The 111731-nt window shown below is 43.6% G+C and carries 112 protein-coding genes, 3 pseudogenes and 1 riboswitch; of the genes and pseudogenes, 28 read left to right on the top strand and 87 right to left on the bottom strand.

Annotated features, from left to right (window positions below):
* Nucleotides 1-245 precede the first annotated feature (245 nt).
* The 3 genes from AALA56_RS00700 to AALA56_RS00710 are packed head-to-tail and all read left to right on the top strand — an operon-like array spanning nt 246 to nt 2307.
* Nucleotides 246-389: a hypothetical protein gene (locus tag AALA56_RS00700; protein WP_369908302.1), complete on the top strand. Its 144-nt coding sequence runs from the start codon at nt 246-248 to the stop codon at nt 387-389.
* Between the two features lie 22 nt (nt 390-411).
* A complete protein-coding gene (locus AALA56_RS00705; RefSeq protein ID WP_369908303.1) occupies nt 412-1758 on the top strand; it encodes an Nramp family divalent metal transporter in 1347 nt (448 codons plus the stop codon).
* An 18-nt stretch (nt 1759-1776) separates the two neighbouring features.
* Nucleotides 1777-2307, top strand: a complete 531-nt coding sequence (locus AALA56_RS00710) for a biotin transporter BioY (RefSeq protein ID WP_369908304.1) — start codon at nt 1777-1779, stop codon at nt 2305-2307.
* A 35-nt stretch (nt 2308-2342) separates the two neighbouring features.
* On the opposite strand, the gene AALA56_RS00715 is transcribed toward AALA56_RS00710, so the two are convergent.
* Nucleotides 2343-3575, bottom strand: coding sequence for an aminoacyltransferase (locus tag AALA56_RS00715; protein WP_369908305.1), 1233 nt, complete (start codon nt 3573-3575; stop codon nt 2343-2345).
* Between the two features lie 135 nt (nt 3576-3710).
* Nucleotides 3711-5708 carry a methionine--tRNA ligase gene (metG, locus tag AALA56_RS00720; protein ID WP_369908306.1) on the bottom strand — a complete coding sequence of 666 codons (1998 nt, stop codon included), beginning with the start codon at nt 5706-5708 and terminating at the stop codon, nt 3711-3713.
* Between metG and AALA56_RS00725 the strand changes: the two genes are divergently transcribed.
* From AALA56_RS00725 to tehB, 3 genes and pseudogenes are all read left to right on the top strand, one after another.
* Nucleotides 5707-5856 (top strand): hypothetical protein, encoded by a 150-nt coding sequence (locus AALA56_RS00725; protein ID WP_369908307.1) that lies wholly within the window; start codon nt 5707-5709, stop codon nt 5854-5856. The two genes, metG and AALA56_RS00725, sit on opposite strands and share 2 nt — an antisense overlap.
* Nucleotides 5857-5893: 37 nt before the next feature.
* Nucleotides 5894-6604, top strand: a complete 711-nt coding sequence (locus AALA56_RS00730; RefSeq protein WP_369908308.1) for a B3/B4 domain-containing protein — start codon at nt 5894-5896, stop codon at nt 6602-6604.
* A 110-nt stretch (nt 6605-6714) separates the two neighbouring features.
* Nucleotides 6715-7587: pseudogene (gene tehB / locus AALA56_RS00735) on the top strand (SAM-dependent methyltransferase TehB).
* A gap of 50 nt (nt 7588-7637) precedes the next feature.
* Here the strand turns inward: tehB and AALA56_RS00740 are convergent.
* Entirely contained in the window at nt 7638-9869 is a 2232-nt protein-coding gene (locus AALA56_RS00740; protein WP_369908309.1) for a carbohydrate-binding domain-containing protein, read from the bottom strand.
* Nucleotides 9870-9899: 30 nt separating this feature from the next.
* Nucleotides 9900-9962, bottom strand: coding sequence for a YSIRK-type signal peptide-containing protein (locus tag AALA56_RS00745; protein WP_369908397.1), 63 nt, complete (start codon nt 9960-9962; stop codon nt 9900-9902).
* A 330-nt stretch (nt 9963-10292) separates the two neighbouring features.
* On the opposite strand from AALA56_RS00745, the gene AALA56_RS00750 reads away from it, so the two are divergent.
* The 4 genes from AALA56_RS00750 to AALA56_RS00765 all read left to right on the top strand — a co-directional run bounded on the left by AALA56_RS00750 (nt 10293) and on the right by AALA56_RS00765 (nt 13605).
* Nucleotides 10293-10931: a deoxynucleoside kinase gene (locus AALA56_RS00750; RefSeq protein WP_369908310.1), complete on the top strand. Its 639-nt coding sequence runs from the start codon at nt 10293-10295 to the stop codon at nt 10929-10931.
* Nucleotide 10932: 1 nt separating this feature from the next.
* A complete protein-coding gene (locus AALA56_RS00755; RefSeq protein ID WP_369908311.1) occupies nt 10933-11706 on the top strand; it encodes a nicotinamide mononucleotide transporter family protein in 774 nt (257 codons plus the stop codon).
* A gap of 135 nt (nt 11707-11841) precedes the next feature.
* Complete coding sequence (locus tag AALA56_RS00760; RefSeq protein ID WP_369908312.1) at nt 11842-12705, top strand: arginase family protein; 864 nt, start codon at nt 11842-11844, stop codon at nt 12703-12705.
* A gap of 72 nt (nt 12706-12777) precedes the next feature.
* Entirely contained in the window at nt 12778-13605 is an 828-nt protein-coding gene (locus AALA56_RS00765; RefSeq protein ID WP_369908313.1) for an exodeoxyribonuclease III, read from the top strand.
* 28 nt (nt 13606-13633) lie between these two features.
* Here AALA56_RS00765 and AALA56_RS00770 read toward each other — a convergent pair whose 3' ends face one another.
* The 26 genes and pseudogenes from AALA56_RS00770 to AALA56_RS00895 all read right to left on the bottom strand — a co-directional run bounded on the left by AALA56_RS00770 (nt 13634) and on the right by AALA56_RS00895 (nt 36577).
* Nucleotides 13634-13990: an arsenate reductase family protein gene (locus AALA56_RS00770; RefSeq protein WP_369908314.1), complete on the bottom strand. Its 357-nt coding sequence runs from the start codon at nt 13988-13990 to the stop codon at nt 13634-13636.
* Between the two features lie 29 nt (nt 13991-14019).
* A complete protein-coding gene (locus AALA56_RS00775; RefSeq protein ID WP_369908315.1) occupies nt 14020-14517 on the bottom strand; it encodes a methylated-DNA--[protein]-cysteine S-methyltransferase in 498 nt (165 codons plus the stop codon).
* Nucleotides 14518-14549: 32 nt separating this feature from the next.
* The gene (locus tag AALA56_RS00780; protein WP_369908316.1) at nt 14550-15725 is read right to left on the bottom strand and encodes a phosphoglycerate dehydrogenase; all 1176 of its coding nucleotides are present in this window, start codon (nt 15723-15725) and stop codon (nt 14550-14552) included.
* A gap of 51 nt (nt 15726-15776) precedes the next feature.
* Nucleotides 15777-16868, bottom strand: coding sequence for a 3-phosphoserine/phosphohydroxythreonine transaminase (gene serC, locus AALA56_RS00785; RefSeq protein ID WP_369908317.1), 1092 nt, complete (start codon nt 16866-16868; stop codon nt 15777-15779).
* A gap of 129 nt (nt 16869-16997) precedes the next feature.
* Nucleotides 16998-17339 (bottom strand): P-II family nitrogen regulator, encoded by a 342-nt coding sequence (locus AALA56_RS00790; RefSeq protein WP_369908318.1) that lies wholly within the window; start codon nt 17337-17339, stop codon nt 16998-17000.
* An 18-nt stretch (nt 17340-17357) separates the two neighbouring features.
* Nucleotides 17358-18593 (bottom strand): ammonium transporter, encoded by a 1236-nt coding sequence (locus tag AALA56_RS00795; RefSeq protein ID WP_369908319.1) that lies wholly within the window; start codon nt 18591-18593, stop codon nt 17358-17360.
* Nucleotides 18594-18738: 145 nt separating this feature from the next.
* Nucleotides 18739-19611, bottom strand: a complete 873-nt coding sequence (gene rsmI, locus AALA56_RS00800) for a 16S rRNA (cytidine(1402)-2'-O)-methyltransferase (protein ID WP_369908320.1) — start codon at nt 19609-19611, stop codon at nt 18739-18741.
* A gap of 2 nt (nt 19612-19613) precedes the next feature.
* Nucleotides 19614-19934 (bottom strand): DNA replication initiation control protein YabA, encoded by a 321-nt coding sequence (gene yabA, locus AALA56_RS00805; RefSeq protein ID WP_115268564.1) that lies wholly within the window; start codon nt 19932-19934, stop codon nt 19614-19616.
* The gene (locus AALA56_RS00810) at nt 19927-20727 is read right to left on the bottom strand and encodes a PSP1 domain-containing protein (RefSeq protein WP_369908321.1); all 801 of its coding nucleotides are present in this window, start codon (nt 20725-20727) and stop codon (nt 19927-19929) included. The genes yabA and AALA56_RS00810 overlap by 8 nt, the downstream gene beginning before the upstream one ends.
* Nucleotides 20724-21605 carry a DNA polymerase III subunit delta' gene (locus AALA56_RS00815; RefSeq protein WP_369908322.1) on the bottom strand — a complete coding sequence of 294 codons (882 nt, stop codon included), beginning with the start codon at nt 21603-21605 and terminating at the stop codon, nt 20724-20726. Before AALA56_RS00815 ends, AALA56_RS00810 begins: the two co-directional genes overlap by 4 nt.
* Nucleotides 21602-22246, bottom strand: coding sequence for a dTMP kinase (gene tmk / locus AALA56_RS00820; RefSeq protein ID WP_369908323.1), 645 nt, complete (start codon nt 22244-22246; stop codon nt 21602-21604). Before tmk ends, AALA56_RS00815 begins: the two co-directional genes overlap by 4 nt.
* An 85-nt stretch (nt 22247-22331) precedes the next feature.
* Nucleotides 22332-22988 (bottom strand): CBS domain-containing protein, encoded by a 657-nt coding sequence (locus tag AALA56_RS00825; RefSeq protein WP_369908324.1) that lies wholly within the window; start codon nt 22986-22988, stop codon nt 22332-22334.
* A gap of 244 nt (nt 22989-23232) precedes the next feature.
* Nucleotides 23233-23937, bottom strand: a complete 705-nt coding sequence (locus AALA56_RS00830) for an ABC transporter ATP-binding protein (protein ID WP_369908325.1) — start codon at nt 23935-23937, stop codon at nt 23233-23235.
* 8 nt (nt 23938-23945) lie between these two features.
* A complete protein-coding gene (locus AALA56_RS00835; RefSeq protein WP_115268553.1) occupies nt 23946-24710 on the bottom strand; it encodes an ABC transporter ATP-binding protein in 765 nt (254 codons plus the stop codon).
* The gene (locus AALA56_RS00840) at nt 24710-25663 is read right to left on the bottom strand and encodes a branched-chain amino acid ABC transporter permease (protein WP_369908326.1); all 954 of its coding nucleotides are present in this window, start codon (nt 25661-25663) and stop codon (nt 24710-24712) included. The genes AALA56_RS00835 and AALA56_RS00840 overlap by 1 nt, the downstream gene beginning before the upstream one ends.
* 3 nt (nt 25664-25666) lie before the next feature.
* A complete protein-coding gene (locus AALA56_RS00845) occupies nt 25667-26536 on the bottom strand; it encodes a branched-chain amino acid ABC transporter permease (protein ID WP_164683618.1) in 870 nt (289 codons plus the stop codon).
* Nucleotides 26537-26639: 103 nt separating this feature from the next.
* Complete coding sequence (locus AALA56_RS00850; protein WP_276762625.1) at nt 26640-27812, bottom strand: ABC transporter substrate-binding protein; 1173 nt, start codon at nt 27810-27812, stop codon at nt 26640-26642.
* 136 nt (nt 27813-27948) lie between these two features.
* On the bottom strand, nt 27949-28254 hold the full coding sequence (locus AALA56_RS00855; RefSeq protein ID WP_369908327.1) for a DUF2129 domain-containing protein: 306 nt from the start codon (nt 28252-28254) through the stop codon (nt 27949-27951).
* On the bottom strand, nt 28244-28696 hold the full coding sequence (locus tag AALA56_RS00860) for a YlbF family regulator (protein WP_369908328.1): 453 nt from the start codon (nt 28694-28696) through the stop codon (nt 28244-28246). The genes AALA56_RS00855 and AALA56_RS00860 overlap by 11 nt, the downstream gene beginning before the upstream one ends.
* Before the next feature lie 69 nt (nt 28697-28765).
* Nucleotides 28766-29362: pseudogene (locus tag AALA56_RS00865) on the bottom strand (ATP-dependent Clp protease proteolytic subunit); the annotation flags it as partial.
* Between the two features lie 116 nt (nt 29363-29478).
* The gene (gene upp, locus AALA56_RS00870) at nt 29479-30108 is read right to left on the bottom strand and encodes a uracil phosphoribosyltransferase (protein WP_164684263.1); all 630 of its coding nucleotides are present in this window, start codon (nt 30106-30108) and stop codon (nt 29479-29481) included.
* Nucleotides 30109-30233: 125 nt separating this feature from the next.
* Nucleotides 30234-32210: pseudogene (locus AALA56_RS00875) on the bottom strand (glycoside hydrolase family 68 protein); the annotation flags it as partial.
* Nucleotides 32195-32422 carry a YSIRK-type signal peptide-containing protein gene (locus tag AALA56_RS00880; protein ID WP_369908329.1) on the bottom strand — a complete coding sequence of 76 codons (228 nt, stop codon included), beginning with the start codon at nt 32420-32422 and terminating at the stop codon, nt 32195-32197. The pseudogene AALA56_RS00875 and the gene AALA56_RS00880, both read right to left, overlap by 16 nt.
* Before the next feature lie 121 nt (nt 32423-32543).
* The gene (locus tag AALA56_RS00885; RefSeq protein ID WP_369908330.1) at nt 32544-33704 is read right to left on the bottom strand and encodes a MalY/PatB family protein; all 1161 of its coding nucleotides are present in this window, start codon (nt 33702-33704) and stop codon (nt 32544-32546) included.
* Between the two features lie 10 nt (nt 33705-33714).
* Nucleotides 33715-34809, bottom strand: a complete 1095-nt coding sequence (locus tag AALA56_RS00890; RefSeq protein ID WP_369908331.1) for a cystathionine gamma-synthase — start codon at nt 34807-34809, stop codon at nt 33715-33717.
* Nucleotides 34810-34942: 133 nt separating this feature from the next.
* Nucleotides 34943-36577, bottom strand: coding sequence for a putative polysaccharide biosynthesis protein (locus AALA56_RS00895; protein ID WP_369908332.1), 1635 nt, complete (start codon nt 36575-36577; stop codon nt 34943-34945).
* 95 nt (nt 36578-36672) lie between these two features.
* Between AALA56_RS00895 and AALA56_RS00900 the strand changes: the two genes are divergently transcribed.
* From AALA56_RS00900 to AALA56_RS00920, 5 genes are all read left to right on the top strand, one after another.
* Nucleotides 36673-38121, top strand: a complete 1449-nt coding sequence (locus AALA56_RS00900; protein ID WP_369908333.1) for a UDP-N-acetylmuramoyl-L-alanyl-D-glutamate--L-lysine ligase — start codon at nt 36673-36675, stop codon at nt 38119-38121.
* Between the two features lie 129 nt (nt 38122-38250).
* Nucleotides 38251-39033 (top strand): ABC transporter ATP-binding protein, encoded by a 783-nt coding sequence (locus AALA56_RS00905; protein ID WP_369908334.1) that lies wholly within the window; start codon nt 38251-38253, stop codon nt 39031-39033.
* Between the two features lie 18 nt (nt 39034-39051).
* The gene (locus AALA56_RS00910) at nt 39052-39993 is read left to right on the top strand and encodes an ABC transporter substrate-binding protein (RefSeq protein ID WP_369908335.1); all 942 of its coding nucleotides are present in this window, start codon (nt 39052-39054) and stop codon (nt 39991-39993) included.
* A 10-nt stretch (nt 39994-40003) separates the two neighbouring features.
* Nucleotides 40004-41023, top strand: a complete 1020-nt coding sequence (locus AALA56_RS00915; RefSeq protein WP_369908336.1) for a FecCD family ABC transporter permease — start codon at nt 40004-40006, stop codon at nt 41021-41023.
* On the top strand, nt 41020-42030 hold the full coding sequence (locus tag AALA56_RS00920; protein ID WP_369908337.1) for a FecCD family ABC transporter permease: 1011 nt from the start codon (nt 41020-41022) through the stop codon (nt 42028-42030). Before AALA56_RS00915 ends, AALA56_RS00920 begins: the two co-directional genes overlap by 4 nt.
* 20 nt (nt 42031-42050) lie before the next feature.
* On the opposite strand, the gene AALA56_RS00925 is transcribed toward AALA56_RS00920, so the two are convergent.
* The 5 genes from AALA56_RS00925 to AALA56_RS00945 all read right to left on the bottom strand — a co-directional run bounded on the left by AALA56_RS00925 (nt 42051) and on the right by AALA56_RS00945 (nt 46865).
* The gene (locus AALA56_RS00925; RefSeq protein WP_369908338.1) at nt 42051-42707 is read right to left on the bottom strand and encodes a DUF1803 domain-containing protein; all 657 of its coding nucleotides are present in this window, start codon (nt 42705-42707) and stop codon (nt 42051-42053) included.
* Nucleotides 42708-42792: 85 nt separating this feature from the next.
* Nucleotides 42793-43728 carry a manganese-dependent inorganic pyrophosphatase gene (locus AALA56_RS00930; protein WP_115270689.1) on the bottom strand — a complete coding sequence of 312 codons (936 nt, stop codon included), beginning with the start codon at nt 43726-43728 and terminating at the stop codon, nt 42793-42795.
* A gap of 76 nt (nt 43729-43804) precedes the next feature.
* Entirely contained in the window at nt 43805-44551 is a 747-nt protein-coding gene (locus AALA56_RS00935; RefSeq protein ID WP_369908339.1) for a DUF975 family protein, read from the bottom strand.
* 111 nt (nt 44552-44662) lie between these two features.
* Entirely contained in the window at nt 44663-45451 is a 789-nt protein-coding gene (gene pflA, locus AALA56_RS00940; protein ID WP_369908340.1) for a pyruvate formate-lyase-activating protein, read from the bottom strand.
* A 79-nt stretch (nt 45452-45530) separates the two neighbouring features.
* The gene (locus tag AALA56_RS00945; RefSeq protein WP_369908341.1) at nt 45531-46865 is read right to left on the bottom strand and encodes a hemolysin family protein; all 1335 of its coding nucleotides are present in this window, start codon (nt 46863-46865) and stop codon (nt 45531-45533) included.
* A 121-nt stretch (nt 46866-46986) separates the two neighbouring features.
* Between AALA56_RS00945 and AALA56_RS00950 the strand changes: the two genes are divergently transcribed.
* A complete protein-coding gene (locus tag AALA56_RS00950; RefSeq protein WP_369908342.1) occupies nt 46987-47769 on the top strand; it encodes an ABC transporter ATP-binding protein in 783 nt (260 codons plus the stop codon).
* Nucleotides 47770-47798: 29 nt separating this feature from the next.
* Here the strand turns inward: AALA56_RS00950 and AALA56_RS00955 are convergent, their stop codons facing one another.
* The 11 genes from AALA56_RS00955 to AALA56_RS01005 all read right to left on the bottom strand — a co-directional run bounded on the left by AALA56_RS00955 (nt 47799) and on the right by AALA56_RS01005 (nt 58899).
* Nucleotides 47799-49871 carry a cation:proton antiporter gene (locus AALA56_RS00955; RefSeq protein ID WP_369908343.1) on the bottom strand — a complete coding sequence of 691 codons (2073 nt, stop codon included), beginning with the start codon at nt 49869-49871 and terminating at the stop codon, nt 47799-47801.
* Nucleotides 49872-49895: 24 nt separating this feature from the next.
* Entirely contained in the window at nt 49896-50099 is a 204-nt protein-coding gene (locus AALA56_RS00960) for a hypothetical protein (protein ID WP_241154526.1), read from the bottom strand.
* A gap of 2 nt (nt 50100-50101) precedes the next feature.
* Entirely contained in the window at nt 50102-50650 is a 549-nt protein-coding gene (locus AALA56_RS00965) for a tRNA (mnm(5)s(2)U34)-methyltransferase (RefSeq protein ID WP_369908344.1), read from the bottom strand.
* A gap of 20 nt (nt 50651-50670) precedes the next feature.
* On the bottom strand, nt 50671-51594 hold the full coding sequence (locus AALA56_RS00970) for a TIGR01212 family radical SAM protein (protein WP_369908345.1): 924 nt from the start codon (nt 51592-51594) through the stop codon (nt 50671-50673).
* An 89-nt stretch (nt 51595-51683) separates the two neighbouring features.
* A complete protein-coding gene (locus tag AALA56_RS00975; RefSeq protein WP_369908346.1) occupies nt 51684-52334 on the bottom strand; it encodes a phosphatase PAP2 family protein in 651 nt (216 codons plus the stop codon).
* Nucleotides 52331-52897, bottom strand: coding sequence for an ECF transporter S component (locus tag AALA56_RS00980; RefSeq protein WP_369908398.1), 567 nt, complete (start codon nt 52895-52897; stop codon nt 52331-52333). Before AALA56_RS00980 ends, AALA56_RS00975 begins: the two co-directional genes overlap by 4 nt.
* A gap of 70 nt (nt 52898-52967) precedes the next feature.
* Nucleotides 52968-53097, bottom strand: a riboswitch (FMN riboswitch).
* 42 nt (nt 53098-53139) lie between these two features.
* The gene (locus AALA56_RS00985; protein ID WP_369908347.1) at nt 53140-56664 is read right to left on the bottom strand and encodes a GBS Bsp-like repeat-containing protein; all 3525 of its coding nucleotides are present in this window, start codon (nt 56662-56664) and stop codon (nt 53140-53142) included.
* 125 nt (nt 56665-56789) lie between these two features.
* Nucleotides 56790-57338, bottom strand: coding sequence for a tRNA (cytidine(34)-2'-O)-methyltransferase (locus AALA56_RS00990; protein WP_369908348.1), 549 nt, complete (start codon nt 57336-57338; stop codon nt 56790-56792).
* A gap of 192 nt (nt 57339-57530) precedes the next feature.
* On the bottom strand, nt 57531-57680 hold the full coding sequence (locus tag AALA56_RS00995; protein ID WP_369908349.1) for a hypothetical protein: 150 nt from the start codon (nt 57678-57680) through the stop codon (nt 57531-57533).
* A gap of 204 nt (nt 57681-57884) precedes the next feature.
* Nucleotides 57885-58547: a type 1 glutamine amidotransferase domain-containing protein gene (locus AALA56_RS01000; RefSeq protein WP_369908399.1), complete on the bottom strand. Its 663-nt coding sequence runs from the start codon at nt 58545-58547 to the stop codon at nt 57885-57887.
* 16 nt (nt 58548-58563) lie between these two features.
* A complete protein-coding gene (locus AALA56_RS01005; protein ID WP_369908350.1) occupies nt 58564-58899 on the bottom strand; it encodes an ArsR/SmtB family transcription factor in 336 nt (111 codons plus the stop codon).
* Nucleotides 58900-59130: 231 nt separating this feature from the next.
* Between AALA56_RS01005 and trkA the strand changes: the two genes are divergently transcribed.
* Together trkA and AALA56_RS01015 are read left to right on the top strand one after the other, a co-directional pair.
* Nucleotides 59131-60480, top strand: coding sequence for a Trk system potassium transporter TrkA (trkA, locus tag AALA56_RS01010; RefSeq protein ID WP_369908351.1), 1350 nt, complete (start codon nt 59131-59133; stop codon nt 60478-60480).
* A 3-nt stretch (nt 60481-60483) separates the two neighbouring features.
* Entirely contained in the window at nt 60484-61923 is a 1440-nt protein-coding gene (locus AALA56_RS01015) for a TrkH family potassium uptake protein (protein ID WP_369908352.1), read from the top strand.
* Nucleotides 61924-61949: 26 nt separating this feature from the next.
* Here AALA56_RS01015 and yidD read toward each other — a convergent pair whose 3' ends face one another.
* The 14 genes from yidD to AALA56_RS01085 form a co-directional block, all read right to left on the bottom strand.
* Entirely contained in the window at nt 61950-62189 is a 240-nt protein-coding gene (gene yidD / locus AALA56_RS01020) for a membrane protein insertion efficiency factor YidD (RefSeq protein WP_369908353.1), read from the bottom strand.
* Nucleotides 62186-62908, bottom strand: coding sequence for a pseudouridine synthase (locus tag AALA56_RS01025; RefSeq protein WP_369908354.1), 723 nt, complete (start codon nt 62906-62908; stop codon nt 62186-62188). The genes yidD and AALA56_RS01025 overlap by 4 nt, the downstream gene beginning before the upstream one ends.
* Entirely contained in the window at nt 62905-63477 is a 573-nt protein-coding gene (scpB, locus tag AALA56_RS01030; RefSeq protein WP_369908355.1) for an SMC-Scp complex subunit ScpB, read from the bottom strand. The genes AALA56_RS01025 and scpB overlap by 4 nt, the downstream gene beginning before the upstream one ends.
* 7 nt (nt 63478-63484) lie before the next feature.
* The gene (locus AALA56_RS01035) at nt 63485-64210 is read right to left on the bottom strand and encodes a segregation/condensation protein A (RefSeq protein WP_369908356.1); all 726 of its coding nucleotides are present in this window, start codon (nt 64208-64210) and stop codon (nt 63485-63487) included.
* A complete protein-coding gene (xerD, locus tag AALA56_RS01040; RefSeq protein WP_369908357.1) occupies nt 64210-64989 on the bottom strand; it encodes a site-specific tyrosine recombinase XerD in 780 nt (259 codons plus the stop codon). The genes AALA56_RS01035 and xerD overlap by 1 nt, the downstream gene beginning before the upstream one ends.
* A complete protein-coding gene (gene cbpB / locus AALA56_RS01045; protein WP_369908358.1) occupies nt 64943-65413 on the bottom strand; it encodes a cyclic-di-AMP-binding protein CbpB in 471 nt (156 codons plus the stop codon). The genes xerD and cbpB overlap by 47 nt, the downstream gene beginning before the upstream one ends.
* Nucleotides 65410-65928: a metallophosphoesterase gene (locus AALA56_RS01050; RefSeq protein WP_369908359.1), complete on the bottom strand. Its 519-nt coding sequence runs from the start codon at nt 65926-65928 to the stop codon at nt 65410-65412. Before AALA56_RS01050 ends, cbpB begins: the two co-directional genes overlap by 4 nt.
* The gene (locus AALA56_RS01055; protein ID WP_369908360.1) at nt 65910-66878 is read right to left on the bottom strand and encodes a nucleoside-triphosphate diphosphatase; all 969 of its coding nucleotides are present in this window, start codon (nt 66876-66878) and stop codon (nt 65910-65912) included. Before AALA56_RS01055 ends, AALA56_RS01050 begins: the two co-directional genes overlap by 19 nt.
* Nucleotides 66875-67669: a glutamate racemase gene (gene racE, locus AALA56_RS01060; protein WP_369908361.1), complete on the bottom strand. Its 795-nt coding sequence runs from the start codon at nt 67667-67669 to the stop codon at nt 66875-66877. The genes AALA56_RS01055 and racE overlap by 4 nt, the downstream gene beginning before the upstream one ends.
* Nucleotides 67670-67809: 140 nt before the next feature.
* Nucleotides 67810-68052 carry a YneF family protein gene (locus AALA56_RS01065; protein WP_369908362.1) on the bottom strand — a complete coding sequence of 81 codons (243 nt, stop codon included), beginning with the start codon at nt 68050-68052 and terminating at the stop codon, nt 67810-67812.
* Nucleotides 68053-68137: 85 nt separating this feature from the next.
* A complete protein-coding gene (locus AALA56_RS01070; RefSeq protein ID WP_369908363.1) occupies nt 68138-69388 on the bottom strand; it encodes a diaminopimelate decarboxylase in 1251 nt (416 codons plus the stop codon).
* Between the two features lie 111 nt (nt 69389-69499).
* Nucleotides 69500-70186: a Bax inhibitor-1/YccA family protein gene (locus AALA56_RS01075; protein ID WP_115270746.1), complete on the bottom strand. Its 687-nt coding sequence runs from the start codon at nt 70184-70186 to the stop codon at nt 69500-69502.
* A 118-nt stretch (nt 70187-70304) separates the two neighbouring features.
* Nucleotides 70305-70808 carry an HD domain-containing protein gene (locus AALA56_RS01080; protein WP_369908364.1) on the bottom strand — a complete coding sequence of 168 codons (504 nt, stop codon included), beginning with the start codon at nt 70806-70808 and terminating at the stop codon, nt 70305-70307.
* Nucleotides 70809-70844: 36 nt separating this feature from the next.
* Nucleotides 70845-71582 carry a TrmH family RNA methyltransferase gene (locus tag AALA56_RS01085; RefSeq protein WP_369908365.1) on the bottom strand — a complete coding sequence of 246 codons (738 nt, stop codon included), beginning with the start codon at nt 71580-71582 and terminating at the stop codon, nt 70845-70847.
* A 52-nt stretch (nt 71583-71634) separates the two neighbouring features.
* On the opposite strand from AALA56_RS01085, the gene AALA56_RS01090 reads away from it, so the two are divergent.
* On the top strand, nt 71635-71913 hold the full coding sequence (locus AALA56_RS01090) for an acylphosphatase (protein ID WP_369908366.1): 279 nt from the start codon (nt 71635-71637) through the stop codon (nt 71911-71913).
* An 86-nt stretch (nt 71914-71999) separates the two neighbouring features.
* Complete coding sequence (gene yidC / locus AALA56_RS01095; RefSeq protein WP_369908367.1) at nt 72000-72923, top strand: membrane protein insertase YidC; 924 nt, start codon at nt 72000-72002, stop codon at nt 72921-72923.
* A 73-nt stretch (nt 72924-72996) separates the two neighbouring features.
* Here yidC and greA read toward each other — a convergent pair whose 3' ends face one another.
* The 16 genes from greA to AALA56_RS01175 all read right to left on the bottom strand — a co-directional run bounded on the left by greA (nt 72997) and on the right by AALA56_RS01175 (nt 89308).
* Nucleotides 72997-73479: a transcription elongation factor GreA gene (gene greA, locus AALA56_RS01100; protein WP_115270756.1), complete on the bottom strand. Its 483-nt coding sequence runs from the start codon at nt 73477-73479 to the stop codon at nt 72997-72999.
* Between the two features lie 18 nt (nt 73480-73497).
* On the bottom strand, nt 73498-75033 hold the full coding sequence (gene mltG / locus AALA56_RS01105) for an endolytic transglycosylase MltG (RefSeq protein WP_440210892.1): 1536 nt from the start codon (nt 75031-75033) through the stop codon (nt 73498-73500).
* A gap of 870 nt (nt 75034-75903) precedes the next feature.
* A complete protein-coding gene (locus tag AALA56_RS01110; RefSeq protein ID WP_369908368.1) occupies nt 75904-76386 on the bottom strand; it encodes a GNAT family N-acetyltransferase in 483 nt (160 codons plus the stop codon).
* Nucleotides 76387-76456: 70 nt separating this feature from the next.
* The gene (gene murC / locus AALA56_RS01115; RefSeq protein WP_369908369.1) at nt 76457-77788 is read right to left on the bottom strand and encodes a UDP-N-acetylmuramate--L-alanine ligase; all 1332 of its coding nucleotides are present in this window, start codon (nt 77786-77788) and stop codon (nt 76457-76459) included.
* A 29-nt stretch (nt 77789-77817) separates the two neighbouring features.
* Nucleotides 77818-78396 (bottom strand): hypothetical protein, encoded by a 579-nt coding sequence (locus tag AALA56_RS01120; protein ID WP_369908370.1) that lies wholly within the window; start codon nt 78394-78396, stop codon nt 77818-77820.
* Nucleotides 78397-78538: 142 nt separating this feature from the next.
* The gene (locus tag AALA56_RS01125; RefSeq protein WP_369908371.1) at nt 78539-81649 is read right to left on the bottom strand and encodes an SNF2-related protein; all 3111 of its coding nucleotides are present in this window, start codon (nt 81647-81649) and stop codon (nt 78539-78541) included.
* Between the two features lie 182 nt (nt 81650-81831).
* Nucleotides 81832-82131 (bottom strand): GNAT family N-acetyltransferase, encoded by a 300-nt coding sequence (locus tag AALA56_RS01130; protein WP_369908372.1) that lies wholly within the window; start codon nt 82129-82131, stop codon nt 81832-81834.
* 15 nt (nt 82132-82146) lie between these two features.
* The gene (locus AALA56_RS01135; protein WP_369908373.1) at nt 82147-82278 is read right to left on the bottom strand and encodes a hypothetical protein; all 132 of its coding nucleotides are present in this window, start codon (nt 82276-82278) and stop codon (nt 82147-82149) included.
* A gap of 2 nt (nt 82279-82280) precedes the next feature.
* Nucleotides 82281-83591, bottom strand: coding sequence for a ribosome biogenesis GTPase Der (der, locus tag AALA56_RS01140; RefSeq protein WP_369908374.1), 1311 nt, complete (start codon nt 83589-83591; stop codon nt 82281-82283).
* Between the two features lie 28 nt (nt 83592-83619).
* Nucleotides 83620-84525, bottom strand: a complete 906-nt coding sequence (gene dnaI / locus AALA56_RS01145; protein WP_369908375.1) for a primosomal protein DnaI — start codon at nt 84523-84525, stop codon at nt 83620-83622.
* On the bottom strand, nt 84526-85701 hold the full coding sequence (locus AALA56_RS01150) for a DnaD domain protein (RefSeq protein ID WP_369908376.1): 1176 nt from the start codon (nt 85699-85701) through the stop codon (nt 84526-84528).
* Nucleotides 85688-86185 carry a transcriptional regulator NrdR gene (gene nrdR / locus AALA56_RS01155; protein WP_115270770.1) on the bottom strand — a complete coding sequence of 166 codons (498 nt, stop codon included), beginning with the start codon at nt 86183-86185 and terminating at the stop codon, nt 85688-85690. The genes AALA56_RS01150 and nrdR overlap by 14 nt, the downstream gene beginning before the upstream one ends.
* Before the next feature lie 136 nt (nt 86186-86321).
* Nucleotides 86322-87011: a response regulator transcription factor gene (locus tag AALA56_RS01160; RefSeq protein WP_369908377.1), complete on the bottom strand. Its 690-nt coding sequence runs from the start codon at nt 87009-87011 to the stop codon at nt 86322-86324.
* 80 nt (nt 87012-87091) lie between these two features.
* Nucleotides 87092-87625 carry a YceD family protein gene (locus AALA56_RS01165; protein ID WP_369908378.1) on the bottom strand — a complete coding sequence of 178 codons (534 nt, stop codon included), beginning with the start codon at nt 87623-87625 and terminating at the stop codon, nt 87092-87094.
* A 206-nt stretch (nt 87626-87831) separates the two neighbouring features.
* On the bottom strand, nt 87832-88725 hold the full coding sequence (gene htpX / locus AALA56_RS01170) for a zinc metalloprotease HtpX (RefSeq protein ID WP_369908379.1): 894 nt from the start codon (nt 88723-88725) through the stop codon (nt 87832-87834).
* Nucleotides 88726-88756: 31 nt separating this feature from the next.
* On the bottom strand, nt 88757-89308 hold the full coding sequence (locus AALA56_RS01175; RefSeq protein ID WP_115270780.1) for a LemA family protein: 552 nt from the start codon (nt 89306-89308) through the stop codon (nt 88757-88759).
* A gap of 135 nt (nt 89309-89443) precedes the next feature.
* Here AALA56_RS01175 and rsmG point away from each other — a divergent pair, with 135 nt between their 5' ends.
* The 5 genes from rsmG (at nt 89444) to AALA56_RS01200 (ending at nt 95151) form a co-directional block, all read left to right on the top strand.
* Nucleotides 89444-90157 carry a 16S rRNA (guanine(527)-N(7))-methyltransferase RsmG gene (rsmG, locus tag AALA56_RS01180; protein ID WP_369908380.1) on the top strand — a complete coding sequence of 238 codons (714 nt, stop codon included), beginning with the start codon at nt 89444-89446 and terminating at the stop codon, nt 90155-90157.
* 10 nt (nt 90158-90167) lie between these two features.
* On the top strand, nt 90168-91547 hold the full coding sequence (locus AALA56_RS01185; protein WP_369908381.1) for a TrkH family potassium uptake protein: 1380 nt from the start codon (nt 90168-90170) through the stop codon (nt 91545-91547).
* A 16-nt stretch (nt 91548-91563) separates the two neighbouring features.
* Nucleotides 91564-92235 carry an NAD-binding protein gene (locus AALA56_RS01190; protein WP_369908382.1) on the top strand — a complete coding sequence of 224 codons (672 nt, stop codon included), beginning with the start codon at nt 91564-91566 and terminating at the stop codon, nt 92233-92235.
* A 229-nt stretch (nt 92236-92464) separates the two neighbouring features.
* Entirely contained in the window at nt 92465-94231 is a 1767-nt protein-coding gene (locus AALA56_RS01195) for an accessory Sec-dependent serine-rich glycoprotein adhesin (protein WP_369908383.1), read from the top strand.
* Between the two features lie 194 nt (nt 94232-94425).
* On the top strand, nt 94426-95151 hold the full coding sequence (locus tag AALA56_RS01200) for an LPXTG cell wall anchor domain-containing protein (RefSeq protein ID WP_369908384.1): 726 nt from the start codon (nt 94426-94428) through the stop codon (nt 95149-95151).
* A 158-nt stretch (nt 95152-95309) separates the two neighbouring features.
* On the opposite strand, the gene sstT is transcribed toward AALA56_RS01200, so the two are convergent.
* The 6 genes from sstT to AALA56_RS01230 all read right to left on the bottom strand — a co-directional run bounded on the left by sstT (nt 95310) and on the right by AALA56_RS01230 (nt 101742).
* On the bottom strand, nt 95310-96557 hold the full coding sequence (gene sstT / locus AALA56_RS01205) for a serine/threonine transporter SstT (RefSeq protein ID WP_369908385.1): 1248 nt from the start codon (nt 96555-96557) through the stop codon (nt 95310-95312).
* 132 nt (nt 96558-96689) lie between these two features.
* Nucleotides 96690-97382: a methionine ABC transporter permease gene (locus AALA56_RS01210; RefSeq protein ID WP_369908386.1), complete on the bottom strand. Its 693-nt coding sequence runs from the start codon at nt 97380-97382 to the stop codon at nt 96690-96692.
* Complete coding sequence (locus AALA56_RS01215; protein ID WP_115270810.1) at nt 97379-98449, bottom strand: methionine ABC transporter ATP-binding protein; 1071 nt, start codon at nt 98447-98449, stop codon at nt 97379-97381. The genes AALA56_RS01210 and AALA56_RS01215 overlap by 4 nt, the downstream gene beginning before the upstream one ends.
* The gene (locus AALA56_RS01220) at nt 98442-99818 is read right to left on the bottom strand and encodes a M20/M25/M40 family metallo-hydrolase (protein ID WP_369908387.1); all 1377 of its coding nucleotides are present in this window, start codon (nt 99816-99818) and stop codon (nt 98442-98444) included. The genes AALA56_RS01215 and AALA56_RS01220 overlap by 8 nt, the downstream gene beginning before the upstream one ends.
* A 79-nt stretch (nt 99819-99897) precedes the next feature.
* Nucleotides 99898-100734 (bottom strand): MetQ/NlpA family ABC transporter substrate-binding protein, encoded by an 837-nt coding sequence (locus AALA56_RS01225; RefSeq protein ID WP_369908388.1) that lies wholly within the window; start codon nt 100732-100734, stop codon nt 99898-99900.
* Between the two features lie 162 nt (nt 100735-100896).
* Nucleotides 100897-101742: an amino acid ABC transporter substrate-binding protein gene (locus AALA56_RS01230; protein WP_369908389.1), complete on the bottom strand. Its 846-nt coding sequence runs from the start codon at nt 101740-101742 to the stop codon at nt 100897-100899.
* Between the two features lie 202 nt (nt 101743-101944).
* Here AALA56_RS01230 and AALA56_RS01235 point away from each other — a divergent pair, with 202 nt between their 5' ends.
* The 3 genes from AALA56_RS01235 (at nt 101945) to brnQ (ending at nt 105761) form a co-directional block, all read left to right on the top strand.
* Nucleotides 101945-103504, top strand: coding sequence for an ABC transporter substrate-binding protein/permease (locus tag AALA56_RS01235; RefSeq protein ID WP_369908390.1), 1560 nt, complete (start codon nt 101945-101947; stop codon nt 103502-103504).
* Entirely contained in the window at nt 103504-104244 is a 741-nt protein-coding gene (locus tag AALA56_RS01240) for an amino acid ABC transporter ATP-binding protein (RefSeq protein WP_369908391.1), read from the top strand. The genes AALA56_RS01235 and AALA56_RS01240 overlap by 1 nt, the downstream gene beginning before the upstream one ends.
* A gap of 134 nt (nt 104245-104378) precedes the next feature.
* Entirely contained in the window at nt 104379-105761 is a 1383-nt protein-coding gene (brnQ, locus tag AALA56_RS01245) for a branched-chain amino acid transport system II carrier protein (protein WP_369908392.1), read from the top strand.
* A 47-nt stretch (nt 105762-105808) separates the two neighbouring features.
* Here brnQ and AALA56_RS01250 read toward each other — a convergent pair whose 3' ends face one another.
* From AALA56_RS01250 to AALA56_RS01270, 5 genes are all read right to left on the bottom strand, one after another.
* Nucleotides 105809-106705 (bottom strand): SPFH domain-containing protein, encoded by an 897-nt coding sequence (locus tag AALA56_RS01250; RefSeq protein WP_369908393.1) that lies wholly within the window; start codon nt 106703-106705, stop codon nt 105809-105811.
* Between the two features lie 85 nt (nt 106706-106790).
* Nucleotides 106791-108041, bottom strand: a complete 1251-nt coding sequence (ilvA, locus tag AALA56_RS01255; RefSeq protein WP_369908394.1) for a threonine ammonia-lyase IlvA — start codon at nt 108039-108041, stop codon at nt 106791-106793.
* An 86-nt stretch (nt 108042-108127) separates the two neighbouring features.
* Nucleotides 108128-109150 (bottom strand): ketol-acid reductoisomerase, encoded by a 1023-nt coding sequence (ilvC, locus tag AALA56_RS01260; protein WP_369908395.1) that lies wholly within the window; start codon nt 109148-109150, stop codon nt 108128-108130.
* 55 nt (nt 109151-109205) lie between these two features.
* Nucleotides 109206-109688 (bottom strand): acetolactate synthase small subunit, encoded by a 483-nt coding sequence (gene ilvN, locus AALA56_RS01265; RefSeq protein WP_115270830.1) that lies wholly within the window; start codon nt 109686-109688, stop codon nt 109206-109208.
* Nucleotides 109681-111384 (bottom strand): acetolactate synthase large subunit, encoded by a 1704-nt coding sequence (locus AALA56_RS01270; RefSeq protein ID WP_369908396.1) that lies wholly within the window; start codon nt 111382-111384, stop codon nt 109681-109683. Before AALA56_RS01270 ends, ilvN begins: the two co-directional genes overlap by 8 nt.
* Between the last annotated feature and the right edge of the window lie 347 nt (nt 111385-111731).

A 111731-nucleotide genomic window follows, 5' to 3' on the forward strand; every position in this document is an offset into this window, starting at 1 on the left:
TCATGATAAAGAACCAGATATTCCCATTCAAACCTTATGTCAGCTCTTAAAGGTGTCACGCTCAGGTTATTACAAATAAATTATTTTATACTCATCATCAGTTTTGTTCTTTCCTCCTTCCCCCTAAACTCTTCCATTTTTAAGCACGGTTAATTTTTTTAAAAAGCAAGCATGCTTAACTTTTAATCTGTGCTTTTTTAGGTTATAATAGGGATATTAAGTATTAGGAGTGAAAAGAACTGCGTATGTTGTCACGATATTGGGTTACTTTTTTATCAGCTGCTATCTTTATGGGCTATGGTCTCTTAGCTGGAAAGGTTGTCTTTCTTATCTTGGGGCTTGTTTTTGCTATTATAGGGATTGCTGACTATGTGACATCTAAAAAGTAGTCTTTTCTTAGAAAGAAGTTTTATGAAATCTTATCACACGGCGTCAAAAATTTCTCTTAGTGAGGTCAATCAGAGTATTGATGTCCCTAAAAATGCCTCTTTTTGGCGGACTTTGCGTGCCTTTTTAGGACCTGGGGCGCTGGTTGCTGTTGGCTACATGGATCCAGGTAACTGGATTACCAGTGTCGTGGGAGGCGCTAGCTACAAGTATCTCCTGCTCTCTGTGGTGCTTTTGTCATCACTAATGGCAATGCAACTGCAGCAAATGGCTGGAAAGCTAGGTATCGTCACTCGCCAAGATCTAGCACAAGCCACTGCCAACCACCTGCCACGAGGCATTCGCTATATTCTCTTTGTCATCTTGGAGTTGGCACTTATGGCGACTGACCTTGCCGAGGTTATCGGCTCAGGGATAGCCCTGCACCTGCTCTTTGGCTGGCCCTTGCTCTTTTCTATTTTCATCACAATTTTAGATGTCTTTTTGTTACTGTCTATCATGAAAATGGGCTTTCGCAAGATTGAAGCGATTGTCTCGACATTGATTATAACCATTTTAGTGATTTTCATCTATCTGACCGTCCTCTCAAAGCCTAGCATTTCTGGAATTTTGATGGGTTATCTCCCAAGCTTGTCGGTCTTTGATAGTAGCCAAGTTGTCGCTGGCAATACCAAGCTGACACTAGCTCTAGGGATTATCGGTGCGACTGTTATGCCGCACAATCTCTACCTGCACTCTTCTATCTCGCAGACCCGCAAGGTCGACTATGATAAGCCTGAGTCCATCCGCAAAGCGGTGAAATTTATGACTTGGGACTCAGACCTCCAGCTGTCTATGGCTTTCATCGTTAATTCGCTCTTACTCATTTTAGGGGCTTCGCTCTTTTATGGGCATGCTAGTCAGATTAGCGCTTTTGCGCAGATGTACAATGCCCTCTCAGACAGCACTATCGCTGGAAGCGTGGCAAGCAGCCTGCTCTCTACACTTTTTGCCATTGCCCTACTTGCTAGTGGTCAAAACTCGACCATCACAGGGACATTGACGGGACAGATCGTCATGGAAGGCTTCTTACATCTCAAGATGCCTCAATGGCTCATCCGCTTGACAACACGCTTGCTTGCGCTACTGCCTGTCATCATCGCAGCGATCCTCTTTGGAGACAAGGAAACAGTGCTTGACCAGCTCATTGTCTACTCCCAAGTGTTCCTATCGGTGGCTCTGCCATTCTCCATTTTCCCATTGATTTACTTCACATCTAATAAAAAACTCATGGGAGAATTTACCAATGCCAAGTGGAACACCGTCATTGCCTATGCGGTAGCGACCGTTCTGACCTTTTTAAACATCAAACTGATTTTTGATTTATTCTAATATATAAAGGAGATTTACATGCCTGCTATTTACCGACTACTGATGATTAGTGTCTCAACAGCTATTTTAGCTGTTCTCTCACAGCTGACCATTCCTATCGGAACAACGCCGATTACCTTGCAGACATTTGCCGTTGGGTTGGTCGCTAGTCTCTTGAAGTGGCGTGAAGCCCTGCTTGCGGTCGCTCTTTACATTCTGCTTGGTGCTATCGGACTGCCTGTGTTTGCAGGCGGCGGGTCTGGGATTGCCACTCTAGCTAGTCCCAGCTCTGGTTTTATCTGGGGATTTATCCTCTATGCCTTAGTGACTAGTCTCCTCCCTAAGACAAACATCGTCACGCTCTTTGGTGCCAATGTCCTTGGCGATTTGTGCCTCTTTGTCTGCGGTATCATGTCCCTACACTTCCTTGGGCACTTAACTTGGACAGCAAGTATCCTAGCAAGCTTTGTGCCCTTTATCCCTGTTGAGCTAGTGAAAATCCTTCTCATCAGCCTCATTATCCCAAAACTGCGCCAAAGTCTGAAAAACATGACTTATTTCCAAGCATAAGAAAAATCCCAGTTGAAACTGGGATTTTTTGGTGTCTAATAACGTCTGAGCAGTTTTTTGAGACCTTTAATCATCTTGTATTTCATTGGTTTTGGATAATAGCGGAAAGTCCCCATTTTGCGCACGATATAGCCGTTGAAATTTTGCTTAAAGCGAAGAACCCCGTCACTCCCATCAAAGATACCTTGAATACCTAGGAAAGTATAAAAAGGAATGCCTTTTTCGATGGCTTTTGTCATGACATGCTCTTGCAAGACCACAGGAGCGTAAAATTTATTGAACTCCGTGTAAGATCCGCTAAAGAGATAGACGACTTCCTGCGGTGTGTAGATAAAGAGACTGCCTGCTAGCACCACATCTTCCTCACCGTACTTGTCAATAAAAGCTTTTGCCTCCTCCACTCGTGTCTCAAAAGTGGCTAACTGCTTTTCCAGCTGAGTTTTGACCTTCTTTTGCTTGGCTGAGTTGGGATTTTCTGCTAGCTTTTCATTGACCTCATTCAGCTCTTTTTGGTGAGTTGCCATGTCTTTTTGGAGATGGGCGAGATAGTCTTTGAAGTTGAGCGTTGCCACCACAAACTCCGCCTTATCGCCAAAGCTATCGTAAAAATCTTGGTAGTAGTCTAACGATTTGTCCTTGTATTCACGGCGCTCTGAGGTCGATGAGGTAATTTCCTTAAAGATAGACAACTCGTCACGCGTAAGAGTCCTCACTTTGATACCAAAAGAGCTGGTTTTATTTGCCAATGGACGCCCTTTTTTGCTGTAGGACTTGCGCAATGTCTCCTTTGTCAAGCCAGTTAAGTCCTTGACATAGTGCCAGTCTGGCTCACCACCTGGATAGCCCGTCTGCAAACCATCAAACGCATAACCTAGGTCCGTCAGATCAGCAATCAACTCTTTTCTCTCCTCGCTGGTCGCTTCCCCATTGCTATCAAAGGTCTGATAAGTGTCGTAGGGCTTGATGATGAGTTCCAGCGCTCCATTCGCCTTAGCATAATCACGCAGAGCACTGTAAAAAGGCTTTAAATCCTCTGGGTTCGAGGAGGCTGGACCCGAGTTGACCTCCATACGAAGACCACCTGTCTCAGGCATGCTGTAGAGGATAGCTGAGACGCTCACCTCACCGTCACGCACCCAACCAAGATAAGTGACCTTAAAACCACGGCGCTCAAGCAGCTCTGCCATTTCCACCGTCTGCATAAAAGAGCGCTCTGTGTAGTTCTTGCTAGCTTCTTGATAGGCTTCTTTGGATAAAATTTTTAACACTTTCTTCTCCTTATTGCATTTTTAAAAACTCATTAACTTATAGATTAGCACCATCATCTTAAATGAAAGTAAATATTGTCTTATTTTCCTATTATTTTTTAACGAAAAAAGCTTGAGATAATATCAAGCTTTTACTTAACCAATGATACTGCCGTTTGGCACAGACTTGTCCACAGTGAGCAAGGTCAGTTTGCCCTCATGCTCAGCAGAGAGAATCATGCCTTGGCTGATGTATTTTTTCATCATTTTGCGTGGTTTGAGGTTGGCAACGATTTGCACTTTAAGCCCAATCAACTCTTCTGGATTTGGATAGAAGTTTGCGATACCAGAGAGGATTTGGCGGTGTTCACTGTCTCCTGCGTCCAAGCGGAACTGGAGGAGCTTGTCAGAACCTTCGACTTTTTGGCAGTCGATGACCTCTGCCACACGGATTTCTGCCTTGTCAAAGTCCTCAAACTTGATTTGTGCTTTGTTTTCGAGGAGCTTGACGTCTTCAGGCACCCATTCTTTTTCTTGAGCGAGTTTGCCAGCGTCCATTTGCTCTTTGATGTAGCTGATTTCCTCGTCCATGTCAAGACGTGGGAAGATTGGTGTTCCTTTGGCAACGACAATAAGACCTTCTGGTAGGTCGCTAAGCGCCAAGTTTTCAAGGCTAGTTACTTCTGGTAAACCGAGCTGGGTCATGATGGCGTTTGAGGTTGTCATCATAAATGGCTGAATGAGGTACGCTACCACACGCAGACTTGCCACTAAGTGGCTCATAACCGCAGCCAGCTCGTCACGTTTGTCCTCGTCCTTTGCCAAGACCCAAGGTGCTGTCTCGTCGATGTATTTGTTGGTACGAGAGATGATTGCCCAGATAGCTTCGAGCGCACGTGGGTAGTCTACGGCTTCCATTTCCTTGTGGTAAGTGGCTAATTGACTAGCGATTTCTGCCTCAAGGCTGTTGTCAAAAGCTGTCACACCAGACGCAAAAGCAGGCACCTTGCCGTCAAAGTATTTATTGACCATAGCCACCGTACGGTTGAGGAGGTTACCGAGGTCATTTGCCAGCTCATAGTTGATACGACCGACATAGTCCTCTGGTGTGAAGGTACCGTCAGAGCCGACAGGCAGACTTCTCATGAGATAATAGCGAAGCGGATCAAGTCCATAGCGCTCTACCAGCATTTCAGGATAGACCACGTTTCCTTTAGACTTGGACATCTTGCCGTCTTGCATGACGTACCAGCCGTGTGCTACCAAGCGTTTTGGAATAGGTTGTCCTAGAGCGTGGAGGAAGATTGGCCAGTAAATCGAGTGGAAACGCAGGATGTCCTTTCCGACCATGTGAATGTCTGCTGGCCAGAACTTGTCCACACGGTTTTCAAGGTCATTTTCAAAACCAAGCGCTGTGTAGTAGTTAAAGAGGGCGTCCATCCAAACGTACATGATGTGCTTAGGGTTGCTTGGCACAGGTACACCCCAAGTAAAGCTGGTACGAGAAACCGCCAAGTCCTCAAGACCCGGCTCGATGAAGTTTTTAATCATCTCATTCATACGACTGTTTGGCTTGATGAAGTCTGGGTGTTCCTTGTAAAAGTCCAAGAGCCAGTCGGCATACTTGCCCATGCGGAAAAAATAAGACTCTTCACTCACCCACTCTACCTCGTGACCGCTCGGAGCAATCCCGCCAGTCACCTTGCCATTTTCATCACGGAAAACCTCAGCCAGCTGGCTTTCAGTGAAGAACTCCTCATCTGAGACAGAGTACCAGCCAGCGTACTCACCGAGGTAGATGTCATCCTGCGCTAGCAATTTCTCAAAAATGCGCTGAACAGCCTTTTCGTGCTCAGGATTGGTCGTGCGGTAAAAGACATCGTAGGAAATGTCTAGCAATTTCCAGAGCTCTTTGACGCTCTCAGCCATGCCATCCACATAAGTCTGCGGGTCAATGCCTACTTCCTTAGCTTTTTGCTCAATCTTTTGCCCATGCTCATCAAGCCCAGTTAGATAATAAACATCGTAGCCCAAAAGACGTTTGTAGCGAGCCTGCACATCGCAGGCAATGGTCGTGTAGGCAGAGCCGATGTGGAGCTTACCAGATGGGTAATAAATCGGAGTCGTAATGTAAAATGATTTCTTTTCAGTCATGATAAATCCTTTCCAAGCAAATGAGCTTGTTTTGTTGGCTGACTACAAAAGTCAGCTAACTGCTATAGCACTTTATTATACCATAGAAATGGGGATTTTGCGAGATGGAAAAAGCCAAGCCTTGCATTTTGCGACTGGTGTGCTATAATAAAATTGATTTATAATTATAAAAGAGAGGTAAATATATGCAAGTCGAAATCGATAGCACTTTTTGGGAACTCTTTCCAGAAGCACAGATTAGTATCCTTGTGGTTAAGGGGCTAGACAATCACATTGACGAGTCAAAAGACCCGCATTTTCAGGAACTTCTAGATGAGGCGAGCAAGAAAGCAGAGAGTTTCATCACCGAAGAGCCCTTCACAGCAAACACAGTCATCCAAGAATGGCGTGCCGCTTTTACCAAATTCAAAACCAAAAAAGGAGCACGATCATCTATTGAAGCGCTGCTCAAAAGAGTTAGCCAAGGCAAACGCTTTAGCCCAATCAATCCGCTCGTTGACCTCTACAACAGCATCTCGCTAAGCTATGGTTTACCTTGCGGTGGTGAGGACTTGGACAAGATTCAAGGTGATTTGCACCTTGGAAAAGCCAAAGGTGGCGAGCCTTTCTTCCCACTGGGCGCAGAAAAAGACGCCCCTGCTCTTCCTGAGGAGCTCATCTACTACGATGAAGACGGCGCTATCTGCCGTTGCCTCAATTGGCGAGAAGCCAAGCGCACCATGCTGACTGAGGAAACCAAAGACGCTATCCTCGTTATCGAAGCTATTAACCCAGAGCAAGCAGAGCGTGCTAGAGCTGCTATGGAAGCACTCAAGCAACTGCTAAGTGACGAAATGGATGTCACAGGCGACATTCACCACCTAACCACAGACGCACCAAACTACACTATTGACTAAAAGAGTGTCCCTCAGCCAAAGGCTGAGGGGCTTTTGCTAATTGCAATCAAGCGTCTTGACTGTAAATTTGGTATAATGGCAGTAGTTTATTAGTAAGAGAGGACTAGACTATGATAGATACAAAAGATTTGATTGCCTACAAGCAGCTGCCTGTTTGGGGAGCGGACGATATTCCTGAGCTTTTCCTAGATATGCACAACACCAAGGTCGGCACTTGGGGAAAACTCACGATTTTAGAGGGGATGTTGGATTATTTTGAGTTGGATGAAGAGGGTGAGGTTGTGTCTGAGGCTCGCTTTGATAGTGACTCTGCCATTCCTTTTGTGGAACCACAGGTCTGACACCGTATCAAGCCAGCCTCCAGCAACCTGCGCTTTTATCTAACTTTTTATTGCCAAAAAGAGGATTATTTCGCTAAAAAATACCACCTCACCAAGACTCACTCTGAGGTCATCTTTATCGCTCCTTATCTAAAGGCAAACAGTCGTGCGCTAGATTTGGGCTGTGGACAAGGGCGCAATGCACTTTACCTGACTTTACTTGGACACGATGTCACTGCTGTGGATAAAAATACCGAAAGCCTTGCCTTTCTAGAAAATCTTGCCAGTCGTGAAGGCTTGTCCCTCACGACAAAAGCATACGATATCGCCACCGCTGACATCAGTGGGACTTACGACTTCATCATCTCCACAGTTGTGCTGATGTTTCTTGAGGCAAGCCGTATTCCTGACATTATCCACAATATACAGGAACACACTGCAGTTGGTGGCTACAATCTCATCGTCTGCGCTATGGATACTAAAGATTATCCCTGCCCTATTCCCTTTCCTTTTACTTTTAAAGAGGGCGAGCTCAAAGACTACTACAAAGACTGGGAGTTGCTCAAGCACAATGAAAATGTCGGTGAGCTCCACCGCCTAGATGAAAACGGCAATCGTATCCAACTGCGCTTTGCCACTATGCTGGCACGCAAAATCAACTAGCACTTTTTCAAACACAAAACACCGCTAGAGTTCTAGCGGTGTTTTTATGATTAAGCGTCTTCTTTTTTCTTTTTAAGTCCTGCTAATCCAAGAGCTGAAGCTAAGCCGATAAGACCTACGCCAGCATACTCAAAGTGGGATTGACTTTCTCCTGTCTCTGGGAGACTTGTCGTTGTAGCTGTTTGTGAGTTTGTCTGACTAGCTAACGTAAGTCCTCCTTCACCAGATTGGGTAGGCGCTTGCATTGCTGGTGCTTGATTGGTTGGAGCTGGCTTACCATCTACTGGTGGCATTTGGCTCGGGGCAAAGCCTCCAGCTACTCCATTTCCAGTCGGTGCTCCAAAGTCCTCAGAAGGTTTGCCCTGTGTGCTTGTAGGCATCATATCGGCAGGAAGCATTTGTGAAGCCGTGTTTCTCGATGGTGTTTCCTCGCCTGTTTGGTCTACTGTGGTTGCGTCAGATGGTGCCTGTGGCTGAGTAGTAGTTGCTTGGTTGCTATTATCACCAGTTGGGCGTTCTGGTGGGGTTGCACCGTTCGTTTCGTTTGGCGGAGTCGGTACATCGCTTGGAGCTGTGCCATCAAATGCTCCACTGCCATTTGGTGGGGTTGGCATATCACTTGGTACTATACCGTCTGGCAGATCTGGTGGCGTTGTGCCATCACCTGGCATTTGCCCATTCATCGGACCACCTTGACCGCCTGGGGCATAAGTATTGGTGTACTCTGTAGTGGCTGTCGTTGTGGTCGTATTGCTACCCGCACTGATCGTATAGTCACTACCGTCTGTCAAGCTAGCGCTTGAGTAAACCAAGTGCGCTAGCTTAATCGGTGTGGTAAAGCTTGTAACGGTATTTCCAGCGCTATCTGTAATGGTCACTGTTTCCCCTGCGCTTGCTGTGAGATTTGTCGCTAGGAAATCTTGGCTAGAGCTGCTGTCAAAGGCTTCTTCCATAACAGCATTTGCCGAACCAGCAATCAACGTACCGCCTGTGATGATACCCTCACCATCATAGTCAAGCGCTGTGTCGGTACCGTCCTGACCAGAACCACCGTAGACCACAATGGTACCACCTGTAATGGTGAGATTTCCATTAGAGTCAAAGCCGTCACCGCCAGCATTGACATAAACTGTACCGCCATTGATGTTAAGTTCAATCTGGTCTGTCGCTAGCATGCCAGCATTTTCATTTGGCGTAGCGTTGAGTCCGTCATCTGCAGCGTCCACATAAAGCGTACCGCCATTGATGGTCAAGTACCAAGCCTCAATACCTTCGTCGTCCGTCTTGATAGAGACATTTCCAGAGTTAAGCGTGAAATTATGCCCAGCATGGATACCACGGTCGGTTGAAGTGATGGTCAGATTTGCCCCATCAATGGTAATGTCACCATTGGTCAAGTCCTCTGTATCAATAGTTGCCATCCCTTGCCCACCAGCAATGATAGTAATGTCACCTCCGAGCAAGTTAATAGCCGTCGTCGCTTCAATCCCATCACTGCCAGACGAGATGACATAAGTCCCTGACTCGATAGTCACAGTGTCGCCATAGATACCGTTGCTACCAGAACCAGAAGCGATTGCAGTGTAGCCGTCACCTGCGAAATTGAGGTCACCACTAACGTTAATACCAACAGATGAGGTGGAGGTGATGTTGTTGGTGCCAGATGTCACGAGAAGTACAGTCGCTAAGCCCTGTGAGGAGATAGCTGGAGCACTGTTTGTGATATTGACATTGTCAAGGTTGACCGTCACCTGAGCTGAGACGTCCTCAGAAACAGTGATAGAGCTGTTTTCTGCCGTACCTGTAAAGGTGTAAGTCCCAGCACTTGTGATGACATAACTGGTATTGTCAACGATGGTTGTCGTGCTGTCTGCGCTTACTGTGATACTCTGAGTGTCTGTTGTGCTGTCTGACCTTGAGCTGGTGCTTGTCTCACTAGTGGCATTATCTGTATCCTCTGTGCTGGCACTTGTATCTGTGGTGTTCTCTGTTGTAGTTGACTCTTGACTGGTGTTTACTTTGTTTTCTGCACCTACATCTGTGCTTGCCTCTGTAGTAGTTTCTACTGAATCTGCACTTGCTTTTTCACTGCTATTTGAAGCTGTACTGCTAGACTCGGTAGAAGCTACTGTGTCTGTGCTCGCTGTTGTATCTGTGCTAGTAGTATCTGTAGTATCCGTAGAAGCTTCGGTATCTGTCGTCGTTGAATCGCTTGTTTGGGTGACAAGAGCTGAGCTAGGCTCGCTATTACTTGCTTCATCTGCGCTTGCACTTCCTGCCATAATCCCAAAGGTTGTCAGACCTATCAGCGCCTAGGCTAAGCCAAATTTAAACTTACGAAAAGAAAAGGTTTGTTTGGTATGTTTTGATGTCATAATGAACTCCTTATTTTTTAACAATTAGTTGTTTGCTAGTATAGAGAGCCCAACTTAAACATTTCCGAAAAATAGCTTAAGTTTTGCTTATACCTGTCACAATTGTCGATAAAATAGACATATCTGTCACACCTTTTTTTGACTAAAGGCTATCAGTATATCACAAAATAAAAAAATATCAAGGCTTGCAATACACAATATATAGTGCTAAAATTTTATTTGTAACACAATATGTTGTTGCAAAGAGATAAAAAAACACATCAATATGATGATAGATTGGTGTTAGGAGATGCATATTCTAGCACGATTAACTGGAGGTGTATCACAATCGTGATTATATTAGCAGGGATGATTGGCGTTGGTAAGACTACTTACACCGCCCAATTAGCCAAAGAACTGGGAACTGAAGCTTTTTTTGAGCCTGTCGAGGACAATCCTATTTTGGATAAATACTATGAAAATCCTGAAAAATACGGCTTTGCTTTGCAGATTTACTTTCTCAACAAACGTTTTAAAGCTATCAAAAAAGCTTACCATAGAGATGACAATGTGCTTGACCGCTCCATCTACGAGGATGCGCTCTTTACCTTTATCAACACGCTACAAGGCAGCATCTCAACGCAGGAATACGGTATCTACCTTGAGCTGTTGGACAATATGATGGAAGAGCTTGACGGCATGCCTAAAAAAGCGCCAGACCTTCTCATCTACCTTGACGCTAGCTTTGAGCATATTATGAGTAATATCAAAAAACGTGGGCGCAGCTATGAGCAACCAACTGAAACAAATGGTCTTGAGGACTACTATCGTCTGCTTCACAACCATTATCACGAATGGTATGACAAGTACGACTATAGCCCAAAAATGCTCATCAAGACAGACGATATTGACATTACCTGCGACGACGATTGGCAACAAGTCTTTGGGCAAATCAAAGACAAAATGCAAGAGCTAGGAATAGGAGACTAAGGTGGACACAGAAACAACAAACACAGCACTAGACGTAACAGAAACAGTAGAAACAATAGAAACAGACAACAATCTCAACAACTTATCCCTCAAAAAAGCCTTTGACATCGCTTGGTCACGCTTTAACCGCACGGAAAAAGTCTTTGCGCTTATCGCCTTTTGTGTCTCACTTGGCTTTACCAGCTATGGGATATTACCGACTATCTTGAGAGGGGATTTTACACTGCTTAACACCCTCTCTATTATTATGTCCATTTTTGGCTTTATCGGGACATGGACGCTGGCTCTGCAGTGGCAACACACCTTTAAAGCCAATGGTATCCAAAATATCGCTAGCATATCAGTAGCTGGTATCCAGCATGTCTACGGGCACATGTTTACCAGTGTCTACTATTTGATTACAGAGTTTGTCGGACACTACAGCTGGCAAAAAAGACGTAACGAAGCGGGTGAGTTGGTCGTTGATAAGCGCTTTGGAGTGCGAGATGTGTTAATCGCCATTTTCTTTTGGACTATTGGACTTGGTGTGGTGTCTTACCTCATGGGTGGGACACGTATCATCCTAGACGCTATCACAAACGGACTGTCCTTCACCGCACAGCAACGCCAAGTCAAAGGGCACATTGACGGCTTTTATATCTGGCTTTTGGTGGATTTGCTCAGTTTCTTTCTCTTTTTATCTGTTGGCAATCCCATCGCAGCTTTTGGCTACCTTGGCATGATGGCGCAAGGCTGCGTGGCCATTATGATTTGGAAAAAAGGCAAAGGAAATTAAAGCTTTGAGGGTTGACACTTGTCTTTCTTTCTGTTAAGATAGGTAACCGTGGACGTTTTGATGTATATGCAACGTTATTAAAGCATGTGCTTTAGAGTGCTTTTCCACACAAAAACTTCAATAAGGAGGTCTTTTATGACGACACTACGTTTACTCCTTCCACAATGGCAAGGAGGCATGAATCCCAACTATGTTCTTGGTGCGGAGCTCTTGAGCGTTATTGCGCCACCTTCATCAAAGGATGAAATGATTAAAATTGACGTGCCGACAAACTTTGATGCTCCACTGGCAACTAAGAATGGGATTGACCGCTATGATGAGCTAGCAGACCAAACGCAGACTGTTTTGGACGTTCTAGCCCAAAAAGCTCCTGAAAAGGTGATTACCTTTGGAGGCGACTGCTCTATCTCACAAGCACCGTTTGCTTATCTCTCTGAAAAATACGGCGACAAGCTCGGTGTTCTCTGGTTGGACGCCCACCCAGACATTGCCACACCTGACTTTTCAAGCCACCTCCATGAAATGGTTCTTGCTAACCTCATGGGACAAGGCGCTAAAAGCTTTGATGACAAGGTCAAACGCCCTATTGATAGCCAAAAAGTCATGTATGCTGGACTGATTGACAAAGACCTCCGCAAGGAAGAACGCCCTCTCGTTTTAGATAAAATCGCTTACGCTACACCTAGCGATCTCAAAAAGAATAACCAAGTTATCCTTGACTGGATAAAAGAAAATAATATTGAGGTGCTTGCTGTCCATCTCGACTTGGACGTGCTCTCGCCTTATAACTTTAGGTCTGTCTATCCAGCAGATCCAAAGAGCACTGTTGAGGCTTTCCCAGCAGCTGTTGGTGAATTGACGCTTGACCAAGTCGTTGGTATCTTCAAGGACATGAGCACCCAAGCTGAGCTTGTAGGCTTGTCTATTGCAGAGCATTTGCCTTGGGACACTATTTACCTACGCAAAGCCTTTGAGAAGATTGACATTTTCAACTCTTAAAAACCAAGCACAGACACGGCAAAGTCTGTGCTTTTTTGCTATAATAAAGCTAAAAAAGACTAAAGGATGCTTATGAAACTCATTTCTTGGAATATTGATTCACTCAATGCTGCGCTGACTAGCGACTCTGCTCGTGCACTGCTATCTCGTGAGGTGCTTGATACCTTGGTTAAGGAAAATGCAGACATCATCGCCATTCAAGAGACCAAACTCTCTAGCAAAGGCCCAACCAAAAAACACTTGACTATCTTAGAGGACTATTTCCCAGACTATGCTGTTACTTGGCGCTCATCTGTCGAGCCTGCAAGAAAAGGATACGCTGGCACCATGTTTCTCTACCGCAAAACGCTTAGTCCCATCATCACCTATCCAGAAATCGACGCACCGTCAACCATGGACAGTGAGGGGCGCATTATCACCCTTGAGTTTGAGGACTTTTTTGTCACACAAGTCTATACGCCAAACGCTGGTGACGGTCTCAAACGTCTGGCTGAACGCCAAATTTGGGATGAGAAATACGCTGACTACCTAGAGAAGCTTGATAGCCAAAAGCCAGTCCTTGCTACTGGTGACTACAACGTTGCCCACAAGGAAATTGACCTTGCTCATCCAAGTGCCAACCGCAGATCACCTGGCTTTACCGATGAAGAGCGTCAGGGCTTTACACAACTGCTTGGTAAGGGCTTCACTGATACTTTCCGCTACATGCACGGCGATGTGCCAAATGTCTATAGCTGGTGGGCGCAACGCAGCAAGACCAGTAAAATCAACAACTCCGGCTGGAGAATTGACTACTGGCTAGCTAGCAATCGTATCGCAGACAAAATCACAAAATCTGATATGATTGACTCTGGTAGCCGCCAAGACCACACCCCTATTGTACTTGAGATTGACATCTAAAAAGACTGGTCACTTGACCAGTCTTTTCTTATTGCTTCCATAAATCTTGATAGCTCGTGCGGTGCCCAATCTGAAACAGTTCGCCGTCTTTGACCAGCAAAGGACGCTTAATGAGCATGCCGTTACTTGCTAGTAAAGCGAGTGCCTCTTTTTCGTCCATGGTAGCGAGCTTGTCCTTTAGTCCGAGGTCACGATAGACCTGACCGCTGGTGTTAAAAAACTGTTTGAGCTGAAAGCGACCTTGAGCAAGCCAGGCTTCAAACTGATCTACTTGCGGAGGATTTTCCTTGATATTGATACTATCAAAGTCAAGTCCTAACTCTTCTAACTCTTTTTTGGCTCGCTTACAAGTCGTGCAAGGCGGGTATTGGTAAAATTGTAACATGTGTTCTCCTTTTTGGTTAAGAAAGGCTGTTATTTCAGATGGACACCCTCATGCTCTAAGAGCCATATCTTTTTATCCAAGCCACCAGCATAGCCCGTCAGCTCTCCAGTGCTGCTTAACACCCTATGGCAGGGAATGAAAATAGACAAGGGATTGCGACCGACAGCACCGCCAACAGCCTGAGCAGACTGACATCCTAGACAATCTGCAATCTCACCGTAGGTCATGACAGAACCTTGTGGAATGGTGGCTAGCACCTGCCAAACCTTTTGCTGGAAAGGTGTCCCGATAGGCGATAACGCTGGCTTACTAGGCAGACTACTTCCTGCAAAGTAAGCGTCCAGCCAAGACACAGCCTCAGCTAAGATTGGGTTTGTGCTCTTCTGGACATCAGCGTCCTCTAGTTTTGCTTCATAGTATTTTTGCCCTAAAAACCAAGCGCCTGTCAGTGCCTTATCTGTCGCAACCAGAGACAATTGTCCTATCGGTGAGGTGTAGATGGTTTTATAAACCTTGATAGATGTCATATGAAATAGCCCTTCCCAAATAAAGTCCTGCTTTATTTTTCAATCAAGCGTACACGTACAATATTATCACTTGCTTCAAATTTTGCAACTAATTGGTCAATCTTAGCACGATCATCCTCATCAAGGTCTAAAAGGGTATAAGCGTAATCGCCTTTAGAGCGGTTGATGATATTGTCAATGTTAATGCCAAGGTCTGATACGGCAGTTGAGATACGAGCGACAATATTTGGGACATTTTTGTTAATCAAGGTAATGCGGTAAGGTGCTACCAAGGCTTGCTCAACACGTGGGAAATTGACAGAGTTGATGATTTCACCTGTCTCCATAAAGCGACGAATGGTTTTCCCTGCCATGATGGCACAGTTAAGCTCAGCCTCTGCTGTTGAGCCACCTACGTGAGGAAAGACCGTGATATGCTCTTTACCAAGCAAGTCCTTATCCCCAAAGTCTGTCACATAGTGCTTGACAACACCTGTTTCAATGGCGTCAAAGAGAGCCTTGTTGTCCACCAACTCAGCACGTGCAAAGTTGATAATCGTCGTGCCCTTTGCCATGCTAGCAAAAGCGTCCTTATCAAAAGTATGACGAGTGTCATCCGTCAAAGGCACATGCACCGTAATGTAATCACAGTTAGCAAAGATTTCTTTCAAATCATTGACACGCTTAACGTGGCTTGAGATGTTCCACGCCGCTTCAATGGAGACATAAGGGTCGTAGCCAAGGACGTTCATACCAAGACGTCTGGCGTCATTGGCAATGCGTGCTCCAATCGCCCCTAGACCAATGACACCAAGTGTTTTACCTGCAATTTCACTACCAGCAAACTGCTTTTTCCCTGCTTCGACTTGCTTTGGAATGTCGTCACCCGTTAGCTGATTGACCCAAGTATTGGCTGCGATGTAATCACGAGCTGATAAGAGCAAGGACGCAATCACGGCTTCTTTTACCGCATTGGCATTGGCTCCTGGGGTGTTAAAGACGACAATCCCTTGCTCTGTGGCTTGGTCGATTGGGATGTTGTTGGTCCCTGCTCCTGCTCTTGCGATTGCTTTTAAGTTCTCTGGGAAAGTCTCACCATGAAGATTTTGGCTGCGAATGATAAAAGCGTCTGGATTGTCCGCCTTATCACCATCCACTTGAAATTGATTGCCCAGCTCTTTGAGACCGATTTGATTGATATTGTTATAGGTTCTGACACTAAAAACCATACGCACCACACTCGTTATTGCTAACGCCTTTCTTTTTTCTCTTGACAGCTTTTAGCTGTTTTCTTTTTCAAATTTTTCCATAAATGCAATCAAGTCCACAACCCCTTGACGTGGGAAGGCATTGTAGAGACTAGCTCGCATACCACCGACTGAACGGTGTCCTTTGATGTTTTTAAAACCAAGCGGAGTCGCTTCAGCCACAAACTTGCTGTCTAACTCCTTACTTGGGGTCACAAAAGGAATGTTAGCAACAGAGCGCTCTTCCTTATGAATGACAGGGCTTGTGTAAAAGTCTGATTGCTCAATGAAGTCGTAGAGGAGTTGAGACTTCTCACGGTTGATTGCTTCCATCTTGTCCACACCACCCATTTCCTTGACCCAGTCAAAAACGAGTTTTGAGATATAAATGCTGTAAGCTGGTGGGGTATTGTAAAGTGAGCCAGCATCCGCTTGAATGCGGTAATCAAGCATGCTTGATAGGGCTGGTGTGTCGTTTAGGAAATCCTCACGCACAATGACCACTGTTACCCCAGCAGGTCCGATATTCTTTTGCGCACCCGCATAAATCATGGCAAAATCCTCAACATTATAGCGCACTGCTAAGATATTAGACGACATATCAGCGATAATGGGCACACCATTGGTATCTGGCAAGTCGTAAATAGCTGTGCCTTCGATGGTGTTGTTGGTTGTGATATGGACATAAGACGCTTCCGGATCAATCGCTGACGCATCAAAAGTCGTAATGTGATTATAATTGTCTTTTTCAGATGAAGCTAGTAAAATCGGCTCAAAAGGAATGGTCTCAGAGAGCTTAACAGCCTCAGTGTAAGCCTTTTTCCCCCAAGAACCACCGACAAGATAATAAGCCTTGCCACCTTTTGCAAAGTTGAGCGGAATCATCGAAAACTGAGTGGAGGCACCCCCTTGTAGAAAAATGACTTTATAATTGTCTGGAATTGCCATCAACTCACGCAAAGTCGACTCAGCGTCCTTGATAATAGCATCAAACTCGCTGGAGCGGTGAGACATCTCCAAAACACTCATACCACTGCCTTGATAATCAAGAAACTCACGCTGTGCCTTCTCTAGCACTGGTTTTGGTAAAACTGCAGGACCTGCAGAAAAATTATAAATTGTCATAAGAATACCTCCGTTATATTTTACGATTATAACACAATTTTCTGAATTTTGTAAAGATTCCAGCGATTTTTTGTGATATTTTTCTCAAAAACAAAAGGATAGCATCGCTATCCTTTTTATCTTACTCTTCTACAAAGCATCTGCGCCGTGTTCTCCGGTTCTAATGCGAATCACATCGTCAATTGGGATGATGAAGATTTTGCCGTCACCGACTTCCCCAGTTTGGACGGCTTCTCGCACCAGTGCAACCAATGTGTCAACCTCATCGTCTTTGGTGACGACTTCTACTTTGACCTTGGCAAGAAGTGCTGGGATGACCTTTTGACCACGGACATACTCCGCAAAACCTTTTTGATTCCCATAACCTAGGACTTGTGAGACGGTCATTCCTCTAGCAAGCCCTTGCTTTGTCATGGCGTCTTTTAAATCTTCTAACTTATCCGAACGGATAATCGCTTCTACTTTTTTCATTGACAACTCCTCTCTAAATTACGAATCTAATCCCATAAAGGTTGGGTAGGCAGTCTCACCATGCTCGCTATCATCAAGACCAATCGCCTCTGCACGCTCTGTGACACGTATAGGCATAAAGATTTGAATACCCTTGACGATAACAAAAGTAGCAATCGCAGACCAAAGCACCGTCACAAGAATAGCAATAATCGTAATCCATAAAAGATGACCATTACCATAAATAATCCCAACATTTTCTTTATCTAGCGCCAGACTAGGTAGGGTGAAGATACCTGTCACTAAACCTCCAAAAATCCCGCCAACACCGTGACAACCAAAGGCATCGAGAGCATCATCATAGCCCAAGCGATGTTTCAAAACAGAGATGGCTGCATAGCAGATAGGACTGACCGCAAGACCGATAAGAATAGAACTCCATGTGGATACAAAACCAGCAGCAGGTGTTATAGCAACGAGTCCTGCGATTAACCCCGTCGAAGCACCGACAAGAGAGACCTTTTTAGTGAGGAAAGCCTCAATCACTATCCAAGAAAACATGGCTGCAGACGCTGATAAATGCGTGGTTAGTAAAGCATGAACGGCTTGGCTATTTGCAGAAAGAGCAGAGCCTGCGTTAAAACCAAACCAACCTAACCAGAGAATCCCCGCTCCAAGCAACACAAAGGGAACATTGTGCGGACGGTATTCTAAGCGCTGATAGTTGCGTCTTTTTCCTAACATAAGGGCTAACACCAAGCCAGAGACACCAGATGTGATGTGCACCACATCACCCTCTGCAAAGTCGATGGTTCCTAGCTGTGCGAGAAAGCCTTCGTCCCAAACCATGTGTGCAAATGGATAGTAGACCAACAGCAGCCAGAAAACCATGAAAATCACCATCGGCAAAAAGCGCATACGACCAGCAACAGCCCCTGTTAGAATGGCTACTGCTATGATGGAAAACATCATCTGAAACATGGCAAACAAGGCATCTGGAATGCCTAATCCTCTACTGCTCGTCGTCTCACTAACGTTATTAAAAAAGAGATGACTGAAATTTCCAATAAAATCTCCATCTCCGCCAAAAGACAGAGAATAACCTACTGCAAACCACAGCAGTGTCCCGATGGCAATCGGCACCACACACATCATCATGGTATTGATGACATTTTTACGCCTACCAAGCCCACCGTAAAAGAAAGCTAAACCAGGTACCATAAAAAAGACCAAACCAGTACAGATAAAGATAAATGCTAAACTACCAGTATTCATAAATGACCTCCTGAAATAATATGTTAGATAATATAACACAATATTTTCAGCAAGTCAATGACTTTTTCTAATTTTTCTGGATTTTCTCTCTAATCTATCATCTTTTGTCAGCTAAAAAAATAAGCAAGAGAAATATCGTATTCTCTTACTTATTTAGCTGATGATAGGTATCGTAGACCTCTTGACGTGTTCTGCCAAGCTCTTTTGCCACTTTCTTAATAGCCTGTGTTGGCTTTAATCCATTAGAAATATACTGCTCTACTACCTGTACAGGGTCAACATCAGATGTTAGGTTTTCTAACTCTTCATTCTGTATTTTTCCAGAAACAATGAGCAGGCACTCGCCTTTTAGAGGTGTTTCTTTGATGGCTTCTAAAAGTTCTGTGATAGTGCCACGTTGGTACTCTTCAAAGACCTTGGTTAGTTCTCGCACCAAAACCACTTGTCGATTGCCATAGACCGTTTTCATATTTTCCAGCGTGCTTGCAACACGATAAGGCGATTCGTAGAAAATCTGTGTCTCTGGATAGTCTTTTTTCGCCTCAAAAAAAGCTTGCTGCTGTCCTTTTTTACGAGGTAAGAAGCCGTAAAAAACGTGTGGCTGTGGCGCTAAGCCGCTGGCTATAAGCGCTGTGATACCAGCACTAGCACCAGGCAGTGCCACAACAGGGATGTCTTTCTCAATAGCTGCCACAACCAAATCATGCCCTGGGTCAGAAATGGATGGCATTCCAGCATCAGAAACCTGCGCCAGCGATTTTCCAGACGCTAGCAAATCAAGAAGATAGGGAATCTTTTCATAGGCATTGTGCTCATGAAAGCTGATTTGCTTTGTGTCAATCTCAAAATGCTTTAAGAGAAGCCCTGTATTTCTCGTGTCCTCCGCACAGATAAAGTCAACGGTCTGTAGCGTTGTAATCGCTCGGTAAGTCATGTCCTCAAGGTTACCGATAGGGGTAGGCACCAGATAGAGCGTCCCTAGCTCTTTCTTGCCTTTAAAGCTTTTTTGTACTTGCATGGCTAGCCCCTATCTAACAACTCTTGGCAAAACATGCACTCTTCTTCATTTTCACGACGCTGTCCGTAAAAGGAATTACAGATATGAAAACCATCTTCGTAGATACTCTCTAAGTGCTCTTTTCCTTGCGTCGAGTTTTTAGCCTGCTTTTCATGCTCGAGCTGACCCAAGCGCTCTCTCAACTTGGTATTTTCAATGCGCAATTGGGTATTTTCTTCGATGAGTTGTTGAAATTGTTTTTTGAGCGTATCAGCTTCTGCTAAAGTGACCATCAAGTTTTGGGTCAAATCGTCAAAAGCGTCAAACAATTCTTTTTTATCCATGTGATTGAAACTCCTCTAGGGTATAAATAACAGGAACCACCGCTCCTTTTAAGGAGACTTTGATGGTTTTGGCAAAGATGTCAATCGCTAAAACCTCTCCTTGACCATCTTGAGTATCAATGAGCTCACCAACATCAGGAAAGTCAGCCATTGCTTCCTCATAAAAAGCTTCTTCGTAATTGAGACAACATTTTAGTCGTCCGCACAACCCATTGCCCTTGCCTGAGGTGATAGATAGACCTTGATTTTTCACCATTTTGATGGAAACAGGCGGAAACTCACCTAGAAAAGTCGAACAGCAAAGCGCTCGCCCGCAAGGTCCAAGACCACCATAAACTTTTGACTCTTCTCGGCTATTGATTTGACGCAACTCAATCCGCATGCGAAAATAGCTCGCCAAATCACGCAACAAACCTCTAAAGTCCACACGCCCATCAGCCGTAAAGGTAATCAGCACATGGTCACGATCCAGCGGAAAAGCAATAGTCACTAGGTTCATCTTGAGCTTGCTGCGCTTGATGAGTTCATTGACATCAGAAAAAGCGTCTGCTGCTTGCTTTCGGTTTTCATCTGCTATCTGAAAATCACGCTTGCCTGCCTGTCTCACAAAGGTAGGCAGTTTACTTAGCAGGCGATTTGCCTCTATCTCTTTAGGTTTTGTGATGACTTGTGCCAAGTGCGTGCCTTTTTTGTGCTTGACAACGACAAAGCTCTCTAGAGCAAGGGCACTTTCTGTTTCTAGATAGCTCACCTGCCCTGTTTCTCTGTCTTTTATCTTTACTACTTGTGTCATGATAATACCATATATTCTAGTGCATTTTGAAAACTGACGTTTTTTCTCCACATGTCGTAGGACTGATGGAGACCCTCTAAAAGCTCTCGTGCAGCTTTTTCATTGAGGTGTTTGGCTAGAAGCAAGATCAAAAACTGATAAGCAAGCTCCTGCTCAGACTTATCACTGGCAAGTGCGGATAAGCGTGAAACCTCAAGATAGGCTTGATTGCGATTTTTGAGCAGCATGTCCACAAACTCTTGACACTCATTGATGAGCGCTAAGCTCTGGTTATCTGCCATCAACTGCTCGAGGTCTGCACTGTCCTTTGCCACACCAGCTAGGAGATAAGCTTGGCTCTTTAGAAAGCCATTTTTCTCCGCCATATGCTCGAGATAGGCTTGATTTTTAGGAAAATGAAAAACTTGCGTACGACTCTTGATAGTAGCCAGCACCTTGCTCTCGTCGCTGGTCAGTAAAATAATCAAGACCGAGCTTTGCGGCTCCTCGATGACTTTTAGGAGACTATTTGCGGCGTTGACGTGCATTTTTTCACAGTCTTTGATGATAAAGACTTGATTTTCACCTTCAAAGCCAGAACTTGAAAATTCTTTAATCAAGTTTCTGATGGTTTCAGTTTTGATACTATTGCCACTAGGTGCCACCAGCTTGACATCCGAAAACTCACCTTGACTAATCAAACGGCAAGAACGGCAGATACCACAGGGCAGCTTGTCTTGGAGATTGTCACAAAAACGGCTCTGCGCTAAAAATAGCGCCATCTCAAAGCTAGCAAAACCACCTGAAAAAAGATAAGCATGACTGAGCCTATTAGTCTGTAAAATGGTCTTAAACTGCTGAAAAAGCTGAGGTTGTAACTGTTCAATCTCTGATGTCATAGGACAACCTTCTCCAAAAATCTAAGAACGGTATCATAGGTTTCTTTGACGACCTCATCAAGCGGTTTTGTAGCATCAATGGTTACAATGCGATCTGACTCGCTCTCAGCCAGTGCCAGATAGCCATTTCTGACCTTTTGGTGAAGTTCCAGCGCTTCTAAGTCTAAGCGATTGACCTCACGACTGGCATTTTGATTGATTCTCTCTAAGCCCACTTCAGACGGCACATCAAAATACAAGGTCAAGTCAGGCTTTCGTTTATCAGTAGCGTAGTCATTTAACCAAGCAATAGCCACCTTATCAAGCCCTCGCCCTGCTCCTTGATAGACTACTGAGCTATCAATAAAACGGTCCATCAAAACAAGACAGCCCTTATCTAATGCAGGTGCTACCTTTTCCACCCAGTGCTGACGTCTAGCTGCGATGTAGAGCAAAAGCTCCGTCTTACTATCCATCTGCGTGTGATTGACATCTAAAATCACATCACGAATACGCTCAGAAATCTGAACACCTCCGGGTTCACGAGTGACTAAAATAGGCTGAGACACTTCTTCTCTCAAAAGAGGAAGCAGCCTCTCTAAAACCGTTGTTTTGCCTGCTCCATCTGGTCCTTCAAATGATAGCAAGTAGCCGTTTGTCATAGCCTGTAGTTCTCCTTTTGTAATTTCTTCTATTGTACCAAAAAATCAGCAAAAAAACACCGCTAAGCGTGGCGGTGTTTTCAACTTAGAGAGCCTTAGCCTGCGTTTGCTCAACAGCCTCAATGGTTACAGGAACATCTGAAAAAATCGCCTTGACTTTATCATCAGAGTGGTGCCCTTCAAGCTGAATTTCGATAGTGGATTTGCTCGTGTTGTGCTCCGCAATCACAATGCGTTTGATATTGATTCCTGCTTTAGAAATAACGTCAACAGCCTTGGCAAGTGTGCCGACACTGTCTTCTCCTAAGAGTACAAGACGAGTTCCCACTTCACCATATCCAGACACTTCTAGAAAGGCTTTGAAAATGTCCTTGTCGGTGATGATACCATAGACTTGGTCATTGTCCACAACAGGCAAAATGCTCACATTATTTTTCATCATGATGTAGATAGCGTCCTCAAGACTAGCATAGCGTGACACCGTGTAGACTTTTTTTATCATAATATCACGAATTTTAGTCTTGTTGAGCAGATAGTTCATCTCATAGATAGAGAGACTGGTTGCTTTTGATGGCGTTGCCTCCGCCATAACGCCTTCTGTCACGATACCGACTAGTTTGTCATTTTCAATCACAGGTAGACGACGTAAACCTTGCTCACGCAAAAGGTCTGTTGCTTGCGCCACCGTCGTATCTGGTGAAATAAACACAACTTTTTTTGTCATATAATCTTTAACTGCCATAGCTCTTTCCTCTTTCTAAAGCGAAATCTTTTTCTATTCTATTATATCACTTTTTAACCGTTTTCACATCGTTTTATGCTCACATTTTCAAAAATAAGATATTTTGTTATAATAGCACCTGAAAAAAGACGATAAAAAGGAAATTGTGCAATCGCATAGAATAAAATGATTAAACGGCTATAATTTCTATAGCCTATCAACAGACCAAGTCCATGCAAAAAACAGAAGCCTAGGCTTCTGTTTTTTAACCACCAAGATAAGCTTTACGCACTTCGTCAGAAGCGAGCAGCTCTTGTCCAGTACCTGAGAGGACGATTTTTCCTGTCTCAAGCACGTAACCACGATCAGCAATAGCTAGCGCTTTGTTGGCATTTTGCTCAACGAGAAGCACTGTTGTGCCTTGCTTTTGAATGTCTTGGATAATATCAAAGATTTCTTGAATGAAGATTGGAGCAAGCCCCATAGATGGCTCATCAAGAAGGAGCAATTTAGGACGACTCATCAATGCACGCCCCATAGCAAGCATTTGTTGCTCACCACCTGAGAGCGTTGCAGCGTCTTGATTTTTACGTTCTTCCAAGCGTGGGAAACGCTCAAAAATCATCTTCAGATTTTTTTGATTTTGCTCATGGTCGTTATGTAAGAATGCACCCATTTCCAGATTTTCTATAACGGTCAATCCTGAAAAAACATGACGTCCTTCTGGGACTTGCGATAGCCCATTGGCGACGATTTTTCGAGCAGGTGCTTTTTCGATAGATTCTCCCAAGAAAGAGATAGAGCCTTCACTTGGGCGTACAAGCCCTGAAATGGTACGTAAAATAGATGTTTTACCCGCACCGTTCGCTCCGATAAGCGTCACAACCTCGCCTTCGTTCACCTCAAAGGAGACATTTTTGACAGCTTGGATAACGCCATAATGGATGGATAGATTATCAACTGTTAACATTGCACTCACTATGCTTCACCTCCAAGATAAGCCTCGATTACTCGCTTATCGTTTTTAATCTCATCTGGCGTTCCGTGCGCAATCACACGTCCATACTCAAGAACGTAGATACGCTCTGTTACTTCCATGACAAGACTCATATCATGCTCAATCAACATGATTGTGATGTTAAATTCTTCTTTAATTTGGCGAATCAACTGGGTCAACTCTGCCGTTTCTTGCGGATTCATCCCAGCAGCTGGCTCATCAAGAAATAAAATCTTAGGCTCAGTAGCAAGAGCTCGCACAATTTCCAAACGACGTTGTTGTCCATACGGAAGATTCTTAGCCAGAGTATCTGCCTCGCCATCCAAATCAAAGATGGCAAGCAAATCTAGGGCTTTTTGTCTCAACTCTTTTTCACTGCTGTAGTAGCTTGGTAGACGCAAGAGACTTGCGACAATATTTTGCTTGTGACTGTTAGCAAGCCCAACAAGCACATTGTCTAAAACAGTCATTTCCTTAAAGAGACGGATATTTTGGAAAGTACGTGAAAGCCCAAGAGCTGCGATGTGATAGGGCTTTTTACCGTTTAGGAGATTGCCATCCAGTGTAATCGTCCCTTCACTTGGCTCATAGACGCCTGTCAAAAGGTTAAAGAGTGTTGTTTTACCAGCACCGTTTGGTCCAATAAGACCAACCAACTCGCCTTCATTTAGCTCCAAGGTCACATCCCCTACAGCTGTCAGTCCGCCAAAGTTTTTCGTTAAATGTTTGACATCAAGAAGTGCCATTAGTTTTTGCCCTCCTTATCTTTTTTAAAGAACGTTGATAATTTCAACTCACGAGTGCCAAGGAGACCTCCTGGACGAAAGACCATGACTAAGATAAGCGCTAGAGAGTAGATAACCATACGCAAGTCAGAGAAATTCTGCAAGTACATGTTCAATACACCGAGCACAATCGCAGCCACAATGGTTCCTGTCATAGAGCCTAGTCCACCTAGCACAGCGATGATGAGATAGTCAATGGACTTCATAATGGTAAAGTCTTTTGGTACAACGGTACCGATATAGCCGACATAAAGAGAACCTGCGATACTTGCTGTCATAGCCGCAAAGGCAAAGGTCATGACCTTAATCTTGGTCGTATTAACCCCCATAGACTCAGCTGCAATCTCGTCCTCACGCACTGAGATGACCTCACGTCCAATAGAGCTGCGCAAGAAATTCAACATCAAAATCGCAATCACAACAACAAAGGCATAAACAACTGGCCATGAAGTGTATTGAAGGATATCTGTAAGACCAGCCGCACCATTAGTAAGCTCGCCACCGTTGACGATAGCGATACGGATGATTTCAGCAACCCCAAGTGTAGCAATCGCTAGGTAGTCTCCCTTTAGACGTAGCGTTGGAAAACCAACGATGACTGCAATAACTCCAGCAATCAATACACCAACTAGCATTGAGAGGTAAAAGCCAGCATAAGTGTCATTGTAGCCTGTAATAATAGCTGTTGCATAAGCTCCAATCGCCATAAATCCTGCTTGACCAAGAGGAAATTGCCCTGTGAAACCAAGCACTAAGTTTGTCCCCATAGCCATGATGATAGAGATACCCACTCCCATCATAATCTGAATGTAGTAGGCACCTAACATACCTGTACCTGTCAAAAAGGCAAGCAGAAGATAAATCACAACAATGACAGCAGCCCAAGACAGTATTGGTTTTAGATTTTGTTTCATGTTTTACACCTTCTCCTTTACATTCTTTCCAAGAATACCTGCTGGACGAATGAGTAAAATAATAATCAAAACAGCATAAACAACGGCATCTCTGAAACTTGACCAACCAACTGAGATAGAGAAGGTCTCAAGCAATCCAATCAACACACCACCAAGTGCTGCACCAGGGATGATACCAATTCCTCCAAGAACAGCAGCGATAAAGGCTTTAATACCTGGTGTCATACCCATCAATGGGTCAATTGAGTTGTAGTAAAGTCCAATCAAAACCCCAGCGGCTCCTGCTAGCGCTGAGCCAAGAGCGAAAGTAAAGCTGATAGTATGGTTGACGTTAATTCCCATCAACTGCGCAGCATCGCTATCAACAGACACCGCACGCATGGCTTTCCCCATCTTAGTTTGCTTGACAATAAACTGCAAGGCAACCATCAAAACGATAGAGACACAAAGGATAATCAGCTGCACGTTTGTGATACTGATAGAGCCTAGGTTGTATTTGACGGTCTCAATCGCTTGTGGAAAGGCACGTTTGTCAGCCCCTACAAAGTAAACCATGATGTACTCTAGGAAAAAGGACACACCAATGGCTGTAATCAAGGCTGCAATACGTGTGGAATTGCGCAGTGGACGATAAGCAAGAAACTCGATAACCACTCCTAAAAAGGCAGTGACAACCATTGTCAAGACAAGCGCCACAAAGAAATTCATATGATAGGTATTGATGAGATAATAGCCGATAAACGCCCCCATCATGTAAATATCACCGTGAGCAAAGTTAATCAACTTGATGATACCATAAACCATTGTATATCCTAGAGCGAGCAGCGCATAAACGCTTCCTAGGATAAGCCCATTAACGAGCTGTTGTAACATGTTGTTCACCTAACTTTCTAACAAATAATAAGGGAAGCAGAAGAAACCTGACACGACTTGGCAGTCACTCCACTTCCCATCTTACTAACTCTATGTAAACTTCCTACTCGTCAGGGTTGACGATGACTGATGATGTTTCTACACCATTTGTCAAACCAATCACAGGGACTGACTTGACAGGGTTGTGCTTGCTGTTCATAGTCATCTTACCTGTCACACCCTCAAAATTCTTCAACTTAGCCAGTGCTTTTGCGATATCTTTTGAATTTTCAGCATTTTCACTCGCTTTTGCGACCATATAGACAGAGTCATAAGCTAGGGCAGCAAACATTGAAGGTTTTTCGCCATATTTTTTCTCATAGTTTTTAGCAAAAGCTGCTGCTTTATCAGAGCTGGCTGCTGAAAATCCTGAGATGTAGTAAATGTCATTGACATTTTTCTTGCCAGCAAGCTCGATGAGCTTAGCGTCGGCAAAGCCATCTGGTCCAGCAATCGGCTGACTAATGCCCATTTCACGGGCTTGCTTGATAATGGTACCTGTTTCATTGTAGTAACCTGGCATGATAATGGCATCAAAATCAAGTTTTTTGATATTAGTCAAGGCAGATTGGAAATCGGTATCGCCTGATTGGAAGGCAAGCTCACTAACGATAGTGCCTTTGTAGTGCTTTTTAAACTCTTTAGCAATCCCTTTTCCGTAGTCGCTAGAGTTATCGTAGTAGAGGACAACTTTCTTAGCGTTGAGGTTGTTCGAAGCAAAGGTTGAAAGGATTTGACCTTGATAACTGTCGATAAAAGTTGTTCTAAAGACATACTCTTTGGTTTCACCTTTTTTCGTAACCGTCAAGTCATCTGTCGTACCAGACGGTGTCACCAGTGGAACACCTGCTAACTGTGAGCTTGGCGCTGCTGACGCTGTCGCACCAGATGTCGCTGGACCAACGATAGCATTAACTTTTTCTTGAGTCGTAAGACTCGTCGCTACCGTTGCCGCCTCGCTGTTGTCTGATTTATTATCCTTAGAGGTGACTTCGATTTTTTTCCCATTAATACCACCAGCTTTGTTCAATTCTTCGACTGCCATCATGGCACCCTTTTTCTCAGCCGAGCCATAAGCAGACACACTTCCTGTCAACTCAAAGTTCAAACCAAGCTTAAATGTCTCACCAATCTCTGTACCAGCTGCTGATGAGCTGACACTAGGCGGAGAACTACAAGCTGCTAAAAAAACAGTAGAGATAAAGGCAACTGCTGCAAGAGCAAATTTTTTCTTCATCTATCCTTCTCCTTAATTCTATCTTAAAATTAAATACATGTATAAGGATACAGAATTATCAGAAAACTGTCAAGGCTCTTCTTTTAATTTATTGCAAATCATTTGAAAAAGGCTTTCAGAAAAAGCCCTCTCACCTTTATTTGAGTAGCGTTATATCCTTTTGTGGCGTAATTTTTAATTGTTCATCTGCTGCGATTCTAGAAAGATTTCCCACAAAATCTCTATCAAGATCATCTTGTTTTGAGGGTCTCACTTTATTAATAAATTTTAATTTTTCTAATTCAGCTATCGTATCTTCACATAAAATCGCATCGAGATATAAAATCACATAGCGCATGCGCCTAGAGTGGTACAAAATATCTCCGTATTTTTGCAATTTTCTCACATCACGATTGTAGTACAGATAAACTGCTAAGCTCTTTCGTTTGGGATTATTGATCATGTTCGTTACTTTCTCTAATTGTGCTACCATTTTTCTTGTGAGGAGCTTTATGAGGCGCTAGGGGCAAGCCTGTATCGACAAAAACTTTTGGTGAAACTGCCTGCGCTAAAGCTGTAGTCACGCTCGCTAAAAGCTCTTGGAGAGCTACTTCTGCTTGTCTAAAGGCTATGACCTTTGGATGTAAATCAAGCTGTCGTTTGAGTTTATAGAGCGCTTTTTTCTTATCCTTGACCTCTGGCAGATAGGCAGTATAATCTGCCACCTGCTCATAGGCTGTTTTTTTAAGCGTAAAGTCAGCTATCATCTCTTGTAAGCACTCATCCCTATCAAAGGCTCTCTTTGCCGCTCGATAAGACTTTGCTTGGTCTGTCTGAGTGATAGCTGTGACAAGCTCCTCAATCGTATCATCTAACTCTAATAACTGGTCGTCAATGATTAACATAATTTCATTATACACTATTTTAGGGCTTAACAAAAGCACCAATCACTAGTGACTGGTGCTACTTAGCGCTTATTTTAGGGCGTTATTTTCCATGATTTCGTCAATGAAGCCATACTCAAGGGTTTCTTGAGCAGACATCCAATTGTCACGCTCAGCGTCCAAGTGTACTTTTTCAAGGGGTTGTCCTGAATTATCCGCAAGGATTTTTTCAAGATTTTGGCGGGTTTTAAGCAAGTGCTCAGCAGCAATCGCCATGTCTGTTTGCTGTGTACCGCCACCAGTACCACCCATTGGTTGGTGAATCATGTACTCCGCATTTGGCAACATGAAGCGTTTGCCTTTAGCACCGCTTGAGGCGATAACTGTCCCCATAGACGCTGCCATCCCCATAACGATGGTTTGCACGTCCGCTTTGATAAAGTTCATCGTATCGACAATGGCAAGACCTGCTGACACAGATCCACCTGGGGTATTGACATAAAGGTAGATGTCCTTAGTGCTGTCTTGAGCGTCCAAGAAGAGGAGCTGCGCAATAATAGAATTTGCCATATTGTCCTCAACTTGACCTGTCAACATGATAATACGGTCTTTTAAAAGACGTGAGTAAATATCATAAGAGCGTTCACCACGACTTGTTTGTTCAATAACTACTGGAACCATAATCCTTTTTCTCCGTTTCTTTGATAATTGTTATTATTATAACGTATTGGTCAAAAAAGGTCAAATAAGAAACACGATTTTAAACAAAAAACAAACTGGTGAAAACCAGTTTGTTTGTTCTTTTATTTTGTACCGAAAAGGCGATCGCCAGCGTCTCCAAGACCTGGAACAATGTAGCCGTTTTCGTTAAGTTTTTCATCGAGTGCAGCAGTGTAGATGTCAATATCTGGGTGTGCTTCTTGCAGAGCCTTGACCCCTTCTGGTGCGGCAACTAAGCAGACAAACTTGATGTTGGCTGCGCCACGTTTTTTAAGAGAATCAATAGCAAGAATAGCGGAACCACCTGTCGCAAGCATTGGGTCTACTACAAAAATCTGACGTTGGTCAATATCCTCTGGCAATTTTACCAAATACTCTACAGGCTGCAAGGTTTCCTCGTCACGGTACATACCGATGTGACCAACCTTAGCTGCAGGTACCAAGCTCAAAAGACCATCAACCATACCAATACCAGCACGTAGGATAGGCACAATAGCGAGTTTTTTCCCTGACAATTGCTTTTGAACTGTCTTTGCCATTGGTGTCTGAATCTCAACATCTTCGACTGGTAAATCACGTGACACTTCATAACCCATGAGCATCGCAATTTCATTGACCAACTCACGAAAATCCTTTGTTGAGGTTGAGGTTTGACGCAAAATTGACAACTTGTGTTGAATCAATGGATGTGAAATAACTTGAAATTTTCCCATTTTCATGACCACCTTCTAATTTTTGAAGTTTCTACTTCTTATGTGTCTGCATTATACCATAAAAAGCCAGATTTTGCGAACGTTTTCTGGCTCTTATCAAAAAAGAAGGAGAACCCTCTTTTTTCTTATTGGTATTTGCGTTTGTAACCACCGTATGCGACGTAGGCTGTCATAGAAGCAAGAATGGCAAAGCCGATAGTTGCAACTAGGCTGTTGTCACTATCGCTAGTAGTAGGTAGGATACCAGCTTTTGCGACAGCAGGCACATTTGGCACTTTGCCTTGACCTTTGTTTGGTATCGTTGGTGTGTTTGGAGTTGGACTATCAGGTGTTGGTGTGTCTGGTTTATCTGGATTTTCTGGTGTGTGTGGAGTTGTTGGGTCTGTTGGTTTATATGGCATGTGTGGTTTTAGGTTGTAGCCTCCAATGAGGTTCCAGTCTATATAGCCATCATTTTCACCTGGGAGATAAGATGTCTCAAGTGTTCCAACAGTTGTCTGGGGCTCACTGCTTGCGTCCCAGATCCAGTCACCCTGCTCAGTCATCTTAGCAAGCACACGAGTTGTCCCATCAGGTAGGATTTGAATCAAGAAGCTAGGTGCCCAAGTGGAGTTCTTGCCTTTACCAGCGACTTCGTTACGGTTTGTCATGTAGGCTGTGACAAGGAGAGTATCATCTGACCCTTCAACTGGGACAGCATAGTAAGAGTAAGTTGCTGTACGCCAGTCAGCTGGCACAGAAGCTGTCAAGACGACACCAGACTTGTTGAGTGGTTTGTAACCTGATGTGAGCTTATCTGAGACATAACCAAGCATGACAACGTTGTCGCCGACTTCTTCATTTGCCTTGTTCCAAGCAATGTCGTTACTACCGTGGTTGAGACGAGAAGCTGCAAAGAGATAGTATTTACCGCCAAGTTTGACAACGTTTGGACGCTCAATCTCATCACTCACCATAGTAGCTGAAAGAAGTGGTGTATAGTATTGTGCGATGCTTGGTGTCTTTTCATTGCCTGTCAAGCGCACGATACCAATAGCAGCATTGGCAAAGGAAGCACGCTCATACATATCTTTATTGGCTAAGATATCAAAGAGACTAGAAACGTTGAAGGCAGCGTCGCCACCGTAGTTTTTCCAGTTGTAGATTTGGTTGTCGCCTTGGTAGTTTTGAGTACCAGTACTTGCCTCAAAGACAAGGTAGCGTTGTCCATCTTCGTCTTCGATGACGTGTGGGTCACGCATAGCGATATTGTCCGCACCTGTAAAGGTCGCACGCCATTGCTTGTAGCTTTGGTAATAATAACCATCTCCACCTTTAGGGGTCAAGATACGGTTGTTATCCACAGACTTAATCACCACTTGACCATTTTCAACAGCTAGAGTCAAGGTAGCTGTCGCTAGCATTTGGTTGTTGGAGTTGTTGTCTGAAGTGTCTACATTTGTGTAGTAGAGTTGGATTGTGCCGTCTGAGTTGACCACTTAACCTGTTTTCACGTCTTGTACTGGCCAAGAATCCCACACATCAAGGTCAGCTTCTTGCTTGGTTTGCGCATCAACAGTTGTGGCTGCTTTCATGTTTTTGATAGCAGCAGCGTTGAAGTAAGGAATAGCGTAGCGTTCATCTTGGGCAAGCAAGGTGTCTACGATTTCTTGGAACTGCTTATAGGTCATTTGAGTGCCTGTCTCAGCAGTGCTATCCATGTAAATCTTATTGAGCGCTGTTTTTTGAGCGTCTGTTAGTTTTGCGATGTCAAGTCCTGCTTCCTCAGCAATCTTTTTGGCTTGCTCAGTCAGTCCATTTTCATCAACAGCTAGCTTGTCCACTTCTGCTGTGGCTTGCGCTTTGTCTGCCTTGCTTGTGTCAGCAGCGTTTGCTTTTTCGTCATTTTCTTTGACAGTAGTTGCTGTTGCTGTAGCAGCTGTAGTGTCTGCTGTTTCTGACGTTGCAGTAGCTTCAGCAGTTTCAGAAGTTGTGTTATTTTATTCACTTGCACTAGCAGTTATGCTTGCTACTGGTGCTTCTTCTGTTGAAGTTGATGTTGCTTCTGGTGTCTCAGCTGCTGTAGATGTTGCTGTCGCTGCATTGTCTACAGCAGCTGTTTGGTCAGTGGTTGCGCAGCATTATCCACAACAACTGATGTTTCAGTCTGAGCAGTTGTCGCTTCGTCAGCTTTTGCCTGTGTTGAGATAAAGGCAAGGCTCCCAATCAAAGCTGAAGTCGCACCAATCGTTGATACTTTACGAATGCTGTATTTCCGTTTTTCCTGTTTCATCGCTTGTTCGGCTTGCAAGCGTGCTAGACGTGAATAAGTCATGCTTTTCTCCTAATGATTAAAATTATTATCTCCTATTGTCCCCCACAATCTCTGACACTTGTCAAATGATTCTTAACGCTTTCTTAAACTTTTTGTCATCTGATAGAGATAAAACCGAACATTACACCCCAAAGACAGCAACTAGACGACCAAGCGCTTCTGTGATGAGCGATTTTGGTGCAGCTGCATTGAGTCTGAAGTGTTTGTCTCCTTCTGCGCCAAAGCTGAGTCCGTCGTTTAGGACCAGCTTTGCTTCCTTGCGGATTTTGTGCTGGAGCTCTTCATGCGAGAGCCCATAGGCTGAGAAATCCAGCCAAACCAGATAGGTTCCCTCTGGCTTCATAACCTTGATGGCTGTTTTTTGGCTGAGGGTGGTGACAACTTCGTTGATATTGTCCTCAAGGACAGGTTTTAGCACTTCTAGCCACGCTCCTCCTTTGGTGTAGGCGACTTCTGTCGCGATGAGCCCTAGTGTTGAGACCTCGTGTTGATTGTTGACCAACTGTTGCTGGCTAAAGGCTCTGCGTAGTTTCGGATTTTCGATAATAGCAAAGCTGTTTTTGGTGCCTGCGATGTTAAAGGTCTTGGTCGCACTTGTCAGAACAAGGCTAAAGTCCTTAAAACTTTGGTCAATTGTATTGATACTGTGGTGTTTATTGCCATAGAGGGTCAGGTCTTGATGAATCTCATCTGACACCAAAATGACACCATGTTTACGGCAGAGCTGTCCGATTTTTTGCAGTTCTTCTTTTGACCAGACACGACCTCCAGGATTGTGAGGATTACAGAGGACATAGACCTTGACCTCATTATCCACAATATCCTTTTCCATCTGTTCAAAATCAATCTCAAAGCGCCCCTTGTGTTCGACAAGGGAATTACTAATGAGACGGCGTTTGTTGAGCTTGACCGTTCGTACAAAAGGCGGGTAGACAGGGCTGTTGATAAGCACCGCTTCTCCCTCTTTTGAAAAAGCCTGAATAGCGACACTGATGGCTGGCACAACGCCTGAAATAAAGAGAATGGCTTCTTTTTCAAAACGATAGCCGTGCTGCTTTTCTTCCCAATCTAGGACAGCTTGATAGAGGCTGTCTTTGGGAGCGTCGTAGCCAAAGACTTGGCTTTTAGCAAAGTCCTCAAGCGCAGCTGTCATTTCTGGAAAAACAACAAAATCCATATCTGCTATCCAAAGAGGCAATACCTCCTTATCTTTTTGTGTTTCTTGCCACTTGTAGGCATTGCTTGCAAAACGCTCTGGTAGCGTCGTAAAATCATATCCCATATCGTCCTCCTTAAGCTTCAAAAGCTAAGCGCAAATCCTCAATCAAGTCATTAACATCCTCGATACCGATCGATAAACGCAGCAGGTCATCGGTCAATCCATAAGAAAGGCGCACCTCACGAGGAATGTCTGCATGGGTCTGTGTCGCTGGATAAGTGATGAGACTCTCCACACCCCCTAGACTTTCTGCAAAGGTAAATACCTCAAGGTGATTTAAAATGGTCGGAATCTTGTCTTGATTGTTCACTTTAAAGGAAACCATACCACCTGTCCCTGTGTAGAGCACCTCCTTGATGGCTGGGTGTTCTTGTAGGAAAGCAACGATAGCTTGAGCGTTTTGTGTTGAGCGCTCCATGCGTAGTTTCAGCGTCTTAAGTCCACGCATAAGAAGATAAGAGTCAAACGGAGACAAAGTCGGACCAGTTGTGTTGGCATTGTAAAAGAGTTTCTCGTAAAGACTCTCGTCATCCGTCACGACGACGCCCGCCAAAACATCATTGTGCCCTGAGAGGTACTTGGTCGCTGAGTGGATGACAATGTCTGCACCAAGCGTGATAGGATTTTGATAGATAGGACTATAAAAGGTATTATCCACAAGGACTTTAGCACCAACAGCGTGTGCTTTTTGAGCAATTGTAGCAATATCAAATTCAATCATCAAAGGATTGGTCGGTGTCTCGATAAAGACAATATCCGTCTCTTCTGTGATGGCTGCTAGCATGTCCTCCTGTGTATTGGTGTAGGTAAAAGAAAAGCGTCCTTCTGTTTCTTTTTGATTGAACCAACGAAAAGAACCACCGTACAAATCACGTGCTGCCACCACTTTTGAGCTGACTGGGAAAATCTCCATGGCTAGCACCAAGGCACTCATGCCTGAGCTTGTCGCTAGGGCATAGGAAGCCTTCTCAATAGCTGCCAAGGTCTTTTCCAAGGTTGAGCGGGTTGGGTTTTTGGTGCGGGTATAGTCGTAGCCTGTCGATTGCCCAAACTCTGGGTGTTGATAGGTCGTTGAAAAATGTATGGGAGCGGTCAAAGCACCTGTTACTTCATCTGAGTTTATCCCTGCATGCGCTAAAATCGTATCAATTCCTTGTTCTCTAACCATTATAGTCTCCTCCTATATCTGTTTGCCCTCTATTGTACCACGATTTTCCTTAGTTTTATAGAGGGTTTTACATTGTCATTTTTCATATTTAGCTATAGTTTAAGACTATAAAAAAGAGGAAGACCTTCCTCTTTTAGTAAATATGAAATTTTTGACGTAGGATATCAGCTCGACTGCCGATAACCTTGTCTAAAAGACGTGTCAATAAGGCTAAGCTACCATAAACAGCTACACCAATAAAGCCAATCACCACTAGGTAGACAAAGCTAGTAGCACGCCCACCCTCTGGCAGGATAAATCCTAGCAGCCAGTAAGCAATCCAGACCACAACTCCCATGATAGCCGTCAAGATACAAACGAGAAGCGTTGATTTCTTGACCGCCTCACGATTGAAGTGGGTGATGGCATGAATCTCACGATACATCAAAACAATCGGTACGATAAGCCCAATTGCAGTTGACAACAGCGGTCCATAAGCCTGAAAGACATAGATAAATGGAATCTGAATAATCAGCTTAATTACCATACCGTAGACAAAGTATTTGATGGCTTTTTTATTTTGAAACAGTGCTTGAAGCATTGGCGCTAAAATCGTGTAAATAGCTAAAATAATGACCTGCAGCAGCGACACGACAAACAAGCCTAGAGCCTGCCCTTGTGGCACGCCGTAAAAGACCGTGTAGAGCGGTTTTGCTAAAATTGTCGCTCCAATAACTGCTGGGATGATAAATATCATCAACATACGGATGTTGTTGATAACCAATCTTGCCGCAGCGACTCTATCTTTTTTGACATAGTTTTCCGTCAAGAGCGCAATCCCCACACCACCGATAGAACTTGCAACAGCAATCAAAATCATGGTGACTTTACTTGGGTTACTTGAGAAGTAAGAAAAGAGCACTTGCAACTCTGTGTTTGAGTAGTCGGTAAACCAAGCCATGGCATTACCAAAAGTGAACTGATCAATAATCTTAAAGACCTGAATGGCTGAACCTGTGATGATAAAAGGAATCGCCTCACGCACCGTCTCGATGACAAGAGCATTGGTATCAATAACTAAGTGGCTAGTCGAGCTTTTGCCAAAGATAAGCCTAAGTGAGCCGTCTTTCCATAAAAAATACACCAAAACAGCGATACTAGCAAACATACCAACAAAGGCAGCAAAGGTAGACTGTGTCACCGCACTGACATAATCGCCTGAGCCGAATTTCATGATGTAAAAGGCAGTGACTAACATCCAGATGACACGCACAATCTGCTCAGCAATCTGACTCATAGCCCCAGGTTTTAAGTTATTATACCCTTGAAAATACCCCCGCAGGACACTCATAGATGGAAAGACCAGAACCGCCAAGGTCAAACTCCTCAGCACCCGCACCAAATCCTCACCGCCGTGACTGAGCGAAGCAAAAAATGGTGCTCCGATATACATGATAGCTGCAAAGATAGCTCCTAGAAGCGCCATGATGTGGAGGATTTTTTTGACCATGTAAATGCTGGTCTCAGACTGCCCCAAGGTATTGTACTTAGAGACGAGTTTCGCAACAGCAACAGGTATCCCGACTGTTGAGATGGATAAAAACATAGCGTAAATCTCATAGCCCATTCCAAAGAGGGCATTGGCTTCAGCACCGTTTTTTCCCATCCAAGCATACCAAGGGATAATGTAGAGAGCCCCGATAAGACGGCTAATAAAGTTTCCAGCTGTGGACCAAGCAGTCCCACGCACCATTGTCTCTTGTTGAGATAGTTTTCTAGTTTCTGACATAGTTTTCTTTCTATAAAAAGTTTGAATTTCCTAAAGTTATTATAAACTTTTGCACAAGACTTGTAAAACGAGAACATTAAGTCTAAAATAGACTTATGATTACTATAGCATATATTTTAGAGATTTTAAAAAAAGACCAGAATTTTCGAGATATTGTCCTAAATGACACCTATCACTACGACTGGTCAGAAGACAAAACCTTTCAAAAGCTCTCTTATGACAGCAGAGATGTCGATAGCGAGACGCTCTTTTTTGTCAAAGGAGCTAACTTTAAGCCAGACTATTTAGAAAAGGCAGTGGCTGCTGGCTTAGGCTACTATGTCGCTGAAAAAGACTATCAGGTCGGTATTCCAGCTATCCTTGTCAATGATGTCAGACAAGCCATGAGCCTTATCGCTAAAGCCTTTTATGGCAATCCACAAGATGACCTCGCCATCATCGCCTTCACAGGGACAAAGGGAAAGACAACAGCCGCTTACTTTGCCTACAATATCCTAGCTGAACATCACAAGCCAGCGCTTCTCTCAACTATGAACACCACACTAGACGGCAAGACCTTTTTTAAGTCTCAGCTGACCACACCTGAGAGTTTGGACCTTTTTGCTATGATGGCAACAGCCCGTGACAATGGCAGGACGCACCTGGTCATGGAAGTGTCTAGTCAGGCCTATCTCATGAAGCGGGTTTACGGCTTGACCTTTGATGTCGGTGTTTTCCTCAACATCAGCCCAGACCATATCGGACCGATTGAGCACCCTAGCTTTGAGGATTATTTTTACCACAAGCGTCTTTTGATGGACAATAGCAAAGCTGTTGTGGTCAATAGTGATATGGATCACTTCGCTGTCGTTGCTGAGCAAGTCGCTAACAAACCACATGACTTTTACGGAAGTCAAAGTGATAACTGTATCACAAACTCTGAAGCTTTCAGCTTTAGCTTGACGGGTACATGTGCAGGAGATTACAGTATCCAGCTCATCGGGCATTTTAACCAAGAAAATGCTACCGCAGCGGCGCTTGCTTGCCACAAGCTTGGGATTACACTTGAGGACATTCAAGCAGGGATTGCCAAAACCAGCGTGCCTGGGCGCATGGAGGTCTTGACCCAGAAAAATGGTGCCAAGGTCTTTATCGACTATGCTCATAACGGTGACAGTCTTGAAAAACTCCTCAGCGTTGTTGAGCCTCATCAATCGGGGAATATCACGCTGATTATCGGGGCGACAGGTAATAAAGGCGAGAGCAGACGTAAGGACTTTGGTAAGGTCATCAGCCAACACCCTCGTATTTCTCCCATCCTCACCGCTGACGACCCAAACTTTGAAGATCCAAATGCTATCTGCGCTGAAATTGCTGAGCATATCAACCGCCCCGCTACGATCATTGTGGATCGAGCGCTTGCTATCAAGACAGCGCTCGCTAAGACCAAAACTAGTGATGACGCTGTCATTATCGCTGGAAAAGGCGCTGACGCTTTCCAATTAGTTAATGGCGAGCGCACCGCTTACGCAGGAGACCGAGCTATCGCCAGCCAGTATCTATAAACAGCTTATTTTAAACGATTCCAATATACACGAAACCCTTAAAAGAGACTTAAATAAGTCTCTTTTCTATGTTATAATGAGGTATTGCTGTGCTTTGCGCAGTTAAAGTTAGACAGAAAGGAGGTCAGTATGTCACAGATTTCAGCTGAACATATCTCGGTTGCTTACGAGGATAAGGTCATTTTAGAGGATTTATCTCTTGATTTGCTTGATGGCAATATCACGACTATCATCGGCAGCAACGGTTGTGGCAAGTCGACGCTTTTAAAAGCACTGACTCGCATTCAAGCGATTAAGAATGGACAGATTTTGATTGATGGGGAAGCTATCGCAAAACTTTCCACCAAGGAAGTCGCCAAGAAAATCGCTCTCTTGCCGCAGGTGTTAGAAGCAACAGAAGGTATTTCAGTGTATGAATTGGTCTCTTATGGGCGCTTTCCGCACCAAAAGTATCTAGGAAACTTGACCAGCTTTGACCGTGATAAGATTCACTGGGCTATGGAAGTGACCAAGGTCACGCCTTACGCCAACCTCGATGTGGATAGCTTATCTGGTGGGCAACGCCAGCGTGTCTGGATTGCTATGGCACTCGCTCAAGATACGGATACGATTTTTTTAGATGAACCTACGACTTATCTGGATATGAATCACCAACTGGAAATCCTAGAGCTCCTCTATCGCCTCAATCAGGAAAACCATAAGACCATCATCATGGTTCTGCATGATTTGAACCTTGCTGCACGCTTTTCCGATTGTCTCGTCGCTATGAAAGACGGCAAAATCAAGTACCAAGGAAGTGCAAAAGAAATTATGACAGATGCTATTCTAAAAGACATCTTTCATATCAAAGCGCAAATCGTCACAGACCCTATCTTTAATCGTCCTACGCTACTGTCTTATCAGTTATTATAGATTTTACGGAGAAACCCTATGAAAAAAATCGCCTCATGGCTCACACTGTTACTAGCTGCACTTGTCCTAGTCGCTTGTGGCAATCAAAGTAAAACAAGCACAAGTACAAACGAAATCTCTAGCATGCCAAAGATTTCTGGATTTACCTATCACGGAGATATCCCTAAAAATCCTAAAAAAGTCGTCAACTTCGCCTACTCCTACACCGGCTATCTCCTAGAGCTGGGTGTCAATGTCAACAGCTATTCGCTGGATTTAGAAAAAAATAGCCCTGTCTTTGGGAATGACCTCAAAAAAGCTAAGGCTGTGCAGCTCACTTCAGACGATACTGAAGCTATCGCTGCACAAGAGCCTGACTTGATTATCGCTTTTTCAACAGACCAAAACCTTGAATCCCTCAAAAAAATCGCTCCTGTCTTTGAAATCAAGTATGGCGAGCGCAATTATTTGCAAATGCTAACAGACCTTGGAAAAGTCTTTGGTAAAGAGAATAAAGCCAAGGCTTGGCTAGCTCAGTGGAAAAAATCCGTCGCTAAAGCCAAAAAAGAATTGGCTAACTACATCTCACCAACGTCAACCTTTACCGTCATGGACTTTTACGACAAGAGTCTCTACCTCTACGGTAACAACTGGGGACGTGGGGGAGAGTTGATTTACGACGCCCTTGGATACCAAGCCCCTGAAAAAGTCAAAGAAGATGTCTTTAAGCCAGGCTGGCTAGATATTTCACAAGAAGTCATCGGAGAGTACATTGGTGACTACGCCCTTTTAAATGTCGACAGCAAAACCAGCCAAGCAGCTGCTAGTCTAAAAGAAAGCGACGTCTGGAAAAATATCCCTGCCGTCAAGGCTGGGCATGTCCTCAAGGTATCTGAGGGTACTTTCTACTTCTCAGACCCACTATCTCTTGACGCTCAATTAAAAGCCTTTGTGTCTGCCATCAAGAAAATGGACAAGTAGAGGGCTTTCTATGACGACATCACCTTTGCGTCAGAAAACAAAGCCAAATCACCTTTGGCTTGTTTTTTTCATCACGCTCATTCTTTTTCTCTTTGGCTGGTACGCTAGCTTACGCTTTGGCGCCGTTTCTTACAGCAATCAGACTTTGCTAGAGGTAGCAAAACATCCTCTGACAAACTCTAGTGCTCAAGATGTCATCTTTGATTTACGTTTGCCACGCTCTCTTGCTGCCATTCTCGTTGGCGCTAGTATGGCGCAGGCAGGCGCTATCATCCAAGGTGTCACACGTAATCCCATCGCTGACCCCGGGCTTTTAGGAATCAATGCTGGCGCTGGTCTGGCTTTGATTTTAGCTTATGCTATCTTTGGTAGCCTACACTACACCAGCGTTTTACTGGCTTGTCTTATGGGGTCACTCCTTGCTGCTCTCTTGGTTTTTGGGCTTTCCTACCGCAGACAAAGAGGCTACAGTCAGCTGCGTCTTATCCTTGCAGGTGCTATGGTGTCCACACTCTTTTCAGCAATTGGACAAGCCATCACACTCTATTTTGACCTCTCAACGACCATCATCGGCTGGCAAGCTGGTGGACTGGCACAGACCAACTGGAAAATGCTTGCCATCATTGCGCCTATTCTCATCATTGGGTTACTGCTCGCTCAAGTGCTTAGCCATCAGCTGACCATCCTCAGTCTCAATGAAACGGTCGCAAAAGCCCTTGGACAGCGGACTCTTCTGACGACCATCTCCCTTTTAGCTGTTGTTTTGATACTGTCTAGCGGAGCTGTGGCTTTGGTGGGGACCATTTCCTTTGTAGGGCTCATCATCCCACACTTTGTCCAACTGTTTGTGGGCAAAAACTACAAACTGCTTCTGCCGCTGACCGCTTTTCTAGGAGCGACCTTTATGCTCTGGGTGGATGTTATTGCTCGCATTATTCATCCGCCAGCTGAGACGCCAATCAGTGCTATCATCAGCCTTGTTGGTTTGCCTTGCTTCTTGTGGTTGATTAGAAAGGGGAAAAGTCTATGATGACACGTCAAAGGCTCATCACGTCCTATCTTGTCTTGGCAGGGCTTTTGGGGCTTTCTATTCTCCTATCGCTATCTATGAGTTATGCTAGGTCATCTTTTCTTGATGTGATTGACCTCATCCTAGGGCAATCCAGATCTGCCATGACCTTTATCATGACGACCATCCGTCTGCCACGAATTATCGCCTGTCTCTTTGGCGGCGCTTCTCTTGCTCTATCTGGCATGCTGCTACAGACACTGACTAAAAATCCTCTCGCTGACTCGGGGATTCTAGGCATCAATACAGGCGCTGGCTTTATGATTGCTCTTGTGATTGGCTATCTGGATATGACTAGCGCAAGCGCTATTAGCCTGCTTCCTTTTATGGCAATGCTTGGCGGTATTGCCACTATTGCTACTGTCTATCTCATGGCAAGAAAGAAAAATCATGGCATAAGCCCCACTCACTTGATTGTCACTGGTGTTGGTGTCTCAACCATGCTCTCTGGTGTCATGGTCTCTATCACAAGTACCCTCTCCCCTGACAAGATGGACTATATCATCTCTTTTCTCAGCGGTAAGGTGAGTGGAGCTACTTGGGAAAATATCGCTCTCTTTGCGCCCATCTTTGTCCTGTTATGGCTCATCACTTATAGCCGCAGTCGCTATCTCAACATCATGGCGCTCAATGAGCAGACGGCTCTCGCTCTAGGGCTTGACCTCAAGCGTGAGCGCTTGATAACCATCATCCTATCCACAGCCCTTGCTGCACTTAGCGTGGTCATGATTGGCAATATCACCTTTGTCGGCTTGGTGGCTGGGCATATCACACGGCGCTTTATGGGCGGTGACCACCGTATCATCCTGCCTTTTGGTATGATGACTGGCATGATACTTCTTCTCGTCGCAGACACTATCGGACGGGTGCTTTTGGTTGGCTCTGGCATTCCGACGGGACTTGTCGTCTCTTGTATCGGCGCCCCTTACTTTTTATGGCTCATGTCAAAAACAAAGGAAAATAGCTAGGACTTGTGTCCCAGCTATTTTTATCCATAAGTCAACACTTCTAAGCTATCCTTGTCAATAGCAACACAAGACTGATAGGTCACCTCATCCACCTGTTTGATGTAGCCAAGTAAAACCAATGCCTGCACGAAAATATCAGGACGCTTTTGCTTGACCAGCTCTTTGCGAGTGAATTTTAAGAGGAAAGTGGTCATGTACTTGAGGGCGTACTCGGGATTGACATCACCGAGTAGGGCATAGAGTTCTTCTTGCTGTTTAGACAAGGCATAGCCATGCGCCAGCTTGTAAAAGAAATTGGACAGCGTCAAGCTATCTCGGTAAAAGTCTGTCCGCTCAAGAAGGACAAGACCGTTGGTCTGATTGGACAATTTAGTGGTGTAAGCTCGTTCTTGCAAGTCAGAAGCAATCTCGGACGTCGTCTCCACAAAAACCATCTCATCTAGCTGTGGCAACTTGCCTGTCTCTAGTGGCGAAAAAGCAAGCGCATAACGTTTATTGGCACGGGTAATGTAGCCAGCCTGCACGTAGGTTTCGATCGCTCTATCAATAGACTTAACATCTGGAAATGCCTTTTTTATCTGACGAAGGGTCACATCCTCATGAGCATACAAGTAGTTGACAAGGTCTGTAAAAAAAGCTTGCCCCGTCACTTTATCAGGGTTAATAACAATAATCATACCTTTCATTATAGCACTAGAGAGCCCCTTTTTCTATGGAAAATCACAAAAAGACTTTGAGTACACTCAAAGTCTTTTTAGCTGATTAAGCGTTGAAGCTTTCTGTCAATTGTGGGACAACTTGTTTCTTACGAGAGACAGCACCTGCTAGGAAAGCGTGGTTGTTTTCTAGGACAAAGTCAAAGGCTGCCTCAACCTTGTCTGTGTTGCTGCCTAGTGCCAAGATTTCAGAGTTTGAATTGATGATGTCTGTAATCATCAAGACAAAGTCTGAGTAGCCATTGTCCGCTTGTGCTTTTTGGATAGCGGCTTCAATCTCTGCTTGACGTTCCAACACTTCAGCGATATCAACAGTGTTGACCTGTGCGACACGCACTTGGTTGCCGTTAAGCTCAAACGTTTTAGCATCGATATCAATCAATTCTTCAGCAGATTTGCTGGCAAGATTTGTTCCTGCTTTAAGCATGGCAAGACCGTACTCTTCTAAGTTAACACCAGCGATAGCTGCCAATTCTTTTGCGACTTGGTGGTCTGTTTCGTGTGTTGTTGGAGATTTCAAAAGAAGCGTATCTGAAATCAAACCTGAAAGCATGAGACCTGCCAAAGCTTTAGGCACTTCGACGTTGCTTTCTTTGAACATGCGGTAAACAATAGATGACGCTGAACCAACTGGCTCTAAGCGCATGTAAAGTGGGCTAGCAGTTTCAAAGTTCGCCACACGGTGGTGGTCAACCACACCGTAAACAGTCAGGTCAGCAATATCAGAGATAGACTGTTGGAACTCATTGTGGTCTGTCAAGATAACAGTGTCCACGCCCTCTTCCTTAGCAGATGTGACCACTCGTGGCGCTTCTACACCAAAGTAGTCTAGCACAAAAGCTGTTTCTTCATTTGGTGTGCCAAGTGCGACTGCTTCTGTGTCTAAGCCGTAAGCTTCTTTTGCCAAGTAAGCAAAGGCAAGAGATGAACCAATCGCATCAGAATCTGGATTTTGATGACCAAAGACAAAAATTTTAGACATAGTTTTACCTCTTTATATCGTTTCCTTTATTGTAACAAAAATAAAGGCACTAAACAAGTTAGAGTGCCCTATTCTATTAGTCAATAACTGTAGCAGATTCACGCAAATCCTTGTGGTAAACAGATAGGGTCATATTGTAATATGGCACTAGCCAGATGAGCCCAATCCCAAAGCTAAGCGTTGCGAGGATAAGCCAACCAAGGAAACTCAATTGCAAGACAAAGTAGTCTAGTTTGTTGCCGTCCATGAGCTTACGACTTTCTGTGATAATTTCACCTGACGTCAACACATCACCTTTTTGTCTGTAGATATAAGCTGATTGTGAGTAAGCGAGGGTCTTAACAAAACTGATGATAGGTCCGATAACTGGAATCAGTCCCCACAGCCAAACATAGAGTACCTGCTTAAGAGATAGAACAAAAACTTTCCAAAAGTCCTTGGTGCTGAAATAACGAAAGGCCTTCGCAAAACCAGCGTCACTGGCATCTCCTGTCTTGACCCAGTCAAGGTCACTTGCTGCAATACCAATCGTCACGATATTTGTCGCAAACGAGATGAGGATAGAAAGAACAAATATAATAATGCCTAAAATAATCCCACCAAGAATGAGACCAATATCACCGACCCCTGTCGTGTCTGTGTAGGTATCTTGAAGCAACCCCAGACCAACCAAAGGTAACAAAACTGGGAAAATAGCCATCCACGACACAACACTAACCAATATGACGATAAGATAGGGAATGGTATTGAGACTAATCCCTGACCACCAATTGCCACGCAGCAAATCCTTAGCTTCTGCTTTTAAACTCTCTCTTTTTCTCATGATAAACTCCTTTCTCGATTTCTTTTAAAGTATTATACCATTATTGTACCAGCTTTACAATACATATGAGCTTTTTTTTCGCAAAAAAACCAGCATCATTTGCTGGTTGCCTTAGCCATGAATACGTTTGAGATAGTCTGTGTAGCGTTCTGTTTGCATAAGCTCTTTAGCATGTTTGACACGGGCTGGAGTTGGTGGCTTGACCTCCTCAAGCGGATAAGGAATACCAAGCTCACGCCATTTGAACTCACCCATAGTGTGGTAAGGCAGGATTTCAAACTTTTGTACATTTTTGAGGGTCGCTACAAACTCGCCTAGCTTTTCCAAGTCCTCATCAATGTCAGTCAGCCCTGGGACAAGCACATGACGAATCCAGACAGGCACTCCCTTGTCTGAGAGGTACCTCGCACACTCTAAGATATTTTTATTGGTGTGCTTAGTGACAAACTTGTGCTGCTCATCCCGGATTTCCTTAATGTCAAGCAGCACCAAATCCGTCACCTCAAGCAGACGGTCAAACACTTCCAGATATTCTGGCGTGTTTTTAAAAGGCATAGCACAAGTATCTAGCGTGCAATGAATACCTAATTTCTTAGCTTCTGTAAAGAGTGCTGTGACAAAATCAATCTGCAACAGCGCCTCGCCACCAGAGACCGTTATTCCTCCGTTATCACCCCAGAAGTGCTTGTAGCGAAGCGCTTCAGCTAGCACATCCTCAACCGTGCGTTCACGAGAATTGTTAGTCTCCATCGCCCAAGTATCAGGGTTGTGGCAATATTGGCAACGCATCTTACAGCCCTGCATAAAGACAATAAAGCGAATACCTGGACCATCAACAGAGCCAAAACTTTCTGTTGAGTGAATCATTCCTGTCACTTTTTTATAATCTATCGTTTCCATACTGGTAGTCGCCTCCTATGTAACCGTTTCATCTTATTCTTATTATATCACGTTCCATGAAAAAAAGACTAGATTTTGCCTAGTCTTTTTCTGTCTCGGGTTCTATATCAGTCATATAGAGTCTGAGTTTTGTCACACGACCGTCACGCACCTTATCGTTAGTTAACTCAAGGTGCTTGTCTTTACTATCAAGACTGTAGGTTTGCTTATCTTCTTGACTCGGGATACTGCCGACACCCGTTAGGTAAAAGCCAGCAATGGTATCCACATCATCACTCTCCAAGTCCGTCTCGAAGTAATCGTTAAACTCATTGAGCGTCATAGTACCTACGACAATATAAGTGTTGTCTGCGATTTCGTGGACAAACTGCTCGGACTTGTCCGTCTCGTCGTCAATCTCACCGACAATCTCCTCAAGCAAATCTTCAAGTGTCACAAGCCCTGCCATACCACCGTACTCATCCAGCAAAATCGCCATTTGATTTTGCGTCTTTCGCAACTCTCTTAGCAAATCATCGACAAAAATCGTCTCAGGAACAAACAGCGGTTCTTGCAAAATTTTACGCAGATTGAGCTTGTCAAATCCCTCTTCAAAGCCTGCCTTTAAGAGACGTTTGGTGTGTAAGACACCGATAACCTTGTCCTTATCATCATCATAAACAGGAATACGTGAGAAACTCTGACGCAGGATATCCTTGATATTGGTCTGTGTATCGTCATTGATATTGACCATAAAGGCATCGGTACGAGGCACCATGACCTCACGAGCCATCAACTCATCAAGCGAGAACACCCCTTGAAGCATCTCAATTTCCTCAGCGTCAAGTGTCTCCTCACTGTTTGTCAGCATGTATTCGATTTCATCACGTGTCATTTTCTCATCAGCGTCATCCAGCGTCATCGGTGTTATGCGACTGAGAAGATTGGTTGAGGCTGAGAGCAACCACACAAAAGGACGCATGATTAAGCCTAGTCCACTAATAACTGGGGCTGTGACAACAGCTAGGCTGTCTTTTAGATTAAGCGCAATACGCTTAGGGTACAATTCACCAAAAACGATAGACACATAGGTCAAAAAGACCAGTGACAAAACGCTTCCTGCTGTTTTTGCCCAAGCGTAACCACCAAACCAACCTGCAATTACCTCGCCCAGACTAGCCGACAAGCTAGCTCCAGAAAGCAAGCTGATAAAGGTGATACCAACTTGAATGGTTGATAAGAAATTGTTAGGATTATCAAGAACCTTGAGGAGGCGCTGGTATTTCTTGTCGCCTTCTTCTGCTTTTTGCTCGACACGAGAGCGGTTTAATGATACCAAGGACATCTCGGTCGCTGAGAAAAAGCCATTTAAAATGGTCAAGATAATCAGTAAAATAAATTGAAACAGCAGATTCTGACTGCTAGGGTCTTCCATGAAATCTTTTCTCCTAAAATGTAATACCTCCATTATACCACACTTTGCCCCTCTTATGCTATAATAAATACTGTAATATATGTCATCTATTAAGTTTAGGAAGTAAAGAGGAGAACAGATAATGGCAGTGATTTCACTTGAAAATGTCAGCTTGAAGCGACAAGGCAAGTTATTGCTCAACAATCTTAACTGGCAGGTAGAAAAGGGCGAGATGTGGGCGATTTTAGGGCTGAATGGCTCTGGCAAATCGACTCTACTCAAGATGATTATGGCAGAGTATTTTCCATCAAGTGGGAAGATGGAGATCTTAGGCTATCGCTTTGGGCAGGGTGATATCACTGGAGTGCGCACCAAGATTGGAGTGGTTGGCTCTTTTATCTCGGAGCGTATCGCAGGCAACATGCTCGCTGAAAAGGTCGTCCTAACCGGAAAATACAAGAGCAGTATCCTCTACAAGGCTTATGAAGAGAGGGACTTAGAGGAAGCTCGGCAAATGTTGATTGCACTTGGTGGCGAGCATTTGCTTGGGCGTATCTATGCTAGTCTCTCTCAAGGCGAGAAGCAATTGCTTTTAACCGCAAGGAGTCTCATGGAAAATCCAGATATGATTATCCTAGATGAAGCGACGACTGGGCTTGACCTTTTTGCGAGAGAAAAATTGCTCCATCAAGTCGAGCGTATCGCTGATTTGCCACACGCACCTACTGTGCTTTACGTGACTCACCACGCTGAGGAAATCACTGCTAAGATGACACACATCCTACTGCTACGTGAGGGAGCCATTGTCGCAAAAGGCAAAAAAGAAGACATCCTCACCCCACAAGTCCTAGCAGACTTTTACCAAAGCCCAGTTAAACTCATCCCGCTAGACGACACACGTTTTTTTATCCAGCCTGTGTTGTAGCGATATAAAAAGTGCCTGTTGGCACTTTTTTAATTATTCAACCGACTTCTCGTGTAGTTAAAGAGGTCATAGGAAAGGGTATTGACCGTTTCTTTTAGGGAGTAATTTTCAAGAGCATTGACTTCTTTACGCAGGGCTTTAGCGTATCTGCGGCTAATCAAGTCCTCCGCCTCATACTCGGCAATGACCTTACGCTCTAGATAGAAGCCACGTAACATCTCATCGACATTGTCTGGGACATTTCTCGTGATGACACGCTCGACAAAGGCTCCTGACTGGATGATTTGCGCTTCCTGCTTTCTGGAGTGAATCAGATAGCCGACAAGATCTGCACTGTAGACATCATCAAGATTTTGCAGCGCCTCTAAAACCAAGGCGGTATTAGCTTGATAGAGGGCAATCAAGTGCTGTCTATTTTCCTTGGTGATAGCTTGCTGGTTATTTCTCGCTCGCAAAAACTGACGAATGGTAGACCCTAAGGTCAAAATCTCATGCAAGATTTGCGGAAGCGCCCGCAAAAGAACCGCTAGGACATAGGTCAAGTTTGAGATGAAACCACGGTTAATCCGACGCTCCAAAAACTTGAGATAACCTTGATAGAGACGATACTCTTTCATATCAATGTCACCGTTTAAAAAGGCATTCTCAAGACCATCACTCTCAATTCCTAAAATCATGATGTTAATCAGAGCCAAGTCAGACTTAACCTCGTTAGACTCCTGATCTAGGATGAGATTTTCTAAGCGTTTATTGTAATTGTCAATCACGGCGTAGAGGGCAGTCCTGCTTTTATCCTCTTTGAGGTCTTGTTGCAACTGCCAAATCACGTCATTTAAAATCGCAATTTGCATGTAGTGGTCAGGACTATTGCTACTTGCGCTAGCAAGTCTTGGCAGAACGACGATACCAACTAAAAAACTCAAAAGAGTAACGCCCGCCACAATAAAGAGCAACATACTATGCTCAACTGTTGTCAAAGTCGGTAGCAGCAAGATAGTCGCAATTGATACCGTTCCCTTGACACCAGAAAAGGTCAAGACAAGAATGTCCTTGAGGTACTTTTTAAGCCCTTTTTTAAGATGACGGCTGCGATAAGCGTAAAACAGCCAAATCATCACAAAGCGAATGGCAAAGAGCAAAAGCGTCACCAGCACTATCACCCCTAAAATCAAGAGCGTGTTAATTTCTCGACTGAGAAGCACAGGTCTTGCAAACTTGGTCAACTCTGCTCCTAACATCAAAAAGACCACACCGTTGAGGAGAAAAGCTATCATGCCCCACATGACGCTTCCGACATTGTCAATCTGGGCATCTAAAAGGGTTATTTTCTTAAAACGGCTGGCTTGCGAGATACCAGCAATCACGACAGCAATGATACCAGAGCCGTGGATTTCCTCCGCTAAAAAGTAAGCAATAAAAGGCAGCGTCAACTCAAGCAGCATAACACCTGACACATCCGCCACATCCATACTATCTAAAATAGCTAAAAAGAGACGATTGACCAGTGCCACAATCAGCCCAACCAGAAGCCCGCCAAAAACAGACAACAAAAGTTTAAGGCTGGCATTTTGCAGGGAAAAGATACCCGTTGTAAGAGCAGTGATGGCGACCTGAAAAGATACCAAGCCACTAGCGTCATTGAGCAGACCTTCCCCTTTTAAGATATTTTGGACATGCTTTGGAAAGCGAAAACGCTTTGATAGCGAGTTAAAAGCAACTAAGTCCGTTGGTCCAAGCGCAGCCCCTACCGCCAAGCAGGCTGCCAAGGACACCCCAGCTGGCAATAGCTTATAGGTAGCAAAACCCAAGGTAAGGGTGCTAACAAAAACCACTGGAAAAATCAGATACAAAATAATCTTCCAATGCCTCAAAACATTAGTGATATCACTCTCTTCTCCCTCACGAAAAAGGAGCGGCGCAATGACAAAGGCTAGAAAGAGCTCACTATCTAGCGAGACAAAATGCTCTCCAAAAATCAAACACAAAAGCCCACCAAAGACAATCTGAATCAAAGGCAGAGGCACCTTTGGAAAGAGCCTGTTGATTAAGTTCGAGAGAATCAGTGCAAACAGAAAAACAATAATTAAAACAGCAACGTGCATCTCAACAAAATCTCCAACTCACTCCTAACGCTTATCCTCACACATTTTCGCATAAGCGCTCTTGTGGTCAGCGATTTTTTTATCCACTGCTGTGACGTCACAATGGGTCATTTTCTTTTGGCAACGCTCGATTTCAAGCGTCATCAATTTCTTTTTGATTTTCGCCATTTTCTTGGCTTCACGTGTTTTTTCAAATCCTGTTGTATTTAACCATTCCTTTAACATCATCTTTACCTCAATTTTTCAATCATAATCAAAAATGGCGGCGTATTCACCTGATTTAGCGGCTGATAGAGCATGGTGGCAAAGTCTTCTTGCGACAGATTTTCGACAAAGGCAAGCACTTCTTTTTTTTCAATAGCGCCGCCAGCATGCCCGTGATAGACCATCAAGGACACCCGACCACCCACCACTAAGCGCTCCAAAATCTTGGCTAGCGCCTCAAGCGTCGTGCTTGGTTTTGTGATAAGACTCTTATCTGCACTTGGCAAATAGCCCAGATTAAAAATAGCAGCTGTGATAGGCTCGTCTACATAGTGGTCAAGCGTCTCGTGTCCATCTAGGATGAGTTCAGCATTTGTCAGTCCCTGACTTTCTAGGAGCTGACTGGTTTTGTCAAGCGCCTGCTTTTGAATATCAAAAGCGTAGACTTTTCCTGCTTTCTTTGCTAAAAAGGCAGTGTCGTGACCATTTCCCATCGTCGCATCAACAACAATACTCTTCTTATCAATGACTTCTGCTAAAAAGTCATGAGAGAGGGTGATTGGACGTTTTATCATTGCTTTTCTCCAAACTTGTTCTAAACTAAGCGGCAGCCTTGATAGGCATCTCGGCGCTCCATTTCCTTATCGATAGCGTTCAAAACTTCCCATTTATTGAGACTCCACATAGGTCCTATGAGCATATCCCTAGACGCATCGCCAGTGATACGATGAATGATAATATCTTTTGGGATAATCTCCAACTGGTCGCAGATAATAGAGACATACTCTTCTTGGCTAAGCAATTGCAAGCGCCCCTCATGGTAATCCCGCTGCATGCGGGTGTTGGTCATCAAGTGCAAGAGATGGAGCTTGATACCGTTGATGTCGTTGTCAGTGACACAGCGACGGACATTCTCTAACATCATCTCGTGCGTCTCACCTGGCAGCCCATTGATAAGATGGGAGACAATCTCTACCTTTGGAGCTTGCCTGCGCAAACGCTCCACCGTTTCCTTGTAAAGATCATAAGAATGGGCACGATTGATAAGCTCCGAGGTCTTTTCATAAGTCGTCTGCAATCCCAACTCCACCGTCACATGTATGCGCTCACTTAGCTCTGATAGATAGGCAATAGTCTCGTCCGGCAGACAGTCTGGGCGTGTCCCGATGTTGATACCAACTACACCAGGTTCGTTGATAGCCTGCTCGTAGCGCTCACGGATAACCTCCACACGGTCGTGTGTGTTGGTAAAGTTTTGAAAATAGACCAGATATTTCTTGACCTCAGGCCACTTGCGGTGCATAAAGTCAATTTCCTTGTAAAATTGCTCACGAATGGGCGCTTCAGGGGCAACGATAGCGTCACCCGACCCTGATACTGTGCAAAAAGTACAGCCGCCGTGCGCTACCGTACCGTCTCGATTGGGACAGTCAAATCCAGCGTCAATCGGCACTTTGAAAATCTTTTCACCAAAAATTAAACGATAATAGTCATTTAGGGTGTTGTAACGTTTTTTCATGACTCTATTGTAACACAAATCATGAGATTTTCACCAAAATTGCTCTAAAAAAGAGACCAGAAGCGCTTGCTTCTGGTCTCTTCTTAAAATTACTTTTGTTTACCTTGAAAGCGCCACTTAAAGCGCAATTGGTCATAGTAAGGAAACACTAAGTTATGGATAGCATAGGCGAGTAAAAAGCCACCTAAGATATCGCTTGGATAATGCACGCCCAGATAAATCCGTGATAAGGCGATACAGAAAATCAAAAGCCCTAAAAGGATAGCCACCGTCCATTTGGCAGTCTGTGAGGACAAGCGTTGAAAGCAAATGACAAGGATACTTCCAATAATCAAAAAGGTCCCCGTAGCATGACCACTCGGAAATGAATTGCCACTCGCATAGACCAAGTGCGTAATGCTAGGTCTTGGGCGCTGGTAGATATACTTGAGCGACACGATACAAATACCCGCTAAAATGCTGTTTGTAGCGACGTAAATCGCCTCGGCATACCATTTTTTTAGCCATAAGACGATAACAGCAACAGCGGCAATGATAGCCTGGGTACTTGGATTTCCAATAACGGTTATGGTTTTAAAGAAAACCGTTAGAGGCTGTGGAAGGTCTCCTCTGATGGTACTTTGCACACTAGTATCAAATGGTCGTAAAGCTTCAGGATAAAATTTGACCACATAACCTAGCATGACAAAGAATAAAAAAGCAAAAGAGGCAATTACCCAATAGTGTTGTCTTTTTTTCATTTCAATTGATATCTTTCTATAAACGGTTTACAAGACGTATAGACGATATAAAAAACCAGAGCCAAGAGCACACCCTCAATGATATTAAAAGGGATGACCATGACTACAATGTAGCGACTAACCCCAATCGTTGCTGCGATGTCAAAATTAGCAAAGGTGGCATACAGTGGCACGGCATAAAAGAGATTTATCAATACCATAGCAACCGTCAAGATAAGCGTCCCTAATACAGTTGCTTTCAGATAGGCTGTAAGCACCATGTGTTTTTTCCAAATAAAGGCAAATGCCCACAGAAAAACAAATAAAGCCACCATATTCATCGGAAGCCCGATGTAGGTTTCCACCCCTTGATTATTGAGCACCAGTTTTAAAAGCGAGCGTAAAAAAAGAACGACTACGCTACTCTTAAAATCAAAAAGTGCCAAGGCTAAAAGCATGGGAATCACACTAAAGTCGAGCTTTAGAAAGTTTGCCCCCGGAATGAGGGGAAAACTCACATACATGAGCACAAACGATAGTGCAGAGAGTACCGCTAAAAGCGTCAAACGTCTTGTGTTTGTCATTGTCATAAAAAATTCCTCCAATTTTTACAAATTGAAAGAAGCCCAAAAGGTATGTGCGTACACAAAAAACCTTTGTCTTCTCCCATCCAGACTATACTGTCGGTCGTGGAATCTCACCACGTCAGCTTGCGCTCGCGGACTTCACTCATCATATAAGTGTCACCGCCGGTCGGGAATCACACCCTGCCCTGAAGACATTTCCATGATAACAAAAAAGCCCTGCAAATGCAAGGGCTTCATACTTAGATATCTGTAATCTTGATAAAGGTTGAAGGGAGACCAACACGGTCTTCTGAATACCAACTTTGTTCAGACCAGAGTTGAGAGATAGGGTACCAACCAGATAACATCGGTGTATAAGGGTCAGACACATAAGTCTTGCCATTATTGTAGCCTTTTAGGACAAGCTCATGGCTACCATTTCTGACAAAAATGTCATTTTGCACAGCTGCCATCACATGATATCCTTCTTGCAGAGCGGTTGCTACAGCAGAAAGACTTGGTAGCGGTGTTGCTGTATAGCCCCAGTGGTCAACGGCTTTTAGTATCCCTACAGCTCCTGTACCTGTCCATTGCTTGTTGAACTGGTCAGTGTTATTGTAGAGATAATCTGCCACAGTTGTTGGAAGGACTTCTTTTCCTGACAAGGAACTAAAGACCATAGCAAGACTTGTTGGCACACAGCCTGTTTTATCTAGATTAGACAAGCCATAAACCTTACTTGCCCATCTTGGATCACGTTGACGGTAGTAAGGAGTCTTATAATTAACTCGATCAACAGTAAAGGTATTCGCAACCAAGAAATTAGACTTGCCGTTTTCTACTTGATAGACATGGACATGATAAGTACCTGTATCAGCATGATCAGTGACGTTGATTCTTGTCACTGCTTGGCTATTTTGACGACTAGAGCTGTACCATTTCAAATCATCTTGTCCCTTGGCATCAGACCAAACGGCAAACAAAATATCTCCTGAACTTGGCACCGCTGTTGCTCTTAGCTCGTAATTGCCAGTACCTTTGTAGGTGGCAGTGACTGCCTTTGGAACTTCAAAGCGGTAAGTGCCTAGGCTAACGGCATAGGTTGTACCGTCCGTGAAGTCGGTGTAGACATGCACATAGTAATCATCACTATTGCCGGCATGATTTAAAATATCTATCGTTTGGCGGACTTGATTGTTACTGGCTGTTGGGGTGTACCACTTAAGGTCATCTTGACCTTTGTCAGCTGACCAAACGGCGATACGAGCGTCTTTAATCGTCTTGGTCTTGTCACTTCCTGCTACAACCACATCAAAAGTCGTCTTGTTCTTATCATAATTCACAACCTTGACTTCTGGTTTTTCGGGCTCTGGAACTTCAAAACGATAAGTGCCTAAGCTAACAGCATAGGTCGTACCGTCCGTGAAGTCGGTGTAGACATGGACATAGTAGTTATCGCTATTGCCGGCATGATTTTTGATGTCTATCGTTTGACGCACTTGATTGTTGCTGGCTGTTGGAGTGTACCACTGAAGATCATCCTGACCTTTGTCAGCTGACCAGACAGCGATGCGGGCGTCTTTAATCGTTTTAGTCTTGTCACTTCCTGTAACAACGACATCAAAGGTCGTCTTGTTCTTATCGTAGTTGACTACCTTGACTTCTGGTTTTTCGGGCTCTGGAACTTCAAAACGATAAGTGCCTAGGCTAACGGCATAGGTTGTACCGTCCGTGAAGTCGGTGTAGACATGCACATAGTAATCATCACTATTGCCGGCATGATTTAAAATATCTATCGTTTGGCGGACTTGATTGTTACTGGCTGTTGGAGTGTACCATTTAAGGTCATCTTGGCCTTTGTCGGCTGACCAAACGGCGATACGGGCGTCTTTAATCGTTTTAGTCTTGTCATTTCCTGTAACAATGACATCAAAGGTTGTCTTGTTCTTATCGTAGTTGACTACCTTGACTTCTGGTTTTGCGGGCTCTGGAATGTCAAAACGGTAAGTGCCTAGGCTAACAGCATAGGTTGTACCATCGGTAAAATCAGTGTAGACATGCACATAGTAATTGTCGCTATTGCCGGCATGATTTTTGATGTCTATCGTTTGACGCACTTGATTGTTGCTGGCTGTTATGGTGTACCACTTAAGGTCATCTTGGCCTTTATCGGCTGACCAAACGGCGATACGGGCGTCTTTAATCGTCTTGGTCTTATTACTTCCTGTAACAACGACATCAAAGGTTGTCTTGTTTTTATCGTAATTGACTACCTTGACTTCTGGATTAGCTGTAGGTGTTGTAGTCGTTGTGGATGGACGGTATTTATCGTAGTAAGCTAAAATACCTTTTGTCACACCTTCGGCTAATTTTTCTTGATAGGCAGCGGTGTTGATTTTGTTAAACTCTGCTTGGTTGGAAATAAAGCCTAGCTCTACTAAGACAGCTGGCGCTGTTGTCTCACGCACAACAGCAAAGGTCTCACGTTTGACTCCATTGTTTTTACTTCCCGTTTGAGCGATAACGTTTGCCTGAATAGCTTGCGCTAACTCGCTGCTGCGTTTGAGGCGCTCAGCATCGTTGTGGTAAGTTTGATTGATTCGAGATGGATATTCGCTATCATACTGATAATAGTAAGTCTCAACACCATTTGCGCTTTGAGCGCCGGCGTTAAAGTGCAAGCTGACAAAAATGTCTGCCTTGCTCTTGTTGGCACTAGCTGAGCGCTCTAAAAGTTCAACAGATGTGTCGGTATTACGGCTAGTCACGACAGTATAGCCTGCTGCTTCTAGTTTTACCTTGACACGGTTTTGAACGGCTAAGGTCAAGTTTTTCTCGTATTGTCCAAAGTAGGTTGCCCCTGGGTCATACCCACCATGACCAGCGTCAAGGTAAACAACTTTGTTGATGACATTATACTGACCTTGCGAAGCAGAACCAACCAATGCCTTGTCTGCTGGAACATCAAAATGATATGTGCCTAAGCTGACACCGTAGGTTGTACCGTCTGTGTAGTCCGTGTAGACATGCACATAGTAGTCATCGCTATTGCCTGCATGGTCTAAGATATTGATGGTTTGACGGATTTGGTTGTTGACAGCCACCGGTGTATACCATTTGAGATCATCCTGACCTTTGTCGGCTGACCAAACGGCGATACGAGCACCTTTGATCGCTTTAATGTTAGCGTTTCCCACAACGGCAACATCAAAAGTGGTCTTATCTTTGTCGTAGTTGATAACGCCAACTGCTGGATTGCTAGACTCTTCGTTACCTGCAGAAGCTTTTTCTTCTGCTACTGTGGCAGTTGCTGGTGCTATCCCTTCGGCAGCAGATCTTTGCATAGTCACACTTGTGTCAGCTGGTTTGACTACTTCTGATGTTTCTTGTGTAGTGACTGCTGTAGCGCTAGCAGCTTCAGAAGTGGCAACGCTCTCTGTGCTCGCTACACTACTAGCACTTTCGCTAGTAGCTGTTGTGCTAGCTAGCTCGCTCGTTGCTGCAACAACTGCTGTTTCTGACGTCTGGTCAACGACTTGACTAGCTGCTTCAGAAGAAGTTGACGTAACTGCGGTTGAAGTGTCAATTACCGTCTCTTGCGGACTTGCGACAACGGTCTCAGTGTTCGTTGTTTGTGGCTGCGTTGCTGTCACTTGGTCGGCTTGTACAGCACCAGAAAAGAAAACAACTGTCCCAAGCAAAGCCGATACGGCACCCAAAGTAGACACTTTGCGAATACCGAAACGTTGCTTACGAACAGTTCTGTGTTGATGTAATCTCTCCATACGTGAATAGTGCATCCTAAATATCCTCATTTCTATTTTCCTATATGTTTATGTTAGCATGATTTTAGGCATTTTTCAAGGAATTTTAAGATTTTTTAAGCTGGTAGACACGCAATTGTAATGTTTTATTTCAACTTGTCTTTTTCATAGACATGGCTCAACTCTAAATTGGAAAATGACTGCTGGCGCAGCGCTTCATAGACAATCATGCAGGCAGTGTTTGAGAGGTTGAGGCTTCTGACGTGCTGGTCATTCATAGGGATACGCAGAGCCTTGTCAGCATGTTGGCGCATAAACTCCTCTGGCAACCCCTTATCCTCACGCCCAAACAAAAAGTAGTGGGCACAGCCGTCGTTATAATTTTCCTCAGAATAAACACGACTAGCAAACTTACTAATCAAGTGGAGTTTGCCATCACAAGCCTCTAAAAACTCCTCTAAACTATCGTAAAACGTCACATCAAGCTTATCCCAATAATCAAGCCCAGCACGCTTCATTTTCTTGTCATCAATGGGAAAACCCATAGGGCGAATGATATGAAGGGGGCTGTTGGTCGCAGCGCAGGTACGGGCGATGTTACCAGTATTAGCTGGAATCTGTGGTTCAAATAAAACGATGTGGTTAGAACTGCTGTCACTGCGGTGGTTTTGCTGGCTGATTGCTTCGATATTCATGCTGGTCCTCTCTTAAACATAATAAAAACCACATTGCCCGGAGTCAAGCTCAGCAAACAATGTGGTTGTGGTTGCTCGCTACCTTAAATCATAACAGGTTTGATTTAAAACAACGAATCGTTATCATTATTATAACACTTATGGACTGTCTGTCAATAGCTTTTTGAGGATTTTTTAGGCGAGATATGATTTTTATCTTTGTTTATCCCCATAAGTCAAAATCCCATCAATGACAAAACCGTAGCTTAAACTCATGAAGTTAACTGCAAGAGTTAAGACCCAGCCGTAGCCCATCATATAATCAAAATAAGTCACGCAAAGTCCGATAACAAAAGCAATCATAGGTCCTCTTAGATACCACTTACCCTCTAAAGCTATGTGACCTAACGCAACAGCAAGACCTAATCCCATACGATTAAGCATCAAAAAGAAAAGATTGTCCAGTGTGAACGGTACTTGTAAAAAGAAGATAGCAGACCACCAGCAAAAAACGACGCAGATAAGTCCTAATAATAGCCCTACTCCTATTGTTGTTCCTTTTTCATGTTAGTTTTCCTCCAATGCTTTAACTAATAAATCAGCGACACCTGCTGGTGACTGTGGGTTTTGCCCTGTAATCAAGCGTCCATCACGCACAGCGTGGCTTGAGAAAAAACGACGCTTCGTAAACTGTGCACCCTGGCTTTTGAGCGCTGTTTCGGTCAAAAAAGGCACAAACTTGGTCGTTCGATTGAGAGTTTCCTCGGTATTGGTAAAGCCAGTCACATGACGTCCTTTGATGAGTTGTTCTCCATTTTCAGCTTTGAGATTGAGAAGTCCTACCACACCATGACACACGGCTGTGACGTAACCGCCATTTTGGTAAATGCTCTCTGCAATTTTTTGAAGGGCTTGATTATCTGGAAAATCCCACATGACACCATGCCCACCTGTGTAGTAAATCGCCACATACTGGCTTGGATCAATCGTATCAACAGACAAGCTAGTAGCTAGAGCTCTCTGTCTAAAGTCTTCATCATGATATAAAGCCCAGTCCGTCTCATCTGCAAAACGCAGGCTGTGGGGGTCAAGAGGCACATAGCCACCCTTTGGACTAGCAAAATCAACGTCGTAGCCTGCACGGTGAATCTTGTCATAAAAATGAGTCAGCTCACTCAACCAAAGACCTGTTGCACGGTTTGTTGTAGCGCATTTTTCAACATTTGTCATCACAATTAAAATCTTTTTATTGCTCACGGTTTTCCTCCAAAATGACTTGCTTGACCAACTTAATCAACTCCTCCAATTGAGAAAGTGACGTCAGGTCAGAGTCTAAAAAATAGTAATTCTTCGTTCCCTCACGGCGTAGCCCGATGATGCCCGCCTCTTTTAAAATACCCAAGTGATGAGATACGGCTGGTCGTGATAAATGAGTGTGCGCCGTAATCTCGCCCACTCGCACACCATGGCAGTCCAGCCTTAGCATAGTCATCACGATGTGTAACCTAGTCTCATTGCCCATAGCGAGTAGACTGGGCTTGCTTTTTTCAAATAAATCAGCAAGTTTTAACAGTTTTTCCATATCGCTTTATCTTTCGTTTATTTTTTTGAACGAATATAAGTTTAACATAGTCATTTCTCAAAAACAAGAAAAAGAACCATTGGGAAAGAAAATCTTTCCCAATAGCTTTAAGTTATTTTTTAGATTTATTACAAAACGTAAACAGTTCCATGTATTTTATATCTTTTTGCTCAGGGGTAGTTACTTTTTTGCAAAAAAAGAGTATGATAGAAAGATAACTCGGAGGTAAATATGAAGATTATTGTTGTCGGTGGCGGCAAGGTGGGTACAGCACTTTGTCGCTCACTTGTCGGCGAAAAACATGATGTCATTCTCATTGAGGAAAAAGAAAGTGTCCTCAAGCGTGTCACTAAGCGCTACGATATCATGGGGATTGTCGGCAATGGTGCAAACTTTAAGATTTTAGAGCAGGCTGAGGTCAAAAATTGTGATATTTTCATTGCCCTCACCGATAAGGATGAGCTTAATATGATTGCGGCTGTTTTGGCTAAGAAAATGGGCGCCAAAGAAACCATTGTGCGTGTGCGTAATCCTGAATACTCAAACGCCTACTTTAAGGAGAAAAACTTCCTTGGCTACTCCATGATTGTCAATCCAGAGCTTTTATCAGCTCGCTCGATTGCCAATATCGTTGACTTTCCAAATGCCCTGTCTGTTGAGCACTTTGCCAATGGGCGTGTCATGCTGATGGAGTTTAAGATTTCTAAAAACAGCAAGCTCTCTGACCTGACCATGAGCCAGTTTAGAAAACGCTTTGGCAATATCGTCATTTGTGCTATTGAGCGTGATGGACGTCTGCTCATCCCAAATGGTGAGGCAACTATCCAAGAGGGCGATACCATTTTTGTAACGGGAAATCGGATTGAGATGGTGCTTTTCCACAACTCTCTCAAATCCAAAATGGTTAACAGCATGATGTTGATTGGAGCAGGGCGGATTGCTTATTATCTGCTCAATCTCCTAAAAGACACGCACATAAAGGTCAAACTCATCGAGATTAACCGCCAACGTGCTGAACTCTTTAGTCAGGAGTTTCCAAATGTCAATATCGTCCTTGGTGACGGGACAGCAAAACCTATCCTCATGGAGGAAAACGTCACCCACTACGATGCGGTCGCTACCATGACAGGGGTCGATGAGGAAAATATCATCACGTCCATGTACCTAGAGTCGCTCGGTGTCAGCAAAAACATCACCAAGATTAACCGCACCAGTCTCTTAGAAATCATTGACCGCAAGGAGTTCTCAACTATCATCACGCCTAAGAACATCGCAGTGGATAGTATCATGCACTTCATCCGTGGACGCTACAATGCTAAGGACTCTAACTTGGAGTCGCTCCATCACGTGGCAAATGGTCGCATTGAAGCGCTGGAGTTTGAGATTACAGAGGCGACAAAAATTGTGGACAAGCCACTCTCCAGTCTCAAACTCAAATCAGATATTCTGATTGCAGCTATCATCCGACATGGAAAAGCCATCTACCCAACAGGTGAGGACAAACTGCAATGTAATGACAAGATTGTCGTGATTACCCTCAAACAAAACATCACACAGCTGAGTGATTTGATTGCGAGGTAGAGTATGAATCGACATATGGTACGTTATCTTCTCTCAAAATTGCTCTTTATCGAGGCTGCGCTCCTAGTTGTCCCACTGATTGTGGCGCTAATCTATCATGAGTCTCCTAAGATACTTCTGAGTATCCTTGCGACTATGGCTATCTTGCTGGTCATTGGAGCGATTGGAAATGGCTTTAAGCCTCGTGATCATCACATCTACACTCGTGAAGGGATGTTGATTGTCGCCCTTTGTTGGATTCTCTGGTCTTTCTTTGGAGCTTTGCCCTTTGTCTTTTCAGGGCAAATTCCAAATATCATTGACGCTTTTTTTGAGACTAGCTCAGGATTTACAACGACGGGGGCGACTATCTTACCAGATGTGAGTGTGCTATCGCATTCACTGCTTTTTTGGCGGAGCTTTACCCACCTCATCGGAGGGATGGGGGTGTTAGTTTTTGCCCTTGCCATTATGGAAAATAGCAAAAGCAGCTACCTTGAGGTCATGCGGGCTGAAGTGCCTGGACCAGTTTTTGGTAAGGTCGTCTCTAAGCTAAAGGAAACCGCACAAATCCTCTACATTCTCTACTTGATTATGTTTGCCATTTTTACGGTTATCCTTATCTTTGAGGGCATGCCTGTCTTTGATAGTTTTGTGACCGCTATGGGAACGGCAGGGACTGGAGGCTTTGCTGTTTATAACGACAGTATGGCTCACTACAACAGCCCACTCATCACCAATACCGTAGCTATTGGTATGTTGGTCTTTGGGGTCAACTTTAACCTCTACTACCTGCTCTTACTAGGTAAACTCAAAGCTTTCTTTAAAGATGAGGAATTGCGCACTTATCTAGGTATCGTGCTTGCGGCAACAGCTCTCATTGCGCTCAATGTCCTTGGTATGTATGATAACTTCACAGACGGTTTAGAGAAGGTCTTTTTTGAAGTGTCAACCATCATCACAACGACTGGTTTTGGAATTACAGACCTTGCGCATTGGCCTTTATTCTCCCAATGTATCTTGCTTCTTTTGATGTTTATCGGAGGTTCAGCGGGCTCAACAGCTGGGGGGCTCAAGGTCATGCGAGCTTTGATTTTAGCCAAAATCTCACGCAATCATATCCTCTCAAATCTCTACCCTAACCGTGTGCTGTCTCTGCATATCAATGGTAGTGTCATTGACAAGGAAACACAGCACGGCGTGCTCAAGTATCTGACCATCTACGGAGCGATTTTCTTGGCGCTTACTCTCTTTTTGAGCCTTGATAACAACAACTTCATGGTGGTGGTCAGCGCAGCAGCTTCTTGCTTTAACAATATCGGACCTATGCTAGGAACAACAGATACCTTTGCTATCTTTAGCCCTTTCTCAAAATTACTCTTATCCTTTGCCATGATTGCAGGGCGTCTTGAGATTTATCCTATCATCCTCTTGCTCCTACCTAGAACATGGTCTAAACTATAAAAAAATAGCGTGTGTCATTGACACCGCTATTTTTGTGATCGTCTGAGTGTAAAATGGTCTGGAACAGGGTCGTCTCCCCCCTTGACAAAGGGATGGCAACGCAAAATACGAGCGATTCCCATGACAAGCCCTTTTAAGCCATGCTTTTGCAGCGCCTCAATCATGTAGGCTGAGCAGGTAGGACGATAGCGACAAGTCGCTGGAAAGGCTGGGGAAATGTAGCGCTGATAGAGCTTAACAAGCCAGATAAAAAAACGTGTTATCATTTATGGTTGATGGCTGCGTTGTGCAGCTGACTGATTTCTTTTTTGCTTAATTTTCTAAACTCACCAGGTCGAATCCCTGCCAAATCCAGCGTCCCAAAGCGAATGCGTGAGAGCTTGTCTACTATAAACCCCACTTCTTCAAACATTTTCTTGACTTGGTGATTGCGCCCTTCGTGGATCGTCAGCTCAACCACCGAGCGGTTTTTCTCCTTGTCCACCTTGACGATATGATAGTGCGCTGGCTTTGTTTTCTTGCCATCAACCATAACCCCACGGGTCAAAGGACGCAAGTTCTCCTTGGTTGCAATACCCTTGACACGTGCCAGATAGATCTTGTCAATCTCATTTCTTGGGTGAATCATCTTATCGGTAAAGTCACCGTCATTCGTTAGAATAAGCAGCCCAGATGTGTCCCAATCGAGACGCCCAACAGGATAGATACGCTCTCTCACCTCAGGCAGCAAGTCCACGACGGTCTTACGTCCCTTTTCATCAGAGACACTTGAGATGACCCCACGAGGTTTGTTGAGTAGGTAGTAGACCTTTTCTTCGTTGTAGATAGGACTGCCATCAATCTCGACACGGTCGCTTGCTTTGACCTGTGTAGCAAGGTTGTCAACGACCTCACCATTGATCGTGACATGTCCGTTTTTGATCAGTTCTTCTGCCTTTCTTCGGCTAGCAACACCAGCATGTGCGATGTATTTGTTTATTCTCATTCTTGTTCTTCCCTTTCGTCTTCTTCGAGATTAAAAAGTGTCAACTCTTGGTCAATCAACTGGATATTAGAAGCGTCTACTAACTCATCGAGGTGATTGATTCCCATATAGTCGAGAAAATAATCCGTCGTCGCATAGAGCTTGGGACGTCCAATAACTTTTTTTTTCCCTATTTCCTTAATCAATCCAAAGGCTTGCAGTTTGCTAATGGCACCGCTTGAATTAACCCCTCGAATAGCGTCAACCTCAATGCGGGTAATTGGCTGCTTGTAGGCAATAATCGAGAGCACCTCAAGGCTAGCTCGTGACAAGGTTTGATTGATTGGTGAGCTGGCAAAATCCCTAAGCAAGTCTGAAAAACTGTCCTTTGTCACCAGCTTGTAGGTCTGTGAGGTCTCTAACAAGCAAAGACTAGAGTCTGCATCCTCTTCATAACGACTCGCTAATTTTTCCAGCTGCTGTGTGAGTGCTGTCGGTGTCAGCTCTAATAGCTCCGCTAACTGGCGTAAACTAAGCCCATCCTCACCTGCCACAAAAAGAAGTGCCTCTAATCGTGCTAAATAATTCATCTCGCCTTTATACCTTTTCTGTTTTATTTTCCTTAGGAAGTGCTAGGTAAATCTTACCAAAGTTTTCAGACTGCTTGACATCTACTTGCTGCAGCTTTATCAGCTCAAGCGTCGCTAAAAAGAGGGTAATCATCTCGTTTTTTTGCTGGCATGTCTCAAAAATTTCTTGTAAGCAAAGCTTTTGTTGACTGCCCAAGCGATACAGAAGATCCTCCATCATGTCCTCAATGCGATAGTCATCTCGCTCAACGACTGTATGCTGCTGCATAAGCGTCTCTTGCCGACTCGCCATGACCTTTGAAAAAGTCAAAAATAAATCCATGATGGTCTTGTCATGCGCTAGTGTCGTCTCCTCAAAGATGAGTTCTTGCTTGGGTTTGGAGTAAAATTGAGCCCGCTTATCGTGTTGCTTACCAAGCTCTTCGCTCAGCTCTTTAAACTTGCGATACTCCTCAATCTGGCTGAGCAGCTCCTGCTCCAAATCCTCCTCATTAGGGAGATTTTCAACAACCGTGGGCAATAACTTTTGACTCTTTATCAGCATGAGCTGGCTTGCCATAACCATATATTCGCTAGCAATCTCAAGCCGCATAGCTTTGAGTGTAGCAATGTAAGCCAGATACTGCTCGATAATCTCCACAATCGGAACATCGTAAATATCCACTTCGTATTTTGAAACAAGATGAAGAAGAAGATCCAGCGGACCTTCAAAATCTTTTAACTTAATATCCATTAAAAATATTTCTCCAGTGTCACTGCACTTTTCAGTCCTAACTGCTGTGCGATTTCTTGTGCTGTCTTTCCAGCAGCTTTTTCACCCAAGATATACTGCGTACGAAGCGACTGAGCTGTCTCATCGGCTATACCAATCGTCTCCAAATAAGCGCTCAATTTTTTAAAATACCACTGCCTTGAGTAAGGTTTCCCCTTATGAGAAAAGAGATAGCCTGTGTTTACCATCTTTTTTTCAAGACTTCTAACTAGGGGCTTAGGCAACTTGACAATACGCACACAGTCCTTTTTCTCAAGGCGGATAATGCCAAACTCAAGGTCAATTCTTTCACTGTCAAGGCGGGCAATTTCAGTCGGTGTCAGCCCCAACTCTACCATCAACAACGCTATCAGCTGACCATCTGTATCAGAAGTAGCAGCGTAAAAGAGAGACTTATCTAAAAGCTGTGGCTGCTTTGTGAGCTGAGGAGAGCTCGCTTGAGAGGCGACATGAAACTTATAAGCATAATCAAGAACTCCCTCCCTATACAAAAACCATAAAAACTGATTGAGCGTGGATTGTCTGCGCTTTTTGACAGCTGGTGACTTGGTCGAGAGCTTTTGCTCGTAGAGACGCAATTTCTCAAGCGTCAGTTGATTGTCAACATCTTCTAAAAACTGCTTGATGTCGTAGCGATAGTTCATTTGCGAATTTTGCGACAAACGCTTGTGCGCTAAAAAGTCATCTAACCAATCAGTCAGTTTCTTTTGGGATGAGGTCATAGTCGTTGGTAAAGTCATGAAGCAGGCTGTTAACAGCTTTTAAGATAGATTTTCGTGTGATAATCCCTTGAAAGACACCCTCGTCATCCACAACAGGCAAGAAAGGATAATCCACAAGCTTGTGCATAATTTCAGTCAAATCAGCGTCCTTATGCAAAGGCTCAATCTTGGTATTGACCATAGGCGCAATGTCACTACCAGTCACTTCCCAGTCTGACAAGTGGTGGCTAGCCTTATAGCTTAGCATATCAGCTATACTAATCGTACCCACGTAAATCTTGTCTTTTGTGATAACAGGGACACGTGACAAGCCGTTGGCACTTAAAACCAGCATGACATGGTCTGCATTGTGGGTATCAATAAAAATCGCCAGCTCATCCGCAAGAATCAGATAGTGCTCCAAATGTTTTAATAAAAAATCTTCAAACGGTTTTGCAATCATCGTGTAAACTCCTGTGATAATTGTGGGTATAGCTCATGGTTGCGGGTGTAAAAGTCTACTTTTATGGTCGTGTCTGTCACTGTGACAAAGGCATAGAGTTTTTCCATCACCTCACCTCGTGGCTGCAAGACACTTCCTGGATTGATAAAGACAATGTCCTCCATGCGCCAAGCACTGGCTCTATGCAAATGCCCATATAGACAAATATCAGCGCCAGCCTCTTGGGCAAATAAATCCAGTCTATCCCACATAAAGTTAATCTGATAGAGGTGTCCATGGGTCTGTGCAATTATTATCCCATTAAGCTCGACGACATTATTTTCAGGATAGCCGTCATCATAGTCACAATTGCCACGCACCACATAAATCCCATCCCAAATAGGGTCAGAGCTCTTGAGCTCAGAATCCCCATTATGGAAAATAGCATCTACCTCGCCTTGGTATCTATCCTTGATATCTTTGACAATGTCATAATCACCGTGTGAGTCGCTCATTACTACAAATTGTGTTGCCATTGTGGAAATACCTCCATCAGTTTTTTAACCGCCTGTCCTCTGTGAGATTGGGCATTTTTTTCTTCAGCAGAGAGTTCTGCTGCTGTACGTCCTGTGTGTCCAACCAGAAAAAGTGGGTCGTAGCCAAAGCCGTTTTCTCCTCTTGGCTCCACACCGATATAACCTTTCCAATCTGCTTCAACCACTAGGCTCTCTTTGTTGGGCGCTGCGACGACCAAGGTCGTGTGAAATTGAGCGCTTCTGTCTTCTGGCTCAAATACCATAGCCAGCTCATGGAGGAGCTTAGCGTTGTTCTTAGCGTCCGTGGCATCTGGTCCTGAAAAGCGAGCGGACCACACGCCTGGAAGCCCACCTAGCGCATCCACTTTGAGCCCTGAGTCGTCAGCCAGCACCATCTTACCCGTTAAGCGTGAGATGGTTTCTGCCTTGAGACGAGCATTTTCCTCAAAGGTCATGCCCGTCTCCTCAACCTCTGGCAAGTCTGGATAGTCGTTGAGGTTTTGTACGGTGATACCGAGCTTAGCAAATAACTGACGAAATTCTTTGGTTTTGCCTTCATTGCGTGTCGCAATCAAAATGGTATCGCCAAAATCAAGCTCAGCACCATCTAAGAAGGCTGACACCTCTACACCACCTTTTGGCACGTGAACAAACAGCACCTTATCATCCTCAACAACAAGCACCGCACCTTTATGAGCCACCGCTTTTAGCGAACGTTTTTCAAGCGCATTTATCAGCTCCAAATAAAAACGAATCAAGCGATAGGGAGAGCTGTATTTAATCACACCCAGTGCGATTTTAAAGTGATTGTCCTCATCTAATAGGAGATTGTTTAAAGATGTCACAATCATATCGATTTCATCTGAGAATGAAAATCTACACCCATCAACCTTGAGTTTTGCGACGTACCAATCTTTGTCATCTTTGTATTCAAATATTTTTTCTGTCATAAATCGATATGCTCCACGGTAATTTTTCTTCCCATCCATTGCTCCGCAATTTCTTTAAAGCCCTTGGGACTGGCTGTTGTGTAAAAGTGATGTTGCGCTTCTTTTTGCCTACGGTTGCGGTTAATCTCAAAGTAATTGAGCAAGACGGAAATATCATGCACCGTCTCTGCTCCGCTATCAATGAGCTTAACCGACTGCCCCATCACATTTTGGATAATCGGTCTTAATAAAGGATAATGCGTACAACCTAGAATGAGCGTATCAACCTTGCCTACTAGTGGCGCCAAGGTCTCATAAACCACCTTTTTTGCGACACTTGAAATCATCTGATTAGACTCAACGATAGGCGCAAACTTGGGACAAGAAAGGCTCTCCACCTCCATCTCAGGCGCTAGGCGCTGGATTTTTTCACGATAAGTGTCGGATTTAACCGTCATGGGAGTACCGATGACGCCGATTTTTCCTGATTGCGTAGACTTAATGGCTGCGCTAGCACCGGGCAAGATAACCCCCAAAACAGGAATGGTCAGCTGCTCTTTGATTTCCTTCCAGACAACAGCCGTTGCAGTATTGCAGGCAATGACAATCATCTTGACATTTTGTGTTAATAAGAAATTGACCATCTGCCAAGTGTATTCTCTGATTTGCTCGGCTGGTCTTGGACCATAGGGAGCACGTGCTTGATCCCCGATAAAAATAATCTCTTCTTCTGGCAGTTGCTTAAACATCTCTTTGACGACAGTCAAGCCACCAACACCAGAGTCCAAAAAACCGATTGGACGATTATCCATATCTTCTCCTTTTTTGCCTATCTTGCTAAAAAAGAGTTTGAGACCTCTGCCCCAAACTCTCTCATCATCTGAGCTAAGCCTGACCCGTTTTCAAGTTTAGTGGACACTGACTCACTCTTTTGGACAATCTTGTTGACTGTCTATTTTTTGCCTTTATTGGCAGCTGCTTTTGATTGTCTGATAATGTTGCGATAGGTTTGTTGAATCTTAGCTTCGCTTGTTTTTTGTCCCATTTGGCTCATCATCTCACGAATAGCATCTGGTGTTAGGCGAGGATATTCACTAACTTCTTTGGTGAACTGACGGCGAGCAATAAAAATTCCTCCAACAGCTCCCGCAAAGAGCGCAATGATAACCAATAAAATCCAAAGTGCAGTATTCATTCTAGCATTCTCCTCTATAAATTCTCTTACCCATTATACCAAAATAAAGATAGAGAGACAAGAAAACAAGCGCTTCCTTGCTATCTTATTTGTCAAAATCAAAGCCATACAAAGTGTTAAAATAATCCTCTGGCGTCTCAGCACGTCGAATCATACGAGCTGTGCCGTCTTCTTGTAGGAGAATCTCAGCCGAGCGCAGACGACCATTGTAGTTGTAACCCATTGAAAAGCCATGCGCTCCCGTGTCGTGGATGACAAGTATATCACCGATTCTCACTTCAGGCAATTCACGATTTTTGGCAAATTTATCATTGTTTTCACATAGAGAGCCAACCACATCAACTGTCTCCAGTGTTCCATCTGGATTAGAGAGATTGGTGATGTGATGATAAGCATCATACATGGCAGGGCGCAGGAGATTGACTGCACAAGCATCCAGTCCGATGTAGGTGCGATAGGTTTCTTTTCGGTGCAAGACCTTTGTGATGAGATGACCGTGTGGTGCTAGCATGTAACGTCCAAGCTCTGTGTAAATGCTGATATGACCTAGACCATTTGGCACCAAAATCTTATCAAACTGTTCGTGGACACCTTGTCCAATCGCAGCGATATCATTTTGGCGATTTTCTGATGTGTAATCCACACCGATACCGCCAGATAGATTGATAAAGTCGAGGCTGATACCAAGTTCATTTTTCAGCTCAACAGCCAGCTCAAAGAGCTGAGCGGCAAGCGTTGGATAGTAGTCATTGGTCACTGTATTGGACGCCAAAAAGGCATGAAGACCAAGGGAAGTGACGCCTTTGTCTGCTAATTCCTTGTAGCCTTTAAAGAGTTGTTCTTTGGTCATCCCAAACTTGGACTCTTCTGGATGATCCATGATGTCTGTGCCTAGCGCAAAGACACCCCCAGGATTGAAGCGAAGCGATACTTTATCCGGCAGACCACATGCTTTTTCTAAAAAGGCAATGTCCTCATAAGCGTCAAGGTTAATGGTCGCTCCAATCTCACGGGCATAGACAAACTCTTCTGGGCGTGTATCGTTTGAGGTAAAGCTAATCTCAGAAGCACTAAAACCCACTTTATGGCTCATCATCAGCTCCACATCTGTCGCACAGTCCACACCGCACCCCTCTTCTTTTAAAATCTTCAAAATCGTTGGATTGGGTGTTGCCTTGACCGCAAAATATTCTTTAAATCCCTCGTTCCATGAAAAGGCTGCATTTACCGCACGAGCCGTCTCTCTAATACCTTTTTCATCATAGAGGTGAAAAGGTGTTGGAAATTGCTCGGTGATAAGGTCTACTTGCTCTTTACTCACAAATGGTGTCTTCATATCGTATTCTCCTTTGGTGTATTGTTCTTATTATAACATAAAAATGATAATTTTATAGAAAATTCTGACAAGAAAGTCCACAAAAAAACTGGGTTACCCCAGTTTTTACTCTTAATCGTTATCGCCAAAGAGGCGTAGTAAACTTAGAAACAGGTTGATAAAGTCAAGGTAAAGATTTAGCGCCATCGAAATCGCCCAACCATCTGTTGTACGACCGCCTGTAGATTGGTAAACACGCTTGATAAGTTGATTGTCATAAGCAATCAAACCTGAAAAAATCGCAACTGATAAGAGACTGATGATATAGCTCATCGTGCCGTTAGCAAAGAAGATATTGAGCACACTTGCGATAATAACACCAATCAAAAGCGCCATAGCTGCCTTGGCAATGCCTGACAAATCACGTTTGACAACCACACCGATCAACGCCATCACTAAGAATACACCCATAGCTGATAAAAATGCCTGCAAAACAACAGCCTGTGCATAAGTAGCAATGATAAAGCTAAGCGTAAAGCCATTGAGCGCTGAATAAACTAAAAATAAAGGCAGAGCCGCTGGCGTATTCTTGCGAGCTGCGCTACTTGCGCTAAAGACTAAAACCAACTCTAGAATACACGCTCCGTAGTAAATCACAGGATTAGAGTAGCTGGCAATCAAATTATCTGTAAAGACATAAAGCATTAAGTACGACACAAAAGCAGACAGACCAATCCCCATGCCAACCAGTCCATAAATCTTGGCAAAGAAACGATTGAGACCAGCGTCGCTCTGTGTATAAATCACATTATCATTCATATCAATGTCCTCTCAACTTGTAATAGTCCTATTCTAACATAAAAGCTTCTTAAACGTCTATTATTTGTACCCTTTTTGAAAAATCAGGGAGATGAAAAAGCCAAGCAAAGCCCAGCTTTTAATGATGATGACTACCTAGCAGTTTTCTGCTGTAGGCAATCGGTTTTTTGAACCATTTTTTCAAGGGACGAGACGCTTCACGCACCGCCCAGTATTTGTCAACCATAGTGACGATATAGCCTTCCTTGTAGCGTGGTGGCGCAATGGTAGCTCCCCACATGTGTTTTAGGATAATATCTTCTTCACGTTTATTCAGTGTCGTGACTTTTCTAGCATTACGCACAGCAATGCGTGGGTGCACCCAAGCATGTCCTTTGTTGAACTTGGTTGTACGCCAATCGTAGTAGAAAAAGTCATGTAGCAGCCCACCACGTGCTGTGCTTTTAGCGTCCCAACCGAGACGCCTGGCAATTTTATAGCTGGTGTAGCTGACGTTTATCGAATGTTCTAGTCTAGTAGAGTGGTGATGTTGGACGATACCATCTAACTTTTGAAAGCGAGGATGGTCAATGAGTGGTCCAACAAGAGACATGTATTCTTTATCTTTTTTATAAGATTTCATCACAATCACCTCTGTAGTCTATTATACCACTTTGACTTAAATAAGGCTGAAAATAAGAATACCCGCAGCGACAGCGACATTGAGGCTTTCAGCCTGTCCAGGCATGTCGATATGCACCAGATAGTCAGCACAGCTTGCCATCTCGTCTGAGATACCTTGTCCTTCATTTCCCATAACAAGAGCAAAGGAAGAAAATTTTTCCAGCTGATGATAGTCGATCGAGTCTTTTGACAAGGTACTGGCTAAGAGTGGAATCTTGTGCTCCGTCACATCATCCAGCACACGAGACATGGGCATACGGTAGATAGGGAGATGAAAGTGGCTGCCCTGCATGGAACGCAAGGTCTTTTGGCTGTAGATGTCTGCTGACTTGTCAGAGACGATAACGGCATCAAAACCAGCAGCGTCCGCTGTGCGAATCATGGTACCGACATTTCCTGGGTCTTGCACATCCTCCAAAATCAAAAAACGCCCTGCGCTAGCCTGCCATTTTTTACTCTCTAGCGCTATTTCAGCGACGATACCTTGTGGCGTTTGCGACTCTGTCAGCTCTTTTAGCACATCATAGGAAACGACAACAACCTGTCCTTCATCACCTACACGCTCTAAAAACTCCTCCGTCACAAAGACACATAAAATAGCAGCTCCATTTGCCCTAGCTTCTTCGTATAAATGCCAGCCCTCAATCAAGTAGGATGTCTTACGATACTTTTTTTGGAGTAATTTTTTAGTCTTTTTGATGAGATTATTTGCTTTTGAGGTTATAATAGTCATAGAGAAAGTATAACACAAATCCCACAAGATTGAAAAAACAAAGGAGGAGAACATGAAAAAAGTACGTATGCTTGTGTCTGGGCGTGTTCAGGGAGTTGGCTTTCGCTACTCCACCTATGCTCTCGCACTAGAAATTGGTGACATCTACGGTCGTGTCTGGAATAATGATGATGGCACTGTTGAGATTCTTGCTGAGTCCGACGATAACAGCAAAATGGCTACCTTTATTAAAGGCGTCAGACAAGGTCCCTCTCAGTGGGCAAAGGTCACTTATGTGGATGTTAAGATGGACAACTTCCCCGATTATCACGATTTTAAAATCGCCAATTAAAAATCCGTCTCAAGAACTATTGTATTCTACCTAAAAAAAAAGTAAAATAGTAAGGTAAGACTAAATTTAGAAAAAGGATTATATCATTGAAAAAAAATACGAAGCGTCTTCTCTTCTCAGGGTTAGCACTATCCATGCTAGTGCTACTCTCTGGCTGTGTCAACGTTAAAAATGGTCAGCCAACTGGAACGGTTTGGAATGTCCTTGGTGTTCCCATGGCAAATCTCATTACTTTCTTTGCCAAAAATCAAGGTTTAGGATTTGGGGTTGCTATTATCCTTGTGACCATTATTGTTCGCTTGATTATCTTGCCACTTGGACTCTATCAGTCCTATAAAGCAAGCTACCAAGCTGAAAAGATGAACTATCTCAAACCTATCTTTGAGCCAATCAACGAGCGTATCCGCAATGCCACAACACAAGAGGAAAAAATGGCTGCGCAGACAGAGCTCATGCAGGCTCAGCGTGAAGCTGGCGTTAGCATGTTTGGTGGTATGGGATGTCTGCCACTGCTCATCCAAATGCCTTTCTTCTCAGCTATCTTTGTGGCGACTCGCTACACTGCAGGGGTTTCAGAAGCGACCTTCCTTGGGATGGACCTTGGTAAGCAAAACCTCATCTTGGTACTTATCATCGCTGCTCTCTACTATGTGCAGTCTTGGCTGTCACTCCAAGCTGCCCCTGAAACGCAACGCAGTCAGATGAAGACCATGACTTATACCATGCCACTGGTCATGCTCTTTATGTCTATCAGCCTGCCAGCAAGCGTCGCTCTTTACTGGTTTGTCGGTGGTATCTTTAGTATCATCCAACAGTTGATTACAACCTACATCATGAAACCACGTTTACGTCAGCGTGTTGAGGAAGAATACAAGAAAAATCCTCCTCGTGTCTCTACACCAAAACGTCGTAAAGACGTCACACAAAAACCAAAGAACACAAATCAAGCTGCCATCTCACAACAGCACAAAAAACGCAACGCTGGTAAACAGAAAAAACGTAAGAAATAAACCAAAACTCTCAAGGCTAACTTGAGAGTTTTTAGATAGCAGGAAATCCCAAGAGTAACTCTTGGGATTTTTCTTAGTTTGTTTTTTCAACGCTGATAATCTCAACGGTGTAATCACCAGCCGGTGACTCAATGACTGCTTGGTCACCAGTCTTTTTACCGATAAGGGCTTGTGCGATTGGGCTTTCGTTTGAAATCTTACCTGAGAAGATATCAGCTCCCGCTGCACCCACGATAACGTAAGTATCCTTGTCCGTTGTTCCCACTTCTTGGACAACAACTGTTTTTCCGATAGCCACTTCATCTTTGGCAACGGCATCGCTATCAATGATTTCTGCGTAGCGGATTTTAGTTTCAAGAGTTGAGATTTGTCCTTCAACAAAGGCTTGCTCGTCTTTTGCTGCGTCGTACTCGCTGTTTTCAGAAAGGTCACCGTAAGAGCGTGCAATCTTGATACGCTCAACGACCTCTGGGCGACGCACTAATTTTAACTCTTCTAATTCTTGTTCAAGCTGCTCTTTTTCAGCCTGTGTCATAGGATATGTTTTTTCTGCCATTGTTAATTACTCTCTTTTCTAATTTGAAATTTGACTGTTGACATATTTTTCAACATTTTTCTGATGGGTTTCATAGTCATTTGCATAATAAACCTTACCAGTCTTGACATCCGCTACAAAGTAGTAATAATCTGTACTTTCAGGATTGAGCACTGCCTTGATAGCTGAAAGTCCTGGACTGTCTACAGGTCCTGGCATGAGTCCTGTATGAGTATAATCATTATAAGGCGAATCAATGCTTGTGTCAATATTAGCGTCTTCAGAAAGTGTGGTGGTCTCACCAAGTTTACCCATTGCATATAAAACAGCAATGTTACTTTGAAGCGCTTGTCCAGCATTTAGACGGTTATAAAAGACGCTGGCAATGGTTCTTCTATCCTCATCCGTCTGCCCTTCCTTCTCAACAAGAGAAGCAAGTGTCAAGACTTGATTGACCGTCATGCCCTTTTCTGAAATGGTTGTGTAGTAGTTTGCAAGTGTCGTGTCCATGGTCTGAAGCATGGTATCGACCAAGTCTTTAAGGCTCGTCGCCTTATAGTAGTCATAGGTCGCTGGGAAGAGATAACCCTCAAGCTGGTAAACCGCTTCGTCTTTTGACGGTAGGTTAGCCAAAAGCTTAGGATATTTCTCAACCATCTCCTTGATAAAGGACTCGTCTTTCATCAACTTCAAGAAATCACTAGCACTATACGGTGTCTTGCTTGATTTCTTGCTGTTGGCATTGACCTCGATAGCTTTTGCAATCTGCTCGATAGTATAGCCTTCTTTGATGAGTACCTTACCAAGTACAGGCTGGGTTGGGCTGGTTGTCCCTTCCTTTTGGAGCGCTTTTGCAATCTCATCAAGCGACATACTCTTTTGCAAGTTAAAGTAGCCACTTTGGTAATTGCTATAATTTTTAAACTTAGAATAATAGTTAAAAATCGTAGCATTTCGGATAAGACCTTTTTTCTCCAAAATTCGCCCAATCATCTTGGTACCAGAGCCTGCTGGAATCTCGACTTGTACATAGTCTGTTGATTTGCTATTAACTGGCTTTAAGCTGTTTGAGATATAGTACGCCCCAAATCCACCAACCGCTAATAAAATAACTAGGGTTATGGAAATGATATATAAGGCTAACTTTTTAGCGAGACTCTCACGTCTCTGGCGCTTCTTTTGCACCAACTTTTTCTTTCTACGTTTCCCCACACTCTCCTTCAACTCTTCCTCATCTGACTCAGATACAGCTACTTTGCTAGAACCTTCAGAAACAGGAGTCTCTGTTGAAACCTCTTGCTCCACCTCTGCTGTAGGCTTGTCCTCAACTGGTGGAAAGGCTACAGGAGTGCCATCCTCGAGTTCGGGGCTGAAGACTTTCTCCAAGTTATCTAGCACCTGGTGTACCTCGGTACGTCCCGCAGTCACATCAAGTAGCGACTCGCTTTCAGATGAGATTTCCTCTTCAAATTCTTCAGACTGAGCGAGCTTGACTTCGATGGCCTCAGTTTCTGGCTGTTCATCAGAGACGCTAGGAGCGGTCTCAAGGGGCGCTTCATAGCTAACTGGTGCCATCTCAGATACTTGAGGCTCTGGTTCTGTTGGTAGCTCGCTAGCAGGCTCCACAGCAGAAGCCTCAGATACTTCAAGCTCTGGGCTAAAGACTTTTTCCAGATTATCCAACACTTGATGAACTTCGGTACGCCCTGCAGTCACATCAAGCAGCGAATCAACTTCTAGCCCCGCACTGTCATTAGCAGCGAGATTGTCAACTTCTATCTGGTCATCAGAGGCTGAGATAGGATGAACTGTAAATGTTTCTGACGCTTGGTATGTACCAACATCAGATTCAGACGTTGTCCTATCATCTTGCTCAACTTCTTCTATATTTCCCAAGGTTTGATGAACATCATCTTCTGAAGTCTCATCAATTGAAGGCTCACTCTCTTGCGACGCACTTTTTTCAACCTGAGCAAGGTCTGTCTCATTCCAATCAGGAACAAAGGTCGCACGAGGCAAGCTGCTCTCACTCGCAAGCTCAGAGGTCTCCTCTAAAGGTTGGATTAAATCTTCCGAGGAAACTGGCTGATCGTTACTTTCTGAGGTCCTAAGGAGCTCTGTCTCCTGCGTCTCAAAATTATCACTTTCAGATGATGTCGTATTGATAAGATTAGGTTGGGAATCCTTTTTCAATTGTTGTGCTAACAGGTTGGCTTCTTCTTGCTGTTTTAGCTGTTCTTGGTAAGCTCTCTCCTCACGCTCCTGTCTGATACGGGTGGCTTCTTCCAACTCCGCTAGGATGCGCTCTTTAAAGCTGCCAAACTCCTGTTTAGCCCTCTGCTTGTCGTCTTGATTATCCGCCAAAGCATCGTCCTCCTAATAGTAATCAAGCTATTATACCTTAAAAAGCTAGTAAAATCAAGCTCTAGCGCTGTAGCGAGCTGCTTAGCAGTACCAGAGCATATTGTACCAAGTCGCTTGACCATGCGTTGAGAGTGACTGTCCTTCATCGCAAAAGCCATTCATCTCATAGTAGCCAATCAGCTCCTCATGGCAAGTAAGCGTAATGCCTTTAGCTTGTCTGGCTACAGCCACATCCTTTAGCGCCGCAAGCATAGCTGTTCCAATACCTTGCTTTTTATAGTTGTTTGAGACTGACAAGCTCATCACAGCAATAAAGCCACCCTGCGCTGGATTTTTAGTGACTGCCTCAAACAGAGCGTCGTCTAGGTACTTATCAAAAGTCACAGCACCCACAACATAGCCAGCAATCTCGCCCCCTATCTCAGCAACTAAAAAAGTATCTGCTAGACGCTCTATCCGCTCTCTCATCGCCTGCGAGCTTGCTGCCTCACTAGCTGAGAAATTTGCTCTCTCGATCTGACAGATGGTCTCAAAATCATCTGGTTTTACATTTCTAATCATCATATACTTCTCCTACAAACAAGACTGAGTCTTACTAGACCCAGTCTTTACTATCAACCGTTGAGGTGAGATCTTATTGTCTATTTTTAGTCAAGCTTGCAAGCAACTCCTCAAAAGAGCGCTCGTAGAGCTGAATGTCCCCAGCTCCCATAAAGACGTAGACAGCGTCGTCATGGTCAAGGAGCGGTGAGACATTTTCCACTGTAATCACCTGTGCTGGCTTGACAATCTTAGCTGCCAAGTCCTCAACCTTAACATCGCCGTGGTCCACCTCACGTGCAGAGCCGTAAATCTGCGCTAGATAGACGCTATCCGCTTGGTTGAGTGCTTCTGCAAACTCATCTAAGAGAGCAATGGTACGTGTAAAGGTATGCGGTTGGAAAATCGCCACAATCTCACGAGATGGGTATTTTTGACGTGCCGCATCCAGTGTTGCAATGATTTCAGTTGGATGATGGGCAAAGTCATCAATGATGGTAGTGCCGTTGACAACCTTTTCAGTAAAGCGACGTTTAACGCCAGAGAAAGTCTTTAAGTGCTCAGCTACTAGCTCCATATCAATCCCTACGACATACAAGTTAGCAATAACAGCTGTCGCATTGAGGATATTGTGACGTCCAAAAGCTGGCACATGGAAAGTCCCTAAGACTTTACCATCGTGCTTCACCTTGAAATCAGAACCGCTTGTTGTACGTGTGATGTCAAAAGCAGTAAAGTCGTCATTGTCATTGAAACCGTAATAATAAATCGGTGCGTCAGACTCAATCTTACGAAGATAAACATCGTCTCCGTAAAGGAACAAGCCTTTTTTCACCTGCTTAGCATAGTCGTTAAAGGCATTAAAGACGTCATCAATGCTCGTGAAATAGTCTGGATGGTCAAAGTCAATGTTGGTGATGATAGAGTACTCTGGGTGATATGGCATGAAATGGCGCTCGTACTCATCCGACTCAAAGACAAAGTACTTAGCATCCTTAGAGCCACGCCCTGTCCCGTCCCCGATAAGGTAAGACGTATCTGTGATGTTTTTGAGAACATGTGATAAAAGCCCTGTAGTTGAGGTCTTACCGTGCGCTCCAGCCACACCTAGACTTGTAAACTGCTCCATAAAATGCCCTAAAAACTCATGGTAGCGTTTAAACGGGATATTATTGTTAATAGCGTAAGCAACTTCTACATTGTTATCTTCACGAAAGGCATTTCCAGCAATCAACTCAACATCTTCTGTGATATTTGCCTCAGAGAAAGGGAGAATGGTAATACCTGCTTGCTCTAAGCCACGCTGTGTAAAATAATACTTTTCAACGTCGCTTCCTTGAACCTTGTAGCCCATTTGATGAAGCATTAGGGCAAGCGCACTCATTCCTGAGCCTTTAATTCCGATAAAATGATAGATTTTTGACATATTTTTTCCTCTTTAAGATAACAGATAAACTAGCCTTCAAAACGAGCTAAGTTCAGCTCTTGAGCAGGCTCATGGAGTGTTTGTTTATCTTTTGGATTATAGATTTGACTTGTTTTCAAGAAATCATAATTATTTTTTTTCGACTTGATAGCGGGCTTATTTTGAGGTTCTTTGTAAACCGTTGGCAACTCAGCTAAGATATAGCTGTCTTGCGATAGTCTGCTAGAGTACTTGGCATAATCGCCCTGACGTTTCTTTTTGGTAGGCACAGAAACCACTTTTTTAGGCATTTCAAAGCCTGTGGTTTTGGTGATGTCCTTGGTCAGATAGGTCTGACGTTTCTTTTTGACATCTACTTTTGCCTGCTGTCTTGCTTGTCTAGCGTAGGACTTACCACTATCAATGTCTTTTTGATGACGCTGGGCTTGTCTTTGATTTGGCTGCAAGGTCTTGTGACTTGGTTTGATATCATCGTAAGATTTTTCATGGTAAACTCCATGAATATTACTAATCAAATCTTCGTTGTCATACAAGGACATTACAGTCTCTTCTGTACTGACTGGCTCACCATCCGCTACTAGCGGAAACGGTCTTCTGTCTTTGTGCATAGCGTCACCCTCTCTAATACAATTTCTTTTAAACATGGCAGCAAGATTTTCTTGCTACGACGTGTCATCCTTTATCACCTCTAAGTGACAACATTCCCATTATAAACTAAAATCTATCATTTTTCAAAGTTTAATAGCAGATTTAAGTGACTGGTTCATCCACACCGAGTATTTCACGGATTTCCTCAGCAGATAGAGAGCTTCTGCTTTCATTGCCATCAAGGACTGTGGTGACTAGATTTTTCTTGCTTTCTTGCAACTCAAGAATTTTTTCCTCGATGGTGCCTCGTGTGATTAAGCGGTAGACTTCCACGGTGCTTTTTTGCCCGATACGATGGGCACGGCTAATGGCTTGCATTTCAACTGCTGGATTCCACCAAAGGTCAATCAAGATAACTGTGTCTGCGCCTGTGAGATTGAGCCCAACACCTCCTGCTCTTAGTGAAATGAGAAAGACGTCCTTTGCTCCTTTGTTAAAGGCTTTGGTCATCTCTTGGCGGTCAACAGATGAGGTTGACCCTGTGAGTTTGTAGCTGGTCATCTCAAGGGCTTTAAGTTCTCTTTCAGCAATGTCCAGCATGCCTTTAAATTGTGAGAAGATGAGCGCACGGTGTCCATTTTCCTTTAGCTGGGCAAGTAGCATGCGAAGACTCTCCACTTTACCGCTCTCCCCATCATAATCCTCCATAAAAAGACTTGGGGAGTCGCAGATTTGACGTAAGCGAGTGATACCTGATAGAATCTCGATTTTCTGACGGCTGATACTCTTATCACTAGCACCAGCGATACTTTGCTGCATTTGACGCAATTGCGCTAAATACATGGCTTTTTGTTTGTCTGCCAGTTCATTGGTATAGGTCATCTCAAGCAACTCTGGCAATTCTGGCAGTACATCCTCTTTACGACGGCGTAGGATAAAAGGCTTGATGTAGCGGGCAACCTGCGGAGAGCTTAACTTGAGAAACTCACGTTTGCTCGGCAAAAGTCCTGGCATGACAATAGAAAAAATAGACCAGATTTCTAATAATTTATTTTCTATCGGTGTTCCAGAAAGGGCAAAGCAGTGTTTGACCTCAAACTGATGTAGGCGTTTTGAAATCTTGGTCTGGGCATTTTTCATGACCTGCGCCTCGTCTAAAATCAAATAATCATAGGCAAAACCTTGAGATTGATAAGTCTCAAAGTCCTGACGAAAAGCAGCATAGCTTGAGATAATGACTTGGGGATTTTCAGATATGATACTGTCTCGTGCTGGCTTTAAGCCGTAAGAAACAGCCACATCTAACTGCGGAGCAAATTTCTTGAACTCATCCTGCCAGTTAAAAATCAAACTAGACGGCGCTAAGATAAGGACACGTGACTGCTTGGTCAAGCGTGAGCTCAAAAAAGCAATGGTCTGCAAGGTCTTACCAAGCCCCATATCGTCTGCCAAAATACCACCAAAGCCATAGTCTGCAAGCATGGACAGCCAGCGTACTCCTAACTGCTGATAGTCTCTAAGCGTCGCCTGCACACTAATATCTGGCAGGGCGTACTCCTCTGGGTATCTAAGGTCATGTACGAGCTGCTCAAAGTTCTTAGAAAATACCACCTGACTCTCAGAAGACAGCAGGTGAGACAGCCTGTAAGCTTCTGCTTGGTGCACCTTCAAGTGCCCATCAGAAAGCGTGCTGGTTTGTAAACTCTGCAAGACTTTACTGACCTTTTGCGTGTCCTCATCAAAAACCAATAGCTTCCCTTTTTTATTGACGAAGTAAGATTGATTATCAAGAAGGGCGTCAAGGGCTTTGTCGATATCCTTTTCATCAAGACTTGAAAAGTCAAAGGAAATATCTAGAAAACCACCTTGAAAATCAAGGGCAATTCTAGGTTGCTCTTGAATACGTTGACTAGCTAGGAAAGGTGACAAATGCACAACGCCACGTTTTTCAAATTCTAGCAACCACTCCACAAAAAAGTAATAGACGTCTTCTGCATTTTCTAAGACGAGGCTGGTTTTAAAGCGTTTACCAAAGCCTTTACTGACCAAAAAGCGGAAAAGACGCTCTTGGTGGCGATAATGACTGGTAAAGGGCAACTCCTGCAAATCCTTTTGATTGTCCACCAAAAGACCGTCCCCATAGTCAAAAACGAGCTGCAAACTAATCCTGTCATCCTCTGGCATGTCCAAGTAAAAGTGCGTCGTAAAGTCCTTAACCTGATAGTTTTTAGGGGCATGCACCACTCCTAAAAGCTGAAAATCAAGTAAACTCATGGCAAGAGAAGGCTGGTCATCATGCGTGAAGAAAAGATGACGCTTATCATCCGTCTCAATCGGCAAACTGTGAATGGCTTGCAAGATTCTAAGCTGCTTAGGGTCGAGCAGGTAAAAGGTATTGTCACGACGTAAAATACGACTGCCATAGAGCGTGTCAAAATCATGCTCAGCGATGGTCAAAATAACACTATGACGCTCTACAACCACTGTAAAAACAAAAAGATTGTCCTTGCCTTCCAGTCGCTTGGTCACAAGTTTTGCGTAGGACTTATTGTCCGCTTCAAAGTTAAAGTCATAAAGAGCTTGTAAATAAGCAACGCCCTCAGTGAAAAAGCCACTGCTAAAAAAGAGATAACGTCCGTTGTGACGTAGACAGTTCTCAGCCCCAAACTGGTCAGAATCTGGCAACAATTTTGCTAAAAAGCAGAGTAACTCCTGACTCTTCTCATCAAACTGCCCATAAGAGAGCGACTCAAAATAGTGCTTACCAATCTGATAGAAACCTTCTTTTTGAACCGTCGCTAAAAAAGCTCTGATGTCTCTGATGACATAGCTCTTACTGTCTGGCAGGCGGTTTAGCTTGAGTGTCCACCAAACCTCGTTGCCATTGGCGTTTATCTCGCCATAAGCACAAAGACGGTAGCGTGTCGTATCATCATCACTACCTAGTAAACTATCTAAAAAGAGGTTGCTAAAAGAAGCTTCCTTTGGAAGTTTAACTTCTTCTTTTGGAACTTCCAAGCTCTCAACAAGCGCTTGCCCAGTTGGAGCGTTCTTGAGATAATACTCTAAGGCTGCTAAATGCTCACAGTAGCCCTTACTCGAAAAAAGCGGGCACGTACAGTCTACAACATCACCATTTAAAGTGTATTGGAGTTTTTCATTTTGAATATTGGCGATAATTGTCCCATTTTGCTCTGAAACGGATGCGATCGAACCATCGTCGTAAAGAGCAATTCCTTGATTGCGGACACGCCCTGGAATCATTCTACTCATACTCTCATACCACCATTTCCTTATCACTCTATTATAACAAATATATGTGAAAAATGTCTTTAATTTGGCTTAAAAGTAAAAATTGTTTTGCTTATTAAATGGAAATGAGACGTTTTTTGACGTTGTGTAAAGAAAAAACCAGCTAACGCTGGTTTTTCAGTTTATTTTTGAATACCAGAGGACTAGTCCTCAAACGTATAGACCATTATCTGCTCACCTTTGGTATCTAGCTGACCATTAAACTGAAAGCCTAGGTCTTGATAGAGATGAATGGCTGAGTAATTGTCCGAAAAAACGCTGAGATAGATAGGTTTGTGTGAATAGCGCTCAGCTAGTAGCTCTAAGAGCTGCTCTAAAAGCTTGCAACCGTAGCCCTTACCTTGACAAAAGCGGTCAATCACAATGGTATCAATCCACAGTTCACTATCCACAGCAAAATATCCATACATGGTAAAGCCGACAAGCTCCTCTCCATGATACACCGCACAAGGCTGCCACTATAGGTATTTTTCTGCCTCTTCTAAGCTCTCTTCTATTGACTCCGTGTAGCCTTTTTGAAAGGAATGGAGACGCAAAGAAAGAACAGCTGCTCTGTTTTCCTTTGTGACCTTTTCAAAGCGAACCGACATGGCTATTTTCTCTTTCGTGCAATCAAGTGAATCGGTGTGCCTTCAAAGCCAAAAGCAGCACGGATTTGATTTTCCAAAAAGCGTAGGTAAGAAAAGTGCATGAGCTCTTCTTCATTGACAAAAATGACAAAGGTCGGTGGTTTGACGGCAACTTGTGTGCCGTAGAAAATCTTCAAGCGTTTGCCCTTGTCCGTTGGCGTTGGGTTGGTTGCGATAGCGTCCATGATAACATCGTTCAAAACAGCTGATGGAATACGTTTGTTTTGACTCTCACTGATTGCCTTGATCATATCTGGCAGTTTATTGAGGCGTTGTTTAGTCAGTGCTGATACAAAGATAATCGGAGCGTAGCTGATGTATTGGAAGTTATCACGGATATCATCTTCCCATTCTTTGACGGTGCGATTGTCCTTTGTGATGGTGTCCCATTTATTAACAACGATGATAATGCCTTTTCCAGCTTCGTGGGCAAAACCAGCGATACGCTTATCATACTCACGAATGCCTTCCTCAGCGTTAATCACCATAAGGACAATGTCACTGCGGTCAATAGCTCGCATAGAGCGCATGACAGAGTATTTTTCCGTGTTTTCATAGACCTTGCCAGACTTACGCATACCAGCGGTATCAATCATCAAGAACTCTTGACCAGAGCTGTCTGTGAAATGCGTATCAATCGCATCACGAGTCGTTCCAGCGATAGGGCTAGCAATCACACGCTCCTCACCAAGGATAGCGTTGATAAGGCTTGATTTTCCGACATTTGGGCGACCGATGAGACTGAACTTGATGATGTCTAGATTTTCTTCGACCGCTTCGATAGGGAGATTTTCCACGATAGCGTCTAGCACATCACCGGTTCCGATACCGTGAACAGATGACACTGGATATGGGTCACCAAGTCCGAGTGAGTAAAAATCATAAATATCGCTTCTCATCTCTGGATTGTCCACTTTATTGACCACCAAAATGACGGGTTTGTTGGTGCGGTAGAGGATTTTTGAGACGTACTCATCAGCGTCTGTGACACCTTCTTTTCCAGACACGACAAAAACGATAACATCCGCTTCTGTCATGGCAATATCAGCTTGATGTTTGATTTGCTCCATAAAAGGCGCATCTACATCATCAATACCACCCGTATCGATGAGCGAAAAAGAGCGATTGAGCCACTCACCAGTCGCATAAATGCGGTCACGAGTCACCCCTTCGACATCCTCGACAATCGAAATGCGCTCTCCTGCAATACGATTAAACAATGTTGACTTCCCGACATTGGGACGACCAACAATGGCAACTGTTGGTAATGCCATAAAAACCTTCTTTCTTTTATAATTTATTCTATTCTTCCATAGCGTCGTGGCGGCGGTTGCCACCTTCTAAGTGAAATTCATTAGCCAGATAGCGTAAACGCTCTAAGACACGTCTTGCCTGCCAGGTCTCATCATTGCCCTTGATATTTGCCCACTTGGCTTCCAAATCCGAAAAAGAATAGTTGGAAGTGAAAAAGGTCGGCAAATTCTCCGTCATGCGGTACTGTAAGATGACCTGCAAGACCTCGTCACGCACCCAAGACGTCGCCTGCTCTGCACCAATGTCATCTAAAATCAACATCGGCGCTAACTTAATAGCGTCCACCATTTCCTTTACCGTGCCAGTTGAGATGGCATTTTTGACATCAAGGACATAGCTTGGAAAATGCACCATGGTCGTAGCAACCCCTAAAACAGACATCTCATGCGCTAGTGCCGCCATAAAGTAGGACTTGCCAATGCCCATATCACCGTAGAGGTAGAGCCCTTTTTGACCCTCTTTTGGGTACTGCTCGACAAAATCCACCAAGATATTGAGAACAGCTAACTTAGACGCTGTCGGGTCAATATCTCTAAACGTGATGTTTTTATACGACTTTGGAAGGTTGACAAGATTGATATTCTTAGTAATAGCTTGCGCTTTTTGCGCTTCAATGAGCTCTTTTGTCTCTTGATAAGTGACATCAGCGTAGCCCTCATTCATCACCAGTATAGGACGATAGCCCTTAGCGTGATAAGTCGCATCGTTTGTCTCATATTTCCTGCGCTCCAGCAAAAATTGGTTAAATTTTGACAAGCTAATGTCGATTTCGTGCTGGGTCAGTTGGTGGCTTGTGATGAACTCTGCCACCTGCGGGTCTGACAAAATCGCCTGCACCCAGTCAGTATCAACCTGACGATTAAGCTCCCCCATAGACTCTCCTACAGACTTCATCTACTCACCAGCCTTTCTCAGTTTCTCGAGCAAGCCTTGCTTTTGACTATCAAGCTTAGCCTGCATTTCAGGTGTTGTATTGTCTTTAAAATCAGGATTGCTCCAAGACGGAACATTGGTTTTGGTTTTTGTTTTTGCTTGTTTAGAGGGTGATTTTTTGCGCTCTGTGAAACTGCGCATCTTTAGCACCGCTTCTTCTGCACTCGTGATTTTCTGATAAGAAAAATCATTTGCCACCTTCATGAGATAAGGTTTGTTGAGATTAGCGGATTTGGTTTTATTGAGCGTGTAGAGGACCATGATATTGATGACCTCGTCTAAAAAGCTCATGGCAGCTAGGTCTTTAAGCAGCTGTTTCTCGCTAGAGGTCACAACCGCACGTCTCGTTTGCTTGATTTTTTCTAAAAATGGCAGAGCAGCACTGGATTTTGCTTCACGGATGAGCGCTTGCTCACTCTCTGTAAAGCTTGTTGTCGTTGTTTGCTGCGTCTCATTTTGATGGCCTTTGACCATTCTTTTAGGTGCAATCTCACCATCGATAGCTGTTCTTTTAGCAAGCTGGTAAGTGTCAAACCAGTTGAGATGGTAGCGCTCAGCTATCGAGTACAAAGTCACCACATCCGCCTGTTCATCCTTAAAGAACAAACCGTCACGCTGCATAAGGCGCTTGAAACTCTCCAAATCAAACTGCACAGTGGAAGACGTCACCGTTTTAGCAGACGCACTTTTTTCCACATGCCCAAAAACATCTGAAAAACGTTTGGACTGATTGGTCACATCCTGAGGCAAAACATACTCCAACTCCTTGACAGCTACCTCACCTATCCTAGCTTCTAAAAGCTTACGATAAACAGCATGCGCTAGAAAATGCTCTCTATCAAGGGGTGAGTTGAGCTTGACCAGATAAACACCCTCCACAGTCTGGTAGAGCGCAACCAAGCCCATAGCTGTCAAAAAATCAAGAGCTTCATTTAAGCGAGGAGCCCCAAACTGCAAATGGTTCAAAATATCTGTGACCTTATGGTCATAGTTTCCATTGTCAAAGAAACTTTGAAAATAAAGATAGAGCGCCTGTGCGTCATTGCCGATAATCGGCTGATAGAGCTGTGTGAGATTGTCTAGGTCTCTACTCGTTTGATTATTTTTGACGTAACGAAAGGTGTCAATCGGCATCATCTTTGACTTCCGCCTTCTTTTTCTTTCCACGCACACGCTTAGTGATTTGCTGCAGTAAATCCTCAATCTCATCTACATCCTTAAAGGACTTGTAGACACTAGCAAAGCGCACATAGGTAATCTCATCAAGCTCTGCCAACTCATCCATGACAAGATTTCCAATCACGGTACTTGGCACCTCATTTTCATAGTCTGCTCTGACTTGCTGCTCAATACGGCTAATCACAGACTCGATATCATCGCTAGAGACAGGACGTTTTTGGGCTGACTGCACAATCCCATTCAAAATTTTCTCACGTGAAAACTGCTCACGTGTGCCGTCTTTTTTGACAACAAGTAAGGGCAACAACTCCACACGCTCAAAGGTCGTAAAGCGATAATGGCAGTTCTCACACTCCCTACGACGCCTAATAGTTGCCCCTTCTTCTGCTTGACGGCTATCAATAACACTCGATTTATTAAAATGACACTTCGGACAACGCATATAAGACCTCCATTAGATACTAGCTAGCAAATTAGCCGACACAAACCATTTTACCATAGTAGTGTATTATACCATGTTTTCGTCTAAAATACCAGAAAACAAAGCAGGCTGACTGCTTGCCAACCTGCTTTTATCACTAATTATCACGAATGATGTAGCCAACCCCACGAACCGTTTGGATAAAGGAATCTTTACCTGGAATATCGATTTTTCCACGCAGATAACGCACGTAAACATCAACGACGTTGGTTTTGGCTTCTAAGTCATACTGCCAAACATTTTCAAGCAGACTCTCACGACTCATGGCTTGTCCCATATTTTGCATCAAGATACTCAGCAAGTCAAACTCACGCTTGGTCAGAGCGATTTCCTTATCGCCACGCTTGACAGAGCGGTTTTGTTTGTTTAATGCCAAATCGTGCGCTGCCACTTTAGGCTCAACAGGACTATCATGACCAGTCTTGCTTTGACGGCGGAAAATAGCGTGAATATGTGCCATCAACTCCTCAATGGCAAACGGCTTTGTGATGTAAGCATCTGCACCATCCTCAAGCACAGAGATAACATCCATCGCCGAGTCACGTGACATGAGCATGATGATATAGCCAGATTGCTTTTCTTGCAGACGATGTACTAGCGTCTCCTCACCGTCCGTTGACAATCCAGCATCCAGCAAAATCAGGTCATAGTCTTTTTCTAATGCACGCTTCAAGCCAGACTGCGCACTGTGCGCTGTCTCAGCGATATGACCTTCATTCATCAACTCCAAAGATAAAAGGCGTGCCAAACTTTTTTCTGGCTCAATAATAAGTACCTTTTTTTTCATGTGGTAAAACACCCCCAACCCACTAAATTATTTTCTCACTAACCCTTTAACATTAAAACTGCTCCCAAACAGTTACTGAACTAATCCTCAAAAAGACCATCTAAAGCTGAAAACGGATTAGCTTCTTTTTGTTTTTCAGCTTGTAGTGAAGCGTATTGCTCCTCAGTCATAACTGTCCAATCCTTGCCAGACGGCAAGCCTTCTCCAGCTATCTCCTCCTCAGTCAATACACTTAATGGAATCGAAAGTAAAATATTATCAGCAACACTCTCTTTCAAATCAATACTATCGCCATCAAGGACTAAAGCTAAATTTTGCTCGATAAGGTCTTTTTTAGAGACAAGATGACTCGTCTCAACAAACACCTCATCAACCACCTCTTTTTCTGCAAGAGTAACGGGCTGCATCGAGCGACTTGAAGGTAGGGTAATACGATAAGTCAACTGATAATGTAATAAGTAAAGTCCGTCATCATAAGAAGCAAGACCTACCGCATGAATATCATCTACTGAAATAATATCTGCATTGCGTTTTTTTAATACATCATTTAAATCTAAGGTTACATCAAACGCTAAACCTTCGGCTTGCTTACGAATCTCTGCTAGTGTGAGCATCATTTCTCCTCATCTTGTTTTAGAAGTCTGTAATCTCCCATACAATTATAACATATTAAATTAAAAAAGAATAATAATTTGTTTGTTTTATTAATCTAATTATTTTGAAGTCAAATCATTCATTTAGCGAAAAGAGTTTGAGATACTTTTTCTCAAACTCCACTAAGTGTTATATGTGCCCAAAAAGCCTATAGCAACTTAGAAAACTACATGTGCTTTAGACGCTCGATCCGATCAGCAATCGGAGGGTGCGTGTAAAAAAGTGATTTCATTCCCTCTTTTTTCTTGGGATCATTGATGAACAAGGCAGCGCTTGCAGAATCAACAGGTTGTTGCATGGGCTGCGACTGTTCTAATTTTTCTAACGCTCTAATCATCCCTTGAGGATTTCTAGTGAGCTCTACTGAGCTAGCATCTGCTAGGTACTCCCTTTGGCGTGAAATCGCTAGTTGAACAAGCGTTGCAGCCAGTGGCGCTAAGATAAGAGCCAAAATTGAAAAGATAAGAATGAAAATATTTGCTCCGCCTTCTTCACGGTCGTCATTACGACGTCTACCGCCACCATACCACATCATACGGCTACCAAGACTAGATAACAGCGTAATAGCACTGGCTAGAGCCACAGCAATGGTTGAGATACGAATGTCATAGTTGCGAATATGGCTAATCTCATGCCCGATAACCCCTTCAAGTTCTTCACGATTCATAATCGCTAAAAGCCCACTCGTTGCAGCAACCGCAGCGTTTTGTGGACTTGAACCTGTCGCAAAGGCATTTAAAGACGGGTCATCAATGATAAAGACACGTGGCATAGGAATCTGTGCTACCATCGCCATGTCCTCAACGATATGATACAGGTCTGGTGCTTCCTCTTCGGTCACCTCACGTGCATTGTTCATAGACATGACGATATTGGTGGATTGAAAAATCATGGAAACTGCATAGATAAAGCCAATAACAAGAGCAATCAGCACGCCACCTGTGACATTGCCTAGCCAGAGATAGCCAACTGCAGCCCCAATCAAGCCTAGTAGTAAAAAGAAGAAAAAGAGCAAGACAACAGTTCGCCTTTTGTTTTGAGCGATTTGGTTGTAAAGCATGATTGTCCTTTCTAATCCTTAAATGGCGTCCTTAAAAATCAAACGATACTTTAGGAACTTCTTTTTCTTCTTCTGGAATTTCCAAGAACTGACTAGCTTTAAAGCCAAAGAGACTACCTACGATGTTAGATGGAAATGTTTCCAGTTTGACATTGTAGTTCGCTGTAGTGGTGTTGTAGAGTTGACGGGAGTAAGAGATTTTATTTTCGGTGTTTGTCAACTCTTCTTGCAATTTAACAAAGCTAGCGTTAGCTTTTAAGTCAGGGTAGTTTTCAGCGACTGCAAAGAGACCTGTCACCTGACGGCTAAGCTCATTACTTGCTGCCATAGCGTCCACAGGATTTTGCGCTTTAGCCACTTGTGCACGCAACTCTGAAATTTTCTCTAGTGTTTTTCCTTCGTAAGCTGAGTAACCTTTAACGGTCTCAATCAAGTTTGGAATAAGATCATTACGACGTTTGAGTTGCACATCAATCTGACTCCATGCTTCTTGTGTGTGCATACGACTTCTAACAAGACCATTGTAGCTGATGATCAGCCAAAGGACAATAATCACAATAATAGCCAAAATAATCCAGATCATTGTAGAACCTCCATTTATCTGTTTTATTATATTATAACAATTTTTTAGATAAACTCAAGATAAAGACATTGTTTCTGATATATTTTTTACCAGCATTTTGGTAAAATAAAAGCCTATAGACCTAAAGGAGGACACATGACACCTGAAGAATTTTACCAACAGTTAGAGCAACAAAATATCCACCTGACGCAAGAGCAAAAAGAGCAGTTTGAGCGCTATTTTGAGCTGCTTGTGGAGTGGAACCAAAAGATAAATCTCACAGCCATCACAGAGAAAAATGACGTTTATCTCAAGCACTTCTACGACTCTATTAGCCCTATTTTATTTGGAGATATTAAGAATGAAAACATCAGATTGCTTGATATTGGAGCGGGTGCTGGCTTTCCTAGCCTACCTATGAAAATCATCTTTCCTAAACTTGACGTGACCATCATCGACTCGCTCAATAAGCGTATCACTTTTTTAAAGCATTTGGCAGAGGAGTTAGAGCTTGACGGTGTGCATTTTTACCACGGACGGGCTGAGGATTTTGGACATGACAAGGCTTTTCGTGGGCAATTTGACATTGTCACCGCACGTGCTGTCGCTAGAATGCAGGTGTTGTCAGAACTGACGATTCCTTTTCTAAAACTCAATGGACGCCTCATCGCTCTCAAGGCTTCGGCAGCAGGTAGTGAACTAAGTGAGGCTAAAACTGCTTTGACCCTGCTTTTTTCTAGCGTCATCAGCAGTCGTGACTACCAACTACCAAACGGAGATAAGCGCAATCTGACAATCGTCGAAAAGAAAAAAGAAACGCCAAATAAATACCCTAGACGAGCTGGGCTTCCTGCTAAGAAGCCACTGTAGTGAGGTTTTTATGTTTTCGATTTTTAATATCCATCGCATGTCTATCACCAAGCAGTTGAGCTTTAGTTTTTTGGTGGTTATCTTTATCGGTAGTCTCTTGCTATCGCTGCCTATTGCGCACTACCACAACGCCCCTGCGACAACTTATCTCGACCATCTCTTTACCGCTGTTTCTATGGTCTGTGTGACAGGGCTTTCTGTTTTTCCTGTTGCAGAGGTCTACAATGGCTTTGGTCAAGTAATCTCCATGTTTTTGATGCAGATTGGCGGTCTTGGTCTTGTGACTTTGATTTCCATTTCGTATTTTGTCTTAAATCGCAAAATGTCTTTGCGGGACCAAAATCTACTGCAGAGTGCTATCACCTACGACAGCGCCAATAACTTAAAAAGCTATCTCTTTACCATTTATAGAGTCACTTTGATTATCGAGAGTATCTGTGCTCTTCTTTTGATGATTGACTTTATCCCACGCTATGGGCTGTCTCACGGTATCTTTAATAGCCTGTTTCTCGCTATCTCCGCCTTTTGTAATGCTGGTTTTGACAATCTCGGAGGAAGCAGTCTCCAACATTTTCAAACCAACACTCTAGTCAATCTGGTTATTGCCTTTCTCATCATTTCTGGTGGGCTTGGCTTTATGGTTTGGCGGGACCTCTACCATGCAGCAAAGCACTTTTTTAAAAGCAAACCTAGACGATTGCGAGCTTTTACAAAGCAGCTCAACAATCACACCCTGCTCGTACTAGAGACAACAGCTGTGCTTCACATCCTAGGAACGGTTCTCTCATGGCTCCTAGAAGCCTCCAATCCTAAAACCATCGGACAGCTTTCCTTTGCTAAGCAAGGGCTTGTCAGCTTTTTCCAGACGGTCACTATGAGAACGGCTGGTTTTTCCACAATCAACTACGCTCAAGCGGAAAACTCGACCAATCTCGTTTATATCATCCAGATGATGATTGGGGGAAGCCCAGGCGGGACAGCTGGGGGAATGAAAGTGACCGTTGTCGCTGTTCTGTTTCTCCTCTTAAAATCTGAAGTCAGAGGGCAAACACAGGTGACCTATCGTTTTCGGACAGTATCTCGAAAGATTATCCGACAAACTTTGGTTGTTCTGATTTTCTTCTTTAGCGTCCTTTTGACAGCTTATCTCTTACTACTAGAGTTTGAACCACATTTGAGTCCGTTTGCTCTCTTTTTTGAAGCCACTAGTGCTCTTGCGACCGTTGGGGTATCTATGGACATCACGACTAAGTTATCCACAATTGGACGCATTATCATTATGGTTTTGATGTTTATCGGACGGGTCGGACCAATCACTGTCATCATGGCGCTTCTCCAAAATCGAAGAAAAAAAGTAACCTACGCAAAAACGGATATTATCCTTGGCTAGATATAGAAAGGCAATTATGAAACCAAAAATTTTTGGCGTTTTAGGCTTGGGAATTTTCGGACAAACCGTTGCCCAAGACCTCAGCAAGTTTGACCAAGACGTTATTGCTTGTGACACCCATTCTGAAAAAGTCCAAGCAGTCGCTGACTATGTGACAAAGGGAGCGATTGGCGATATTACTGACCTTGATTTTCTCAAGCGGGTCGGTATTGCGGATTGTGATTGTGTGGTCATTGCTACTGGAAATAGCTTAGAGAGCTCGGTTTTAGCGATTATGCACTGTAAAAAGCTAGGCGTGCCTAAGATTATCGCTAAAGCTCGCAACACCCTTTTTCAAGAGGTTCTCTATGAGATTGGAGCAGACACGGTCATCTCACCTGAGCGTGAGTCGGGGAGCTACCTCGCTTCTCAGCTTTTACGCCACCGTATCACTGATGTGTTTGAGATTGAGTCCGATGTCAAGGTCATTGAGTTTGCCGTCCCTAAAACTTGGGCAGGCAAAACCGTCGTTGAGCTTGATGTCCGCAAGCAGTATAACCTCAACCTTATCGGTATCAGACGCTCTAAAACCAACAAACTAGAGACCAACATCGCCCTTCAAGAACCCCTCAGAGAAGGCGAAATCATCGTCGCTATCGCTAACAACGACACTTTTGAAAAGTTTGATTATCTGGGGTATTTTGATTAAAAATAGATAACACCTTAGTTTCATAAACAACTAAGGTCTTTTTGTGTCATAGATTTAACTTTATTGTACTTTTAATTGCTTTTTGTCTTGTTTCTAAACTAAATTATTATTTTAATACAACTTATTGACATTTTTTTGGGGGTGAGATAATATAGTTTGGGGTATTAAACCTTTTTTTAGAAAGATTTAATATACCTTATCCCAATAAATTGGAGGAAAATAGGAAGATATGAAGGATAAAAAAGTTGGCAACAACTTTGAAGAGACCTCCCGCAAGTCTCGTGTCAAAATGCACAAGTCCGGTAAACACTGGGTGCGTGTCATCATGTCACAGATTGGTTTGATGCGTCTCTTTAAAGGTGCCAAAATAGACGACTTAACTATTAGTCAAGTCGAAGAAACACTTGATGATGTTTCTCTGTCACGTCACATTTTAAAAGGTGCTGCAGCCCTCGGCATTATCGCAGCAGGTAGCGTTGCCAGTCAGACGGTTTTGGCTGATGAGTCACCAGCAGTAGAGACTGAGGTTTCTACAGATACACTAGTAGGGACTGATGTCGTTACTATGCCATCAAGTAGCACAGCTATAGATAACACAGTGCAGCAAGGAGGTAAGGAAAGCCCAACAACAGTTGATGAGTCTTCGTTATCACTTTCAACATCAGAGTCACTAAGTAGCTCTATTTCTTTATCGGAGTCACAGTCACTCAGTGAATCTCTTAGCGAATCTGCATTTGAGTCTGTCTCTGAATCGATGAGTGACTCTAGCAGCGCCTCTTCATCTGAATCACAGAGGCAGGCAGAAATTGTCTCAGAGTCTATAACTAGCTCAGAACACCAATCACTCAGTACATCTGAAACCACTTCTTCAGAGAACAACGTAAGTAGTGAGACAACTTCAAAAGTAGCTACAGGTAGCTTACGTGTAGCCAAAGATGCCCTAACACAAGCTATCGCAGCAAGTGATACAGCTGATACATCACAATTAACAGAAACAGAACGCCAAGTTTACACCGACAAAGTTGTTGAGGCAAAAGCTGTGCTTGAAGAAACAGAAAATCTGTTAGCCTCTGCTTCTGCAACGCAACTTCAAATAGATGCTCTTACGCAAAGAGCTAATAGGCTGGCTAAAAGCCTCCAAGCTACTACTGCCAAAGAAAGCAATGTCACTGTTAGAACACGACGTGCAACAACAGGGACAGATGTAACAGTACAGTTGAATATCACATCTGCTTCTTTGGTTAATGGTTCTAGCCGTACCCTAGGGGATACAATTGTCAACACGGGAAGCGGAGAATCCTTTGTTTACAATCTTACCTTTACCATCCCTAGCGTCAACGAAGGGGACCACTTCACCATTCAATTGTCTGATACTCTTGATGCAACTGGAACTTCGGTATTATCCGATGTCGTTACCATCAAGTCAGGTGATACCGTTTATGCAACTGGTGTCTACGATGATGCTACCAAGACAATTACCTATACATTTACAGCAGAGGCAGCAGCAAAGTCAAACTTAGAGGCTTCTGTTTCAATGCCGCTTTTTGTTGATGATATTACTGTTCCAAATACAACTTCAAGTGCAACATTTACAGTAACGGTAAATGGCAACACACAATCATTGACAGAAGGTGTGAATTACGATGCTGTTCACCACTCCCTAAATGCTTACAATATTAGTAGCCGTATTGTAGAAACTAACAATAAAGACAATAGTCTTAAGTTTGTTGCTGGTATCAATACAGATGGCTCAAGCATTTATAATAGTCAAGGGTTAGTTTCTCGTGTGGTTACAAGCTCTGGAACAGTGGATTGGGATAATGCTACACTGAAAATCTATCAGACATCACCATCATCTGTTTACGACAGTCTTCACAATGACACCTCAAAATTAACAGATGTCACAGATGAATTTAGCATTACTCGTGTCAACGGTACCGACCGTTACAACGTAGCAATGGATGGTTATCTCATTAACTGGGAACCACGTTTATAAGTAGTAGCACTACTTATGTTATTGTTGTTGCGACACCCGAAGCTACTCTAGATTCCGTAACAATCACAGCTTCCTTAACGAACCCATACTACACTCAAGGGGTAGCTCAAGGTGCTTACCATGTCGAAGAAAACGGTTCATCTAGTGCGTCAGGCGATGAAAAAACATCCTTGTCTAATTCACAATCCGCTTCTATGTCGGAGTCTACTTCTGAATCGGTTCGAAATTCTGTATCGGAATCAGCTTCGGAATCGATTCGTCAATCTATCTCAGAGTCAATCAGTGAATCTGTTTCAGAATCTATCTCCGAGTCAGTAAGTGAATCCGTTTCAGAATCCATCTCAGAGTCCATGAGCGAATCCGTGTCTGAGTCTATCTCAGAATCAGTAAGCGAATCCGTGTCTGGGTCTATTTCCGAGTCCTTGAGCGAGTTTGTGTCAGAGTCAATTTCAGACTCTGTGAGCGAATCTGTTTCAGAATTTATCTCAGAGTCAATCAGTGAATCCGTGTCTGAGTCTATCTCCGAGTCAGTAAGCGAGTCGGTGTCCGAATCCATTTCAGAATCAGTTAGCGAATCTGTATTCGAGTCTATCTCAGAATCCGTAAGCGAATCAGTGTCGGAATCTATCTCTGAGTCAGTCAGCGAGTCAGTTTCTGAATCTATCTCTGAGTCAGTCAGCGAGTCGGTTTCTGAATCCATTTTTGAATCAGTAAGCGAGTCTGTATCAGAGTCCATCTCCGAGTCATCTTCTAACAACCACAGCACAAGCGAAGCGCCACGTCAAAAACCAGCAAATGCTAAATTACCAAGCACAGGTGACGAAACTTCTAGTGCAGCGCTTCTAGGAAGTGGCGCCCTCTTTGGAGCCTTCCTCCTTGGTAAGAAGAAAAAGAAAAAAGCAGATGATAAAACAAAGTAGTTGATTGCAGTTGGTAAACAAGCTCTTCTCCTAATACCTACCGCCAACACGTGTAATAAATCATATAATAAACTACTTTTCTTCAGTCACTTAAAATAGACTAGCAGGATTGCTAGTCTATTTTCATATCTTAAATTCAGAGCAGTCTGTCTCTCTAGTTAGTCGGCCTGTGTCTGAACTTGTGCTTGTGTTTGTCTTTTTTTCTTGCCCCATACTGACTTCTCAGCAATGGCTGTAAAGAGGACGTCTGTTGATGAGTTGAGGGCTGTCTCGCAAGAATCCTGCACTACACCTACGATAAAGCCAACACCCACGACCTGCATGGCAATGTCATTAGAAATGCCAAACAAGCTACAAGCCACAGGAATCAACAGTAGGGAACCACCTGCAACACCTGAAGCCCCGCAAGCTGAGATAGCCGCAACGATACTCAATAACAGCGCCGTTGGAAAATCAACTGAAATCCCTAACGTATTGACCGCAGCAAGTGTTAACACGTTAATGGTCACCGCAGCCCCCGCCATATTGATGGTGGCACCTAGTGGAATGGATACTGAGTAAGTGTCCTTATCCAATCCCAAGTCCTCGCAGAGTTTCATATTGACAGGGATATTGGCTGCTGAACTTCTGGTGAAAAAGGCAGTCACGCCCGATTCTTTCAAGCAACGAAAGACAAGTGGATAAGGATTTTCCCTAGTCATGATAAAGGCGATGAGCGGATTCACCACAAGCGCTACAAAGAGCATAGTGCCTACCAAGGTCACGATAAGGAGACCATACTTGGCTAAAATGCCAATCCCATTATCAGAAATGGTCGTAAAGACAAGCCCCATGATACCAAACGGTGCAAGGTTGATAATCCAGCGCACAACCTTTGACGTGACTTCTGCCATGGTCTGCATCAAGTCCTTGGTGTGCTGACTAGCAGTTCGCATCGCTAAGCCAAAGACAACTGCCCATGCTAGGACACTAATATAGTTAGCTGTCGCTAAAGCGTTGATGGGGTTGTCCACCACCTTGAGCAGCAAATCATGAAAAACCTCACCGACTCCTTGTGGTGCGGATAGATTAGACTTGGTTGACTTGGTCAAAACAAGCGTTAACGGGAAGATATAATTGACCAAAACAGCCACTAAAGCCGCTGCAAATGTCCCAAAGATGTAGAGAAAAACGACAGTGGTCATATTGGTCTTTTGACCCGACTGGTGCTGCGAGAGAGCACTGGCAACCAAGGTAAAGACTAGAAGCGGTGCAACCGCCTTGAGTCCACCGACAAACAAATCCCCCAAGATACCAATAGCGCTAACCTTTGGTAGTAATAATCCCAACAAAAGCCCCACAATAACGCCTATTGTGATACGCTTGATGAGGCTCGTTTTGTTCCATGTTCGAATAATGCGTTTCATAGTGTCTCCTTACTATTTCAATGTTTTTATGATAGCACATCCAAGAAAAGTCGTCAATCTTATCAAAATTTTCTCATTATTCTTTCTCTTAGTATTTTTTAAAAAGACAAGGCGCTAACCTTGTCTTTTACTTTATTTATGACTCAATTTACGGGTGAGAAAATCTCCCACAAACTGGATAAGGAAAATCAAAATCATAATTAAGAGCGTCGCTACTAGTGTGATGTCTTCACGAGAATAGTTGTAACCTTTTGCGATCGCTACAGAACCGAGACCACCACCGCCGATAGCACCAGCCATAGCTGTTTCTCCTACCAGTGAAATCAAGGTCACTGTTGACACACGGATAAGCTCTGGAAGTCCCTCTCTCAAATAGACGAGGATAATATCCCAAAGGGTCGCACCAGAAGCCTGCGCCGCCTCGATGACCCCACTATCAAGCTCTGAGAGAACCACCTGAACCTGACGAGCAAAGAACGGAAATACCGCCAGTGACAAAGGCACAAGAGCCGCATCAGACCCTAGCGTCGTTCCCACAATAGCTCGTGTCACAGGTGAGATAAAAGCTAAGAGGATAATGAAAGGAAATGCCCTAAAAACAGAGACAACCTTGTCTAAGATATTAAACACCAAGCGGTTTTCAATGGCACCACGAGGTCCCATCAAAACAAGAAATAGTCCACCGACTAAGCCCATAAAACCACCGATGATAAATGACCAGAAAGTCATGTAAAGCGTCTGTGTGATAGCTGTCTGCCAGCCATAAGGGCCACTCCAGCCCATCTGATACACATAAGGTAAATGTGTTTGAATCCATTCCATCATGCCTTTTGCCCCTCTTTCAATACTGTAATCTGTACATCCATCTCTTCAATGGCAGCACAAGCCGCTTCGACCTTATCCTTTTCACCAGATAAAACTACAATCATCTCACCGACAGGCACATTATCTAAAATCTCGATGTTTCCATAGAGGATATTTGTCTCCACGTTGAAACGTTTGTAGATACCATTTAACAGTGGCTCATCTGTGCTGTTTCCAGCATACTTGAGCAGTACTAAGCGGCTATTTGCTGATAGGTCTTTGATGATCGATTGTTGTTTAATCTTAGCTAGCGCTTCATCGATACCTGTCGCTGTTTTGATAAAGTCTTGCGTCAGCTCTTCTTTAGGATTTGTAAAGATATCTAGGACGCTGCCTTCTTCGATGAGATGACCATTTTGCATGACCGCTACACGATTTGCGATGTCTTTGACGATTTGCATTTCATGCGTGATAAGAACAATGGTCAAGCCCAACTTTTCATTAAGCTCTTTGAGTAGTGCTAGGATTTGCTTGGTTGTCTTAGGGTCAAGCGCAGAGGTAGACTCATCAGAGATGAGGATTTTTGGGTCATTGGCTAGCGCACGTGCAATAGCGACACGCTGCTTTTGCCCACCAGAGAGCTGTGATGGGTAGTTCTGCGCACGGTCAGATAAACCAACCAAGTCCAAAAGACGAGCGACTTTTTCTTTCTTTTCAGCTTTTGACAAGCCTGAGTGCTTGAGCGCAAAGGCAACATTTTGCTCTGCAGTCATCTGACTCATCAAATTAAAGTGCTGGAAAATCATCCCGATATCACGGCGTTGCTGACGCAACTGACTTCCGCTCAGCTTGACTTTATTGTCATAGATGACTTGCTTGTCAATGGTAATAGTCCCACGGCTTGGTTCTTGCAATAAATTGACCACACGCACAAGCGTTGACTTCCCTGCTCCAGAATAGCCAACAATCCCGTAAATATCGCCTTTATTGATCTGCAAACTCACATCCTTAACCGCTTCAATCGTGCGTTTTTTCTGATGAAAAGTCACATCAATATGACTCAAATCAATCATTACTTCATTACTCATAAGATTTTATCAAAGCCTCCACTAATTCAATATGTGTATAATAATCTGCGATGCTGACATTTTCATCTCCACCGTGATCACGACTATTGACATTACCAATGCCAAAGGCTACCATCGGAGCGCCCAGCGCCTCATAAACCGTGTGCATAGGACCCGTTCCAGCCGATGTCGGAAGTACGGAAACACCTTTTTCGTAAAACTGCTCTGCCAGTTGGATGACCTTTAGCACTGACGGCGCTGACATGTCACTGCGATAGCTCATCTCACCAAGCGTGAACTCCAACTGAACAGCAGAAAAGCCTTCTTTGTCTAAATGCGCTCGAATGGCTTCTAATACTCCTTCTGGTGTTAAGCCAGGAACTAGACGAACCTCTGCTTTACAAGAAGCATGCGCAGGCAGAATGGTCTTAACACCATCTCCTTGGTAGCCAGTGGTGATACCCTCAATCGTCAGAGACGGTTCAAAGAAGAAATAGCGTAGCAACTCTTCTGTATCCGTTTTTAGCATGGGCAATTGCAAGCCATATATTTCTGTCAATGAAGAAGCAGAGCGATTGGCGTAGCGCTTGACCAGATCCAACTCACGCTCATTTGGCGGAATGACCTGATCATAAATACCATCCACTAAGATCTTGCCCTTATCATCTCGTAAACTAGCTAAGGCTCTCACCAAATACCATGCCGCCGAGTCAATGACACCGCCAAAAGAAGAGTGAATATCCACATCAGCCGAGTCTACATGGAGGTTAAAGGTGACAATCCCTTTGTTTCCTCCTAAAATCTCAAGCTGATCTTCTTTATTTTTCGAGCCGTCCTCCCAGACCAGCAAGTCAGCTCCTTGCAGGCGTTTTTTGTACTTGGCGAGATAGTCCTCAAGATTCATCGAAGCGGACTCTTCAGCCCCCTCCATGATAAAGGTGATATTCACAGGCAAATCATCGTCATGTGCACGCATGTACTTTCTCACTGCAGTCAAACGAGCTGTGATATTTCCCTTGTCGTCATTAACACCACGTCCATACATCATACCATAATGTACAGACAAGGTAAATGGATCATCCGTCCAAGGCTGGTCATTGTCAGCTGGCACAGTGTCATAGTGATTGTAAAAAATGATGGTCTTAGCGTCTTTTTTTGACGATTTGAACTCAGCGATGACAAATGGCGCTGTATAGCTATCATCTACGATAACATGAGCGCCCGCAGCTGTAAAAACTTCACCGAGATAAGTCGCTACTTCTTTCAGACCTACATTTTGCGCAAAGATAGATTTTTTGGAAATGAGTGTCCTCAGCACTTCAAAATAGTGCTGACTAATCTCATCCTGTTGAAATTTAGCAAGTTGTTCTTTTTCAGTGGAAAATGACATGCTTTTCTCCTCAATCGTTTAAAGAAGTTGAAACCAAAGTCCCAACTTCTTCTAGTTTATACACTATAGATACTTACCATTACCATTGTGGAATATCTGATGAGGTATCTTTGATAACTTTCTTCACTTCGTCCGTATGGTAAGCGTCGATGATGGCTTGGATAGCAGCAGCATTCTTTTGTTTCTTCCAGTTTTTACGTGCTGCAATAACGTTGACCCATTGTTTAGAGTTTTTGTCTGATTTTTCAACATAGATGGCATCATCTGTTGTCAAGTTTGCTTGTTCGATGTAAGTGTTGTTGATAACAGCAGCATCAACGTCTTTTAGCGAACGAGCTGTTTGGCTGGCATCCAGTTCTTGGATGTTTAGGTTCTTAGGATTTTTAGTGATATTAGCCACTGTAGCAATCTCAGTTCCTGAGACATTTAGCTTAATCAAGCCTGCTGATTGCAAGAGATAAAGCGCACGACTTTCGTTGGTCGCATCGTTTGGAATGGCGATTGTTCCGTTTTTAGGAATGCTTTTCACTTTTTTCACTTTATCAGAGTACAAACGAATAGGAGCAAGATAAGTATCTGCAATAGCTACAAGATTTTGTTTGTTTTCTTTGTTCCAGTTTTCAAGGAAGTTGTAGTGCTGGAAGGCATTGATGTCAATCTCTTTGTTTACTACTGCTTCATTGGGTTGTGTATAGTCTGTAAACTCTGTAAATTCAATATTGGCTTTATCGCCGACAAGTTCTTTGATTTTGTCCCAGCGTGCTTTTTCAGTGTCAGAGAAGGTCATAACCCCTACTTTAACTGTTTTGCTGCTTGATTTGCTTGCTGCTTCTGCATTTTGTGTTGTGTAAGTAGCTAATGACAATGCAGCTGCTGTTGCTAATGCAATTCCTGTAATGACTTTCTTAAACTTCATGGAGACTCCTCTTTCTCTCTTTTTGATATGCATTTATTATCGCATAGATTATTTCATCTTTCAAATTGTTATTTTGATGGGTTAGTTATAGCTAAAAACTATAACTAACCCGCTAAACCTTATAAAAAACACCTCAAAATTACTTTTGAGATGTTTTGTAGATTAGCTTGCTGAAGGCACAGTCAATTCGTCCGCACTTGGAGCATAATCGCCACCAAGGTACTCTTTAGAAAGTTTAGCTAGTGTGCCGTCTTTTTGAAGTTCTTTCAAGCGTTTATTGACAAAGGTTTGAAGGTCTTTTTGGTCTTGACCAAAGATGAAGTAGATATATGGTTTTTCATCTGATGGCAATTCAATGGTTTTGAGATTAGTCAAGCCTTGCTCTTTGATGATAGAGTTTACAGATGGCGCATCAAAAATCTTGAAGTCGTATTTACCACTGTTTAGGTTTCCAAGAATTTGGCTGATGGTTTCTTCTGTGTAGTTGATTTTGACAGGGTCGCTGCTGTGATCTTTGTTAAAGTTCTCTAGCTGAGTCGCTGTTGATGTCCCTTGCACCACTTGTGTTGAGTGTCCTGCGATGTCATCATAGGACTTGATATTGCTGTTTTTTGGAACAACTAGAACTGCCGGAGTTGAGCCGATAGGTGTTGAGAAGAGGTACTTGCTTGCACGCTCTGTTGAAAAGCTGATGTTGTTGCCGCCCATTTGGTATTTACCGGCGTCGATACCGGTAAAGATAGAAGACCACTCTGTTTTCTTGAAGGTAACAGAATATTTATCAGAACCTTTAAAGACAGCTTTTGCCACTTCGACATCATAACCGGTCAATTTGCCATCTTTTTCGTATGAGAAGGGCTTTGTTGTCCCAACAGTCGCAAAGGTAATTTCTGTTTTACCACTTTTGCTGCTAGATGAGTTACTATCTGACTTTGAGCTGCAAGCCGCTAAAAGCGCTCCAGCAGCTAACGTCAAACCTGCAATACCCAATAATTTCTTCACTTTCATGATATTATCTCCTTTTTTCTGAAATCAATATGCTTATATGATAGCACGTTTACCTTTATAACACTAATATAAAATTACTATCATGGCGATAACAAATACTTATCACCCTTGATTTTGACACCGTGTCTTTTAATGCTCTATTGCCTTTTGTGGTATTTTCTTATAAAATAGAGTTGGTATTTTATTTTACAGGAGTTATGTCATGAAGAAACTTTTTCTAAGTATCACAGCAGCTCTTTTTATTCTTTTTGGAGGGGTGTCTACAGCTCAGGCTGATGATTACCTCCGTGTAGGGATGGAAGCAGCTTATGCCCCTTTTAACTGGACGCAAAATGATAATAGTAATGGCGCTGTCAAGATTGAAGGGACTAACCAATACGCTAACGGTTATGACGTGCAAATCGCCAAAAAAATCGCTAGCGCTCTTAATAAAAAAGTCCTAGTTGTCAAAACCAAATGGGAAGGACTCGTACCTGCCCTTACTTCTGGTAAGATTGACATGATTATCGCTGGGATGAGCCCTACTGAAGAACGTAAAAAAGAAATCGCCTTCTCAGATGCTTACTATATCTCAGAGCCTACTCTAGTGGTCAATAGCAAAGGAAAATACGCTAACGCTACAAAACTAAGTGACTTTAAGGGAGCAAAGGTCACTGCTCAACAAGGGGTTTACCTCTATGACCTCATCTCTCAAATCAACGGCGTGCAAAAAGAAGTTGCTATGGGGGACTTCACACAACTACGCCAAGCCGTTGAGTCTGGTATCATCGACGCTTACGTCTCTGAGCGTCCTGACGCCCTATCAGCGCAAAATGCTAATCCTAATCTCAAGATGATTACGCTAAAAGATGGCTTTAACACATCTGAGTCTGATACCAATATCGCTGTTGGTCTTCGTAAGAACGACCCTATCATCACAAAGGTCAACAAGGTTCTTGATGGCATTTCAAAAACCGAGCAAATCAACTTGATGGACGATATGATTTCACGTCAGCCTGCAACGGTTGCTACCGATGAAAAATCATCTTTCTTTAAACAAGTGGTGACTATTTTTAAAGAAAATTGGCAACAATTCCTACGTGGGACAGGAATCACTTTACTTATCTCTATCGTTGGGACAATCGTTGGGCTCTTTATCGGTCTTTTAATCGGAGTCTATCGTACAGCTCCTCTTGCAGCCAACCGAGTGCTTGCTATTTTGCAAAAAGCCTTTGGCTGGTTGCTCAATGTCTATATCGAGATTTTCCGTGGAACACCGATGATTGTACAAGCTATGGTCATTTACTACGGAACGGCGCAAGCCTTTGGTATCTCGCTTGATCGTACACTAGCTGCGATTTTCATCGTCTCTATCAACACTGGTGCTTACATGAGTGAGATTGTGCGTGGTGGTATCTTCGCTGTTGACAAAGGACAGTTTGAAGCTGCTACTGCTCTTGGCTTTACGCATAACCAAACCATGCGTAAAATCGTCCTACCGCAGGTTATCCGCAACATCCTTCCAGCAACTGGTAATGAATTTGTCATCAACATCAAGGATACGTCTGTCTTGAACGTTATCTCCGTTGTTGAGCTTTACTTCTCAGGAAATACCGTGGCTACACAGACCTACCAATATTTCCAAACTTTCTTTATCATCGCTGTCATCTACTTCGTCTTGACCTTTACGGTAACACGTATCCTTCGCTACATTGAAAAGCGTTTTGACTCAGACGACTACACGACTGGCGCAAACCAAATGCAAACAAAGGTGGTAAACTAATGACACAAACAATTCTTGAGATTAAACATCTAAAAAAATCCTTTGGAGCAAATGAAGTTTTAAAAGACATTTCTCTGTCTGTCAATAAAGGTGAGGTCATCTCTATTATTGGCTCATCTGGTTCTGGGAAGTCAACCTTTTTACGCTCTATCAACTTACTAGAAGATCCAACTGGTGGTGAGATTCTCTTTCACGGACAAAATGTCCTTGAAAAAGGGTATGACTTAACCGCTTATCGTGAAAAGCTCGGCATGGTTTTCCAATCTTTTAATCTTTTTGAAAACCTCAACGTCCTTGACAATGCTATTGTCGCACAAACAACTGTCCTCAAACGCAGTTACGAAGAGGCAAAAGCTATTGCCCAAAATAATCTAAACGCTGTCGGTATGACAGAGCAATATTGGAAAGCCAAACCTAAACAACTATCTGGTGGACAAAAGCAACGTGTCGCTATCGCACGTGCTCTGTCTGTCAATCCAGAAGCTATGCTCTTTGACGAGCCTACCTCTGCTCTTGACCCTGAGATGGTCGGCGAGGTACTCAAAACCATGCAAGAACTCGCCAAATCTGGTCTTACAATGATTATTGTAACCCATGAGATGGAATTTGCACGTGACGTTTCTGACCGTGTCATTTTCATGGATAAAGGGGTTATCGCCGAGCAAGGCACACCTCAGCAAATCTTTGAAAATCCACAAGAAGAACGTACCAAAGAGTTCTTACAACGCTTCTTAGGTTAACCCAAAAGGAAATGGCAAAACAATCTGCCATTTCCTTTTTTTAGTTTTCTTTAAGACTATTGACAAGCTGTCATAAAACTTGTTATAATAATTGTCACACAATTACATCCAATTATATACAATTAGGAGGTCCTATGCGTCACAAATCAACTTACTGGATTGTTGGTCTCATGCTTTTTGCGCTCTTTTTTGGAGCTGCCAATCTCATTTACCCAGCGCTGCTTGGGATTTACTCAGGTAAAAACCTCTGGCAATCCATCCTAGGCTTTATCATTACAGGCGTTACCTTGCCACTTCTTGGTGTGGTGGCTGTCGCTTATTCTGGTAAAAACGACATTGAGAGCATTACTCAGCCTGCGTCAAAGGCTTACGCTCGCTTTTTTGCGATTGCTCTCTACCTCTCTATTGGTCCTTTCTTTGCCATTCCAAGAACAGGAGCCACCTCTTACTCTGTCGGTATTGCCCCTATTTTTGGAAATGGTTTGGCTATCAAAATCATCTACGGGCTCTTTTTCTTTGGCTTATCATACATTCTAGCCATTCGCCCTAGCAAAATCGCTGACCGCATCGGTAAGTATCTGACACCAACGCTACTCATCATCCTTGCTATTTTGATTGTTGCTTCCTTTGTCTCTCCAGCAGGACATCTGGGGCAAGCTGTTAATGCGAGTGCCAGCGTCAGTGATAGTTTTCATGATTTACCTTTTGTGGCTGGACTCATCCAAGGTTATGGGACAATGGACGCTCTGGCAGCGCTTGCCTTTGCCATCTTAGTCATCGAGTCTGCTAAGGGCTACGGAGCTAAGACGCCCAAAGCTATCGCACAATTAACCTTAAAATCTGGCATTATCGCAGCTGTTCTCCTTGCTGCTATCTATATCTTTATCGCACGTATCGGTGCGACTTCTCAATCCCTTTTCACCTTCGCAAATGGTGCCTTCCAGCTCAATGGTAAACCGATTGATGGAGGAAATGTCCTGAGTCAGTCTGCTGCCTACTACATGGGGACCATCGGACAAGCGATTTTAGCCATGGCAATTTTCCTTGCCTGCTTGACCACATCAACTGGGCTTATCACTGCCTGCGCCGAGTATTTCCACAAAATTTTTCCAAAACTGTCTCACGTCACATGGGCGACACTCTTTACCCTTATCGCTACTGTTTTTTACTTTGGCGGTTTGTCAGAGATTATCAAGTGGTCAATACCTGTACTTTATCTACTTTACCCATTGACAATGGTGATTATTGTCCTTGTTTTCCTAAAACCTTTTATTGCAGAGAGTCCACTGGTTTATAAGACGACAATTGCCTTTACAGCTATTCCAGCACTTTATGATGCGATGAGTACCCTAGCTGGTCAAACACAGCTCTTTACCATTCCTCAGTCTATCTCGCACTTCTTTACTAACGTCGTGCCACTGGGTAGCTACAATATGGGCTATATCAGCTTTGCCCTGTTAGGATTTATCATTAGTTTTATTCTCTATAAGCTTTTACCACAAAAAGTTTATGAATAAAACCAAAACCTCCGTATGAATCTTTCATACGGAGGTTATTTGTTATGCTAGGATTTAACTTTCAAAGCGGACAGCACTTGTGTACGAATATCTTCCACACCCTCTGGGCTGTTAGGTAAAAATAGGGTCTGATTGCCGTTATCAGCAAAGTTATTGAGGGTATCCAGGTATTGATTGGTCAGCAAAATTGCCATAATCTGCTCTTCGGTTAAGCCGACATTCGCCTCTTTGAGCTCTTGGATAGACTGCGCCAAACCATCGACGATAGCCTTACGCTGCTGGGCAATCCCCACACCGTGCAGGCGGTCTTTTTCAGCTTCGGCTTCTGCTGCAGTGACAATCTTAATTTTGTCTGCTTCTGCAAGCTCTTGAGCGGCTACACGCTTGCGTTGAGCAGCATTGATTTCATTCATGGATTGCTTGACCTCAGCGTCTGGCTCCACTTTTGTAATCAAGGTCTTGACAATAATGTAACCATACGTAGACATTTCCTCTGCCACTTGATGTTGTACCTCAAGTGCTATCTCGTCTTTTTTCTCAAAAAGCTCATCAAGCGTCAATTTGGGTACAGAAGAGCGCAGCGCATCCTCGATATATGACTTGATTTGTGCTTCAGGCTTCATCAGTTTGTAGTAGGCATCTGTGACATTTTGCTCGCTAACACGATACTGAGTCGCAACATTTAGCGTTACAAAGACATTGTCCTTAGTCTTTGTCTCAACGACAATCTCACTTTGTAAGAGTCTTAGCTGCACACGGGCTGCAATCTTATCAATGCCTAAAGGCAAGCGTAGATGAATACCGCTTGTCGCTGTTTTCTGGTATTTCCCAAAGCGCTCAATAATAGCAACCGACTGCTGCCTGACGACATACAAACTGCTAGCCACCACACCGATAACTATGAAAAGTAAAAGACATAAGATAATCAGCGCTGCAATAACCATAGCATACTCCTCTCAAAAATTCCTTTTTACTCTATTACTGACACTATAGCGCTTTTTGAAATCGCTGTCAAGTAAAAATCAGCCCTCAGACAAGCATATTGTAAAGACTTTCGTTTCCGTGCAAGTTGATATAATTGGGGTCAAACTGAGCTAGACGTTCCAGCAAGGCAGCGTAATCATTTTTATCATCCAAGGTAATCCCTATCAAAACAGGTCCTTTTCCTTTGTTGGCACGTTTGATGTACTCAAAACGTGTGATGTCATCCTTTGGTCCTAAAATGTCATTAACAAATTCTCTAAGTGCACCTGGACGCTGTGGGAAGTTGACCACAAAGTAATGTTTGACACCGTCGTATATGAGCGCTCGCTCTTCCATTTCCTGCATACGGTTGATGTCGTTATTTCCACCTGAGATGATGCAGACAACTGTTTTTCCTTTGATATCGTCCTTCATCACCTCAAGTGCTGCAATCGAAGCTGCACCAGCTGGCTCAGCGATAATCCCCTGCTTAGAGTACATATCAATCAAGGTTTCAGAAATCAAACCTTCATCAACGCCAACAAGCTTATCCACATACTTTCTAGCGACTTCATAGGTGCGTTGACCGACTTTCTGCACAGCGATACCATCAGCAAACTTATCGATATTCTCCAGTTTGACTGGGTATCCCTTGTCAAAAGCAGCACGCATACTACGAGCACCGCTAGCTTCGACACCAATGACCTCGATTTCTGGCGATACGTCCTTGATGTAAGCCGAAACCCCAGAAATCAAACCGCCACCACCAACAGGGACAAAGATTTGGTCAAAAGATACCCCTTCTTCTTGTGCTTGCTCGTAAATTTCGTAGGCGACCGTTCCTTGCCCCGCTTGGACATTGTCGTCATCAAAGGGATCGATAAAGGTCATGCCTTCTGCCTTTGTAAAATCCTGCGCTGCTTGCGCGGACGCATCAAAGGTGTCTCCCACCAATTGGATATTGACAAAAGAGCCACCAAAAAACTGAACCTGACCGATTTTTTGCTGCGGAGTGGTCACTGGCATGAAAATAGTTGCAGGGATTTTCATCTCATTGCAGGTATAAGCCACACCTTGGGCATGATTTCCCGCACTGGCACAGACGACACCACGTTTTTTCTCCTCGTCTGACAACTGTGAAATGGCATAGTAAGCCCCACGAATTTTAAAAGAGCGCACTTTTTGCATATTTTCACGTTTTAAATAAATAGTCGCTCCGTATTTTTCTGACAAATAGCGGTCAAAATCAAGTGGTGTTTTCTCAACAACTGATTTCAAGACCTTGTGAGCATCGACAATATTTTTAGCTGTTATCATTTTTCACCTTTTCTAGTCTTATCGCAATGTTTCAAACCTCTAAAAGAAAAGAGCCGATAGGCTCTATTTCTCCACTAATCCTTGAATTAGTTGTAAATCTTGAAAGCATCGTCATCGTTTTGACCAACAAATGGCATTGCTTTACGAAGCTCAGCACCGACTTTTTCAATTTCAAGGTCAGCTGCTTCTTTACGATAAGCTTCCAAACGTGGACGACCGTTCTTGTAGTCTGTTACAAACTCATCTGCAAATTTACCAGATTGGATATCAGCAAGAACAGCTTTCATGTTTTCTTTTACTTGGTCAGTGATGACACGTGGTCCTGACACATAATCACCAAACTCGGCAGTGTTTGAAATAGATTGACGCATTTTCTTGAAGCCACCTTCGTAGATAAGGTCAACAATCAATTTCATTTCGTGAAGCACTTCAAAGTAAGCCAACTCTGGAGCATATCCAGCTTCTGTCAATACTTCAAAACCAGCTTCGATAAGGGCAGTCAAACCACCACAAAGGACAGCTTGTTCACCAAACAAATCTTCTTCCGTTTCTTCTTTGAATGTTGTTTCAAGAAGACCAACACGTGCTGCACCGACACCTTTTGCCCATGCCATTGCAATGTCTTTCGCATTACCAGTTGGATTTTGGTAAACAGCGTAAAGTGCAGGAACACCAAAACCTTCTGTATAAGTACGTCTTACCAAATGTCCTGGTCCTTTAGGCGCACACATAAATACATCAACATCGCTAGGCGCTTTGATGTATTCAAAACGAATGTTGAAACCATGTGCAAAACCGAGAGCGTTACCAGCTTCTAAGTTTGGTGCGATTTCATTAGCGTAAAGGTCAGCTTGGATTTCGTCTGGTGCCAAAATCATGATAACGTCAGCCAATTTTGTCGCTTCAGCTACTTGGTAAGTGTCAAAGCCGTCTTCTTTAGCCTTGTCAAATGATTTCCCTGGACGCACACCAATGATGACATCTTGTCCAGAGTCACGCAAGTTTTGCGCATGTGCGTGTCCTTGTGAACCATAACCGATAACGGCAATTTTTTTACCGTCAAGTGCTGCTACTTTTACATCGTTTTCGTATTCCATTTTTACTGTCATGTTATTTTCTCTTTTCTAATTTTTATTCTTTTTTACTTAAAAAGGTAAGTGATTTTTAGGAAAAATCTCTTGAAAAACCTGTCGCACCCGTTCGTGCAACGTTTTGAATGCCGTACGGTCGAATGACACGTAAGAGCGCTTCAATCTTCTCGCTATCACCTGACATTTGAATGGTGATGGATTTTGGTGCGACATCAACGACACTCGCTCTAAAAGGCTGAATAATCGCTAATATCTCTGCTCGCTTAGCTGGAGGAGCAGAGAGCTTGACGAGGATGACCTCACGCTCTAGATGGGGAATATCCGTAATATCACGAACACGCACCACATCTATCAAGCGATTAAGCTGCTTGATGATAAGCTCAGACTCTTCCAAAGTCTCCACATCAATGATAATCGTGATACGAGAGATTTCAGGCTCATCTGTGTGTCCGACAGAAATCGACTCAATATTGACCTGACGACGGGATAAAACACCAGTGAAACGATTGAGGACACCTGTTGAATTTTTGAGCTTTGCGGTTAACATTCTACGCATTAAAGACCACCCCCAACATCTCACTATTACTCTTGCCTGTCGGCACCATTGGATAAACGTGTTCTCTATTAGAAATATTTATCTCAATAAGCATTGGTCGATTTTCAGTAATCACTTCCAAATCTTTTTCTAGGGTATTTGGGTCTGAAAACTTATAATGCGCAATGCCATAAGCTTCTGCTAACAGCTGGAAATTTGGCTCGTCATCAAAGGTAGACTCACTACGATGTTCATTGTAGAAGGACTCTTGCCACTGACGAACCATCCCAAGAGAGTGGTTATTGATGAGCACAACCTTGATTGGAACACCATATCCATTTAAAATAGCCAATTCTTGATTGGTCATCTGAAAACCACCATCACCGACAAATAAAATAACTTCTTTGTCTGGATTAGCTAGTTTAGCACCGATAGCTGCAGGAATACCAAATCCCATCGTCCCAAGACCACCAGACGTGATAATCTGACGTTCATTCTTGAAAGGATAAAATTGAGCCGTCCACATCTGATGTTGTCCAACATCCGTCACCACAATGGCGTCGCCATGTGTCAATTTTCCGATAGTTTCAATCGCATGTTGAGGCTTGATGATAGCTTCATCAAATTTATAGCTAAAAGGTGCTCTCGCTTTATTTCCTAGCACTTTTTCTGTCCAAGCACTAAAATCTGTCTCAACATTCTCAGACTCAAGCAAAATCTCTAAGGCTCTCTTAGCATCACCAACAATTGGAATCTGTGTCGTGACAACTTTACCAATCTCTGCTGGGTCGATATCAATGTGAGCAACAACCGCCTTTTTAGCAAAAGTTGCAGGATTTCCGGTCAGACGGTCTGCAAAGCGAGAACCAAAGTTAATCATAAAATCACATTGGGACAGTGCCATGTTAGAAGCATAGGAACCATGCATGCCTCCCATACCAAGCGATAGCGGATGCTCAATTGGCATAACCCCTAAGCTTAATAAAGTTGACACTACAGGAATCTGGTAACGCTCAGCAAATGCGACTAACTCATTAGCCCCTTTTGCGTAATTGACACCACCACCAGCGATAATCAACGGCTTTTTAGCTTTTTTAAGTTGCTCCAAGATTTTCTTGACCTGCAAACCATTTGGCTCAACAGTCGGTTGATAACTAGGGAGATTAACCGTCGGATCGTAGTAAAAATCCGTCTCATCTTCTGAGATATTCTTTGGAAAATCAATGACAACCGGACCAGGTCGACCAGTCGTTGCGATGTGAACCGCTTCTGTCACAATCCTTGGAATATCCGCCACATCACGCACTTGGTAGTTATACTTGGTAATAGGCATGGTAATACCGATAATATCAGCCTCCTGAAAGGCATCCTTACCAATACCTCCTATTCCAACCTGACCAGTAAAGACCAACATCGGAACACTATCACTCATCCCATCAGCAATACCTGTGATGGCATTAGTCGCTCCAGGTCCACTGGTAACAACTGCCACACCTAATTGACCCGTTGATTTTGCAAAACCTTCTGCTGCATGGAGGGCACCTTGCTCATGTCTCGCTAGAATATGACGAATACCATCAAAATTATAAATAGCATCATACAAAGGCAAAACAGCCCCACCAGGATAACCAAAAATGGTCTCAACACCTAGGTTTACTAAGGTTTCAAGAACAAGCTCTGAACCTTTTTTACGCTTTTCTAGTTTGATTTTTTTCACAAGTTCCTCCTTTAACATTTTTCTTATCCGAATTTTCTAAAAATTCAAAGTCTTATATATTATGATAACACTTTATTTAAAAAATTCAAGCCCCATAAGTCATTTTAAATGATTTCTTATAAAACTTTTGTCAACTTCCCTAAGACATCCCTTAAAAATAGGATTTCTATCGGCTTAATGAGTCAACATACTTTAAATAGTAACATTTTTACGACAATTGTCAATAATTATCTGAAAATTTTGTAAGATAGTCAAAAAAAGAACACCTGCTAAAAGTTCTAAAATGAAGTTAGCCACTTAAAAGTATGAAAAAACACCTCAGAGAGATATAATTGTAATCACCACAA

Origin of the sequence: Streptococcus hyointestinalis (genome assembly GCF_041225505.1) — a bacterium.
Classification (GTDB): Bacteria; Bacillota; Bacilli; order Lactobacillales; family Streptococcaceae; genus Streptococcus; species Streptococcus hyointestinalis_B.

Coding starts and splice junctions, on each gene's coding strand:
- AALA56_RS00925 (WP_369908338.1), bottom strand. CDS start 42,707: ATGATTATTGTTATTAACCCTGATAAAGTGACGGGGCAAGCTTTTTTT.
- AALA56_RS00830 (WP_369908325.1), bottom strand. CDS start 23,937: ATGTTAACAGTTGATAATCTATCCATCCATTATGGCGTTATCCAAGCT.
- AALA56_RS01195 (WP_369908383.1), top strand. CDS start 92,465: ATGAAGGATAAAAAAGTTGGCAACAACTTTGAAGAGACCTCCCGCAAG.
- brnQ (WP_369908392.1), top strand. CDS start 104,379: ATGCGTCACAAATCAACTTACTGGATTGTTGGTCTCATGCTTTTTGCG.
- AALA56_RS01125 (WP_369908371.1), bottom strand. CDS start 81,649: ATGAGTAGAATGATTCCAGGGCGTGTCCGCAATCAAGGAATTGCTCTT.
- AALA56_RS01175 (WP_115270780.1), bottom strand. CDS start 89,308: ATGATCTGGATTATTTTGGCTATTATTGTGATTATTGTCCTTTGGCTG.
- AALA56_RS01210 (WP_369908386.1), bottom strand. CDS start 97,382: ATGATGGAATGGATTCAAACACATTTACCTTATGTGTATCAGATGGGC.
- AALA56_RS01090 (WP_369908366.1), top strand. CDS start 71,635: ATGAAAAAAGTACGTATGCTTGTGTCTGGGCGTGTTCAGGGAGTTGGC.
- AALA56_RS01025 (WP_369908354.1), bottom strand. CDS start 62,908: ATGAGAATAAACAAATACATCGCACATGCTGGTGTTGCTAGCCGAAGA.
- AALA56_RS00860 (WP_369908328.1), bottom strand. CDS start 28,696: ATGTTAATCATTGACGACCAGTTATTAGAGTTAGATGATACGATTGAG.
- AALA56_RS00770 (WP_369908314.1), bottom strand. CDS start 13,990: ATGTTACAATTTTACCAATACCCGCCTTGCACGACTTGTAAGCGAGCC.
- der (WP_369908374.1), bottom strand. CDS start 83,591: ATGGCATTACCAACAGTTGCCATTGTTGGTCGTCCCAATGTCGGGAAG.
- AALA56_RS00700 (WP_369908302.1), top strand. CDS start 246: ATGTTGTCACGATATTGGGTTACTTTTTTATCAGCTGCTATCTTTATG.
- AALA56_RS01165 (WP_369908378.1), bottom strand. CDS start 87,625: ATGCTCACACTAGCAGAGATTCGTAAGCAAGCCGAAGGTTTAGCGTTT.
- AALA56_RS00725 (WP_369908307.1), top strand. CDS start 5,707: ATGATAAATCCTTTCCAAGCAAATGAGCTTGTTTTGTTGGCTGACTAC.
- AALA56_RS00920 (WP_369908337.1), top strand. CDS start 41,020: ATGATGACACGTCAAAGGCTCATCACGTCCTATCTTGTCTTGGCAGGG.
- yabA (WP_115268564.1), bottom strand. CDS start 19,934: ATGGATAAAAAAGAATTGTTTGACGCTTTTGACGATTTGACCCAAAAC.
- scpB (WP_369908355.1), bottom strand. CDS start 63,477: ATGAATTATTTAGCACGATTAGAGGCACTTCTTTTTGTGGCAGGTGAG.
- AALA56_RS00815 (WP_369908322.1), bottom strand. CDS start 21,605: ATGACATCAGAGATTGAACAGTTACAACCTCAGCTTTTTCAGCAGTTT.
- AALA56_RS00850 (WP_276762625.1), bottom strand. CDS start 27,812: ATGAAGAAAAAATTTGCTCTTGCAGCAGTTGCCTTTATCTCTACTGTT.
- AALA56_RS01235 (WP_369908390.1), top strand. CDS start 101,945: ATGAAGAAACTTTTTCTAAGTATCACAGCAGCTCTTTTTATTCTTTTT.
- AALA56_RS01250 (WP_369908393.1), bottom strand. CDS start 106,705: ATGGTTATTGCAGCGCTGATTATCTTATGTCTTTTACTTTTCATAGTT.
- AALA56_RS00740 (WP_369908309.1), bottom strand. CDS start 9,869: ATGGCAGGAAGTGCAAGCGCAGATGAAGCAAGTAATAGCGAGCCTAGC.
- AALA56_RS01000 (WP_369908399.1), bottom strand. CDS start 58,547: ATGACAAATGTTGAAAAATGCGCTACAACAAACCGTGCAACAGGTCTT.
- AALA56_RS00960 (WP_241154526.1), bottom strand. CDS start 50,099: ATGATGTTAAAGGAATGGTTAAATACAACAGGATTTGAAAAAACACGT.
- dnaI (WP_369908375.1), bottom strand. CDS start 84,525: ATGAAGTCTGTAGGAGAGTCTATGGGGGAGCTTAATCGTCAGGTTGAT.
- ilvC (WP_369908395.1), bottom strand. CDS start 109,150: ATGACAGTAAAAATGGAATACGAAAACGATGTAAAAGTAGCAGCACTT.
- AALA56_RS01065 (WP_369908362.1), bottom strand. CDS start 68,052: ATGAATACTGCACTTTGGATTTTATTGGTTATCATTGCGCTCTTTGCG.
- AALA56_RS00905 (WP_369908334.1), top strand. CDS start 38,251: ATGTCACAGATTTCAGCTGAACATATCTCGGTTGCTTACGAGGATAAG.
- AALA56_RS01150 (WP_369908376.1), bottom strand. CDS start 85,701: ATGATGCCGATTGACACCTTTCGTTACGTCAAAAATAATCAAACGAGT.
- AALA56_RS01080 (WP_369908364.1), bottom strand. CDS start 70,808: ATGAAATCTTATAAAAAAGATAAAGAATACATGTCTCTTGTTGGACCA.
- AALA56_RS00935 (WP_369908339.1), bottom strand. CDS start 44,551: ATGAGAAAAAGAGAGAGTTTAAAAGCAGAAGCTAAGGATTTGCTGCGT.
- AALA56_RS01035 (WP_369908356.1), bottom strand. CDS start 64,210: ATGGATATTAAGTTAAAAGATTTTGAAGGTCCGCTGGATCTTCTTCTT.
- AALA56_RS00795 (WP_369908319.1), bottom strand. CDS start 18,593: ATGAATACTGGTAGTTTAGCATTTATCTTTATCTGTACTGGTTTGGTC.
- rsmG (WP_369908380.1), top strand. CDS start 89,444: ATGACACCTGAAGAATTTTACCAACAGTTAGAGCAACAAAATATCCAC.
- AALA56_RS00910 (WP_369908335.1), top strand. CDS start 39,052: ATGAAAAAAATCGCCTCATGGCTCACACTGTTACTAGCTGCACTTGTC.
- AALA56_RS00885 (WP_369908330.1), bottom strand. CDS start 33,704: ATGGGATATGATTTTACGACGCTACCAGAGCGTTTTGCAAGCAATGCC.
- ilvN (WP_115270830.1), bottom strand. CDS start 109,688: ATGCGTAGAATGTTAACCGCAAAGCTCAAAAATTCAACAGGTGTCCTC.
- AALA56_RS00780 (WP_369908316.1), bottom strand. CDS start 15,725: ATGGTTTTTAGTGTCAGAACCTATAACAATATCAATCAAATCGGTCTC.
- upp (WP_164684263.1), bottom strand. CDS start 30,108: ATGGGAAAATTTCAAGTTATTTCACATCCATTGATTCAACACAAGTTG.
- AALA56_RS01135 (WP_369908373.1), bottom strand. CDS start 82,278: ATGTCGGTTCGCTTTGAAAAGGTCACAAAGGAAAACAGAGCAGCTGTT.
- ilvA (WP_369908394.1), bottom strand. CDS start 108,041: ATGATAACAGCTAAAAATATTGTCGATGCTCACAAGGTCTTGAAATCA.
- AALA56_RS00975 (WP_369908346.1), bottom strand. CDS start 52,334: ATGAAAAAAAGACAACACTATTGGGTAATTGCCTCTTTTGCTTTTTTA.
- serC (WP_369908317.1), bottom strand. CDS start 16,868: ATGACAATTTATAATTTTTCTGCAGGTCCTGCAGTTTTACCAAAACCA.
- AALA56_RS00955 (WP_369908343.1), bottom strand. CDS start 49,871: ATGCACGTTGCTGTTTTAATTATTGTTTTTCTGTTTGCACTGATTCTC.
- AALA56_RS00995 (WP_369908349.1), bottom strand. CDS start 57,680: ATGATTGCTTTTGTTATCGGACTTTGCGTGACTTATTTTGATTATATG.
- nrdR (WP_115270770.1), bottom strand. CDS start 86,185: ATGCGTTGTCCGAAGTGTCATTTTAATAAATCGAGTGTTATTGATAGC.
- AALA56_RS00915 (WP_369908336.1), top strand. CDS start 40,004: ATGACGACATCACCTTTGCGTCAGAAAACAAAGCCAAATCACCTTTGG.
- AALA56_RS00880 (WP_369908329.1), bottom strand. CDS start 32,422: ATGACTTATTCACGTCTAGCACGCTTGCAAGCCGAACAAGCGATGAAA.
- AALA56_RS01225 (WP_369908388.1), bottom strand. CDS start 100,734: ATGAAGTTTAAGAAAGTCATTACAGGAATTGCATTAGCAACAGCAGCT.
- AALA56_RS00965 (WP_369908344.1), bottom strand. CDS start 50,650: ATGATAAAACGTCCAATCACCCTCTCTCATGACTTTTTAGCAGAAGTC.
- AALA56_RS00790 (WP_369908318.1), bottom strand. CDS start 17,339: ATGAAAAAAGTAGAAGCGATTATCCGTTCGGATAAGTTAGAAGATTTA.
- pflA (WP_369908340.1), bottom strand. CDS start 45,451: ATGGAAACGATAGATTATAAAAAAGTGACAGGAATGATTCACTCAACA.
- AALA56_RS01050 (WP_369908359.1), bottom strand. CDS start 65,928: ATGGCAACACAATTTGTAGTAATGAGCGACTCACACGGTGATTATGAC.
- AALA56_RS01190 (WP_369908382.1), top strand. CDS start 91,564: ATGAAACCAAAAATTTTTGGCGTTTTAGGCTTGGGAATTTTCGGACAA.
- AALA56_RS01200 (WP_369908384.1), top strand. CDS start 94,426: ATGTCGGAGTCTACTTCTGAATCGGTTCGAAATTCTGTATCGGAATCA.
- AALA56_RS00970 (WP_369908345.1), bottom strand. CDS start 51,594: ATGAAAAAACGTTACAACACCCTAAATGACTATTATCGTTTAATTTTT.
- AALA56_RS01215 (WP_115270810.1), bottom strand. CDS start 98,449: ATGAGTAATGAAGTAATGATTGATTTGAGTCATATTGATGTGACTTTT.
- trkA (WP_369908351.1), top strand. CDS start 59,131: ATGAAGATTATTGTTGTCGGTGGCGGCAAGGTGGGTACAGCACTTTGT.
- AALA56_RS00760 (WP_369908312.1), top strand. CDS start 11,842: ATGACGACACTACGTTTACTCCTTCCACAATGGCAAGGAGGCATGAAT.
- murC (WP_369908369.1), bottom strand. CDS start 77,788: ATGTCAAAAATCTATCATTTTATCGGAATTAAAGGCTCAGGAATGAGT.
- AALA56_RS00710 (WP_369908304.1), top strand. CDS start 1,777: ATGCCTGCTATTTACCGACTACTGATGATTAGTGTCTCAACAGCTATT.
- metG (WP_369908306.1), bottom strand. CDS start 5,708: ATGACTGAAAAGAAATCATTTTACATTACGACTCCGATTTATTACCCA.
- racE (WP_369908361.1), bottom strand. CDS start 67,669: ATGGATAATCGTCCAATCGGTTTTTTGGACTCTGGTGTTGGTGGCTTG.
- AALA56_RS00895 (WP_369908332.1), bottom strand. CDS start 36,577: ATGTCAGAAACTAGAAAACTATCTCAACAAGAGACAATGGTGCGTGGG.
- rsmI (WP_369908320.1), bottom strand. CDS start 19,611: ATGCAAGTACAAAAAAGCTTTAAAGGCAAGAAAGAGCTAGGGACGCTC.
- AALA56_RS01240 (WP_369908391.1), top strand. CDS start 103,504: ATGACACAAACAATTCTTGAGATTAAACATCTAAAAAAATCCTTTGGA.
- AALA56_RS00985 (WP_369908347.1), bottom strand. CDS start 56,664: ATGGAGAGATTACATCAACACAGAACTGTTCGTAAGCAACGTTTCGGT.
- AALA56_RS00855 (WP_369908327.1), bottom strand. CDS start 28,254: ATGATCAATAATCCCAAACGAAAGAGCTTAGCAGTTTATCTGTACTAC.
- AALA56_RS01110 (WP_369908368.1), bottom strand. CDS start 76,386: ATGATGATTAGAAATGTAAAACCAGATGATTTTGAGACCATCTGTCAG.
- AALA56_RS01185 (WP_369908381.1), top strand. CDS start 90,168: ATGTTTTCGATTTTTAATATCCATCGCATGTCTATCACCAAGCAGTTG.
- AALA56_RS01220 (WP_369908387.1), bottom strand. CDS start 99,818: ATGTCATTTTCCACTGAAAAAGAACAACTTGCTAAATTTCAACAGGAT.
- AALA56_RS00835 (WP_115268553.1), bottom strand. CDS start 24,710: ATGGCACTTCTTGATGTCAAACATTTAACGAAAAACTTTGGCGGACTG.
- AALA56_RS00900 (WP_369908333.1), top strand. CDS start 36,673: ATGATTACTATAGCATATATTTTAGAGATTTTAAAAAAAGACCAGAAT.
- AALA56_RS01120 (WP_369908370.1), bottom strand. CDS start 78,396: ATGCACAAAGACAGAAGACCGTTTCCGCTAGTAGCGGATGGTGAGCCA.
- AALA56_RS01160 (WP_369908377.1), bottom strand. CDS start 87,011: ATGAAAAAAAAGGTACTTATTATTGAGCCAGAAAAAAGTTTGGCACGC.
- AALA56_RS01075 (WP_115270746.1), bottom strand. CDS start 70,186: ATGAATGATAATGTGATTTATACACAGAGCGACGCTGGTCTCAATCGT.
- mltG (WP_440210892.1), bottom strand. CDS start 75,033: ATGGCACCAGTTAGCTATGAAGCGCCCCTTGAGACCGCTCCTAGCGTC.
- AALA56_RS01005 (WP_369908350.1), bottom strand. CDS start 58,899: ATGGAAAAACTGTTAAAACTTGCTGATTTATTTGAAAAAAGCAAGCCC.
- AALA56_RS00840 (WP_369908326.1), bottom strand. CDS start 25,663: ATGAAACAAAATCTAAAACCAATACTGTCTTGGGCTGCTGTCATTGTT.
- AALA56_RS00825 (WP_369908324.1), bottom strand. CDS start 22,988: ATGGCAGTTAAAGATTATATGACAAAAAAAGTTGTGTTTATTTCACCA.
- AALA56_RS00950 (WP_369908342.1), top strand. CDS start 46,987: ATGGCAGTGATTTCACTTGAAAATGTCAGCTTGAAGCGACAAGGCAAG.
- AALA56_RS01015 (WP_369908352.1), top strand. CDS start 60,484: ATGAATCGACATATGGTACGTTATCTTCTCTCAAAATTGCTCTTTATC.
- greA (WP_115270756.1), bottom strand. CDS start 73,479: ATGGCAGAAAAAACATATCCTATGACACAGGCTGAAAAAGAGCAGCTT.
- AALA56_RS00930 (WP_115270689.1), bottom strand. CDS start 43,728: ATGTCTAAAATTTTTGTCTTTGGTCATCAAAATCCAGATTCTGATGCG.
- cbpB (WP_369908358.1), bottom strand. CDS start 65,413: ATGATTGCAAAACCGTTTGAAGATTTTTTATTAAAACATTTGGAGCAC.
- AALA56_RS01085 (WP_369908365.1), bottom strand. CDS start 71,582: ATGACTATTATAACCTCAAAAGCAAATAATCTCATCAAAAAGACTAAA.
- xerD (WP_369908357.1), bottom strand. CDS start 64,989: ATGACTTTACCAACGACTATGACCTCATCCCAAAAGAAACTGACTGAT.
- yidD (WP_369908353.1), bottom strand. CDS start 62,189: ATGATAACACGTTTTTTTATCTGGCTTGTTAAGCTCTATCAGCGCTAC.
- AALA56_RS00730 (WP_369908308.1), top strand. CDS start 5,894: ATGCAAGTCGAAATCGATAGCACTTTTTGGGAACTCTTTCCAGAAGCA.
- AALA56_RS00705 (WP_369908303.1), top strand. CDS start 412: ATGAAATCTTATCACACGGCGTCAAAAATTTCTCTTAGTGAGGTCAAT.
- tmk (WP_369908323.1), bottom strand. CDS start 22,246: ATGACAAACGGCTACTTGCTATCATTTGAAGGACCAGATGGAGCAGGC.
- AALA56_RS00845 (WP_164683618.1), bottom strand. CDS start 26,536: ATGTTACAACAGCTCGTTAATGGGCTTATCCTAGGAAGCGTTTATGCG.
- AALA56_RS01230 (WP_369908389.1), bottom strand. CDS start 101,742: ATGAAAGTGAAGAAATTATTGGGTATTGCAGGTTTGACGTTAGCTGCT.
- sstT (WP_369908385.1), bottom strand. CDS start 96,557: ATGAAACGCATTATTCGAACATGGAACAAAACGAGCCTCATCAAGCGT.
- AALA56_RS00765 (WP_369908313.1), top strand. CDS start 12,778: ATGAAACTCATTTCTTGGAATATTGATTCACTCAATGCTGCGCTGACT.
- htpX (WP_369908379.1), bottom strand. CDS start 88,725: ATGCTTTACAACCAAATCGCTCAAAACAAAAGGCGAACTGTTGTCTTG.
- AALA56_RS01055 (WP_369908360.1), bottom strand. CDS start 66,878: ATGACAGAAAAAATATTTGAATACAAAGATGACAAAGATTGGTACGTC.
- AALA56_RS01070 (WP_369908363.1), bottom strand. CDS start 69,388: ATGAAGACACCATTTGTGAGTAAAGAGCAAGTAGACCTTATCACCGAG.
- AALA56_RS00980 (WP_369908398.1), bottom strand. CDS start 52,897: ATGACAAACACAAGACGTTTGACGCTTTTAGCGGTACTCTCTGCACTA.
- AALA56_RS00990 (WP_369908348.1), bottom strand. CDS start 57,338: ATGAATATCGAAGCAATCAGCCAGCAAAACCACCGCAGTGACAGCAGT.
- AALA56_RS00810 (WP_369908321.1), bottom strand. CDS start 20,727: ATGACACAAGTAGTAAAGATAAAAGACAGAGAAACAGGGCAGGTGAGC.
- AALA56_RS00945 (WP_369908341.1), bottom strand. CDS start 46,865: ATGGAAGACCCTAGCAGTCAGAATCTGCTGTTTCAATTTATTTTACTG.
- AALA56_RS00890 (WP_369908331.1), bottom strand. CDS start 34,809: ATGGTTAGAGAACAAGGAATTGATACGATTTTAGCGCATGCAGGGATA.
- AALA56_RS00775 (WP_369908315.1), bottom strand. CDS start 14,517: ATGACATCTATCAAGGTTTATAAAACCATCTACACCTCACCGATAGGA.